Source organism: Alcanivorax sp. P2S70 (genome assembly GCF_000475295.1).
Lineage (GTDB): Bacteria > Pseudomonadota > Gammaproteobacteria > Pseudomonadales > Alcanivoracaceae > Alcanivorax > Alcanivorax profundi.
Window position 1 is genome coordinate 1 of the sequence record NZ_AXBZ01000010.1, and the last position, 111666, is coordinate 111666.

General features: G+C 57.5%; 117 protein-coding genes and 3 tRNA genes. 83 read left to right on the top strand and 37 right to left on the bottom strand.

Annotation, left to right across the window (positions count from 1 at the left end; translation table 11 throughout):
* Nucleotides 1-251: 251 nt before the first annotated feature.
* Nucleotides 252-1460: a CaiB/BaiF CoA transferase family protein gene (locus Q672_RS21035; protein ID WP_022984400.1), complete on the bottom strand. Its 1209-nt coding sequence runs from the start codon at nt 1458-1460 to the stop codon at nt 252-254.
* Between the two features lie 198 nt (nt 1461-1658).
* Between Q672_RS21035 and trmH the strand changes: the two genes are divergently transcribed.
* Nucleotides 1659-2342, top strand: a complete 684-nt coding sequence (trmH, locus tag Q672_RS21040; protein ID WP_022984401.1) for a tRNA (guanosine(18)-2'-O)-methyltransferase TrmH — start codon at nt 1659-1661, stop codon at nt 2340-2342.
* On the opposite strand, the gene Q672_RS21045 is transcribed toward trmH, so the two are convergent.
* The gene (locus Q672_RS21045; RefSeq protein WP_022984402.1) at nt 2314-4203 is read right to left on the bottom strand and encodes a hypothetical protein; all 1890 of its coding nucleotides are present in this window, start codon (nt 4201-4203) and stop codon (nt 2314-2316) included. The two genes, trmH and Q672_RS21045, sit on opposite strands and share 29 nt — an antisense overlap.
* Before the next feature lie 54 nt (nt 4204-4257).
* On the opposite strand from Q672_RS21045, the gene Q672_RS21050 reads away from it, so the two are divergent.
* A complete protein-coding gene (locus Q672_RS21050) occupies nt 4258-4932 on the top strand; it encodes a class I SAM-dependent methyltransferase (RefSeq protein ID WP_022984403.1) in 675 nt (224 codons plus the stop codon).
* Between the two features lie 137 nt (nt 4933-5069).
* Nucleotides 5070-6440, top strand: a complete 1371-nt coding sequence (locus Q672_RS21055; RefSeq protein WP_022984404.1) for a DegQ family serine endoprotease — start codon at nt 5070-5072, stop codon at nt 6438-6440.
* A 159-nt stretch (nt 6441-6599) separates the two neighbouring features.
* Here Q672_RS21055 and Q672_RS21060 read toward each other — a convergent pair whose 3' ends face one another.
* Nucleotides 6600-7385, bottom strand: a complete 786-nt coding sequence (locus tag Q672_RS21060; RefSeq protein WP_022984405.1) for a crotonase/enoyl-CoA hydratase family protein — start codon at nt 7383-7385, stop codon at nt 6600-6602.
* Nucleotides 7386-7432: 47 nt separating this feature from the next.
* Here Q672_RS21060 and Q672_RS21065 point away from each other — a divergent pair, with 47 nt between their 5' ends.
* Entirely contained in the window at nt 7433-7765 is a 333-nt protein-coding gene (locus Q672_RS21065) for a thioredoxin family protein (protein WP_022984406.1), read from the top strand.
* Between the two features lie 20 nt (nt 7766-7785).
* Here Q672_RS21065 and Q672_RS21070 read toward each other — a convergent pair whose 3' ends face one another.
* Nucleotides 7786-8799 carry a zinc-binding dehydrogenase gene (locus Q672_RS21070; RefSeq protein WP_022984407.1) on the bottom strand — a complete coding sequence of 338 codons (1014 nt, stop codon included), beginning with the start codon at nt 8797-8799 and terminating at the stop codon, nt 7786-7788.
* An 86-nt stretch (nt 8800-8885) separates the two neighbouring features.
* Here Q672_RS21070 and Q672_RS21075 point away from each other — a divergent pair, with 86 nt between their 5' ends.
* Nucleotides 8886-9269 (top strand): DoxX family protein, encoded by a 384-nt coding sequence (locus tag Q672_RS21075; protein ID WP_022984408.1) that lies wholly within the window; start codon nt 8886-8888, stop codon nt 9267-9269.
* A gap of 154 nt (nt 9270-9423) precedes the next feature.
* Here Q672_RS21075 and Q672_RS21080 read toward each other — a convergent pair whose 3' ends face one another.
* A complete protein-coding gene (locus Q672_RS21080) occupies nt 9424-9831 on the bottom strand; it encodes an NINE protein (RefSeq protein WP_022984409.1) in 408 nt (135 codons plus the stop codon).
* 15 nt (nt 9832-9846) lie between these two features.
* A complete protein-coding gene (gene purT, locus Q672_RS21085) occupies nt 9847-11028 on the bottom strand; it encodes a formate-dependent phosphoribosylglycinamide formyltransferase (protein ID WP_022984410.1) in 1182 nt (393 codons plus the stop codon).
* Between the two features lie 91 nt (nt 11029-11119).
* Here purT and tadA point away from each other — a divergent pair, with 91 nt between their 5' ends.
* Nucleotides 11120-11584, top strand: a complete 465-nt coding sequence (gene tadA / locus Q672_RS21090) for a tRNA adenosine(34) deaminase TadA (RefSeq protein ID WP_022984411.1) — start codon at nt 11120-11122, stop codon at nt 11582-11584.
* Between the two features lie 150 nt (nt 11585-11734).
* On the opposite strand, the gene Q672_RS21095 is transcribed toward tadA, so the two are convergent.
* The 4 genes from Q672_RS21095 to Q672_RS21110 form a co-directional block, all read right to left on the bottom strand.
* On the bottom strand, nt 11735-12892 hold the full coding sequence (locus Q672_RS21095; RefSeq protein ID WP_022984412.1) for an OmpA family protein: 1158 nt from the start codon (nt 12890-12892) through the stop codon (nt 11735-11737).
* A 196-nt stretch (nt 12893-13088) separates the two neighbouring features.
* Nucleotides 13089-13883, bottom strand: coding sequence for a GGDEF domain-containing protein (locus Q672_RS21100; protein WP_022984413.1), 795 nt, complete (start codon nt 13881-13883; stop codon nt 13089-13091).
* 74 nt (nt 13884-13957) lie between these two features.
* Nucleotides 13958-14485 (bottom strand): chalcone isomerase family protein, encoded by a 528-nt coding sequence (locus tag Q672_RS21105; RefSeq protein ID WP_081703599.1) that lies wholly within the window; start codon nt 14483-14485, stop codon nt 13958-13960.
* On the bottom strand, nt 14455-15030 hold the full coding sequence (locus Q672_RS21110; protein WP_022984415.1) for a nuclear transport factor 2 family protein: 576 nt from the start codon (nt 15028-15030) through the stop codon (nt 14455-14457). The genes Q672_RS21105 and Q672_RS21110 overlap by 31 nt, the downstream gene beginning before the upstream one ends.
* An 84-nt stretch (nt 15031-15114) precedes the next feature.
* On the opposite strand from Q672_RS21110, the gene Q672_RS21115 reads away from it, so the two are divergent.
* From Q672_RS21115 to Q672_RS21130, 4 genes are all read left to right on the top strand, one after another.
* Nucleotides 15115-15699: a DUF2878 domain-containing protein gene (locus tag Q672_RS21115; RefSeq protein WP_022984416.1), complete on the top strand. Its 585-nt coding sequence runs from the start codon at nt 15115-15117 to the stop codon at nt 15697-15699.
* Nucleotides 15689-16459, top strand: coding sequence for a DUF1295 domain-containing protein (locus tag Q672_RS21120; RefSeq protein ID WP_022984417.1), 771 nt, complete (start codon nt 15689-15691; stop codon nt 16457-16459). The genes Q672_RS21115 and Q672_RS21120 overlap by 11 nt, the downstream gene beginning before the upstream one ends.
* A 134-nt stretch (nt 16460-16593) precedes the next feature.
* The gene (locus tag Q672_RS21125; RefSeq protein ID WP_326929256.1) at nt 16594-17460 is read left to right on the top strand and encodes an SAM-dependent methyltransferase; all 867 of its coding nucleotides are present in this window, start codon (nt 16594-16596) and stop codon (nt 17458-17460) included.
* 30 nt (nt 17461-17490) lie between these two features.
* The gene (locus Q672_RS21130) at nt 17491-18753 is read left to right on the top strand and encodes a sensor histidine kinase (protein ID WP_022984419.1); all 1263 of its coding nucleotides are present in this window, start codon (nt 17491-17493) and stop codon (nt 18751-18753) included.
* 9 nt (nt 18754-18762) lie between these two features.
* Here the strand turns inward: Q672_RS21130 and Q672_RS21135 are convergent, their stop codons facing one another.
* From Q672_RS21135 to Q672_RS21145, 3 genes are all read right to left on the bottom strand, one after another.
* Nucleotides 18763-19596: a GAF domain-containing protein gene (locus Q672_RS21135; RefSeq protein WP_326929257.1), complete on the bottom strand. Its 834-nt coding sequence runs from the start codon at nt 19594-19596 to the stop codon at nt 18763-18765.
* Between the two features lie 70 nt (nt 19597-19666).
* Nucleotides 19667-20365, bottom strand: coding sequence for a response regulator transcription factor (locus Q672_RS21140; protein ID WP_022984421.1), 699 nt, complete (start codon nt 20363-20365; stop codon nt 19667-19669).
* 133 nt (nt 20366-20498) lie between these two features.
* Entirely contained in the window at nt 20499-21491 is a 993-nt protein-coding gene (locus Q672_RS21145) for a GlxA family transcriptional regulator (RefSeq protein ID WP_022984422.1), read from the bottom strand.
* Nucleotides 21492-21583: 92 nt separating this feature from the next.
* Here Q672_RS21145 and Q672_RS21150 point away from each other — a divergent pair, with 92 nt between their 5' ends.
* Together Q672_RS21150 and Q672_RS21155 are read left to right on the top strand one after the other, a co-directional pair.
* Nucleotides 21584-23371: an acyl-CoA dehydrogenase gene (locus Q672_RS21150; protein WP_022984423.1), complete on the top strand. Its 1788-nt coding sequence runs from the start codon at nt 21584-21586 to the stop codon at nt 23369-23371.
* 518 nt (nt 23372-23889) lie between these two features.
* The gene (locus tag Q672_RS21155) at nt 23890-24939 is read left to right on the top strand and encodes a porin (protein WP_022984424.1); all 1050 of its coding nucleotides are present in this window, start codon (nt 23890-23892) and stop codon (nt 24937-24939) included.
* A gap of 91 nt (nt 24940-25030) precedes the next feature.
* Here Q672_RS21155 and fabB read toward each other — a convergent pair whose 3' ends face one another.
* A complete protein-coding gene (gene fabB / locus Q672_RS21160) occupies nt 25031-26242 on the bottom strand; it encodes a beta-ketoacyl-ACP synthase I (protein WP_022984425.1) in 1212 nt (403 codons plus the stop codon).
* A 9-nt stretch (nt 26243-26251) separates the two neighbouring features.
* Nucleotides 26252-26779: a 3-hydroxyacyl-[acyl-carrier-protein] dehydratase FabA gene (gene fabA / locus Q672_RS21165; RefSeq protein ID WP_022984426.1), complete on the bottom strand. Its 528-nt coding sequence runs from the start codon at nt 26777-26779 to the stop codon at nt 26252-26254.
* 357 nt (nt 26780-27136) lie between these two features.
* Between fabA and Q672_RS21170 the strand changes: the two genes are divergently transcribed.
* From Q672_RS21170 to Q672_RS21225, 13 genes are all read left to right on the top strand, one after another.
* On the top strand, nt 27137-29149 hold the full coding sequence (locus Q672_RS21170; protein WP_022984427.1) for a heme lyase CcmF/NrfE family subunit: 2013 nt from the start codon (nt 27137-27139) through the stop codon (nt 29147-29149).
* A complete protein-coding gene (locus tag Q672_RS21175; RefSeq protein ID WP_022984428.1) occupies nt 29139-29687 on the top strand; it encodes a DsbE family thiol:disulfide interchange protein in 549 nt (182 codons plus the stop codon). Before Q672_RS21170 ends, Q672_RS21175 begins: the two co-directional genes overlap by 11 nt.
* Entirely contained in the window at nt 29684-30106 is a 423-nt protein-coding gene (locus Q672_RS21180; RefSeq protein WP_022984429.1) for a cytochrome c-type biogenesis protein, read from the top strand. The genes Q672_RS21175 and Q672_RS21180 overlap by 4 nt, the downstream gene beginning before the upstream one ends.
* A complete protein-coding gene (locus Q672_RS21185; protein WP_022984430.1) occupies nt 30103-31128 on the top strand; it encodes a hypothetical protein in 1026 nt (341 codons plus the stop codon). Before Q672_RS21180 ends, Q672_RS21185 begins: the two co-directional genes overlap by 4 nt.
* Nucleotides 31129-31260: 132 nt before the next feature.
* Entirely contained in the window at nt 31261-31917 is a 657-nt protein-coding gene (adk, locus tag Q672_RS21190) for an adenylate kinase (protein WP_022984431.1), read from the top strand.
* Nucleotides 31918-32790: 873 nt separating this feature from the next.
* Nucleotides 32791-33543, top strand: coding sequence for a hypothetical protein (locus Q672_RS21195; RefSeq protein WP_022984432.1), 753 nt, complete (start codon nt 32791-32793; stop codon nt 33541-33543).
* A 365-nt stretch (nt 33544-33908) separates the two neighbouring features.
* Complete coding sequence (locus Q672_RS33935) at nt 33909-34139, top strand: bacterioferritin-associated ferredoxin (protein ID WP_081703600.1); 231 nt, start codon at nt 33909-33911, stop codon at nt 34137-34139.
* Nucleotides 34140-34266: 127 nt separating this feature from the next.
* Nucleotides 34267-34746, top strand: coding sequence for a bacterioferritin (gene bfr, locus Q672_RS21200; protein ID WP_022984433.1), 480 nt, complete (start codon nt 34267-34269; stop codon nt 34744-34746).
* Nucleotides 34747-34840: 94 nt separating this feature from the next.
* Nucleotides 34841-34917, top strand: a tRNA-Arg gene (locus Q672_RS21205).
* A gap of 340 nt (nt 34918-35257) precedes the next feature.
* Nucleotides 35258-35506, top strand: a complete 249-nt coding sequence (locus tag Q672_RS21210; RefSeq protein WP_022984434.1) for an OadG family protein — start codon at nt 35258-35260, stop codon at nt 35504-35506.
* 14 nt (nt 35507-35520) lie between these two features.
* Nucleotides 35521-37308 (top strand): sodium-extruding oxaloacetate decarboxylase subunit alpha, encoded by a 1788-nt coding sequence (gene oadA, locus Q672_RS21215; protein ID WP_022984435.1) that lies wholly within the window; start codon nt 35521-35523, stop codon nt 37306-37308.
* On the top strand, nt 37301-38599 hold the full coding sequence (locus Q672_RS21220; protein WP_022984436.1) for a sodium ion-translocating decarboxylase subunit beta: 1299 nt from the start codon (nt 37301-37303) through the stop codon (nt 38597-38599). Before oadA ends, Q672_RS21220 begins: the two co-directional genes overlap by 8 nt.
* A 146-nt stretch (nt 38600-38745) precedes the next feature.
* Complete coding sequence (locus tag Q672_RS21225) at nt 38746-39744, top strand: DUF5924 family protein (protein ID WP_022984437.1); 999 nt, start codon at nt 38746-38748, stop codon at nt 39742-39744.
* A 42-nt stretch (nt 39745-39786) separates the two neighbouring features.
* Here Q672_RS21225 and Q672_RS21230 read toward each other — a convergent pair whose 3' ends face one another.
* Nucleotides 39787-40674 (bottom strand): oxygenase MpaB family protein, encoded by an 888-nt coding sequence (locus Q672_RS21230; protein ID WP_022984438.1) that lies wholly within the window; start codon nt 40672-40674, stop codon nt 39787-39789.
* 244 nt (nt 40675-40918) lie between these two features.
* Here Q672_RS21230 and Q672_RS21235 point away from each other — a divergent pair, with 244 nt between their 5' ends.
* Together Q672_RS21235 and Q672_RS21240 are read left to right on the top strand one after the other, a co-directional pair.
* On the top strand, nt 40919-41275 hold the full coding sequence (locus Q672_RS21235; RefSeq protein WP_022984439.1) for a hypothetical protein: 357 nt from the start codon (nt 40919-40921) through the stop codon (nt 41273-41275).
* Nucleotides 41276-41367: 92 nt separating this feature from the next.
* Complete coding sequence (locus Q672_RS21240) at nt 41368-41967, top strand: glutathione S-transferase family protein (protein ID WP_022984440.1); 600 nt, start codon at nt 41368-41370, stop codon at nt 41965-41967.
* A gap of 17 nt (nt 41968-41984) precedes the next feature.
* On the opposite strand, the gene Q672_RS21245 is transcribed toward Q672_RS21240, so the two are convergent.
* Nucleotides 41985-43175, bottom strand: coding sequence for a YbfB/YjiJ family MFS transporter (locus Q672_RS21245; protein WP_052017474.1), 1191 nt, complete (start codon nt 43173-43175; stop codon nt 41985-41987).
* A 500-nt stretch (nt 43176-43675) separates the two neighbouring features.
* Between Q672_RS21245 and Q672_RS21250 the strand changes: the two genes are divergently transcribed.
* The 11 genes from Q672_RS21250 to Q672_RS21290 all read left to right on the top strand — a co-directional run bounded on the left by Q672_RS21250 (nt 43676) and on the right by Q672_RS21290 (nt 54911).
* A complete protein-coding gene (locus tag Q672_RS21250) occupies nt 43676-45037 on the top strand; it encodes a CmpA/NrtA family ABC transporter substrate-binding protein (RefSeq protein ID WP_022984442.1) in 1362 nt (453 codons plus the stop codon).
* Between the two features lie 27 nt (nt 45038-45064).
* On the top strand, nt 45065-46066 hold the full coding sequence (locus Q672_RS21255; RefSeq protein WP_022984443.1) for an ABC transporter permease: 1002 nt from the start codon (nt 45065-45067) through the stop codon (nt 46064-46066).
* A gap of 22 nt (nt 46067-46088) precedes the next feature.
* A complete protein-coding gene (locus Q672_RS21260) occupies nt 46089-46928 on the top strand; it encodes an ABC transporter ATP-binding protein (protein ID WP_022984444.1) in 840 nt (279 codons plus the stop codon).
* Nucleotides 46929-47053: 125 nt separating this feature from the next.
* Nucleotides 47054-48232 carry an alginate export family protein gene (locus Q672_RS21265; RefSeq protein ID WP_031226043.1) on the top strand — a complete coding sequence of 393 codons (1179 nt, stop codon included), beginning with the start codon at nt 47054-47056 and terminating at the stop codon, nt 48230-48232.
* Between the two features lie 64 nt (nt 48233-48296).
* On the top strand, nt 48297-50273 hold the full coding sequence (locus Q672_RS33780; RefSeq protein ID WP_081703602.1) for an FAD-dependent oxidoreductase: 1977 nt from the start codon (nt 48297-48299) through the stop codon (nt 50271-50273).
* Nucleotides 50274-50284: 11 nt separating this feature from the next.
* On the top strand, nt 50285-51622 hold the full coding sequence (locus Q672_RS21270) for a cytochrome c3 family protein (protein WP_022984447.1): 1338 nt from the start codon (nt 50285-50287) through the stop codon (nt 51620-51622).
* A 42-nt stretch (nt 51623-51664) separates the two neighbouring features.
* Nucleotides 51665-52267, top strand: a complete 603-nt coding sequence (locus Q672_RS21275; protein ID WP_022984448.1) for a Tll0287-like domain-containing protein — start codon at nt 51665-51667, stop codon at nt 52265-52267.
* A 74-nt stretch (nt 52268-52341) separates the two neighbouring features.
* Nucleotides 52342-52749: a globin family protein gene (locus Q672_RS21280; protein WP_022984449.1), complete on the top strand. Its 408-nt coding sequence runs from the start codon at nt 52342-52344 to the stop codon at nt 52747-52749.
* Between the two features lie 179 nt (nt 52750-52928).
* Nucleotides 52929-53516 carry an ANTAR domain-containing response regulator gene (locus Q672_RS21285; RefSeq protein WP_022984450.1) on the top strand — a complete coding sequence of 196 codons (588 nt, stop codon included), beginning with the start codon at nt 52929-52931 and terminating at the stop codon, nt 53514-53516.
* Nucleotides 53517-53595: 79 nt separating this feature from the next.
* Nucleotides 53596-53745 (top strand): hypothetical protein, encoded by a 150-nt coding sequence (locus tag Q672_RS34205; RefSeq protein WP_158245816.1) that lies wholly within the window; start codon nt 53596-53598, stop codon nt 53743-53745.
* Nucleotides 53745-54911 (top strand): CmpA/NrtA family ABC transporter substrate-binding protein, encoded by a 1167-nt coding sequence (locus Q672_RS21290; protein WP_022984451.1) that lies wholly within the window; start codon nt 53745-53747, stop codon nt 54909-54911. The genes Q672_RS34205 and Q672_RS21290 overlap by 1 nt, the downstream gene beginning before the upstream one ends.
* A 315-nt stretch (nt 54912-55226) precedes the next feature.
* On the opposite strand, the gene Q672_RS21295 is transcribed toward Q672_RS21290, so the two are convergent.
* From Q672_RS21295 to Q672_RS21310, 4 genes are all read right to left on the bottom strand, one after another.
* Nucleotides 55227-56009 (bottom strand): sulfite exporter TauE/SafE family protein, encoded by a 783-nt coding sequence (locus tag Q672_RS21295; RefSeq protein WP_022984452.1) that lies wholly within the window; start codon nt 56007-56009, stop codon nt 55227-55229.
* Nucleotides 56010-56088: 79 nt separating this feature from the next.
* On the bottom strand, nt 56089-56598 hold the full coding sequence (locus tag Q672_RS21300; protein WP_022984453.1) for a flavin reductase family protein: 510 nt from the start codon (nt 56596-56598) through the stop codon (nt 56089-56091).
* A gap of 86 nt (nt 56599-56684) precedes the next feature.
* Nucleotides 56685-57710 (bottom strand): methionine synthase, encoded by a 1026-nt coding sequence (locus tag Q672_RS21305; protein WP_022984454.1) that lies wholly within the window; start codon nt 57708-57710, stop codon nt 56685-56687.
* A 15-nt stretch (nt 57711-57725) separates the two neighbouring features.
* On the bottom strand, nt 57726-58703 hold the full coding sequence (locus Q672_RS21310) for a DUF1852 domain-containing protein (protein ID WP_022984455.1): 978 nt from the start codon (nt 58701-58703) through the stop codon (nt 57726-57728).
* A gap of 295 nt (nt 58704-58998) precedes the next feature.
* On the opposite strand from Q672_RS21310, the gene Q672_RS21315 reads away from it, so the two are divergent.
* Nucleotides 58999-59922: a LysR family transcriptional regulator gene (locus Q672_RS21315; RefSeq protein ID WP_022984456.1), complete on the top strand. Its 924-nt coding sequence runs from the start codon at nt 58999-59001 to the stop codon at nt 59920-59922.
* 166 nt (nt 59923-60088) lie between these two features.
* Here the strand turns inward: Q672_RS21315 and Q672_RS21320 are convergent, their stop codons facing one another.
* The 5 genes from Q672_RS21320 to Q672_RS21340 form a co-directional block, all read right to left on the bottom strand.
* Nucleotides 60089-60403: a DMT family transporter gene (locus Q672_RS21320; RefSeq protein ID WP_022984457.1), complete on the bottom strand. Its 315-nt coding sequence runs from the start codon at nt 60401-60403 to the stop codon at nt 60089-60091.
* A 190-nt stretch (nt 60404-60593) separates the two neighbouring features.
* Entirely contained in the window at nt 60594-61139 is a 546-nt protein-coding gene (locus tag Q672_RS21325; RefSeq protein WP_022984458.1) for a carboxypeptidase-like regulatory domain-containing protein, read from the bottom strand.
* A 52-nt stretch (nt 61140-61191) separates the two neighbouring features.
* Complete coding sequence (locus Q672_RS21330) at nt 61192-61656, bottom strand: CYTH domain-containing protein (protein WP_022984459.1); 465 nt, start codon at nt 61654-61656, stop codon at nt 61192-61194.
* Nucleotides 61640-62050 carry a DUF4279 domain-containing protein gene (locus Q672_RS21335; RefSeq protein ID WP_031226050.1) on the bottom strand — a complete coding sequence of 137 codons (411 nt, stop codon included), beginning with the start codon at nt 62048-62050 and terminating at the stop codon, nt 61640-61642. The genes Q672_RS21330 and Q672_RS21335 overlap by 17 nt, the downstream gene beginning before the upstream one ends.
* On the bottom strand, nt 62047-62625 hold the full coding sequence (locus tag Q672_RS21340; RefSeq protein WP_022984461.1) for a lipocalin family protein: 579 nt from the start codon (nt 62623-62625) through the stop codon (nt 62047-62049). Before Q672_RS21340 ends, Q672_RS21335 begins: the two co-directional genes overlap by 4 nt.
* Before the next feature lie 109 nt (nt 62626-62734).
* Between Q672_RS21340 and ccmA the strand changes: the two genes are divergently transcribed.
* From ccmA to Q672_RS21380, 8 genes are all read left to right on the top strand, one after another.
* A complete protein-coding gene (gene ccmA, locus Q672_RS21345; protein WP_022984462.1) occupies nt 62735-63352 on the top strand; it encodes a cytochrome c biogenesis heme-transporting ATPase CcmA in 618 nt (205 codons plus the stop codon).
* Nucleotides 63349-64017 (top strand): heme exporter protein CcmB, encoded by a 669-nt coding sequence (gene ccmB / locus Q672_RS21350; RefSeq protein ID WP_022984463.1) that lies wholly within the window; start codon nt 63349-63351, stop codon nt 64015-64017. The genes ccmA and ccmB overlap by 4 nt, the downstream gene beginning before the upstream one ends.
* The gene (ccmC, locus tag Q672_RS21355; RefSeq protein ID WP_022984464.1) at nt 64018-64785 is read left to right on the top strand and encodes a heme ABC transporter permease CcmC; all 768 of its coding nucleotides are present in this window, start codon (nt 64018-64020) and stop codon (nt 64783-64785) included.
* On the top strand, nt 64782-64988 hold the full coding sequence (gene ccmD / locus Q672_RS21360; protein WP_233552379.1) for a heme exporter protein CcmD: 207 nt from the start codon (nt 64782-64784) through the stop codon (nt 64986-64988). The genes ccmC and ccmD overlap by 4 nt, the downstream gene beginning before the upstream one ends.
* Nucleotides 64972-65430: a cytochrome c maturation protein CcmE gene (ccmE, locus tag Q672_RS21365; RefSeq protein WP_035481837.1), complete on the top strand. Its 459-nt coding sequence runs from the start codon at nt 64972-64974 to the stop codon at nt 65428-65430. Before ccmD ends, ccmE begins: the two co-directional genes overlap by 17 nt.
* 300 nt (nt 65431-65730) lie before the next feature.
* Complete coding sequence (locus tag Q672_RS21370) at nt 65731-67218, top strand: RimK family protein (protein WP_022984467.1); 1488 nt, start codon at nt 65731-65733, stop codon at nt 67216-67218.
* Between the two features lie 399 nt (nt 67219-67617).
* Nucleotides 67618-68916 (top strand): DUF2157 domain-containing protein, encoded by a 1299-nt coding sequence (locus tag Q672_RS21375; RefSeq protein ID WP_022984468.1) that lies wholly within the window; start codon nt 67618-67620, stop codon nt 68914-68916.
* Nucleotides 68909-69409 carry a GDYXXLXY domain-containing protein gene (locus Q672_RS21380; protein WP_022984469.1) on the top strand — a complete coding sequence of 167 codons (501 nt, stop codon included), beginning with the start codon at nt 68909-68911 and terminating at the stop codon, nt 69407-69409. Before Q672_RS21375 ends, Q672_RS21380 begins: the two co-directional genes overlap by 8 nt.
* Before the next feature lie 130 nt (nt 69410-69539).
* Here the strand turns inward: Q672_RS21380 and Q672_RS21385 are convergent, their stop codons facing one another.
* A complete protein-coding gene (locus tag Q672_RS21385; protein ID WP_022984470.1) occupies nt 69540-70199 on the bottom strand; it encodes a glutathione S-transferase family protein in 660 nt (219 codons plus the stop codon).
* A 185-nt stretch (nt 70200-70384) separates the two neighbouring features.
* Here Q672_RS21385 and Q672_RS21390 point away from each other — a divergent pair.
* The 7 genes from Q672_RS21390 to Q672_RS21420 all read left to right on the top strand — a co-directional run bounded on the left by Q672_RS21390 (nt 70385) and on the right by Q672_RS21420 (nt 74418).
* Nucleotides 70385-70460, top strand: a tRNA-Glu gene (locus tag Q672_RS21390).
* Between the two features lie 34 nt (nt 70461-70494).
* Nucleotides 70495-70570, top strand: a tRNA-Gly gene (locus Q672_RS21395).
* Between the two features lie 130 nt (nt 70571-70700).
* The gene (locus Q672_RS21400; RefSeq protein WP_022984471.1) at nt 70701-71366 is read left to right on the top strand and encodes a histidine phosphatase family protein; all 666 of its coding nucleotides are present in this window, start codon (nt 70701-70703) and stop codon (nt 71364-71366) included.
* Between the two features lie 44 nt (nt 71367-71410).
* A complete protein-coding gene (locus Q672_RS21405) occupies nt 71411-72340 on the top strand; it encodes an ABC transporter ATP-binding protein (protein WP_022984472.1) in 930 nt (309 codons plus the stop codon).
* On the top strand, nt 72337-73110 hold the full coding sequence (locus Q672_RS21410; protein WP_022984473.1) for an ABC transporter permease: 774 nt from the start codon (nt 72337-72339) through the stop codon (nt 73108-73110). Before Q672_RS21405 ends, Q672_RS21410 begins: the two co-directional genes overlap by 4 nt.
* A 45-nt stretch (nt 73111-73155) precedes the next feature.
* Nucleotides 73156-73980 (top strand): NADPH-dependent 7-cyano-7-deazaguanine reductase QueF, encoded by an 825-nt coding sequence (queF, locus tag Q672_RS21415; RefSeq protein ID WP_022984474.1) that lies wholly within the window; start codon nt 73156-73158, stop codon nt 73978-73980.
* Nucleotides 73981-74034: 54 nt separating this feature from the next.
* Nucleotides 74035-74418, top strand: coding sequence for a DUF4870 domain-containing protein (locus Q672_RS21420; protein WP_022984475.1), 384 nt, complete (start codon nt 74035-74037; stop codon nt 74416-74418).
* A 152-nt stretch (nt 74419-74570) separates the two neighbouring features.
* On the opposite strand, the gene Q672_RS21425 is transcribed toward Q672_RS21420, so the two are convergent.
* The 3 genes from Q672_RS21425 to Q672_RS21435 all read right to left on the bottom strand — a co-directional run bounded on the left by Q672_RS21425 (nt 74571) and on the right by Q672_RS21435 (nt 78971).
* Nucleotides 74571-76046, bottom strand: coding sequence for an AbgT family transporter (locus Q672_RS21425; RefSeq protein WP_022984476.1), 1476 nt, complete (start codon nt 76044-76046; stop codon nt 74571-74573).
* Between the two features lie 265 nt (nt 76047-76311).
* Complete coding sequence (locus tag Q672_RS21430; RefSeq protein WP_022984477.1) at nt 76312-77637, bottom strand: Na+/H+ antiporter family protein; 1326 nt, start codon at nt 77635-77637, stop codon at nt 76312-76314.
* A gap of 77 nt (nt 77638-77714) precedes the next feature.
* A complete protein-coding gene (locus Q672_RS21435) occupies nt 77715-78971 on the bottom strand; it encodes an NADH:flavin oxidoreductase/NADH oxidase family protein (protein WP_022984478.1) in 1257 nt (418 codons plus the stop codon).
* Between the two features lie 107 nt (nt 78972-79078).
* On the opposite strand from Q672_RS21435, the gene Q672_RS21440 reads away from it, so the two are divergent.
* Together Q672_RS21440 and Q672_RS21445 are read left to right on the top strand one after the other, a co-directional pair.
* Entirely contained in the window at nt 79079-79399 is a 321-nt protein-coding gene (locus tag Q672_RS21440) for an ArsR/SmtB family transcription factor (protein WP_022984479.1), read from the top strand.
* Nucleotides 79392-79844, top strand: coding sequence for a hypothetical protein (locus Q672_RS21445; RefSeq protein WP_022984480.1), 453 nt, complete (start codon nt 79392-79394; stop codon nt 79842-79844). Before Q672_RS21440 ends, Q672_RS21445 begins: the two co-directional genes overlap by 8 nt.
* A 56-nt stretch (nt 79845-79900) precedes the next feature.
* Here the strand turns inward: Q672_RS21445 and Q672_RS21450 are convergent, their stop codons facing one another.
* Entirely contained in the window at nt 79901-80233 is a 333-nt protein-coding gene (locus Q672_RS21450) for a hypothetical protein (RefSeq protein ID WP_022984481.1), read from the bottom strand.
* Between the two features lie 307 nt (nt 80234-80540).
* Here Q672_RS21450 and Q672_RS34380 point away from each other — a divergent pair, with 307 nt between their 5' ends.
* The 7 genes from Q672_RS34380 (at nt 80541) to Q672_RS21485 (ending at nt 87693) form a co-directional block, all read left to right on the top strand.
* Entirely contained in the window at nt 80541-81659 is a 1119-nt protein-coding gene (locus Q672_RS34380; protein ID WP_160169801.1) for a BamA/TamA family outer membrane protein, read from the top strand.
* Nucleotides 81660-81856: 197 nt separating this feature from the next.
* Nucleotides 81857-82141 carry a DUF7352 domain-containing protein gene (locus Q672_RS21460; RefSeq protein WP_022984483.1) on the top strand — a complete coding sequence of 95 codons (285 nt, stop codon included), beginning with the start codon at nt 81857-81859 and terminating at the stop codon, nt 82139-82141.
* A gap of 125 nt (nt 82142-82266) precedes the next feature.
* Nucleotides 82267-83383 (top strand): peptide chain release factor 2 gene (prfB, locus tag Q672_RS21465; RefSeq protein ID WP_152521814.1). Its coding sequence is split into 2 segments (ribosomal slippage): nt 82267-82338 and nt 82340-83383, totalling 1116 coding nucleotides; the frame shifts between segments, so codons are not numbered across the junction.
* A 104-nt stretch (nt 83384-83487) separates the two neighbouring features.
* Complete coding sequence (lysS, locus tag Q672_RS21470) at nt 83488-84975, top strand: lysine--tRNA ligase (RefSeq protein ID WP_022984485.1); 1488 nt, start codon at nt 83488-83490, stop codon at nt 84973-84975.
* 119 nt (nt 84976-85094) lie between these two features.
* Nucleotides 85095-85763: a TetR/AcrR family transcriptional regulator gene (locus Q672_RS21475; protein ID WP_022984486.1), complete on the top strand. Its 669-nt coding sequence runs from the start codon at nt 85095-85097 to the stop codon at nt 85761-85763.
* Entirely contained in the window at nt 85756-86451 is a 696-nt protein-coding gene (ung, locus tag Q672_RS21480; protein WP_022984487.1) for a uracil-DNA glycosylase, read from the top strand. The genes Q672_RS21475 and ung overlap by 8 nt, the downstream gene beginning before the upstream one ends.
* Before the next feature lie 129 nt (nt 86452-86580).
* Complete coding sequence (locus tag Q672_RS21485) at nt 86581-87693, top strand: enoyl-CoA hydratase/isomerase family protein (RefSeq protein WP_022984488.1); 1113 nt, start codon at nt 86581-86583, stop codon at nt 87691-87693.
* 99 nt (nt 87694-87792) lie between these two features.
* On the opposite strand, the gene ygfZ is transcribed toward Q672_RS21485, so the two are convergent.
* Nucleotides 87793-88731 (bottom strand): CAF17-like 4Fe-4S cluster assembly/insertion protein YgfZ, encoded by a 939-nt coding sequence (ygfZ, locus tag Q672_RS21490; protein ID WP_022984489.1) that lies wholly within the window; start codon nt 88729-88731, stop codon nt 87793-87795.
* Between the two features lie 212 nt (nt 88732-88943).
* Here ygfZ and Q672_RS21495 point away from each other — a divergent pair, with 212 nt between their 5' ends.
* Both Q672_RS21495 and Q672_RS21500 read left to right on the top strand, forming a co-directional pair.
* The gene (locus Q672_RS21495) at nt 88944-89204 is read left to right on the top strand and encodes an FAD assembly factor SdhE (RefSeq protein ID WP_022984490.1); all 261 of its coding nucleotides are present in this window, start codon (nt 88944-88946) and stop codon (nt 89202-89204) included.
* Complete coding sequence (locus Q672_RS21500) at nt 89161-89568, top strand: hypothetical protein (RefSeq protein WP_235047182.1); 408 nt, start codon at nt 89161-89163, stop codon at nt 89566-89568. The genes Q672_RS21495 and Q672_RS21500 overlap by 44 nt, the downstream gene beginning before the upstream one ends.
* Before the next feature lie 47 nt (nt 89569-89615).
* Here the strand turns inward: Q672_RS21500 and nadB are convergent, their stop codons facing one another.
* Nucleotides 89616-91211, bottom strand: coding sequence for an L-aspartate oxidase (gene nadB / locus Q672_RS21505; RefSeq protein WP_022984492.1), 1596 nt, complete (start codon nt 91209-91211; stop codon nt 89616-89618).
* 200 nt (nt 91212-91411) lie between these two features.
* Here nadB and Q672_RS21510 point away from each other — a divergent pair, with 200 nt between their 5' ends.
* The 13 genes from Q672_RS21510 to pdxJ all read left to right on the top strand — a co-directional run bounded on the left by Q672_RS21510 (nt 91412) and on the right by pdxJ (nt 103141).
* Nucleotides 91412-92695 (top strand): hypothetical protein, encoded by a 1284-nt coding sequence (locus Q672_RS21510; RefSeq protein WP_022984493.1) that lies wholly within the window; start codon nt 91412-91414, stop codon nt 92693-92695.
* Between the two features lie 219 nt (nt 92696-92914).
* A complete protein-coding gene (gene rpoE / locus Q672_RS21515) occupies nt 92915-93499 on the top strand; it encodes an RNA polymerase sigma factor RpoE (RefSeq protein ID WP_022984494.1) in 585 nt (194 codons plus the stop codon).
* A 4-nt stretch (nt 93500-93503) separates the two neighbouring features.
* Nucleotides 93504-94076: a sigma-E factor negative regulatory protein gene (locus Q672_RS21520; RefSeq protein ID WP_022984495.1), complete on the top strand. Its 573-nt coding sequence runs from the start codon at nt 93504-93506 to the stop codon at nt 94074-94076.
* Between the two features lie 3 nt (nt 94077-94079).
* Complete coding sequence (locus tag Q672_RS21525) at nt 94080-95045, top strand: MucB/RseB C-terminal domain-containing protein (protein WP_022984496.1); 966 nt, start codon at nt 94080-94082, stop codon at nt 95043-95045.
* Nucleotides 95045-95521 carry a SoxR reducing system RseC family protein gene (locus tag Q672_RS21530; protein WP_022984497.1) on the top strand — a complete coding sequence of 159 codons (477 nt, stop codon included), beginning with the start codon at nt 95045-95047 and terminating at the stop codon, nt 95519-95521. Before Q672_RS21525 ends, Q672_RS21530 begins: the two co-directional genes overlap by 1 nt.
* A gap of 10 nt (nt 95522-95531) precedes the next feature.
* Nucleotides 95532-96959, top strand: coding sequence for a DegQ family serine endoprotease (locus Q672_RS21535; RefSeq protein ID WP_022984498.1), 1428 nt, complete (start codon nt 95532-95534; stop codon nt 96957-96959).
* Between the two features lie 179 nt (nt 96960-97138).
* On the top strand, nt 97139-98938 hold the full coding sequence (gene lepA / locus Q672_RS21540) for a translation elongation factor 4 (protein ID WP_022984499.1): 1800 nt from the start codon (nt 97139-97141) through the stop codon (nt 98936-98938).
* Nucleotides 98938-99729: a signal peptidase I gene (gene lepB / locus Q672_RS21545; protein ID WP_022984500.1), complete on the top strand. Its 792-nt coding sequence runs from the start codon at nt 98938-98940 to the stop codon at nt 99727-99729. Before lepA ends, lepB begins: the two co-directional genes overlap by 1 nt.
* A gap of 1 nt (nt 99730) precedes the next feature.
* On the top strand, nt 99731-100111 hold the full coding sequence (locus Q672_RS21550) for a DUF4845 domain-containing protein (protein ID WP_022984501.1): 381 nt from the start codon (nt 99731-99733) through the stop codon (nt 100109-100111).
* Nucleotides 100112-100131: 20 nt separating this feature from the next.
* A complete protein-coding gene (gene rnc, locus Q672_RS21555; RefSeq protein ID WP_031226063.1) occupies nt 100132-100794 on the top strand; it encodes a ribonuclease III in 663 nt (220 codons plus the stop codon).
* Nucleotides 100787-101698, top strand: coding sequence for a GTPase Era (gene era / locus Q672_RS21560; RefSeq protein WP_022984503.1), 912 nt, complete (start codon nt 100787-100789; stop codon nt 101696-101698). Before rnc ends, era begins: the two co-directional genes overlap by 8 nt.
* On the top strand, nt 101685-102350 hold the full coding sequence (gene recO, locus Q672_RS21565) for a DNA repair protein RecO (RefSeq protein WP_022984504.1): 666 nt from the start codon (nt 101685-101687) through the stop codon (nt 102348-102350). Before era ends, recO begins: the two co-directional genes overlap by 14 nt.
* Before the next feature lie 62 nt (nt 102351-102412).
* On the top strand, nt 102413-103141 hold the full coding sequence (gene pdxJ, locus Q672_RS21570; RefSeq protein ID WP_022984505.1) for a pyridoxine 5'-phosphate synthase: 729 nt from the start codon (nt 102413-102415) through the stop codon (nt 103139-103141).
* Between the two features lie 88 nt (nt 103142-103229).
* On the opposite strand, the gene Q672_RS21575 is transcribed toward pdxJ, so the two are convergent.
* The 3 genes from Q672_RS21575 to Q672_RS21585 are packed head-to-tail and all read right to left on the bottom strand — an operon-like array spanning nt 103230 to nt 105180.
* Entirely contained in the window at nt 103230-104036 is an 807-nt protein-coding gene (locus tag Q672_RS21575; RefSeq protein ID WP_022984506.1) for a DUF4198 domain-containing protein, read from the bottom strand.
* Nucleotides 104037-104074: 38 nt separating this feature from the next.
* The gene (locus Q672_RS21580) at nt 104075-104563 is read right to left on the bottom strand and encodes a DUF2271 domain-containing protein (protein WP_022984507.1); all 489 of its coding nucleotides are present in this window, start codon (nt 104561-104563) and stop codon (nt 104075-104077) included.
* 11 nt (nt 104564-104574) lie between these two features.
* The gene (locus tag Q672_RS21585; protein WP_035481845.1) at nt 104575-105180 is read right to left on the bottom strand and encodes a PepSY-associated TM helix domain-containing protein; all 606 of its coding nucleotides are present in this window, start codon (nt 105178-105180) and stop codon (nt 104575-104577) included.
* Nucleotides 105181-105280: 100 nt separating this feature from the next.
* On the opposite strand from Q672_RS21585, the gene Q672_RS21590 reads away from it, so the two are divergent.
* The 3 genes from Q672_RS21590 to Q672_RS21600 all read left to right on the top strand — a co-directional run bounded on the left by Q672_RS21590 (nt 105281) and on the right by Q672_RS21600 (nt 109475).
* Nucleotides 105281-106042: a response regulator transcription factor gene (locus tag Q672_RS21590; RefSeq protein ID WP_235047183.1), complete on the top strand. Its 762-nt coding sequence runs from the start codon at nt 105281-105283 to the stop codon at nt 106040-106042.
* Nucleotides 106039-107400, top strand: coding sequence for a sensor histidine kinase (locus Q672_RS21595; protein ID WP_022984510.1), 1362 nt, complete (start codon nt 106039-106041; stop codon nt 107398-107400). The genes Q672_RS21590 and Q672_RS21595 overlap by 4 nt, the downstream gene beginning before the upstream one ends.
* Before the next feature lie 116 nt (nt 107401-107516).
* A complete protein-coding gene (locus Q672_RS21600; RefSeq protein WP_022984511.1) occupies nt 107517-109475 on the top strand; it encodes a ligand-gated channel protein in 1959 nt (652 codons plus the stop codon).
* A gap of 54 nt (nt 109476-109529) precedes the next feature.
* Here Q672_RS21600 and Q672_RS21605 read toward each other — a convergent pair whose 3' ends face one another.
* Entirely contained in the window at nt 109530-109940 is a 411-nt protein-coding gene (locus Q672_RS21605) for a DUF4168 domain-containing protein (protein ID WP_235047184.1), read from the bottom strand.
* Between the two features lie 272 nt (nt 109941-110212).
* On the opposite strand from Q672_RS21605, the gene Q672_RS21610 reads away from it, so the two are divergent.
* Together Q672_RS21610 and Q672_RS21615 are read left to right on the top strand one after the other, a co-directional pair.
* Complete coding sequence (locus tag Q672_RS21610; RefSeq protein WP_022984513.1) at nt 110213-110725, top strand: outer membrane beta-barrel protein; 513 nt, start codon at nt 110213-110215, stop codon at nt 110723-110725.
* A 141-nt stretch (nt 110726-110866) separates the two neighbouring features.
* The gene (locus Q672_RS21615) at nt 110867-111577 is read left to right on the top strand and encodes a phosphoadenylyl-sulfate reductase (RefSeq protein ID WP_022984514.1); all 711 of its coding nucleotides are present in this window, start codon (nt 110867-110869) and stop codon (nt 111575-111577) included.
* Nucleotides 111578-111666: the final 89 nt, after the last annotated feature.

Below are 111666 nucleotides of genomic sequence, written 5' to 3' on the forward strand. Positions count from 1 at the left end.
AGCAGATGGGCGCTCCAGGCCTCGCCCTCCGGGTCTTTCAGGCTGATCCACACTCGTTGTTGCACTTTCTCGACAGGCAACCAGCATGCCTTCAAAAGTGCGCCTAGATTGTGAATCAGCCTGAAAGACTGAGCATGCAAGGAGTCATTCAGAGGCTCCCTTGTTGTAACGCCTGCCGAACTTGACGGTCAATGTTCTGACTTGCTGACCAGACAAGCGGACGCTGGCCGGCGAGGGGAGCAGGTCTCGGGTCAGCCAATAATGCCGTCCTGTTGAAGCTGGGCGAATTCCTCGGCGCTCAGCCCCAGCTCCTCCTGCAGGATCTGCTGGTTATGGCTGCCCACGTCACCGCCAGGCCAGCGGGTTTCCCCGGGGGTCTCGACGAGTCGTGGCGTGATCGCAGGAATCTTGAGGGGCTTGCCGTTGATTTCGACCTGCTGAAACAGGCCTCGGGCCTGGAAGTGCGGGTCCTGCATCATGTCGGCCACCGAATAGATGGGGCCTGAGGGGACACGGGCGTCTTCCAGAATCGAGAGGATGTCATCGCTGGGCAGGCTACGGCACCAGCTGTCCAGGGCGTCATCAATGGCGGCCTCGTTCTCGACCCGGCCTGCATTGGTGGCCATGTCCGGGTTTTCTGCCATGTCGGGGCGTCCGGCGGCGACCATCAGTCGTTTGAAAATGGAGTCACCATTGCCGCCGATGACCACAAATTTGCGGTCTGCACAGCGGTAGGTATTGGTGGGGACAATGCCGGTCACGGTGGAGCCGGAGGGCTCACGAATCACGCCGGCGCCGTCGAATTCCGGGATCACCCCTTCCAGCAGGTTGAACACGGATTCGTACAGGGCCACATCCACGACCTGCCCCTTGTCGCTGGCCTGACGTTCGAACAGGGCCAGAAGGATGCCGAGTGCGGCGTGCAAGGCGGCAATGGTATCGCCCAGCGAGAGATTGGGGCGTACCGGGCGCTCTCCGGGGAAGCCGTTCACATAGCGCATGCCGCCAATGCCTTCACAGACTGACGCATAGCCAGGTTTGCTGGCGTAAGGCCCGGTCTGCCCATAGCCGGAGATGCGGGTGTAGACCAGGCCGGGGTTGTCTTCACTGAAGCTGTCCGGGCCCAGCCCCCAGTTTTCCATGGTCCCCGGGCGGAAGTTCTCGATCACCACATCCGCCTTGGTCATCATCTTGCGCACCAGCGCCTTGCCTTGGTCGGTCTTGAGATCCAGGGTCACCGATTTCTTGTTGCGGCCCAGGCTTCGCCACCAGAAGGAGGTGCCATCGTCATCGAGTTTGCGCCAGCCACGAATGGGATCGCCCCCAGGCGGTTCGACCTTGACCACATCGGCACCGAAGTAGGCCAGTAAGGTGCCAGTGAAAGGGCCAGCCAGCAGTTGGCCCAGCTCAACAACACGGACTCCTTCCAGGGGCAGGCGGCGGGGTGCGGTGTGGGTCATGGTCTCTCCGTGGGGGCCAGGGTGTGGTTAACAGGCTGTTAAAAGGCTCTCAAGCCTAGCGGATTGGGACGTGCAGTGGCAGTGGCGAAAATGACCGGCGCCGGGTGTTTGTCGTCAGGTTGGGGGCGGGAGGAGGGCTTAAGTTTTGCCATCCGGGCCCGGGCCTATACAATCCGCGGCCTGCTACGAGGAAAAACCATGACTCCGGAACGTTATCGCCGCATCTGTGACACCCTGGATCGCCGTCAGCCTGACCTGACCGTGATCATGGATGGGGTGCACAAACCCCATAATATTGCCGCCATTGTGCGTACCTGTGATGCGGTAGGAATCATGGATGTCCACGCGATTTTGCCCAACAACCGGGCGCGCATGGCGGCGGGAACGGCTATGGGCTCCCAGCGCTGGGTGAAGGTTCACAAGCGGGACGAAAGCACCAGCGTCATTCGTGAGCTGCAGGGTGAGGGGGTTCAGGTGCTTGCCGCGCACCTTTCCGACACCGCCATTCCCTACCGCCAGGTGGATTTCACTCGCCCTACGGCCCTGTTACTGGGCACCGAGAAGTTTGGTGTCAGCGATGAAGCGGCCGCGGCCGTGGATCAGCATGTCATCATCCCGATGATGGGGATGGTGGAATCGTTCAATGTGAGTGTGGCGGCGGCGATTATCCTGTCCGAAGCCTGCGAACAGCGCCGAGCCAAGGGGTTTTATGACAGCCCCAGGGTAGATGAGGCGCGCTACAACGCGTTGTTGTTTCGCTGGGGGCACCCGAAGATCGCCCGGTTGTGCGATGCAGAAGGGGTGCCTTACCCGGAACTGGATGAAGACGGACAGGTGAAGGACAGCGCCGCGCTTACGGCGCTGTTGCGGAAGGAGCCCTGACGGCGCCCAATGGTTTGGCGCTGGGAGCATGGCTGACTTGCCAGTGAAAATCGCTGGCGCCACCTTCCCCGACCCAGGCCGGGAACCACAACGTGTTGTCCATGGTGGCGTAGCGTAGGCGGGTGATGTCGATGCCCTGCTGGTTGGCCAGTGCCACCATGCGCTGCAGGACCTTGCCATGGTGGATCTGGTCGGGAGCGATGGTGCTATCGAGAATGGATTGACGCACCAGGCCGTTGAAGGTGTCCCTGGGAATGCCAGAGAAGTTCATTCGGTCCAGGTCGGCCACGAAGCCATCGGCAACGGCAGCCACCGTGGTGAAGCGGCCTTCTTCGTTAAGCTCACGGATGCGCGCATTGACGATTTTATCGTATTTCTCAAACGCGCCCTTTTCTTCTGCCTCGGCCAGTGCCTGTATGGCTTCTCCCAGGCTGTCCATGTTCATGTAATCCAGCTTGGGGATTGCGCCAAGCAGATCAATGACGGTGCGTGGCAGCCCTTCACTCTGGAATCCCAGTCGCGGCGTTGCACCGGGATAGCGTTCGTAGTCGGTCGTGCTTTCGGTATCGTCCTCATAAAACATGTTCATCGTGACGCCGTTGAGGAAGGCATCGAACAGCCCGTTGGGGACCACTGGCATATGGTTGCTGAAGAACATTTCCCAGCCCTGATTCGAGTCCATATGCAGCCAGTCGCCGGGGAGCCGGGTGGCGTTCATGGTGGTCTCAAAGGCACTCATCTTGCCATCCACAAGCCCGTATTGGCCGTCGCCATAGACTTGGTCGAAACTCAGCCGGGCACCATCCAGATTGTGGAAATCGATGGCAAAATGGATCCGCGGTTCGCGCAGAAAGAGCAGGAAAAACTTGAGGACTTTTACGCTCCCGATGGCGAAGCGGGAAGGAATGGTCACCGATTGCTCGTAAAAATCGATCTGGAATTTCTGGCTGAAAAAGGTCGGCAGATAGGCATACCAGATGCGGGCTTTGACCAGCAGTGAGGCGCGCACCGCGCCGTCTTTAACCGCGATGGGGATGGCCTTGATGTTCTTGCGGGTATCCAGATCCACGCGCAGTTTCTGGTTAAGAATGCCAGTGCTGATGTTGACGTAGATATTGTCGAAAACATTCTTGTTGGCATGGGGACCAAGCCTGGGTGCCATGGACTCAATCTGGGTGAAATCCTCGGGGTCGTAGTTCAGTTTCATCAGAGTGCTGCTGATCTCGCCTTTCTCGAGGTCCACCTGAACATAGTCCGCCCTGGAACGTTCAGGGTTGTTGCGCACCAGATAAATATAGCGGGGCTGGTTGCGTGGTGAGTCAAGGCGGATTTCCTCGAGCAGGGTGCCTTGCTCAAGCGGATGTTGTTCCGGGTTATAGCGTTCCCAGCCGCCGTCGCGGAACATGAAGGCGAGCTCGTCGAAATCATCAAAAATGCCGGGCTTGCCCTCTGGCGGGTTGTCGTTCTCGCCCTCAATCCAGATCAGGCCGGTTTTGTCATATTCGTCAATCTGGAAAGGGATCGGGATCAGCTTGCCTTCGCGAACAGCCATCAGAGACAGTTCATCAACGGCGATACCGTTATGGGAGGAGAGCTCAAACCCCTTGATTTCCATTGGGTAAAGATAGGTGAATTGCGTGGTGTCCAGTGCCTCCAGGGTGGCGTCCAGCTGGGCAGTAGAGATTTTGGACATACTGTTGACCCAGCGCCCGAGTGCACTGGGGTCAGCCTTGTAGAAATCAAGGAAGTGCTGGAAGTAGGCATCGGGTACACCGTCTGTCCAGATCTCCCTGGCCTGTGAGGGGCTGGGGAGTGTAAAGAACAGGGCAATGAGTCCGATCCATGCCTGTCTGCCGATCATTTTGTTATTCTCTTCGACGTTTTGGATGGGCATAAGTGAATTAGGGCATAGGGTATGACAGAGAATGAAAAAAGAGTAGGCCTCGACGCCCTGCACCAGTGTCTCCACCGCGTATTGCCTGCGGTAAGCCTGCGCAGCCAGTCGTTGCCCAATACGCCCCAATTGCGTCTCTGGCTGCTGGATGAGCTGTTTCCTGAACAGGCGCTGGAGCCGGAGATCGTTAACCGGATCATGGAAGAGCCTCCGTACTGGTCGTTTTGCTGGGCGTCAGGGCAGGTACTGGCAGAGTACCTGATGGCGCATCCGCAATGGGTCAAGGGCCGTTGTGTCGTCGATGTGGGCCCGGGATCCGGGGTGGTGGCCATTGCCGCGGCCATGGCGGGGGCTCGCAAGGTGATTGCCTGCGATCTGGATGCGGATGCCCTCACCGCCACCCGGGTCAATGCGCTGGAAAATGACGTGGAGGTGATGCTCAGCCAGGATCTGGACAGTGCTTTGGCCGAGGCGGATCTGGTGACGGCAGCTGATATTCTCTACGACCGGGAAAACCTGCCGTTACTGGCGCGTTTTCAGGCCGCGGGCAGGGTGTTGCTGGCGGACTCCCGTGTGCCGGATTTGAATCCGCGGGGGTACCGGCTATTGGGACAGTGGCAGTCCTGTACCTGGCCGGATCTGGGGGAGTCCAGTGAGTACAACGGGGTAAGGTTGTTCGCTTCGGAACCGGAATAAGAAATTCTGGTCACACAGTTTGGCGGGCGCTATCAGCTTCGGGCTGCCACTACGCCCGCTGTAGGGGGTAACAGGGAACTCATCCCGAATTCCGGTTTTCCTTGAATCATCAGGAGGAACAGACATTGTCCAAGAAAATGCAAACCGTCCAGCCACTGGTCTGGCTGATGCTGGCGCTGTGTGTGGCTTTTTCACCCGTTCAGGCGGCGCTGCCGTCGGTAACAGGGGAAGGCGATGCCTTGCCGTCACTGGCGCCCATGCTGGAAAAGACGTCGCCAGCGGTCGTTAACATTGCCATCGAAACCCGGGTGCGCGCCGCCCGGAACCCGTTGATGGATGATCCTTTCTTTCGCCGCTTCTTCAACATGCCCGAGCAGCAGCGCGAACGCCGGGCGGCCAGTGCCGGCTCGGGTGTGATTGTCGATGCAGAAAATGGCTACATTCTGACTAATGCTCACGTGGTCAAGAATGCGGACACCATCGAAGTGACCCTCACTGATGGCCGTGAGTTGTCTGCCGAGCTGGTGGGTACGGATGAAGAAGTGGACCTGGCGGTTCTGAAACTGGAAGAGGCGGATGGGCTGACGCAGATCGCCATCGCCGATTCTACCGGCCTGCGGGTGGGGGATTTTGTGGTCGCTATCGGCAACCCGTTCGGGCTTGGCCAGACCGTGACCAGCGGCATCGTCTCAGCACTGGGACGTACCGGGTTGGGTATCGAAGGGTATGAGAGCTTTATCCAGACCGATGCCTCGATTAATCCGGGGAATTCCGGCGGTGCCCTGGTGAATCTGCGTGGTGAACTGGTTGGCATCAACACCGCCATCCTGGCGCCGGCGGGTGGGAACGTGGGTATTGGTTTTGCCATTCCTACCGAAATGGCGGAAAACGTCATGCACCAGCTGATTGAACACGGTGAAGTGCGTCGCGGCATGCTGGGCGTGACGATCCAGGATCTTACCCCGGAGCTGGCAGAAGCCTTTGGCGTTGATCGCCAGCGTGGCGTGGTGATTACCCAGGTCGTGGAAGACAGTGCAGCGGAGAAAGCCGGCTTGAAGAGCGGTGATGTGGTAACCGCAGTGGATGGCCGTCCAGTGAATCGGGCTGCTGATTTGCGTAACAAGGTCGGGATGGCGCCAGTTGGCGAGAAGGTGACCCTGAGCATCCTGCGCGACGGCAAGAAGAAGGATGTCACTGCCACCATCAGTGAATCCAATCGTGAAACCGCCGGTGGTGAGGCGGTTTCCCGTTTCCTGGAAGGTGCCAGCCTGCGTGACCTGCGCAAGGGTGAGCTGCAGCATGCTGAAAGCGGTGTGCTGGTGGATGCGGTGGAGCGCGCTTCTCCCGCCTGGCGTGCCGGTCTGCGTCAGGGCGATGTGATTATCAACGCCAACCGCAAGGACGTGGTCGATATGAAAGAGTTGCGTTCGGCAGTGGAAGACAAGGATGCAACCCTGTTACTGCGAGTCAATCGTAATGGCGGGATCTTCTTTGTGGTGGTTCGTTGATTACACTGGCGGGAGGCTCCTGCGGATGCGGGGGCTACCGGATTTGACCGTCTGAAGAAAACGCCCCGTTTCAGCGAAACCGGGGCGTTTTTTATGCCTTTCCTGTTGAGGGAGGGTGGAAGATCGGGTGGACTGCTGAGCAGTTCGCCGGAATCAGGCTCACTCATGCTCAAAGTGGCCGTGGCGTCCCTCACCCTGACGGAAACGCTCTGCACCTTGAAGGGCTTCCTCGAACACCACCGGGTATCCCCCTTTACCTTCCAGACGCAAGGCCTCGGCCACGGGGTGCTCCCATTGTTGCAGGGCCGAAAGCCTGTCTGCACGCAAGCAGGCCTGGGGAAAGGTCGCGATCTGTTTCGCCAGTGTCATGGCTGCAGTGAGGGCCTGACCGTCGTCGACGACGCGGTTGGCCAGGCCCATGGCCAGAGCCTCTTCGGCCCCGACCGGCCGTCCCGTCAGGATCATGTCCATGGCATGGCTTTGTCCGATCAGACGGGGAAGTCGCACTGTGCCGCCGTCGATCAGTGGCACGCCCCAACGGCGACAGAACACCCCGAAGATCGCACTCCTTTCCATGACCCGCATGTCGCACCACACTGCCAGTTCCAGCCCCCCGGCAACGGCATAACCGCTAACCGCGGCGACAACCGGTTTGCTCATGGCCAGCCGGGTAGGGCCCATGGGGCCTGGGCCGCTACCCTGTGCATCGATTTCATTGCGGCGTTGCGGGTCGCCCAGTGCCGACAGATCTGCACCTGCACAAAAATTCCCCCCAGCGCCGGTCAGGATCGCCACGTGCAGTGCCGGATTGTTGTCGAAGTCTTCAAACGCTTTTCGCATGGCGTCAGCGGTAGGGCGGTCGACAGCGTTACGCTGGGCGGGGCGGTTAAGGGTAATCACACAGACGTTGTCGATGTGTTCAATGAGTACGGGAGGCCCTGACATATTGTTATCCTGTGCGGAAGATGAATGTTCACGTTAGTGGAGCCTGTATGCACTATCAATCGACCTACGCGCCGGAAACCCTTGAGCGGGGACAGGTAGACACCCACGAGGGAATACGCTTACTGGAATTCGGGACCAATTGGTGCGGTTACTGTATTGCTGCTCAGCCGGAAATCGAGGCCTGTGTGGGGCTAATTGAGGACGGTGAACACCTCAAGGTGGAAGACGGGCCCGGCAGGCCGTTGGGGCGAAGTTTTCGGGTCCGGTTATGGCCGACGCTGATTCTGCTGGAGAATGGTGAAGAAATCGGCCGCGTTGTCCGCCCTGACCGGGCTGCGCTGCAGGCGTTGCTGGCCCCGCTGGCCGCGGGTCGGCAATAAGGGGCTCGCACAACACAGCGTTACGGCAGTGTCAGTACGACTTTGCCGCAGGTCTTGCCGGATTGCAGCAGGGCGAGAGCCTGATGTGCCTCTTCAAAGGGCAGTGAGTGACCGACATGGGGAGGGGCAATCTCCACTGCTGTCAGTTCTTGCAGTAATCCCTGCAGTCGCGTTTTTTGCTCCCATAGCCAGATGAGGTTGAAGGCCAGCACTGACCGGTTACTGCTGATCATGTCCATCACGTCATAGCGGGGGCGGCGTAGATAACGCCAGGCTGCTTTGAGATAGTTGGGACGATGGCCAGTAGGAGTGAATTCTGCGGCACCAAACACGACCAGTCTGCCCATGGGTGCCAATGCGGCAAAGCTGGCTTGCTGTACCTTTCCGCCAATGGCATCCAGCACCAGGTCCAGGGGTTCAGACAGCCCGGAAAGCTGTTTCATAAAATCTGTATCGCGAACCAGTACTTGTTCGAAGCCCTGTGAAACTAACCAGTGGGCTTTTTCTGTGTTTCCCACGGTGCCGATGGGGGTTGCTCCCAGCGCCTTGCACAACTTCATGGCCTGCAAGCCAACGCCCCCTGCGGCGCTGTGAACCAGCACTCTGTGGCCTTTGTCGATGGCGCCCAGATGAGTGAGGGCGTACCAGGCCGTGAGTGTCTGTACCGGCCAGGCTGCACCCTGGGAAAAGTCCCAGTCTGCGGGCAGGGGTATCAGATACTCTGGTTCGCTGTCGATTACACTGCTGTAGCCCCCGAAGCGGGTGAGGCCCATTACCCGGTCTCCGGGCTGGAAAGCGCCAGAGTCCTCCACGCTCTCTACAACCCCGGAAAATTCCAGACCCGGAACAAAGCTACCTTCCGGGGTGGCGGAATAGAGCCCGGTGAGCGCGAAAATATCAGCGAAATTCAGGCCCACGGCTTTAACCGTTACCCGGACTTTCCCTTTGGACCGTGGCGGGAGGGTGCTCTCCTGTAGAGCCAGTGTGGCCAGGTTGCCTGCCTTTGGGGTTTTCCAGTGTTGGACCGATGGCATGGTGCAGCCTCTTGCATGATTGGAAATGGTGAATTGCACATCGTACTGCTAACGTTGGGGTACAGGCATTCAATGAAGGAAAAAACATGAATAATCCGGATATCGGCAAGCTGGTGCTGCGCCTCACGTTGGGGCTGCTGATGCTCTTGCATGGCATTAACAAATTGCACTCCGGGGTGGGGTGGATTGCCGGTGAACTGGCCTCCCATAACCTGCCAGGCTTTCTCGCTTATGGTGTTTTCGTGGGAGAGTTGATTGCTCCGTTGATGGTACTGCTCGGCTTTCATACCCGTGTGGGCGCAGTGCTGATTGCCGGCAATATGCTGGTGGCCATTGTGCTGGTGCACATGGGGGAGTTGTTTTCGCTTACCCAGACCGGCGGCTGGGCACTGGAGCTGCAAGGGTTCTTCCTGTTTACCGCGGTTGCGATTTTCTTCCTTGGAGCAGGGAAATATGCGGTGAAGAATTGATGCTTCGGGTTACGAAAAAACGAAAAGGCCGCGCTCTGGCTGAGCGCGGCCTTTTTCATGCCGGTGCAACATGCAGAAAGCCGGGGAGGCTCACTGTGGAATGGGGAGCAAGACTTCGTTTGCAAGACCTCCCACGCCCTGTGGGGAATCCCCTTTAGCCGCGCAGGCGATTTTTCTCCGTGATCTGGCCGTTAAGGGTGAGAAAATCGTAGAGAATCCCGAGTCCGAACAAACCGACGGTCAGCAGGTAGATGATACCGGTAATCACCTTCCCCATATAGAAGCGGTGAATGCCGAAGACGCCCAGAAAGGTGAGCAGGATCCAGGTAATGTTGTAATCGATGCTGCCCGCTTCATAGCGTGTGTCGGCGGCCTCATCCATGCCGGGAATCAGGAACAGGTCGATGATCCAGCCAATGAAGAACAACCCGAGCGTGAAGAACCAGATAGTGCCAGTGATCTGCCGACCGTAGTAGAAACGGTGGGCACCCATAAAACCAAAGATCCACAACAGGTAGCCGATGACCTTGCTGTGGGTGTCTGTATTAAGCGTGTTTTGCATGCGCTGATCCTCGATTCACAATTCCACATTCAGGGCGGCGATGGCCGCGTTGGCCTTGTCACGGGCCTGTTCGATATCGTCGCCGAGTGCTACTGCCACCCCTAAACGGCGACTGCCATGGACCTCGGGTTTGCTGAACAGTCGCACTTCTGTGTCGGGTTGCGCCAGGGCTTTTTCAAGTCCGCTGTAACGCATCTGTTCAGAGTCCCCATGTACCAGTAACACAGAGGAGGCAGCGGGGCTGCGTTGGTTGATATTGGCGACGGGCAAGCCAAGAATGGCGCGGGCGTGCAGGGCAAACTCCGACAGATTCTGGGACAGCAGGGTGACCAGGCCGGTGTCATGGGGGCGGGGCGACACTTCGCTGAAGTAGACCTGATCACCCTTGATAAACAGCTCCACGCCGAAGATGCCCATGCCGCCCAGGGCTTCGGTAATGGCGCCGGCCACTTGCTGGGAGGCGGCCAAGGCCGCATCACTCATGGGCTGCGGTTGCCAGGATTCCTGGTAATCGCCATTTTCCTGACGATGCCCAATGGGGGCGCAGTAGGTGGTGCCATCACGATGGCGAACCGTCAGTAGCGTGATTTCGTAATCGAAGTCCACAAAGCCTTCAACGATCACCCGCCCTTCGCCTGCGCGGCCTCCCGACTGGGCATAGTCCCATGCGGCCTGAATATCGGACTCCCTTTTCACGGTGCTCTGGCCTTTGCCAGAGGAGCTCATTACAGGCTTGACCACACACGGAAGCCCGATATCCTCAACCGCCTTGCGGTAGTCTTCCAGGGTGTCGGCAAAATGATAGGGGGAGGTGGGCAGGCCCAGTTCCTCTGCTGCCAGACGGCGGATCCCCTCACGGTTCATGGTCAGTTGCGCTGCCTGGGCAGTGGGTACAACCGTGACGCCTTCCTGCTCCAGCTTGACCAGTTCATCGGTGGCAATGGCTTCGATCTCAGGTACGATCAGGGCCGGTTTTTCCTGCTCAACCAGTTGGCGCAGGGCTTGGCCGTCAAGCATATTGATAACATGGCTGCGGTGAGCTACCTGCATGGCAGGGGCATTGGCGTAGCGATCCACGGCGATCACTTCACAGCCATAGCGGATCAGCTCAATGGCCACTTCGCGACCCAGTTCGCCGGAGCCCAGTAGCATGATGCGGGTGGCAGTGTCGGTGTTAGGCGTGCCGATGGTGGTCATAGGATTCTCTTGTCAGGGCATACAGTGTTGGGCTGATTGTAACGAATTGAACCGCAGGTGCTACTCATGAGCGTAGGCAGGAGAGAGTCAGGTGGACGATAACCGCTGGATGGAAAGGGCGTTGGTGCTGGCAGGGCAGGCTGCCGCAGCGGGGGAAGTACCGGTCGGGGCGGTGCTAGTGCGTGAAGGCATCGTGTTGGGTGAAGGGTACAATCAACCTATCGCAGGCCATGACCCGACCGCGCATGCAGAAATCATGGCCCTGCGGGCGGCAGCGACCGCTGAACAAAACTACCGCCTGCCGGGAAGCACCCTTTATGTCACGCTGGAGCCCTGCACCATGTGCTTCGGTGCCATGGTCCACGCCCGTGTCGCACGGCTTGTCTACGCGGCCAGTGAACCACGTGCAGGCGTTTGTGAAAGCCAGCTGCATTTGCCAACAGTGGAATTCTATAACCACAGGATGGTTGTGGAGGGAGGGCTGTTGAAGGAAGAAAGCGCGGTTATGTTGAAGCAGTTTTTTGCCCAGCGGCGAGGAAAGAAAAACGCAGGCTAGCGTGCTCAATTGCAACGTCAGCCCTGCAGGAGCGGTTGCTTCCTGATAAAGGTTTGCCAAGTCAGGACGGGAATGCGTCAACGTTATTCCGGACGGGTCCAATAAAAAAGGGTCGGCATAGCCGACCCTTTTTAGTACCCGAAGGATGCCTTACTGGAACTGGGCTTCCTGGGTAGTGGCCTTCAGGATGGTCTCAACCCGACGGTTCTGGGCACGACCTTCGCTGGTGTTGTTGTCGGCGATGGGTTTCTCTTCGCCGTAGCCAACAGTGGAGATACGGGATTCATCAATGCTGTAGCTTTCTACGAGCACTTTCTTCACTGCATCCGCGCGCTGCTTGGAGAGCTTTTTGTTGTAGCTCGCCGCACCAGTGCTGTCCGTATGGCCTTCCAGAACCAGCTGGGCAGAAGGATACTGGGTCATTTCATCAGCCAGCAATTCCAGGTCGGAGTAGGAAGTCTGGCGCACTTCAGCCTTGTCCAGACCGAACTCGACATACAGTGTTTTCTTGACGTCCTTATCCAGGTACTGCTGACAACCTTTTTCGTCAACCAGAGCACCGGCTGGGGTATCAGGGCACTGGTCCATGCTGTTTACGACGCCGTCACCGTCATCGTCCAGTTCGCAACCGGTAGCATCGACCTGAGCGCCGGCAGGTGTGCTGGCACACTGATCACGATCATCGGGCACACCATCACCGTCACTGTCAGTAACAACATTTTCAACCGGTGCGGGCTCTTCTTTCTCGGCGCGGCTGGCACCGATCAGGAAGTTCAGGCCGGCATAGATTTCTGCGTCCCAACGTTCGCTGTCGAATGCATAGTAAGGGCGCGCACCGACATCAAGCAGGAAGTTGGGATGGAGCAGGGTCTGGAAGCCCGCTTCGAGGGTACCGATGGTCTCGGAATAATCGTCAGAGCTGCTGCTGGTGGGTTCGCTGCGGAACTCACCTGCACCAATACCAACGTAGGGTTCAAAAGCGGAGCTGCCGTAAAAGTGTTTACGGAAGGCACCGTGGGCGATGTTGATATCGGTATCGCCAAAGACTTCGGTGTTGGAGTTATTGCGCTCCCACCAACCCTGGAAAGACCAGTCACGATTGAAGCGGTAGCCCAGTTGAGCCCCGGGCAAGGTCACTTCGCTCTCTGAGGTGTTGGAGTCGTAGTGGTCACCGATGTCCACCCAGTTTTCACTGATGTGGCCACCGAAGTAGAAGTAACGCTCGGGCATGTCCTCAGCGATTACCACGGGGGCGGCGGCAACAGATGCGCAAGCAATACTGGCGGCCAGAAAACGTTTAGCGCTCATAAGCTCCTTCCTTGATTATGCAATTGGCAGTGCAAACACCTGATAAGTCTTTGCCAGTCAAACGCTTAAGTAAATCCTGCAAGGAAAGATTAATAAAAAAATTTACAAAGATGGCAATAAAGTAACCGGATAAAGCAGGTTAGGGATAAATTTGGTTAGAAAGTGCGATTTTAAAGTAAGTAAAAAGTATTGGGGGCTAGGTCGCTGACGGGGGGGGCGCGCCTTTGTCCCGGCCCTCATTTCGGTTCTGGTACAGCGCATAGTCGGCTTCGTTTAATAATGTGTTGAGATTACGGCCACTGTTTTCTGTGCTGGCCGTGCCGATCTTGGCGTTGAGTTTGACCATTTGAGCGGTTGCCTCGGCCGCTCCGGAGGGCACTTGCAGATTTGCGGTCAGGGCACGCAACCCTTCGCCCATGCGGGCAGCGTCTTCAAAGCTGGTATGAGGCAGCACTAGCAGGAACTGGGCTCCGTCAAAACGCCCGAAAAGGTCGCTTTCCCGGATTTTTTCACGAATGGCGTTGGCAAAACGCTGAAGGGAAAGTTCTCCGGTTCGCCGGCCATGCTCATCCAGCAGATTGGAGAAGTCACTGATCTCGATTAATAGTACCGACACCGTGTAGTTATGGCGGTGACTCAGAGCAAGCTCCCTTTCCAGCATGCCAAGCAGATGTGGGCGATTGAAAAGACCGGTCAGGTGATCTTCTCTGGCCTGTTGTTGCAGTTGCCGGTTCTGTCTGTCCAATGCGATCAAGCGGGTGCTGAAGAGGTAGAGAGGTGGGGCAAGCAGTAGCAGTGGCAGGGCTGTGGCCAGCACCATACCGGACAACCAGTCGCGTTCACCTACCAGCATGATGGCAATGCTGGTGAGCATCAGGGAGACAACAATGGAAACCAAGGTCATGGCAGCCGTGCCCTTGAGGGCAGCGAGACGATCAGTACGAGTAGACAGCCGAGATGAACCCACGACTACCTGGAACAGCTTTGCCATGATTGCGCAATCCCCTCAAATGATACGCTTTTTTGAGCCAGTATCCGGGTTGCCTGCACATGGCGCAATAGGGGTTAGGGTTCTCCCAGCAATTCCGCTTTCATCGCTTTGGAATAGGGGGCCTGTCCGAACCAGATTTTCAGGTAGTCACGGGCAAAATCCGCTCCCTGCTCTTTCGCTAGAGGGGTGTTGTTGAGTCGTAACTCAAAGTCCTGCTCCATCCAGACAAGGGTATAGGTATCCCCATCATCGACGTTTTGGTAGTGGCTATTGAAGGAGGCAAAACGGGGTTTGAGGGTATCGAACCGGTTTTGGGGCAGATTTTTCTCGAGAAAATGCAAGGCCGCTTTGGCGAATGCGTCTCCCGGGACCTCTCGAAAATAGGCAAATTCAAGCTTCAGAGGAGGGCTAAGCGGGTCTGTGTCATCGCAATTCATTCGTGACAGGGATGCCTCTCCAACGGTGAATACCTTGAGGGCTTTCACGTCGGCACGGGAACATTCTTGCCATGCAGTTTGAGCGCTAGCCTGTGACATCAACCCGAGGATGAGTGCCAGGGGGGGGGCGCCTTTCAATCGTCGGGGGAATGGTGTCTTAGCCATCGTGTCGCAGGTCCTAAAAGTGGAAGGTGTTGATCCAATCCCTGGCTGCTGTCCCAGAAGTCCTGATGGAACTGAATCAGTCCGTTCTCATCAACGCGAAGCTGACTGATGCCAATGGTGCTGGACAGTCTCGGCTTGTTAAAAAGGGTGAATTGAGCATCCATTTGCCACAGAACAAACACATCGCTGCTGTTTTCGCTGCAGATGAGCTGCAGTACTTCAAGAGACATCTGGTCGAGCCTTTCGGCTGTCTTGATCAAATGCTCGCGGAGTGCATCGCGGCCTTTCAGTGTTACCAGGGTGTCGTTGAAATACAGAGGGTCCGCGTAAACTGAATCAATGTTTTGATCGATGTATTTCGCATCGAGAGGGGAAAACAGCAGCAAAAACCGGTCAACAGAGTCGTTGTGGCAGCCCGCAACGCCCGGTACGGACTTTTCAACTGTCCGGTAGCTCTCTGTGTAGCCGTAGGGCCCTTTGGGGCTGCCATGGCAGCCAGCCAGTGCCGCACTTGCGGCGATAAGAGTGACAATTAATGCTTTCATACCCCTAGGATCGCCTCAGACCAGTGAGATAGCCGTGAAGAGTGGTTCACAGTGTCTTGACGAGGTCAGTGGGATGCTTAGCTGATGTCAATTGCCGCGCGTGCCAACATCGCCAACTTCATTGGTTTCCAATTACTTTGGGCTGCTGTGGTCTGGGGTGGAGCCAAAGGGGTGTGGTACCTCGGCTGGCCCTTTCTTGCGCTGATGCTGTTATTGCAATGGGCAGCTGGCCGTCCCGACAGGCAGGTGCTTACCCGGGATTTGGCCATGATGCTTGTGGGCTGGCTTGTTTGCCTGATGCTTGAGCCCATGTTGCTGTTGAGTCATGTTTTGGACTACCGGCACTGGCCGCACAGTGCGGCCGCCCCGGGTGGGATATGGGCCTTGTGGGCGGGATTTGCTGTGACCCTGTATTACTCATTGAGATGGTTGCGGGGCAAGTTGTGGTTGGCGGCCTTGGTCGGCGGCGCTGGTGGTGCTTTTTCGATGATGGCCGGAATTAATATCGGTGCTGCCCAGGCGCCTCGAGGGCTGAGCACCCTGTTGATTGTGTACGGGATTGTTTGGGCGGCGCTTGTCCCTGTTATGGTGGTTTTGTCAGACCGGGTGTTGAGCGCTCAGGCAATCCGCGTACGTCAACAATCCAAAGGAGGTATTCATGGGCGTTGAAGCTGTGATGCTGGTGGTTTTGCTTGCCGTTGCGGTCTTGTTGTGGGCGCAGCAGTTAAGGTCCGGGAATGCCGGCTGGGTTGATGTTTTTTGGTCCTGGGGTACCGGGCTCACTGGCATGCTTTACTTGCTCGTCGGTGATGGCTCTCCACTGCCCCGAGCCGTGGCAGGTGTGCTATTGCTGACATGGGCTTTGCGCCTTGGCAGCCATATTTTTCAACGTGTTCGCAATGACCCTGAAGAGGATGGCCGTTACGCGGCAATGCGCCAGGCTCTCGGGAGTCGCACCCAGCCGGTATTTTTTTTGTTTTACCTTGGCCAAGGGCTACTTGCCTGGGTGTTTTCGCTCCCGTTCAGCGTTATCGGTGACCAGCAGAACGCCGAGCCGTTGCTGGTGATAACAGGGCTGTTGATAGGAATGGGAGCGATATTCGGGGAGTCTGTGGCCGATGCGCAATTGAAGCGTTTCAAGGCTCGTTCGGATAGCCGGGGGAAAACCTGCCGTGAAGGGCTGTGGCGTTATTCTCGCCACCCCAACTATTTCTTCGAATGGCTGCATTGGTGTAGTTATCCGTTGGTCGCAACGGGAGCAGCCCTTTTCGGCTTTCTCTGGCTATTGCCGATCGCCATGCTGGCGTTCCTGTGGTTTGTCACAGGGATTCCGTACACCGAAAAGCAGGCCCTCAAGTCTCGTGGCGATGACTACCGCAAATATCAACGCACCACCAGTGCCTTTTTTCCCTGGAGACCAAGATCATGATGATACAAATGGCAGAGTCCGGCTGGCTTCCGGACGGGTTGGTCCGTTATGGCATTCGCCGGTTGCTCGCTCGGCGTTTGCAGCAGGAGCAGCGTCAGCAGGAGGGCAACACACGTGTCCTCAGAGCGGCGCCAGTGGCGGTGGAACAAGATGCTGCAAATGAGCAGCATTATGAAGTGGATGCCCGGTTTTATCAGCAAGTACTGGGCCCACATCTAAAATATTCCAGTGGCTTCTGGCCAGAGGATTGTACCGACCTTGCCGATGCGGAAGCAGCGATGCTCGCTCTTACCTGCGAGCGAGCACAGCTTGGGTCGGGCCAGCAGATTCTGGAACTGGGCTGCGGCTGGGGCTCTCTGACATTGTGGATGGCAGAGCATTACCCTGAAAGCAATATCACTGCGGTTTCCAACTCTGCTTCGCAACGGGCCTTTATCCTGGCGCGAGCTGAGGAAAGGGGGCTGGCAAACCTCAACGTAATCACTGCGGATGTGGCTACGTTTTCACCGGAAAGAGAGTTCGATCGTGTGGTTTCGGTCGAGATGTTCGAGCATATGCGCAACCATGCGACCTTGTTTTCTCGAATTCAGGGCTGGCTACGCCCTGGCGGCAAACTCTTTGTGCATGTTTTTTGTCACCGGGAACTCACGTATCTGTTTGAAGACCGGGGTGAGCAAGACTGGATGAGCAGGTATTTTTTCACCGGGGGAATGATGCCGGGCTGGGATTGGCTGCCTGAATGCGCAGGCGATCTGGCGCTGGAAGACCGGTGGCGTGTTAATGGCCAGCATTACGCCAAGACCCTCGAAGGATGGTTAACCCAGGCCGATCAGCGACAAGATAACCTTGTTGCCCTGCTGGACGAATGCTACGGCCCGGGGGAAGGTAAAGTATGGTTGCAGCGCTGGAGAATGTTTTTCATGGCATGCGCAGAACTCTTTAACTATCGTAGTGGCGAAGAATGGTTTGTGGCCCACTACCGGTTTTCGAGGCCGCAATAACAGTTATCCGGATTTGGCAGTGAAATCTGCATGAAGCGTTCAGGTGTACAGCATCGCCTTACCCGTGTGTATCTGGTTCAGCTGCTGCTGATCAGTTTGGCGACGGTGATGGGTGTTTGGGCCACCGCCAATATTATTGAGCATGTGCTGGTCAAGCAGGCACTGATCAAGGAGGCGGATCATTACTGGGGGTTATTGGAACAAAACCCCGAGCAGCCACGGCCCAATACCCGTCATTTGTTAGGTTTGCTGACCAGTCGCTCGGTTAACGATTCTGTCCCGGATATTCTCTCAGTCTTGCCAGACGGCTATCAGCGTGTGGACCTGGCAGGGGAAAAGCCTATCGTTTATATCGAAAGCCGAGGGGAGGCACGGCTCTACCTGGTTTTTGACGAGCAGCGGGTATCGGTGCTTGCGTTTTTGTTCGGTATCCTGCCGCTAACCGGTGTGTTACTGGTGATTTATATCACCTCTTTCCTCGGTTGGAAGAAGTCCCGGGACCTGCTGTCACCCCTGGTGCAGTTGGCAGAACGTCTTCGCCATACTCCTGTCGATACCCCGAGTGGAGCAAGACTGGATCTTGCCGATATCCAGGCAGACAATGACAGCGAGGTTGCGGTGCTGGTTTCTGCGCTGGAGGCTTATGCCGACCGTCTGGTGACCTTTGTCGAACGTGAGCGGCAATTTACACGCGATGCCAGCCACGAGCTTCGCACCCCTCTTGCCGTATTCCGCGCTAACCTTGAATTGCTTCAGAGCCAGGTGGGGGAGCGTCCGGTGATCAGCCGCATGTCGGACACCGTTGAAGACATGGAGGCTACGCTCGAAACCCTTTTGATGCTGGCGCGTACAGAGCACGTTGATCAGACCGCTGAGCCGGTCATTGTCAACGATATGGCGGTCAATTTGATGGAGCGCTTGTCTCCTCTGGCGGAACGGAAGCAGATACGGCTGCAAGTGAGACAAAAGTCCCTGACATCAGTCGATTGCCCAGAGCCAGCCTTGGCGATTGTGTTAACCAATCTGGTGCGTAATGCCATTAATTACAGTGGCTCTGGTGCGGTAGACATTATTGTTCTTGAGGGCGCAGTGCAGGTAGTGGACTCCGGTGTGGGCATGGATCAACAGGATCTTGAGCGTATGCTTAAACCGTTTGAGCGTGGAAACAGTGCCGAAGGCGGTCACGGTCTGGGTTTGGCAATTGTTCAGCGTCTTTGTGAGCGTTATGACTGGAAAATCATGGTCGCGAGTGCACCGGGCAAGGGCACACAGGTGCGTGTGGCGTTCAATTGAATTCGCCCCTCAGCTGAAGAGGGAGGTGTACTGCAGGCGTACCAGTAATTGTTTTGCATTTAATGCATCACGAATACGATCTGCAGCTCGCTGGGCGTTCGCTTGATCAGTATCAGCCAACAGAACCGCAAAACGATTGTTGCCTAAATGGGCGACACTGTCGTGCTCGCGAAGCAGTGCCGCCAGTGAATCGGCGATAATCTCGCTGTCAGCCTCTTCCGGCCCGTGCAGGTGGAGGACAGAAGACTCCATACCAAGATCTCTGGCGTTACCGATCTCCTGTTTAAGGATGTCCTCCCAGCCTTTTGGGCCCGGCAATCCGGTAATGTCGCAGCGATCTGGGTGTTCGATAAAGGTCGTCAGTCGTTGTTGCCTGGCATCGCGTACGGCTGTGTTGAGCAAGTGGCTGATCAATGCGGCTTCATGCTCAAGTGCGGGCAATGCATCGAGAAGTGACTCGGGTTGGGCGTGGGGGTCCAGCGCACACAGGGTGCCGAACAAATTACCCTGGGTATCCCGTAGTGGGAAACCAATATAGGCGCCAATGTCCAGCGTGGCGTTGATTGGAGCCGTGTGATACGCCTGATTAATGGCGGTATCGGCAACAATTCTTGCATTTCCCAGTTCTACCATCTGTACACAGTAGCTGGTTTGCCATTCCAGCCTATGTCCCTGGCACATCCCATAGGCCTTGTCCTGCACACGCAAGATGAGCAAATCGTCACCCCGAAGGCGGGTGATCATCCACATGGACATGCCGAAGCGTTGCTGGAGTTGCGCCAAATGGGCGTCCAGCAGCTTCTCAAATGAATTGTAGTGAGGTAAGAGTGTTGAGTCGTTCACAAGATTAAGGCGGAAAGTTTTTCCGCCTATTGTGAGTGTCCACAGGGCGCTGAATCAAGGGCAAGATCGATCAGTGGTGTTGCTCGGCAGCTCCGTGGATGCTGAAACCCACCCCCGGTAAGGTGTTGAGCAGAGGCTGGGAGAAAGGTTTGTCCATCGCTTTTCGCAGATTATACAAATGGCTTCTCAGCGCGTCAGAATCCGGAACCAGGTCGCCCCACAGCTCTCGCTCAAGTTGCTCCCGGCTGACAACCCGTGGGGATTCGCGCATCAGGATGCGCAGTATCCGGAACGCGGTGGGAGATAATTTCAGCAGTTTGCCATCCCGGCGGGCTTCCTGTCTTGCCGGGTCTAACTGTAGATCTTCCACCTGCAGGGTGTTCGCGGTGACTTCCTTACGCTGGCGGCGGATCTGAGCTGTGACCCTGGCTGCCAATTCAGGAAGTGCAAAAGGTTTTACAATGTAGTCGTCGCCGCCTTTGTTGAAACCTTCGAGTTTATCGTCAAGGTGGTCTCTGGCAGTCATAAAAATAACGGGGAGGTCTTGCGACAGCTCTTTACGAAGAGCCTCGCAAAACTGGAAGCCACTTTCGCCTGGGAGCATGACATCAAGCAACATGAGATCATAATGGTGTTGCTGTACCAGCTCCCGGGCAAGACGAGTGTCGCCTGCATAGTCGACCGTTGCACCCTGCTGCTCCAGGAACTCAAGTACGGTCTGCGCAAGTTGGCGATGGTCTTCCACCAGCAAGATAGACAAGTTTTCCATTATGCTCTCCTTTATCACCTTCCAATGGTGCGGCGTCAGACGTCAATGCCACGTCAATGATCCAATAGGATGAGTGTCCATCTATCTTCCACCAAGCTCAATAACTGACAGACGAATGACTTTCAGAATTTCCCTAATCTGTCAGGCTGCCAGTGCGGGCAAAACGTTGTCGATAGTGGCTGGGTGACAACCCTGTGTGACGTTTGAACAATCTGGAAAAACTGCTGACGTCTTGATAGCCCACCAACTCAGCCAGCTGGGTTAGATTATTGGTGCCGCGCTCGAGCATTTTTCTTGCGGCTTCAATGCGTACTCGCTGCAAGTATTGTAATGGGGGCTCCCCCAGGGTGTTGGTGAAGCGGCGCTGCAATTGTCTGGGGCTCAGGTGCACCTTCTCTGCCAATTCACCGAGTGAGGTGGGATCCCGGAAGTGTTCATGAATCCAGGCCTGCACGGTCTGCACTTGCTCGTCCTGATGATAGGAATGAGCGGGAAGCCCGGCATACACACTCTGCAGGTCGTTACGCACATCAATCACGAAGGCTCTGGACAGTTCCCTGGCCAGATCCGGCCCACAATAGCGTTCTACCAGCAGAATGGTCAGATCTCGCCAGGCGGTCCCCCCACCAGCACAGAAAATATTTCCCTCGCGGGTGATCAGTTCGCGCTCATTGAGTTTGACTTGCGGATAGCGTTGCCGGAATTGCTGACTGAACCCCCAATGGGTGGTGGCTGTGCAGTTATCCAGCAGGCCCGCTTCGGCCAGAAGAAAAGCACCTGTGCAATTGCTGGCCAGGTCTGCCCCCGCTGAATGAATACGCCTGAGCCATGGCAGAACGTCCCGCTGTTGCTCCAGCACCTGTTCAATTGGGGCACCAATGGTCGGAATTACCACCAGATCCACTTTGTCGATTTGATCAATAGAGGCGTCAACGGCCATGCGGATGGAGGGCGTACAGCGCACGGGATTACCATCCTTGGAGACGATTCGCACCTGGAATTGCTGGTCCAGAGGCTGTCCATGGATACGGTTCCAGGTCACCCCGGTAAGGGTAAAGAGATCCACCACTCCGGTGAGTGCAGAGGCAAAAACGCCATCGAAGGCCAAAACGGCGACTTGATACATTCTGTCGTGTTCCACCATGAATTAGTCATAGGCGACAATGCCAGAGAGCAGGGCAGGATGGCAAGCTGTGTCGAAAAAACGGGAGAGATGTTGTGAGTGATGTGATTCTGGACCGTCGCGATCTGCGCTTTCAGTTGTTCGAGGTGCTGGATACCGACACCCTTTTCGAACGGGAGCGTTTTGCCGAACATAGCCGTGACACTATCGAGGCGGCACTGGATACGGCAGAAAAACTCGCGCGGGAAAAGTTTGCCGATCACAACAGCCTTGCCGACAAGGAAGAGCCGCAGTTTGTGGATGGCAAGGTGGTCATGCGCCCGGAAGTGAAAGCGGCGTTTGATGCCTACATCGATGCGGGCTTTCTCTCTTCCCGTGCCAGCTTTGAAGAAGGCGGCATGCAATTGCCTGATATTGCGGCTGCGGCCTGCAAGGGCATGTTTACCTGCGTTAACCCCAGCTCGACGGCCTATGCGTTTCTGACCGCGGCGGCGGCCAATGTGATTCGTAACTTTGCCAGTGATGAGCTCAAGGCGCGCTACCTCGAACCCATGATGCAGGGCCGTTTCACCGGCACCATGGCGCTGACAGAACCGCACGCCGGTTCGTCGCTGGCCGATATTCGTACCCGCGCGGTACCGCAGGACGACGGCAGCTATCGTTTGAAGGGCAACAAGATTTTTATCTCCGGCGGTGAAAACGAGCTGGCAGACAATATCGTGCACCTGGTGCTGGCCAAAATTCCCGGTGGCCCGGAAGGGGTCAAGGGTATTTCTCTGTTCGTGGTGCCGAAGTATCGGCTGGATGAGCAGGGCAACCCGGGGCCGCGCAATGATGTCATTCTTGCCGGACTGATCCACAAACTGGGTTACCGTGGCACCACCAGCACCGCACTGACCTTTGGTGATAACGACGACTGTCATGGCTATCTGGTAGGCGAGGCCCATCAAGGCCTGCGTTACATGTTCCAGATGATGAATGAAGCGCGGGTTGGGGTCGGTTTTGGTGCCGCATTGCTGGGCTACCGGGGTTACCGCTATGCCCTGGATTATGCGCGTGACCGCTTACAAGGCCGGCACCCGGATGCAGCCGATTTCAGCAAGCCCATGGTGCCGATCATTGAACACGCGGATGTGCGCCGGTTGCTGTTGACGCAGAAGGCTTATGCCGAGGCGGCGCTGGCCATGAGCTTCTACGGTTATCGGCTGGTGGATGAAATTGAAAGCGGCGAAGCGCAGAGCTCCCGCGATGCGGAATTGCTGCTGGATTTGCTGACGCCCGTGCTGAAAACCTGGCCGTCTGAATATGGACTGAAAGCCAACGATATGGCGATTCAGGTGTTTGGTGGTGCCGGTTATACCCGTGAATATCCGGTCGAACAGGTATGGCGAGATAACCGTCTCAACCCTATTCATGAGGGGACCACCGGCGTTCATGGCCTCGATTTGCTTGGTCGCAAGGTATGGCAGGCCAATGGCAAAGGCATGCAGCTGCTCGCAGGTAAAATCATGGCCGATGTCGAGGCCACTTCAGATGTTCGCTGCAAGCCATTTGCGACAGCCTTGCAAGCGATGTTGCCGAAGATTCAGGCGGCGACGGAAGCCAGCGGCAAACTGATGGCCGACAAAGGGCCGCGGGTCGCCCTGTCGAACGGTAACGCCTATCTACAGCTGGTGGGACACACCGTCGCGGCCTGGATGTGGCTACGTCAGGCCAACGCTGCGGTGAAACTGGATCGCCCGGAAGATGAAGACTTTGCCAACGGAAAGCTGATGGCAGCCACTTATTTCTTCCGGTGGGAGTTACCCCGTGTGGAGTTGGACGCTCAACGACTGGTTGATGCCGATAGCACCTTCATGGACATGGACAGCCGCTGGTTCTGATTGTGATAGCAATCGACCTTGTGTGCCTATCGTCATCAGGCTCGGGAGAGCTCATCACGCGGTGAGCAAAACAGCTATGACGGTATTTTCCGCCCCCGGCCTCCGGGGGCTTTTTTTTGGTTCTTCGCGGATTTGAGGGAAAAGCCCGACTGACACCTCCCGGTTTGCCGTAGGAGCGTCGCTCGCGGCGCGATAGCCCACGTCGTTAAAGACTGATTTAACACAGGGTCCACAGAGAAAAACCGTCTTTCCTGAGTGCCTCCTGTGCCCTCTGTGGTGAAAAGGCTTTTGATCCTGGTCTGGAATCGCGCCGCGAGCGACGCTCCTACGGCAAGTTGGGAGTCAATCTTTCCTCACATCCGAGATGGCGATTTTTGTTGGTGGCGTCGTCAGTTGGAAGTAAAACGGATAACGTCCGCGCTCTGGCCAGAATACTCCCTTTTTCCCGTTGTTGGTTGTCACTAAAGCGTCATATATTGAGGCGCGTGTTGCACAATTTCCAAACAGGGAGAAGGGAAATGAAAAAAACATTGATGGCCGCAGCCATTGCAGCAGCCTTGCCGGTGTCGGCCCTTGCGGCCCCTGCCTTTTACGGCAAATTGAACCTGAGCCTGGACAAAACCCGTGATTACCCACAGGGGTTGGTGTTTTCAGAAGAGGATCTGTCTGACGCCTGGTTTGTCTCCAGCAACAATTCCCGCCTGGGCATCAAGGGAGAAGAGCCGCTGATTAATGATCGCCTGAGCGTGATCTATCAAATGGAAGTCAGCTATGACGCCGACGGTGACAGCAGCGATACCTTTGGCACCCGTAACAGCTTTCTTGGCCTGAACAGCGCAGCCGGTAAGGTCTTCGCCGGCCGTTACGACAGCGTCGTTAAACTGGCCGAAGGCAGCATTGACCAATTCAACGACACCGTCGCGGATATGGATGTGGTGTTCCTCGGCCAGCGCCGCAACAGCAACACGGTAAACTGGCAAAGCCCGGATTTCGGCGGTGTCACCGTCCGCGCGCAGGTCGCCCCCGGTGAAGAGGAGGTGGTGGGTACCGGTGCCAATGCACGAACCCAGGATGGCCTGACGGATACCTGGGGGCTTTCCGCAACGCTTGAAGCGGAGGCGATCTATGCTGCACTGGCCTATGAGAGCAGTTATACCAGTATTGATTTTGCTCCGTTTGGCCCGCTCATCGGTGGGGATCTTGATACCCTGCGCGGCTCGTTCGGGCTCAGTCTGGGTGACAGCGCGCAGTTCGGTGCGATTGTTGAGCGCAGTGAATTTGACCCCTACGGTGGCGATGAAGGGGATCTGATGTCCTATCTGCTCAGCGGCCGTTTTGGGCTCAGCGAGCGTATTGTCCTGAAGGGGCAAATTGGCATGCTGGACAGCAGTGATCTGGATCTGGATATCAAGATGCTGACGGTGGGCGCGGACTACACGCTCGGCGATCAGACCACCACCTATGCGCTGGTTTCCGCCTCGGATACCGACTTCGACCCGGTGGGCTCCACCACTGATGTGGACGAATCCGGCATGGCCTTTTCTGTCGGGCTGATTCACAAGTTCTAGCAACACGCACTACGTTCAAAACAGAAAAACCGGCTTTCGCCGGTTTTTCTGTTTCGCGGTTAACTGTTCACTATTAGCTGTTAACTGCTCTTCAGTCCCACTTCTTCATCAGCAGGCTGGCATTGGTGCCACCGAAGCCGAAGCTGTTGCTCATCACAACACTGGGGCCGGTGTCCTTGCCGGTGGTCAGAATTGGCAAGCCTTCTGCCTTTTCGTCCAGGGTTTCAATGTTGGCGCTCAGGGCGGTGAAGTTGTTCTGCATCATCAGCAGGCAGTAAATAGCTTCGTGGACGCCGGCTGCCCCAAGGCTGTGGCCAGACAGGCTCTTGGTGGAGCCGATGGCCGGTGCATTGTCACCAAACACTTCGCGGATGGCTTTCAGCTCCGCCACGTCACCCACCGGGGTGCTGGTACCGTGGGCGTTGATGTAGTCCACCTGACCCTCAAACTGGGCCATGGCCTGGCGCATGCAGCGCGCGGCCCCTTCGCCATTGGGGGCAACCATGTCATGGCCATCACTGGTGGCACCGTAGCCCACCACTTCTGCGTAGATTTTGGCGCCGCGGGCCTGGGCGACCTCCAGGGCTTCCAGCACCAGCATCCCGCCGCCACCGGCGATGACGAAGCCGTCACGGGTCGCGTCGTAGGCACGGGAGGCTGTTTCCGGCGTGTCGTTGTACTTGCTGGACAGGGCGCCCATGGCATCGAACAGACAGCTCAGTGCCCAGTGCTCTTCTTCACCCCCACCGGCAAACACGCGATCCTGTTTGCCCAGCTGGATTTGCTCTACCGCGTTACCAATACAGTGGGCGCTGGTGGCGCAAGCAGAGGTGATGGAGTAATTGACGCCCTGAATCTTGAACGGTGTGGCCAGACAGGCGGACACGGTGGAGGCCATGACGCGCGGCACCATATAAGGGCCCACTCGTTTGACGCCACGGGAGCGAGCGATATCGGCGGCTTCCACCTGGTTCAGGGAAGAGTGGCCGCCAGAGCCGGCGATCAGGCCGGTGCGCTCGTTGCTGACTTCAGCCTCGGACAGCCCGGCATCGGCAATGGCTTGTTGCATGGCAACATAGGCGTAGCCCGCAGAATCCCCCATGAAGCGACGCGGTTTGCGGTCGATGAAATCATCCAGATTGATGTCCGGCACGCCAGCAATCTGGCTGCGCATACCCATTTCCTTATAGGTATCGTTGAAGCGAATGCCGGAACGGCCTTCCTTCAGGGATTGGGTAACGGTGTCGGCATCATTGCCCAGACAGGACACGATGCCCATGCCAGTAATTACGACGCGGCGCATGGGGAACTCCTAGAATCCGTCGGTGGAAGTGAACAGGCCGACCCGCAGGTCTTCGGCGCTGTAGATGTCGCGGCCATCCACCGACACCGTGGCGTCAGCGATGCCGAGAATCAGTTTGCGGGTGATCACCCGCTTCACATCCAGTCGATAGGTGACTTTCTTGGCGGTGGGCAGGATCTGCCCGGAAAATTTCACGTTGCCAACACCGAGTGCCCGGCCGCGGCCAGGGTTGCCTTTCCAGCCGAGGAAAAAGCCCAGCAGTTGCCAGGTAGCATCCAGACCCAAACAGCCCGGCATGACCGGGTCGCTCTCGAAGTGGCAGTCGAAAAACCAGAGATCAGGGGTGATATCCAGTTCGGCAATGATTTGGCCTTTGCCATAGCTGCCGCCTTCGTCGCTGATGTGAGCAATGCGATCGATCATCAGCATGTTCGGCAAGGGCAGCCGTGCGTTGCCGGGGCCAAACAGCTCCCCGTGGGCGCAGGCGAGCAGTTCCTCGCGAGCGTAAGAAGACTTCTGTTCTGGTGTTGTGCTCAAAATCTTACTCCATGAAGGCCAAGGCGGCGCATTCCGAGTATATGGATGATTTATGTCGTTTTTTCGTCAGCCGGGTGACACGCAGTCAGGGCGAGACTGATACTAGCAAAGCATGGTGAAAGCATACGAATAGCAAGCGTCTCAAAATATGTCGGAGTGATGTTGTTACCGAAAATGACCGATGAACGGACAAAAAAGACGGTTGTCGGACCTTCGAGGGATAATAAAAGAGGGTATCAAGCTCTCCGCGACGGACTTGCAATTGCCTTACCATGCACAGATGCTATGCGCGCGCAGCACGGCAGGGACAGGTATTCGCTGGGCGATTAACCCCTTTTTGCAGATTCAGGAGCTTTCGTGGCGGCAGAAATCGGTCATCTTTCCCTTTGGTTGGCATTGGCAGCGGCCCTGTGTCTGTCTGTGTTCCCCTTGATCGGCGTGCAACGCGATATCGTCGCATGGCAGTGGTACGCCCGCCCGTTAGCCTGGTTACAGTGGCTGGCCATGACGATTGCCATGGTCATGCTGGGCTACTGCTTCTATAACAATGACTTCTCGGTTTCCTATGTTGCCAACCACAGCAATTCGGCCTTGCCGTTAGCTTATCGGCTGTCCGCCATCTGGGGGGGGCACGAAGGCTCGTTGCTGTTGTGGGGCTGGATGCTGGCGGGTTGGGGCGCCATGGTCGGGTTGCTCAGTCGCAGTGTGCCCCTGGTGATGGTGGCTCGGGTGTTGTCCGTGATGGGCATGATTGCGGTGGGTTTCCTGCTGTTCATGCTGCTCACATCCAACCCGTTCGATCGCACCTTGCCCTGGTTTCCCCTTGATGGCGCCGACCTGAATCCGCTGCTGCAAGACCCCGGGCTGATTGTGCACCCGCCCATGCTTTATATGGGGTATGTGGGGTTTTCCGTCGCCTTTGCCTTTGCCATTGCCGGTTTGCTGGCCGGCAACCTGGATCCGGCCTGGGCCCGATGGGCGCGTCCCTGGACAACCGTGGCCTGGTGTTTCCTGACCGTAGGCATCGCGCTGGGTTCCTGGTGGGCCTATTACGAACTGGGTTGGGGTGGCTGGTGGTTCTGGGATCCGGTAGAAAATGCCTCCCTGTTACCCTGGCTGGCCGGGACAGCCCTGATTCATTCGCTGGCGGTCAGTGAAAAGCGCAACATGTTCCGCGCCTGGACGGTGTTGTTGGCGATTATCACTTTTTCCATGAGTTTGCTGGGCACGTTCCTGGTGCGTTCTGGCGTGTTGACCTCGGTGCATGCCTTCGCCAATGACCCGGAACGTGGTGCCTTTATCCTGGGTTTCCTTGTGGTGGTTGCGGGTGGGGGGCTGACGCTGTTCGCCGCACGTGCATCCGCCTTGCGTAGCAATGCCGGTTTCAAACCGTTGTCCCGCGAGGCATTCCTGTTGGGCAATAACCTGCTGCTGCTGACCGCCATGTCCGTCGTGTTGGTGGGGACCATCGCACCGTTGTTTTTTGAATGGATGGATCTGAAGATTTCCATTCGCAGCCCTTACTTCAACGGCTTCTTCGTGCCACTGACGTTCCTGCTGATCCTGCTGCTGATTCCCGGGGTTTTCAGCAACTGGAAGCGCCAGGACAGCGGCATACTGGTCAAGCGTTTGTTGCCGCTGGTGCCGGCTGCCATTGTGGCGGGCTGGTTCGGCGCCCGTATCCCGGAGCCGTCCCCCTGGCAGGGTGTGGTGGCCATCATGCTGGCGTGTTATCTGATCTTTGCCCATGTGGATGATGTGTTGCGTCGGGCGTTGGCCTATCAACAGGGGCTCTTCACCGGGCTGCGAAAGCTTGGCCGCAGTTACTGGGGCATGGTGATTGCTCACTGCGGTTTGGCCGTCATGGTAGCGGGGATCGCCCTGGTGAGTTTTCACGAAGTGGAGCGGGATATCCGCATGGCACCCGGTGACGAGGCAACACTTGGGGACTACCGCTTCGTGTTCGACAGCCTTGACGAATACCGCGGCCCGAACTTCGATGCTACGCGTGGCCACTTCCAGGTCTACTGGCAGGATCAACCCATCGTATTGTTGCACCCGGAGAAGCGTACCTACCATGCTGGCCGGCAGATCATGACTGAAGCGGCAATTGATGCCGGTTTCTGGCGCGACCTGTATGTGGCCATGGGCGAACCGCTTAAAGGGGGAGAGGCGTGGGCCGTGCGTATCTACTTCAAACCCGGTATCCGCTGGATCTGGTTGGGCGCCCTGATCATGGCTCTGGGTGGTGGGCTGGCGCTGTCCGACAAGCGTTATCGCCGTCAGCGGTTTGCCGATGACAGTGTCCAGCGCGTTTCAGAGCGTGAGCAGCCCGAGCGCGAACAAAAAGGAGCGACCAATGAAGCCTAATTCCCCCTGGGTGTTCCTGCCGCTGCTGGGTTTCATCCTGCTTGCGGTGTTGCTGGCCAGTGGCCTTGGTCGTGATCCGCAAGAGCTGCCTTCGGCACTGGTGGGCAAACCGGTTCCGGCATTCTCTTTGTCGTCATTGTTGACCGAAGAAACCGTTACCGAAGCGTCCCTGACCGGGCGTTGGCAGCTGTTGAATGTGTGGGCGACCTGGTGCCCGACCTGTCATGTCGAGCATCCCTTCCTGTTGGCCCTGGCGGCGCAGGGAGTGCCTATCGCCGGCTTGAACTATAAGGATGAAACACCGGCGGCCCGTCAGTACCTGGCCAATCTCGGCAACCCCTTCACCCATGTGATTGTCGATGCGGATGGCCAGCTGGGTCTGGATCTGGGGGTCTATGGCGCTCCGGAGACATTCCTGATCAATCCGCAGGGCGAGATTGTGCTGCGTCATGCCGGTGATCTGAATGAACGGGTATGGAAGGAGAAGTTCTTGCCTTTGATGCCCGCTGAGCAAAGTGGTCAGGGAGGTGCACAATGAAGCGTTTTTTCCTGTCTGCTCTGCTGGCAAGCTTGCTGCCGGTTGCGGCCCTGGCAGCCATTGATGTTTACCAGTTCGACAATGAACAGCAGGAGCAACGCTTTCGGGTGCTGACCGAAGAGCTGCGTTGCCCCAAGTGCCAGAACCAGAGCATTTCCGATTCTGACGCGGGCATTGCCCAGGATATGCGTACCCGGGTGCACAGCATGATTCTGGAAGGGCGAAGTGACGATGAAATCGTCGACTATTTTGTCTCCCGCTACGGCGACTTTGTCAGCTATCGTCCGCCGGTCAATGCACAGACTTCGGTGCTATGGCTGGTACCGCTGATTCTGCTGGGTGGGGGCGGCCTACTGATCGTTATGTTGCTTCGCCGCGCCAGTGCCAAAGCCAATGATGATGAAGGAGACGCCTCATGATGTGGATAGTCGTGGCGTTGATCATGCTGCTGGTACTGGCGGTCATGCTGTGGTGGCTGTGGCGACAGGAAGCCCGCAAGGCCGGGCGGTCGGTGAGTGGGGCGTTGGGTATTCCCCTGATCGTCGTTGTATTGGCCGCGGCAGGCTATGGTCTGATTGGCTATAACGAACACACCGGCCCCTGGCTGCAGCATCAACAGGATTACCGAGCGGTGGCTCAAGACATCATTGCCGGCAAGCCCCCCACCAAGGCGGCAGCAGATGTGCCGGCCGGGGCGCTGGTGCGGGTGCTGCAGTCCGAGCTCACCCACAATCCTTCCGCCATCGGATGGTACGCGCTGGGCTCACTGTACGACCAACTCGGTGCCCCGGTGCAAAGCGAGGAAGCGGCGCTGAAAGCGGTGGCACTGGCACCGGATGACCCCTCCATGCATTTGCTGTTGGCTCGTTCCCGTATCGAACAGGCCGGCGGCAAGCTGACTGACCCGGCACTGGAAGACATTCGCTGGGTGCTTGACCGTGAACCGGCCCATGATGGTGCCTGGATGTTACTGGCCATGTCTGCCGACCGGGCTGGGCGCTATGACCTTTCCATGCAGGGCTGGGAATCATTATTGAGCCGCCATGGCGAGGGGGAAACCGGCGATTTGCTCCGCAGGGGGCTGGACAATGCCCGTGCACAGAAAGCGCGCCAGGGAGTGTTTGCCTCCATTCGATCCGTGGTTCAGGGGGGAGACCTGCCTGTTGGGGGCACCCTGTTTGTCTATATTCGTGAGGCGGGTTCGCAAGGCCAGCCTTTGGCGGCCCACCGCCAGGTCGTGCCAAGTTTCCCCGCTTCGGTGGTGCTGACGGAGGGGGACTGGCTGCAGGCGTATCCGGACAGCGACGCGGAGCTGGTGATCGGAGCCCGTTATACGCCGGCACCGGGTGCCTCGGTGGATCAGGCTGCCATCAGTGCGGCCCCGGTCCGATTGACGATGCCCCAGACCTCTCCGGCGGCCCTGCAATTGGGGTCGCCGTAATCCGGCTGACTGACCGCTTGCGACCTAGGTCGCAACGGCTGTCCCTTGTGATGAACGGGGCCTCAGGGTAAAGTTGCACCCCTTCGGAGGCCCCCTGATGCCTCTTTTGATCACAGAAAGTTGGAGAATCCTATGCGTGTCATCCTGCTTGGTGCCCCCGGTGCGGGCAAGGGCACCCAGGCGCAGTTCATCAAGGAACAGTTCAATATTCCTCAGATTTCCACCGGTGACATGCTGCGCGCTGCGGTAAAAGCGGGGACTCCGCTGGGCCTGGAAGCCAAGAAAGTGATGGACGCTGGCGGCCTGGTTTCCGACGACATCATTCTGGGTCTGGTCAAGGAGCGTATCGCAGAAGATGACTGCGCCAACGGTTTCCTGTTCGACGGCTTCCCGCGCACCATTCCCCAGGCCCAGGCGCTGGTTGAGCAGGGTGTCGATATCGATTTCGTTGTTGAAATCGACGTGGATGATGAAGAAATCATCGAGCGGCTCAGTGGTCGCCGCGTGCACCCCGCCTCGGGTCGTGTCTACCACGTGAAGTACAATCCGCCGAAAGTCGAAGGCAAGGATGACGAAACCGGTGAAGAGCTGGTGCAGCGTGATGACGATCAGGAAGAGACGGTTCGCAAGCGCCTGGAAGTCTACCAGTCCCAGACCCGTCCTCTGGTGGATTTCTATCAGGACCTGGCCGCCAAGGGCGAGGCCAATGCTCCTGCTTATGTGCGTGTGGCCGGCGTGGGGTCTGTGGATGATATCCGGGATCGAGTGCTCAGTGGTCTGAAAGCCTAAGCTTGCATACTCCGTATTAAAGAAAGGGAAGCTTCGGCTTCCCTTTTTTGTTGCGGTGGGCTGCCTTTTCCCGTTTTCCCGATTGCGTAATGAGACCCAACATTGCTCATACAGACTGGGCTTTGATATTTGCCGGGGGCGGCAATTCACTGTTTTGACTTTGGTTCAGCGTGTCAGTTTGTCGCCCTCTTGTCAGTGTGATGCTCTGACAGCGCGGTTCCATGAGGCGACGGTCACGTTTGCCGGACAGATAAGACTGCCCCATTTGCACTGTTCATGCGCAAATAATATGTCACCTTTCTACCCAAAATAGTTCAACGTTAATTGAATTCAGTTAGTGGCGATTATCCGTCTTTCTTTTCTCTGTTGCCGACAGCCATAAAAGAAAAGGCAAGCGGAAGGTTCATCTCTGCGCAGAATCTTGTAAAAGATGCGCAGTGAGTTGTAGGTCTTGTGCTCAACGGCGCCCCGCATTTTGCTTCCTGCCATTGTTATTAATTAATCCATTGTCGGGATGAGATTCCTGTAACTGACGTTTTTGTCCCCGTCAGGATTTCCCCTTCTTTTTATATGCCTGCATCAATACAAAGACGCTCTTTCTGCACAAGGAAAGGGAATCTTAGGTGTCGGCTATTTCCATTAAGCAATGTTTGGTCGGATAGTGGTGATTTCCTAAACGGAAAGAAAACCCAAAAAAACATGGATTGGACAATCAGCGTCATCAGCGATTTTTTTTTGCAAAAAGGGGGAATGCGGACACAAATGAAAAAAGAAATTTTGAATTGGTCAAATAATGTACCAACCGTTTTTTTTTTATGCTATTTTTCCCTTGTCGCAGTAATGATGACAACGCTATAGCTTAGGAGATCGAAAATGGCTCGAGCAAAAAAGGCTGCCGCAAAAAAAACTGCGGCCCGTAAACCAGCAGCAAAAAAGGCGGCAGCACCGAAAGCTCCGGCACTGCCGAAATCTGTTACCAACGCTGAAGGCAAGGTAAAACTGCAGCAGAAGGCTGTGGACCAGGCCCAGAAGAAAGCAGCTCAGGTTGAAGGCAAGCTGGGTAAGCACCGTACCAAGCTTGATACCGAGAACGGTAAGCTCACCAAGCTGCGTGCGGATACAGCAGCCAAGCGTGATAAAGCAAAAGCGAAGCCAACCGCTGCGGCGAAGCGTGCAGTCGATACTGCCCGTGGCAAGATGAACACCCTTCGTCTCAAGCTTCAGGATCTGCGCGGTGAAACCAAGGTTATCCGTGCCGAAATTCAGGCAGCCAAGAAAGTGGTCGCCCGTGAAGTGAAAAAACTGCGTACTGCTGAGCGCAACCTGAAAGCGAAGTTGCGTGATCACGAACGCAAACTGGCGAAAAAAGCCAAAGCTGACCAGAAAAAAGCGGAGCAGAAAGCCAAGGCCGCTGCCAAGCGTGCTGCCGCAAAGGCCAAGCGTGCTGCCAAGAAATCAGCTGCGCCCAAGCGTAAGGCGGCTGCCAAAAAAGCGGCAACCCGAAAAGCGCCAGCCAAGAAAAAAGCCGTAGCCAAGAAAGCGGCTCCGAAAAAAGCAGCAACACGCAAGGCGCCAGCCAAGAAGGCTGCAACCAAGCGTGCACCTGCCAAGAAAAAGCCCTCCTGATCTCTCAGGGGCGTAAGGCAGTCAAAAAACCCGCTTCGGCGGGTTTTTTTATGGTTATCCGGTCCTTTTTTTCTGGAATCACTTTCTGTGGTGCGCAGTGGGGAAGGATATGCGAGTCGTCATCACTGCGCGTCATTGTCCGGGGCACCAAAGGGAGGACGTTAGTTGAGAGGGGGGGGGTCCCTGGCTGACCTATTTGTCAGCTTGTCATGATCCCTCGATGCAGCAGAGCGGAAGGGACAGCAGCATTGGGCGGGGAGACATATGACCGGGTCATTGCGGCAAAGAGAAACATCAACAAAAGTAGTTGATAATGATTCGCGTTAGAGTTAGCATCGTTCCCAGAGATTGAGGAATGGCGTTATATGTACGTTTGTATCTGTAAGGGCATCACTGACAACCAAATACGGGAAGCGGTCGAAAACGGCTGCGACAGCCTGCGTGATCTTCGTCGGGAACTTGGGGTTGGAAGTCAGTGCGGAAAATGTGCCCGGCACGCCCGTCAGGAACTGCGTGAGGCCCGTAGCGCAAGCCAGACGTCCTCTTTCTCGCACTCTTCCAATGAAGCTGTGGTCTATTGGCCGCAGCCGGCATAAAAATCGTTCTCATTTCCATAAGTGCTTGTATTGCAAGCGCTTTTCTCTTGTTTGACTTGTCTCTGTCACCTTATTGCTGAACAATGCGGGTTATCCCAAACCCATGTTCACAGGACGGAGATTCCCCATGAAAGGCGACGCCAAGGCCATTGAGTACCTGAACCGGGCACTCGGCAATGAACTGGTAGCGATCAACCAGTACTTTTTGCACGCCAAGATGTACCAGGACTGGGGCCTGCAGGCCCTGTATGAAAAGGAATACCACGAGTCCATCGACGAGATGAAACACGCCGATTGGCTGGTGGAACGCATCCTGTTTCTGGAAGGTATCCCCAACCTGCAGGATCTCGGCAAGCTGATGATTGGCGAGAACACCAAAGAAATGCTCCAGTGCGACCTGAAACTGGAAAGAATGGCCATTCCTGATCTGCGTGAAGGGATTGCCTACATGGAATCCATCCAGGATTACATCAGCCGTGATCTGCTCAAGCGCATCCTGGAATCCGAGGAAGAGCACGTGGATTGGCTGGAAACCCAACTCAATCTGATCGATCTGGTGGGCATCGAAAACTACCTGCAAAAGCAGATGGAAACAGAAGAAGACTGATTGCTGAACTTTTGAGCGATCTGCGCTTGACTCATCGAGGGGCTTTCGGAATAATGCGCAGCCTCTCGGGGCGATACAGCAACGAGATGGAAAAGCGCTGGTAGCTCAGCTGGATAGAGCATCTGGCTACGAACCAGAAGGTCGGGGGTTCGACTCCTCCCCAGCGCGCCATACAAAGAAAGAAGGCACCCAATCGGGTGCCTTTTTTCGTTTTAGCTTGCCGGCATTTTTCTCTCCAAGACTTTTGTTTTATCGCGAATGCTTTTGCCCTGTCACAGAGTCGCTGGCTTGTGCAGGTGAACCCGTTAAACATTTTTTTTTTGCCTGATTGATCAAAACCACCACCCACCCCCTCCAGTCGTCTCATTGCAGATTGTCGACAATGCGCCTACATTGCGCGGAAACCGGCGCTGGCTAAGGGACACTCAAAAGGTGGCCCCGGCCAGATCCACGTTGTGGGTCTGGTCGCTTCGCCGGTTAATCGCCAACGGAACCGTCGAAGGAGTGTTCCATGGACTCATTGATGAACCAGGGCCTGGAGCTCATGCTGGTTGGCATGGGAGTCGTGTTTGTCTTCCTGATCATCCTGGTGGGCGTTACCACCTTGATGTCGGCGCTGGTGCAGCGTTTTGGACAAGCGCCTGTCGCTCCTGAATCGGCCGCGCCGTCTGGGGCAGTTGCCCGCACTGATGTACCGCCGGCAGCCGTCATCAAAGCCATTGAAAGCGCCGTGCGTCAGCATCGGCAGTCCCAGTCATAATCCGGAAATCCCCCATGAGTGATCGAAAGCCACTTGGCATCACCGATGTGGTGCTGCGCGACGCCCACCAGTCCCTGTTTGCCACTCGCATGCGCCTGGACGACATGCTGCCCATTGCTGCAGCGCTGGACGAAATCGGTTTCTGGTCCCTGGAGTCCTGGGGCGGGGCCACCTTTGACGCCTGTATTCGTTATCTGGGGGAAGATCCCTGGGAGCGTATTCGTGAACTGAAAAACGCCATGCCCAAGACCCCGCAGCAAATGCTGTTGCGCGGTCAGAACCTGCTTGGCTACCGTCACTATGCCGATGATGTGGTCGACGCTTTTGTTGAACGCGCTGCCGAAAACGGGGTGGATGTATTCCGTGTGTTCGACGCCATGAATGACATGCGCAATATCGAGCGTGCCATCGCTGCGGTCGTGAAGCAGGGCAAGCACGCCCAGGGCACCATCGCCTACACCGTGAGCCCGGTGCACACCATGGATATGTGGGTCGAGCAGGGCAAGGTGATCGAGCAAATGGGAGCGCACTCCGTTGCGATCAAGGATATGGCTGGCCTGCTGCGTCCTGCGGATGCCTTCGAGCTGGTCACGCGTCTCAAGGCGACCCTGAGCATTCCTGTCCACATGCAGTGCCATGCCACTACGGGGCTGTCCACCGCTACCGCGTTGAAAGCCGCGGAAGCGGGGATCGACAATGTGGATACCGCCATTTCTTCCATGTCGATGACCTACGGCCACAGCCCCACCGAGTCGGTCGTGGCCATGCTGGAAGGTACAGACCGTGACACCGGCCTGGACCTGAAGAAACTGAACAACATTGCCAGCTACTTCCGGGACGTTCGCAAGAAGTACGCAAAATTCGAAGGCAGCCTGCGCGGTGTCGATGCGCGCATCCTGGTCGCACAGGTGCCTGGCGGCATGCTCACCAACATGGAAAGTCAGTTGAAAGAGCAGGGCGCGGCAGACCGTTTTGATGACGTACTGGAAGAAATTCCTGCCGTCCGCAAGGATCTGGGCTATATCCCGCTGGTGACCCCGACGTCCCAGATCGTAGGAACCCAAGCGGTATTGAATGTGCTGTCCGGCGAGCGCTACAAAGTGCTCAGCAAGGAAACCCGCGGCGTGTTGCGCGGGGAATACGGTGCCGCCCCTGCGCCGTTCAACAGTGAGCTGCAGGCCCGCGCCCTGGAAGGCGATGAGCCCGTTACCTGCCGTCCCGGTGACCTGATCGACAACGAGATGGACAGCCTGCGTGACGAAGTCGCCTCGCTGGCGAGCGACAAGGGGCTGCGTCTGGCGGACGGTGAGCGCCGTGATGACGATGTACTGACCTATGCCTTGTTCCCGCAAATCGGTCTGCGATTCCTGGAAAAACGTGGCGATGCCTCCGCCTTTGAGCCGGTTCCCAATGGTCAGGCGCCAGCGGCAGCCAACAGCGAAGGCGTCTATACCGTCGACGTGGATGGCAAGCAGTACACCGTCAAAGTCAGCGACGGTGGCGATGTCACCGGCATCAAGTCGCTGGGTGGCAGCAGCGCGGAAGCGCCTGTGGCGGCGTCCGGCGATCCGGCCAACAGCGTACCGGTACCGGCTCCGCTGGCCGGCAACATCTTCAAGGTGCTGGTGAAGCCCGGTGACCGGGTGACCGAAGGCCAGAAGATCATGGTGCTGGAAGCCATGAAGATGGAAACCGACGTGTCCACCCCGGAGGCGGGCATCATCACCGAGGTCATGGTGAAGGAAGGCGATGCCGTTACCGTTGGGCAACCCCTGCTGAGTGTGGAGCCGGCCAATGGATAAACTGGAAACCCTCTGGACCAGTACCGGCCTGTACCACATGAGCGGCGGCCAGCTGATCATGATGCTGGTGTGCCTGGGGCTGTTGTGGCTGGCGGTACACAAGAAGTTCGAGCCGTTATTGCTGCTGCCGATTGGGTTTGGCGGCATCCTGGCCAACATTCCGGCGGCGGGCCTGGCGGAGTCTGCCATCAGTCAGGCGCTGCACTTTGGTGACCAGGGCCTGATTGCCAATATGGCACAGGTGATGGGGCTGGACCCGGAAGTGGGCCGTCAGGCGCTCTATAAAGCCTCACAAGCGGTGGGCCCGCTGGTTCACGACCAGTTGCACCACCTTGCGGTGCAGGCCAACTACGGTGACGGGATTCTCTACCTGATCTACACCGTAGGGCTGACCACCGGCATCTTCCCGCTGCTGATCTTCATGGGCGTGGGCGCCATGACCGACTTCGGTCCGTTGCTGGCCAACCCGCGTACCCTGTTGCTGGGTGCGGCGGCACAGTTCGGTATTTTTGCTGCCCTGCTGGGGGCGCTGGCACTGAACTGGGTCGGTCTCGACTTCAGCCTTCAGGACGCCGCCGCCATCGGCATCATTGGCGGTGCAGATGGCCCTACCTCCATCTACGTAACCACCAAACTGGCACCTGAGCTGCTTGGGGCCATTGCGGTGGCCGCGTATTCCTACATGGCCCTGGTGCCGATCATTCAGCCGCCGATCATTCGCGCTTTCACCAATGAGAACGAGCGCAAGATCAAGATGGAACAGTTGCGCCCGGTCAGCCAGGTGGAGAAGATCCTGTTCCCGGTCCTGTTGCTGATCCTGGTGGCACTGGTACTGCCTGATGCTGCACCGCTGCTAGGCATGTTCTGCTTCGGCAACCTGATGAAGGAATCCGGTGTAGTCAGCCGTCTGGTGGACACCACCAGCGGGCCGCTGATCAATGTGGTGACTATCATGCTGGGGCTGGCCGTGGGTTCGAAGCTCAGCGCTGAGCAATTCCTGGTCATGGAGACACTGGGGATTCTGGCGTTGGGTCTGGCGGCATTCATGATCGGCACCGCCACCGGTGTCATCATGGGCAAATTGCTTAATCGCTTCAGCCACCACCCGGTGAATCCCATCATCGGGGCGGCGGGGGTGTCCGCTGTGCCCATGGCGGCCCGGGTGGCCAACAAGGTCGGCCTGGAATCCAATCCCCACAACTTCCTGCTCATGCATGCCATGGGCCCGAATGTGGCCGGGGTGATTGGTTCTGCCGTCGCCGCAGGTGTACTGCTTAATTTTGCCGGCTGATTTCAGGGCCGCGTGAGCACCGCGCGCAGCGAGAGTTGTTTCTCGCTGCGCAGGGTTCTCCCTATTCCTTCTGTGCTTCCTGCTGTCTTCGGGAACCCACATCGCTATAGTACGTCGAACAGCCAAACCGTCGACGGAGCGTCGTTTTGCCCCTTTCCCTTCAAGCCCTCACCAACAAGCTATATCAGGTGCGCCACCTGTGGGCGGTCATCAGTTTTGCGTTGGGGTTATCGAGCTATTTCCTGGTGGAGCGCCAGCCCTGGCTCGCCGCCGTGCTCACCGGCTTTCTGGTATTCAGCTGGTTGTTGCTGCTCACCGAGGGGTTGTGGCAACAGCGCTTTGCCGGTACCGCCATGGAAGGGGTGTCCCAGGGGTTTCTCAAACTCATGCTGCAGGCGGTGCATCAGGAAGCCTTTTTCTTCAGCCTGCCGTTTGTGTTGCTGCAGTGGTCAGGTGGGGCGGAATATATCTTCTTCACCACGCTGGTGATCAGTGCGGCGCTGGTGAGCATTATTGATCCGGTCTATTTCTGGTTGGCCCGGCATCGTGCGTTGTATTTTGGCTTCCACGCCTGGGCGTTGTTTGTGGCACTGCTGGTGTTGTTGCCGCTGATTTTCCACTGGAGCACAGACTCCGCTCTTACCTGGGCCGGCTGGCTGACCGCGTTGTTTGCGTTACCCAGCTTCTGGCGTTTCGGTGGACCGCGAAAATGGTTTCGCTGGGCAGGATTGATCGCGGTGTCCTGTGTTATTGCGCTGGCGCCTCGCTGGCTGGCACCGTTGGTCCCGCCATTGACCCTGTCACTGGAAGAGCGGGCCATGGCGCTGTCGTTCAGCCGATCAGAGCGGAAACCGCTGGTGAAAGGTGAGGTCTTCACCAGCGAAGAAGTGGCCCAGGGCCTATACGCTTATACGGCCATCAAGGCACCGCTGGGGCTCGGCCAGGATGTCTATCACTACTGGTTTCATGATGGCGAGCAGGTCGACCGTATTCCCCTCAAGGTGTACGGCGGTCGTGAATCCGGTTTCCGCACCTGGTCTCACAAACGCCACATCCCGGTCCCTTCGCAGGGGCGTTGGCGGGTTGAGGTTCGTACGGAAGACAATCAGATCATTGGCGTCATGCGGTTTTATATTACGCCCTGACATTGCAGGGGCTCTGCAAGCATGCCCCTGCGCGGGATCCTGTCAGGCGGCTTCTTTCAGTACCGGACGTAGCCGCTCCAGCTGACCGGTAACCGACAGATAGGCAGGGGGAAGGTAGCGTACCTTGGCCGGAACCAGTGGCACCAGCCGTTGAATCAGCCGACGTTTGCGTTCAAAGCGGCGTGCCAGTCGCCCAGTCCAATGCACATGCAGCTTGCGGCGCAAGGCATGGGGCAGGGTGGCATAGGTACTAAGCGTTGCGTTTTTGCCAATCTGGCGGTAAAAGCGGGCCCACAGCCAGTCCGGCATCATGCTCAGTTGTGGCGGCTTCTTCACCTGCTTCAAGCTCACATCCAGCAGGTAGCGTGCGGTATCGGTATTTTCCAGGCGGGTTTCCACCATAGTGTGGAAGTATTCCCAGAAGGCCGGCACCGTCTGGGGCATGTCCTGATCACGAATCCCCAGCACGCGCCCTTGTTGGACCCACTCATGATACAGCTGGGCTTCCTCGCTGGCGGTGAATGGCTTGTCGCCAAACATCCGTTGGGTGGTGACCATGGTGTAGTAGGTGGTCATGTGTACCCAGGCATAGGCTTCCGGGTCCAGCGCAAAGTACTTGCGGCCTTTCTCGTCTGCGCCCTTGATGTTGCGATGCATTTCCCGCAGGTCACGGCCCGCCTGTGGGGAGCCCTGCTGTCCGCCATACAGAAGTCGAAGTCCCCATTCGGTGGTGCGCTGCAGGCGCCCCCAGGGGTCTTCCTTGAACACGGAATGATCGCCCACACCTGCGCCCACCACGGGGTGTGAAACCTGTAGCAGCAGGGTGGTCCCTGCCATCAGTAATTGCAGATTATCCCCCGCGTGTTTCCAGGCCAGGGAATCGGGCCCCAATGCGATCGGGTCGGCTTTGTTGTTGGTCGTTGTCGCCATGCTGTGCTCCTTCTGCCATTGTCGCAGCGAGACTAAATAGAACGTATGTCTCATATTGTCCGCTCCCCACAGGGCTGAACAAGTGACAGAACACCGATTGTTGTTCACCGTTATCGGCAGGTGAGGGCAGGAGCAGTACCACAACGCCAGGCTGAGCTTTTTGGGGTAAAGTGCGGTTGATTGTGAAAAGACAGGGTGCCTCAACGGCCATTCCCGGCAATTACCCCCAAACGAGGAATACACCTTGAACATCAAAAAACGGTGGCTCTATATCGGGCTCGTTGCTGTGATGTCTCCTGCCAGTGCACTGAATGTGGGTGGCTACACGCAGGCAAGAGAAACGGACATTGAGCGGCTTAAGGTGTATGTCAGTGGCGTCGGCTCCGGTGTCACGGCGGCCAACTCCCTTGCTGAACCAGCGTTGTATTGCCAGCCCAATGAACTATCGCTGAAAACGGATAATTATCTGTCCATCATCGATAATCAGATTCGCGACTCGAAAGCGCTTTATCCCTCCCCCGAGGAACAAGAGGACTTCCAGAACGTGCCGGTGTCTCTGGTGCTGACCTGGGGACTTATGCGGGAGTTTCCCTGCCGTTAATATTGTGTGGCTGCGTTCCTCCTGGCATGCCGCCGAACAGGAAGTGCAGCCATGCTGGTGCATAACGTTTACGACACGAAAAAGGAGCTTTCGTGAAAATCTATGGAGATAGGCAATCCGGGAATTGCTACAAGGTACAGCTGGTATGTCAGCTGCTGGACAGGACTCACGACTGGATCGATGTGGATATCCTGGCGGGGGAGACACGGCATGCGGATTTTTTGGCGATGAACCCCAATGGCAAAATTCCGGTGCTGGATCTGGGTGATGGCATAAGCCTTGGGGAGTCCAATGCCATCATCAATTATCTCGCCTGGGACTCACCACTGTATCCATCTGAACGCCTTGCCCAGGCACGCATCCAGCAGTGGCAGTTCTTTGAACAGTACAGTCACGAACCTTATATCGCTGTCGCGCGCTTCATTAACAAGTACCTTGGGTTACCACCGGAAAAGGCGGACGAATTTGCGGCCAAGCAAGCGGGTGGGCACAAGGCGCTGGCGGTGATGGAGGGCCAGTTGCAGCACACCGCTTTCCTGACAGGCGACCGCCTGACGACAGCAGACATCTCGCTGTATGCCTATACCCATGTTGCCCATGAAGGAGGCTTCGATCTGTCGGGTTATCCGGCGATTGAGACCTGGCTGCGGCGAGTGGCAGAAACGCCGAACTTTATCCCCATGGGTGGCTGATCCACTGCGTGTGGCAGTCAGAAGCGTGCCGATCCCAGCGGTAGCAACAACGCCGCGGCCCCGATTAACGCGGCGGCCGCGCTCAATAACCCCGGCGCAAAACTACCACTGCTTTCCAGCATTCTGGCGGTAACCACTGGGCCCAAAATCTGCCCCACGCCATAACAGGCAGTGAGTGCGCCCAGCGCCATGCTGGCTGCGTGGGGGGCCAGTTGGCGACCGCAGTACATGCTGAGCGCGACCACGGCAGTAAAGGTTCCCCCGACCAGCAGCCCGCTGGTCACCAGCCCGGCGAGGCCGGGTAACCAGGCCGGCGCACTGACCCCCAGGGCCTGTACGACGAGCGCCATCATCAGTGCGTTGCGTTCGCCTGCACGGCCTGCCAGCTTGCCCCACAGCAGGTTTGCCGGCACGGCAGCCAGGCCCACAGCCAGCCAGGTATAGAAGGCGGCGTTGTTAAGGTCAGGGAGCTGGGTGCGAGCGATCACCGGCAGATAGGTGGTGCTGGTGATGTAGCCGAACCCCGCGAGCGTGTAGCTTGCGATCAAAAACCCCAACGCCTTGCGGTTGACCGGACTGGCGTGATGAGCGGTATCGCGGGCATGGGGCAGGGGAGGGATGCGTTTTAGCAGTGGTAACAGCAGCAAGGCGAAGACGCCGCACCCGCCCCACATCCAGGGGTAGCTGCCTTGCAAGGACTCGATCAGCGCCACGGTGAGGGCGGCGATGCTGATGCCCAGGCCGATACCGGCGTAGTGGATATTCCCCAGCCGTGCGCGCAGGTGGTTGGGCAGGGCGCCGAGCACCAGCGCGGAGCCATTGACCATGATGATGGCGCTGGCGATGCCGGCCAGGAAACGGTTGATGGCCCAGGGCATAAAGTTATCGCTCACGCCCATTAGCACACTGCTGATCACACTGACCCACAGCGCCACCCACAGTGCGTTTCGGGCCTGATGGGCAGGCACCCCCATGGCGAGCATTGCGCCAAGTAGATAGCCACCGTAATTCACAGCAGCCAGATAGCCGCCACTGACGGCAGTAAGCGAGCTGTCAGCAATCATGTCTGGCAAGGCCGGGGTAAAAAGGAAACGGCCAATACCCAATGCAATGACGAGACTGAAGGCTCCGGCAATAGCAATCAGCAGGGCGTTACGGTCTGTGTTGGTGCTGGCATTCACAATGTCGGTATCCCTAACGAGTCTCATATAGCGTTGCTAACGCGGCAAGCAAGAAGCCTAACAGGCCTGTGCTTATTCCTGTGTACTCTGCGAATGATGTTCAACATAAGCCTCAGTGATAAATAGGGCCTTGGTCACAGGCGGAGCACCGTTTTCTCCCCATGGCAGTGCAAAAACAGCGCAATGCGGCGGTAACCGGCCCCTGCACCAAAACGGTGGTGCATTTTGGGGAGGGAGGGGCGGTGCATAACAGTGCCGCTTGTGCAATTTATGGGCGTGCGGGGTGGGCAGCGGTGAATCGTCAATGGCTAACCATATGAAAAACAAGGTTTTTAAAAATTGGCACAGCATTTGCCTTATACGATTCATCACAGCAACAGCGTTGTGACGACATAACCATCTTCGTGACCAACGGCGGTCACGAGAAGATTCGAGCAAAGGCGCTCAAGGTACCCGGTCAACGATGACGGGGGACCCTGAGCGCTTTTTTTATGCCTGCCGGAGAGCGGGCTAGTGAGGGAAGACTGATGAAAAAAATGATTCGTACGGCACTGACAGCGTTGACCATGGGGCTCTCTGCCAACGCCATGGCGGCAGATTCGGTGGGCTGGCCGGAGAAGGCCGACCTGAAATTTGGTTTTATCAAACTCACGGATATGGCGCCGCTCGCCGTAGCGTATGAGAAAGGGTACTTCGAAGAAGAGGGGCTGTTCGTCACTCTGGAAGCCCAGGCCAACTGGAAAGTACTGCTGGACCGGGTGATTGACGGTCAGCTCGATGGCGCACATATGCTGGCAGGTCAGCCGCTGGGTGCCACGATTGGTTATGGCACCGAGGCGCACATCATTACGGCCTTCAGTATGGACCTGAATGGTAACGGCATTACCGTTTCCAACGCGGTCTGGGAAGAAATGAAGAAAAATATTCCCAGCGAGAACGGTAAACCGGTGCACCCCATCAAGGCTGATGCCCTCAAGCCGGTAGTGGAAAAGTACAAGGCGGAAGGCAAGCCTTTCAACATGGGCATGGTGTTTCCGGTGTCCACTCATAACTACGAGTTGCGTTACTGGCTGGCCGCCGGGGGGCTGAACCCGGGCTACTACGCTCCGCACAAGGGCGATACCAGCGGTCAATTGCAGGCGGATGTGCTGCTGTCGGTGACACCACCGCCGCAAATGCCTGCCACGCTGGAAGCCGGCACGATCTATGGTTACTGCGTGGGGGAGCCGTGGAACCAGCAAGCCGTGTTCAAGGGGATTGGGGTTCCGGTCATCACCGATTACGAAATCTGGAAAAACAATCCGGAAAAAGTGTTTGGCGTGAGCAAGGGCTGGGCTGACAAGTATCCCAACACCCATATTCGTGTCGTGAAGGCGATGATTCGTGCGGCCAAGTGGCTGGATGAAAACGATAACGCCAATCGTCCGGAAGCCGTGAAAATCCTGTCTCAGCCGAACTATGTTGGCGCTGACTATGACGTGATCGCCAATTCCATGACAGGCACCTTCGAATACGAAAAAGGCGACAAACGCCCGGTGCCGGATTTCAACGTGTTCTTCCGCTACAACGCGACCTATCCCTATTACTCCGATGCTATCTGGTATCTGACCCAGATGCGCCGTTGGGGTCAGATCAGCGAGAGCAAACCCGATAGCTGGTACATGGACGTAGCGAAGAAAGTGTATCGCCCGGACATCTATGCCCAGGCGGCCAAGTCACTGATCGCGGAAGGCAAGATTGCCGCCGATGAGTTTCCCGATTTTGCCACCGAAGAAGGCTTCAAACCGCCGCAGAAAGGTTTTATCGACAACATCACCTACGACGGCCGCAAGCCCAACGAGTACCTGGCGAAATTCCCGATTGGTCTGAAAGAGGGTGACGCGCTTTAAGCGCTCGCCCGCCGAGGAGAAGCAATCATGGTGACCCTGACATTCCCAACCTGGATGGAACCCTACCGCGCCCTGGCCACAGGCAAGATGTCCGGTGAGCAATGGCAAGCCCTGCTGCGTCAGCTGATTTGGCCGGTACTGGGTATCGCGGCGTTCCTGTTGCTGTGGCAACTGGCGGCTCAGCGTATCGATACCTCGCTGGGACAGTTCCCTGGTCCTTCACAGGTCTGGGAGCAGGCTGGCAGCTTGCTGGATGAGCATCAGGCGTCACGGGCCAAAGAGGCTGCGTTTCATGAGCGGCAGGAGAAGTACATTGCCAGCCGTCTGGCGCAGCAACCGGAATGGGAACCGGTCTATCGCAGCTACACGGGAGCGCCGACGTTCTTTGACCAGATTGGCACCAGTCTGATCACTGTGATGAGTGGTTTTCTGCTGGCCTCCATGATTGCCATTCCGCTGGGGATTTTTATCGGCCTGAGCAGCACTGCCCATGCCGCCATGAACCCGCTGATCCAGTTGTTCAAACCGGTATCGCCGCTGGCCTGGTTGCCTCTGGTGACCATGGTCGTAAGCGCTGTGTACGTAACGGATGATCCGTTGGTCGCCAAATCGTTTCTCACCTCCATGTTCACGGTGTCGCTGTGCTGTCTGTGGCCGACGCTGATGAACACAGCAGTAGGAGTGACGTCGGTAAGCCAGGATCTCACCAATGTGTCACGGGTACTGCGTCTTAACGCCATGAGCCATGTCCGCAAGATCGTACTGCCATCGGCATTGCCGATGATGTTCACCGGTCTGCGTCTTAGCCTTGGGATAGCCTGGATGGTGTTGATCGCCGCCGAGATGCTGGCCCAAAACCCCGGGCTCGGGAAATTCGTCTGGGATGAATTCCAGAACGGTAGCTCCCAATCCCTTGGCCGCATCATGGTGGCGGTCATCGTGATTGGTCTGATCGGTTTTCTGCTGGACCGCCTGATGCTGATGCTGCAGCGGGCTCTGGTCTGGGACAAGTCATCCGTGCAGCGATAAACGACCGAATAGGAGAATCTTCATGAAAGCACTACTGGAACTGTCCAACGTGGGGATGAAGTTCGACACGCCGAAAGGTCAATTCGAAGCCCTCAAGGATGTAAACCTGAAAATCGAGTCTGGTGAATTTGTCTCGTTGATCGGTCACTCCGGTTGCGGTAAATCCACTGTTCTCAACATCGTCGCCGGTCTTCTGCAGGCCACCGATGGCGGCGTGATTCTGGACAAGCAGGAAGTCACGGAACCCGGTCCCGAGCGGGCGGTGGTATTCCAGAATCATTCACTGCTCCCCTGGTTAAGCGCCTTCGAAAATGTGGAGTTGGCGGTCAAGCAAGTCTTCAAGAAGACCAAGAGCAAAGCCGAGATTCGAGACTGGGTGGAACACAACCTGGAACTGGTGCATATGGCCCATGCCATGCACAAGAAGCCGGATGAAATTTCCGGTGGCATGAAACAGCGGGTGGGGATTGCCCGTGCACTGGCCATGCAACCACAAGTCCTGTTGATGGACGAACCGTTTGGTGCTCTTGACGCACTGACGCGGGCGCACCTTCAGGATTCCCTCATGGAAATCCATGCCCAGTTGGGTACCACTGTGATCATGATTACCCACGATGTGGATGAGGCGGTGTTGTTGTCCGATCGTATTGTGATGATGACCAATGGCCCTTCCGCCACCATCGGAGAAATCCTGGACGTCAAGCTGCCGCGGCCCCGAGACCGTCTTGCGTTGGCGGATGATCCCACTTTCGTGCGTTGTCGCCAGCAAGTGCTGCAGTTCCTGTATGAAAAGCAGCGCAAGGTGGAGCCGATGCCGAAACGCAATAGCGCCAACACAGAAAGGGTGCGTAAACGCGCCTGAGTTTCCGCTTAACGAATACGACTGCCATTGCACTGAACGGTGGCGGTAACAGGAAAGGTATGTCCGCACGTTGCGGAAAATCTGAAAAGTTTTACTGGGAAGTTAACTTGCTGAGGAAGAAAAACATGAAACACTCTGCCATTGCTGCCGGCGTTTTGCTGTCCACCATGGGGTTTTCAGGTACTGCACATGCTGAAGATGATGCACTGATTACCGCACTGAAAGACGGCACACCTATGGTGAATATGCGTCTGCGTTATGAAGAGGTTGATATTGAGGGGGTGGAAGACAAGGGTCAGGCGTTAACCCTTCGTACCCGACTCGGTTATCAGAGTGCCAAACTTCACGGTTTCGATGTGATGGGGGAATTTGAGGATACCCGCATCGTTGGCCAAGTTGATAATTATACACCGGAACAGGCGGGTTACCCGGTGATTGCGGATCCAGAAGTGACTGAACTGAATCGGGCAGCCATTCGCTATACCGGTAGTGATGCACTGGAAGGGCTCGTCGCGACTTATGGTCGTCAACGGATCATTTACGATAATGCCCGTTTTGTGGGCAACGTGGGCTGGCGCCAGGATGAGCAGACCTTTGACGGTACCAAACTGGATTACGGTGTTGGTGATTTCAAGTTATCTGCCGCCTACCTTACACAAGTGAACGGGATCACTCCGGGCTTTGACGCCAATGTCACCAATAACCTCTTCAATGCCAGCTGGACGGGGGCGCCCGGTGGTTCCCTGACGGCCTACGGCTATCTGCTGGAAACCGACAACGTCCCCGATTCTGACAACGATACCTGGGGCCTGCGTTACGCCGGTGCCTTCGATCTCGATGCCTTCAAGTTGCTGTTGACCCTGGAAGGTGCCCAGCAAGAGGTAGAAGCGGGCGATACCGAGTACTACTTCGCAGAACTGGGTGCCGAAATGGCAGGCGTGACCGTGAAGTTGGCACAGGAAGTGCTGGGTTCTGATGACGGGGTCGTAGCTTTCCAGACACCACTGGCAACCAAGCACGCGTTTAACGGCTGGGCGGACCTGTTTCTGGCAACCCCGGCAGACGGTCTCGAAGATACCTTTGTGACCGTGGGTGGCAAGCTGGCAGGTTTCAAGCTGGCGGCCATTTACCACGATTTCAAGTCTAACGAAGGCAGCACCGATTACGGCACAGAAATGGATCTGCTGGTCGCACGTCCGATCGGCAAGCACTACACAGTAGGTCTGAAGTATGCCGATTACAGTGCCGATGATTTTGGTGCGGATACCAGCAAGTACTGGGCCTGGGGTGAGTTGAAGTTTTAAGACGTCGTTCACGACATCTTAACCCCGACCCTCCCGATTTGACCCTCAGGAAAGGAGGAGAAAGGTGGAGGCTAGACGATATCAACCGCAACCCCAGGTGCCAGAATCAGAGGTGCAAGCGCCGCTGATTATCGTCGGGAACGGCCCGGCAGGTATTCAATGTCTGGTAGAGCTGCGTCGCCGAGGACAGACCACCCCGGTGAAGTTGTTCGGAGCCGAGCCCTGGGCACCTTATGATCGCGTCAAGCTGTCCACCTTCCTTTCCGGGTCAACCGGGTTTGATGACCTGACCAATTTACCGGCAGAACTGGATGACTCCGTGGAGCATCTGGTTGGCCGGTCTGTTACCGGAATCAATCCTTCCCGTCGCTGGGTAGAAGATGCCCTTGGACAGCGCCATCCCTACAGCAAACTTGTGCTGGCGCTGGGTAGCGACGCTCATATTCCTTCCATCCCGGGTACCGACTTGTCCGGGGTACTACGTTTTCGCGATATGGCCGATGCCCAGGCATTGATGGCCCGTCGCCTGCGCAGCACGCATACCGTGGTCATTGGTGGCGGGTTGCTTGGCATTGAAGCCGCTCACGGGCTGTGCCGGTTTGGCACCCGGGTCACCCTGATTCAGCACGCCGACCGGTTGATGAATCGCCAGCTCGACAGCGAAGCGGCCAGCCTGGTGGCTGGCAGTCTGAGTGAGTCCGGGGTGGATGTACGTCTGCAAACCAGCGTGCGTCGTATCGAAGGCAGCCAGCGGGTTGAATCTGTTGTCCTTGCTGATGGCACCGTGCTGCTTTGCGACACGGTGGTGTTTGCCACCGGCATTGCCCCGCGAACGGCGCTGGCGCGAAAGGCGGGTTTGACCGTGGCCAGTGGGATCCGGGTCAACGCCAGTATGCAGACATCCAACCCGGATATTTATGCCGTTGGAGAGTGTGCACAGTTTCAGGAACAAGTGTGTGGTCTGGTGATGCCGGCGTTGCAACAGGCTCGGGTGGCCGCAGCCAACCTGGCTGGCAGCCAGGACAGTTATACCCCGGTGGCTGACAGCACCTGGCTGAAAGTGATGGCGTTGGAAGTTTTCAGCGCCGGTCGCTTTATCGATGAAGAACGCGGTCTGGTGCACCAGACACTGGTTTACCGTCAGGTGGAAAAAGGGCTGTATCGGGCGCTGATGTTGCGTACCCATCGGCTGGTTGGCGTGGTGTCGGTGGGCCCCTGGCCCGAGCGCCAGCAGATTCTCAACCGGATTGCCGATGGGCGTCGCCTGCTTCCCTGGGAGATATGGCGTTTTCGCTTGTCTGGCACGCTTGCCGGTGGTCCTGCTCCGGTTGGGCAATGGCCTGCATCCACGGTGGTATGCCAGTGCCGCGGGCTGAACAGGGGACAACTGCAAACCTTCATGGGGGAAGGTTGCGACACCTTCACCTTGAAACAGCGAAGTGGGGCGGGAACCGTCTGTGGTGGCTGCGAACCGCTGCTGGACAGCCTCTGCCAAGGCGGTATGGCACGAGCGCGCAGTGTCCCCGGTGGCACAGCGCTTGCGATCCTGTCAGCAATGGCTGCGCTGCTGTTGGCGCTGGCATTCTGGTTGCCATCCCCTGGGCTATCGTCGTCGGTGCAATCACAAAGCCTGTTCGAACAGTTTTCCCGCAACGGGGAATGGCGTCAGTGGAGTGGTTATGGAGTGCTTGGCGCTTCGCTCTTGCTGTTGCTGATGTCATTAAAAAAACGGTTTCCCAAGGTGCCCATGGGCGGTTTTAGTGGCTGGCGAATTGCGCATGCCGCCATCGGGTCCCTGGCACTGGCTCTGCTCTATTGGCACACCGGTTTCTCGCTCGGGGAAAACCTCAATCGCTGGTTAATGCTGAGTTTTATCGGTGTCGCTATTGCCGGTATTGGCGCGGCTTTGTTAACCCGGTTTCAGGCGGCCCTCCCCGGGCTGGATGGATTACGCCAGGGCAGCACCTGGCTGCACATTCTGGTGTGCTGGCCATTACCGGTGCTGCTGATCTTTCACATTGTCTCGGCGTATTACTTCTAGGAGGGGCAACCGTGGGGATTCGCAAGCGCACAGTGGGGGTATGGGGAATCTGGTTGCTGGCGTCATTGGCCCTGGCAGGGTGGCTGGGGCTGCCCTTGCTAAAAAAGGACACGCCAAAGACCGCCTTTATTCCCGGTGCCATGACCCACGGCCACCACCAGATTGAATTGCAGTGTGGGGCTTGTCATGGCGATGGGTTCAATAGCCAGGAGGTACTGCAAGACGCCTGCGTTAATTGCCACGGCGACGAGCTGAAGGCCGCCCAGGATGCTCACCCGAAATCGAAATTTACCGACCCGCGTAACGCTGACCGGTTGGCGAATGTGGATGCCCGATTCTGTGTCTCCTGTCATGTAGAGCATCGCCCGGAACTGGATGTGGGAATGGGCGTCACCCTGCCCATGGACATGTGCGTGCACTGTCATGAAGACATCGCCAGTGAGCGGCCAAGTCATGAAGGCATGGGGTTTGATACCTGTGCCAGTGCTGGCTGCCACAACTTTCATGACAACCGCGCGCTGTATGAAGATTTCCTGCTTGCCCACGCGGGGGAGCCCTGGCTCAAACCCGAGCCGGTCCAGCCACCGCGACATGGTTGGCGTCATGACATGGACGACGCTGAACTGGTGGCGTTATTGCGTGGTGACGGGCCGCCGCCGGCCAGCGTGAAAGAACCGGAACATTGGGATGGTAATGCCCATGCCGAGGCCGGCGTGGCCTGTACCGCTTGCCATGGCAGTGCGGAGCAATGGGTTGATACGCCCGAACCATTGCAATGTGCCCGGTGCCACGAGCCTGAAGTGGAAGGGTTCACCCGCGGGCGTCATGGCATGCGGTTGGGAATGGCGCTGTCGCCCATGACGCCCGCACAGTCGGTGCTCAACATGCATGTGGAAGCGAGTCACCGTGAGCTGACCTGTGTGAGCTGCCATGGTGCCCATGACTTTGATACGCAAAAGGCAGCGGTGGATGCCTGCGTCGGTTGCCATAACGATGAGCATAGCAATGAGTACCTTCGCTCTCCGCATCACGACCTGTGGAAACGGGAAAAACGCGGCGAGCTGCCGCCGGGGAGCGGAGTCACCTGCGCCACCTGTCACATGCCCCGCGAGGCGCACAACGGGGATGTTCGGGTTCAGCATAACCAGAGCCTGAACCTGCGTCCGGTAGAAAAAATGATTCGTCCGGTGTGCCTGACCTGCCATGGGCTGGAATTCTCCATTGATGCCCTGGCGGACCCGCACCTGCTGGAAAACAACTTCCGTGGCAAGCCCGATATCCATGTGCCGTCAGTGGACATGGCCAGGGAGCGCGATGAGTCCCGGGACGGAAAGAAGGGGCTTTATTGAGCCATTACGGAAACAGATTTCAAACCTGAGGAGGTACTACCCATGCAAGCCATGCAAGACGTTGTAAAGCACAAAGTCTCCATCCTGATGGCCACAGCCCTGTCGGCCCTGTTACTCAGCGGTTGCGGCGAAGAAGAAGCCAAACCCGCGGGAGGAATTGATCCCAAGGTCTATACCGATTCGTTGTTTGCGGTCATGAATGCCGATCGTACCAACTACACCAAACTGATCATCGCCCGTCTGGGTCCCCAGGGGGCCGACAGCATCAAACCCCATGAATACTGGGAAGATCTGGATAACGGTGCTCCCTTGCCTGCGCAAATGTTCCGTTACGGCGCAGAAGCGGTTAGCGAAACAAGCAGCGATTTTTCCTATTCCCTGCAGTCTTTGTGGCCGATTAATAGCCAGAACGCGCCGAAAACCGAGCTGGAAAAAGAGGGGCTGCAATTCATCGTCGATAACCCGGGGGAAAACTTCTACGGCACAGAAACTCTGGGGGAAGTGAGTTATTACACCGCGGTGTACCCGGATGTGGCGGTAGCCGCCCCCTGTGTCGCTTGCCACAACAATCACAAGGATTCTCCCAAAACGGATTTCGAGATGGGAGACGTCATGGGTGGGGTGGTCATTCGAGTGCCCATGTAATGGGCGGGATGCGCACTTTCGGTTCGTAACGATTCATCGAATAACCGCTGCCACCGGCAGCAAGGGAGAAACGCATGACCCCAGAACAGATTGCACGGGTGCAAGACAGCTGGACCCAGGTGGAGGCCATTTCTGATCAGGCCGCCGCGCTGTTTTACGACCGTTTGTTTACCCAGGACCCGGCCCTCAAGCCCCTGTTCAAGGGCAATATGGAGGAGCAGGGGAAAAAGCTGATGACCATGATCGGGGTTGCGGTGAAGGGGCTGGACCGACTCGACACCATTGTCCCTGCCGTCCAGAAACTGGGCGAGCGGCACAAGGATTACGGGGTGAAACCGGCAGATTACACCACGGTGGCACAGGCCTTGCTTTGGACTCTGGGACAGGGATTGGGCGACGCCTTTGACGAGGATACCGAGGCCGCCTGGACGGCAGCCTACACGTTGCTGGCAACCACCATGATTGAGGCAGCGGAGTATTGATCCGCGGGGCCGCAAGTGCCGTTTTGGCACTGCAAAGCGCACCATTTCGGTGCGTTTTGTCGGTCCTTTATTGGTGAGAATTTAATCCTTAAGTAAAACAACAGGTTAGTGGATCAATGACTGGCACAACCGTTGCAAAACACTCCGGTACAACTTTGCGTCCGGACACCGTAGAGGCTATGGCTTTGAAAATCATGCTGGTGGATGACCAGCCACCCCGCGCCGCCATTCTTGAGCGGGCCCTCATTGATGAGGGTCACGAGATTCTGTGTCGGCTTACCAGCGCGGCCGGGTTGGCGGAAAAGGTAAGCAGCAGCAATCCGGATGTGGTCATCGTCGACATGGATGCCCCCGACCGTGACACTCTGGAAAGTATGGCGTTGGTGCAGCGGGATATGCCTCGCCCCATGGTGATGTTCTGCAACCAGGATGATGAAGATCTGGTCGTGGCGGCGCTGCGTGCCGGCGTCAGTGCCTATGTGGCAGGAGAAACGGATCTTACCCGGGTACGGGGCGTCATGCGTGTCGCCACCGCTCGCTTCCGCGAGTATCAGGCCCTGCGTGAAGAGCTGGAACAGACCCGCGAAGCGCTGGCAGAACGCAAGATTATTGAACGGGCCAAAGGGTTGCTGATGCAGCGCCGCCGGCTCAATGAACAGGATGCCTATAGCACCTTGCGGCGTCAGGCCATGAATACCGGGCAACCTCTGGTTCAGGTCGCGCGCTCGGTGCTGGATTACGCTGAATTGTTGAAGGCCCAAGGTTAGGTTGGGACGGTTTTCTCGTGATCTTTGGTGACGTTCCATTCGCGGTCTAAGCGCCGCTTCCATAATGACAGGAGACAGCATGCGACGAGTGAATCCGCTGATGAAATCGCGAAGTCTGGTGTCGGCACCGGCAAGACCCCTGGAGTCTTCCCGGCCTAGAAGCCAGGCGGCGGTGCAGCGTCGTCAGTCGGGAGATGCCCGTCGTGCCATCCTTACGGAGATCGCTTGATGAAAATCCGCATTGGCTACATGCCGTTGACCGATAGCCTGCCGCTGGCAGTGGCCCAGGAAGCGGGTTACTTCAGTGCGGAAGGGCTGGATGTGGAGCTTCAGCCAGAATGGAGCTGGGCAAGTCTGCGGGACCGGCTATTGGTGGGCCAACTGGATGCCGCACCGATGCTCGCGCCCATGTTGATGGCCACCACGCTCGGTCTGGGCAGTATCAAGAAACCGTTGGCCACAGCATTTTCCATGGGCCTGAACGGCAACGGTATTACCGTTTCCCCCATGCTGTTCCAGGGGTTGTGTGCCTTGTCTGAAGGGCCGACGCCTAACGACATGGCCAATGCCATGAACAAGCTTGTGGCCGCTCGGGCGTCCAGCGGAGAATCGCCGCTGACTCTGGCGGTCGTGTTCCCGTTCTCCTGCCATGCCTATCAGCTTCGCCACTGGCTTAGCGTGGCCGGGTTGGACCCGGACCATGATGTCAAACTGGTGGTGCTGCCACCGTCGCAGATGGTGGACCATCTGCGTATGGGGCACATTGACGGTTTCTGCGTGGGGGAACCCTGGAACAGCCTGGCGGCCCTGACTGGGGCAGGGCATTGCCTGTTGTCCGGCTACCAGATCTGGGAAAACGCTCCGGAAAAAGTGCTGGCGGTATCTCGTGACTGGGTAGCACGCCATCCGGATGAACACAGGGCGCTGCTGCGAGCCCTGTACAAGGCGGCCTGCCATGCGGATGAAAACCTGGTCGATAGCTTGTCACTGCTGGCTCATCCTGCCTGGCTGGATGTGCCGGAAGAAATCATTCGGGCCCCGTTCAGTCAACGCCTGCCAGGCGGTCTGACCGGTCAGCCGTTCCCGGCGCACCATTTTCATGTGTTCGCCGGGTTCCACGCCAATTTCCCCTGGCGTTCCGATGCCCGTTTCCTGCTTCAAGAAATGCAGCGCTGGCGTCAGTGTTCGTTGGAAGAAAAACAGACTTTTGCTGCCCAGTGCTACCGCACGGACCTGTTCCGTGATGCACTGGCGGATCTCACCAGCCTGCCGCTGATGGACAGCAAACCCGATGAACGCCACGCCGGCCACTGGCAACTGCCTGGAGAGCCCAAGCCTGTGCAGCTGGGCCCGGATCGTCTGTTGCGAACCATCGAAGAGCAGCCGGAGGGCTGACGGCTGCGAATACCTTGGCGTAGGAGCGACCCTGCGGGCGTTCCTTCGCTTCGCTCGGTGGCGGCGCGATAAGCGCTTGCGATATAACGCATTTGCATCACAGCGTTCACAGAGGTTAAAACCGTCTTTCCCTCAGTGGCCTCTGTGATATCTGTGGTCAATATCGCTTTTAAAGGGCTGGGTTATCGCGCCGCCAGCGACGCTCCTACGGCACGGGTTGGTGTCATTCGAAACTCGTTTCTAGTCTGTCTTTGTCAGAGTGCAGGTCCCACTATCACCTGCAAGCGTCATCGTGATCTCAACAAGGCATGCTCCTCAAACGAGAAAACTCACCCCCACGCCCAGCAACAACAGGGCGAACAAACGTTTCAACAGCCGTGGCGATAACCGGTGTGCGAGACGCGCGCCAAACCGGGCGAAGAACATGCTGGTCAACGCGACCCCCACCATGGCAGGAAGGTACACGTACCCCAGGCTCCACTCGGGCAGTTGTGGCTGACGCCAGCCAATCAGCATGAAACTCAAGGCACTGGCGGCGGCGATGGGTAACCCGCACGCTGACGAGGTGGCCACTGCCTGCTGCATGGGCAGGCTTCGCCAGGTAAGGAAAGGGACATTCAGGGTGCCACCGCCGATGCCAAAGATTGCGGAGGCCCAGCCGATTACCCCGCCAGCGGTCGTCAGGCCCAGCTTGCCTGGCACCGCACGGCTGGCACTGGGTTTCAGATCCAGCGCCATTTGAATAGCGATGACGATGGCGAACACACCAATAATCTTTTGTAGCATCGGCCCCTGAATTGACGCGGCGGTTAGCGAACCCAGCCCGGCACCCAGCAGGATGCCCACGGTCATCCAGGCAACAATAGACCATTGCACCGCGCCCTTGCGGTGGTGCTCCATCACCGAGTTGATGGATGTGAAAACGATGGTCGCCAACGATGTGCCCACCGCCAGATGGGTCAAGACTTGCGGGTCGATGCCCTGAGCGGTAAAGCTCAAGACCAGTACCGGCACGATGATGATGCCGCCGCCGACCCCAAACAGACCGGCCAATACCCCGGCCGCAGCCCCCAAAACCAGATAAAGCAAAAATTCCATACTCAACCCTTGGAAGAAATCTGTGTAAAGCCACATCGGTGGCAATGTAATAACGGAAAAAAGAAGCGGGGGAGGGCTCTCAGGTGCGAATAGCCGCGTCCAGATTGCAATATTGCCCTTTGAAATACAGCAGCGGCTGTGTGTCGCGCGTTTGCTGCAGGCTCAGTGCCCGCACTTCACCAATCACGATCAAGTGATCGCCGGCTTCGTGCTCGGCGTGAATGACGCAGTCCAGCCAGTGCAGGCTGCCACCAATCACAGGGTTGCCCAGGGGGGAACGAGTCCAGTCGATGGCTTGCCACTTGTCCGCGCCCTGTTGGGCAAAGCGGTTGGAGACCGCCACTTGCTCATCGGAAAGAATGTTCACCGCAAAGCGGCCCGCCCGACGGATCTTGGGGTAGCTGAAAGAGTCACGCTTCACACTGAAGGACACCAGCGGCGGGGTGGTCGATACGCTGTAGAACGACTGGCAGGTAAAGCCGATGGGCTCATCATCAATGTGTGACGTAATGACGGTGAGCCCGGAGGCGAAATGGCCGAGCGCCTGGCGAAAATGCAGTGGGTCGATGGCCGGTGTGGTGAGTGACATAGTCATTCCAGAATAGAAGTAACGCAGATGAGTGAATCAGGCGGGCTGTCCTGACAATGCAGAACCCCCGCTCTTGCCGACGGTATTCAGGCCAGCTCGTTGCGGACGATCTCTGCCCCTGCACTCAGTGCTCGCAGTTTTCCCCGGGCCACGTGGCGGGGCAGGGGGGCCATGCCGCAGTTGGTGCATGGGTACAGTTTGTCGGCATCCACGAATTGCAGTGCTCGGCGCAAGGTGCTGGCCACTTCTTCCGGGCTTTCTATGGTGTGGCTCGCCACATCAATCGCGCCTACCATCACTTTCTTGCCGCGAATCAGCTCAATCAGGTCCATGGGTACATGGGAGTTGTGGCACTCCAGGGACACCATATCGATGGTTGAGGCTTTTAGCTTGGGGAAGGCTTCTTCATATTGCCGCCACTCGGAACCCAGCGTTTTTTTCCAGTCGTTATTGGCTTTGATGCCGTAGCCATAACAAATATGCACGGCGGTTTCACACTTGAGCCCTTCAATGGCTCTTTCCAGTGTGGCCACGCCCCAGTCATTGACCTCATCAAAAAACACATTAAAGGCCGGTTCGTCGAACTGGATGATATCGACGCCAGCTGCCTCCAGCTCTCTGGCTTCCTGATTAAGGATCCTGGCGAACTCCCATGCCAGTTTCTCCCGGCTTTTGTAATGGGCATCGTAAAGTGTATCGATCATGGTCATGGGGCCGGGCAGCGCCCACTTGATCGGCTGCCGGGTTTGTTCACGCAGAAAGCGGGCATCCTCAACAAATACCGGTTTCTGACGACTCACCGCCCCGACCACCGTTGGGACACTGGCATCGTAACGGTCACGAATCTTCACCGTCTCGCGCTTTTCGAAATCGACTCCGTCCAAATGTTCGATAAAGGTGGTAACGAAGTGTTGGCGGGTTTGTTCACCATCGCTGACGATGTCGATGCCGGCCAGCTGCTGCTCATGCAAGCTCAGGCGCAGGGCGTCCTGTTTGCCTTCAGCGAGCGTCTCGCCCTGCAACTTCCAGGGGGACCAGAGCGTTTCGGGCTCGGCCAGCCAGCTGGGCTTGGGCAGACTGCCCGCGGTGGATGTGGGTAACAATCGTTTCATTATCTGTGCTGCCTTTTAAGCGCCGAAATTCGCAGACCATTGATTCAGCACCGCCCGGTAAGGCTCAATCAGATGCTGCTCAGCGAACTTGCCTTGTTTGATGGCCAATTGGCTGCGTTCTTCCCGGTCGTAATGGATGCGGGTCAGTGAGTAATCCGAGTGCTTGAGGCTGGGCTGGTAGCGGTTGCCGGCCTCGGAATTGGCGTTGTAAATCTCGGGTCGATAGATTCTCTGGAACGTCTCCATGGTGCTGATGGTGCTGATCAGCTCCAGGTTGGTGTAATCGTTCACCAGGTCGCCAAAGAAGAAAAAGGCCAGCGGCGCTACGCTGTGAGGGGGCATGAAATAGCGCACGCTCAATCCCATTTTCTTGAAGTAACTCTCGGTCAATGATGATTCATTGGGCAGGTATTCGAACCCCAGCACGGGATGGTGATTCTCGGTGCGGGTGTACACCTTGTTATCCGATACGCTGATACAGATCACGGGCAGTTTGCTGAAGTTTTCCCGGTACGCGCTTGAGTGAACAAAGTGCTGGAACAGCTTGCCGTGTAGATCACCAAAGTTCTCAGGGATGCTGAAACGGGGCTGGTTCTTGTTATGGTTTTGCAGGGCGATGCTGAAGTCATAATCCCGCACGTAGGAGGAGAAGTTGTTCCCGACAATTCCCTCAATGTGCTTGTTGGTATGCCGGTCAACGATGGTGGTTTTCAGGATTTCGATGGTCGGGAAAGTGTCGCCATTGCCTTCAATATCGATATCTACCGACACAATGTCATGCTGCACGGCGTAGCGATCGCCATTGGGGTTGTCCCAGTGTGCCAGCGCATTAAACCGGTTGTTGATCATCGTCAGGGTGTCGCGCAGGTTCTCCTTGCGCCGCTCACCCCGCGCCAGGTTGGCAAAGTTGGTGGTGATGCGCGTGCTGTCGGATGGGCGGTAATCCTCATCGAAACAAATGCGCTTGATGCTGAAAGTCAGTTCGTTGCTCATGGTGACAGGGTGTCCGCGTCAGTATTGGGCATGGCTTGCACCGCAGGGTGGGTACCGCAATGCAACCTTATTGGCGGCCATTATGCGCAAGTCTGAACTTGAGGTTAATTGGTATTATTTCAACACTTCATGAGATATTCTCATTTTTGTGTTGTCCCCCTGCCACGGGTGGCCCGGCTGTCAGGGTGCGTACTCTGGGTGGGTGCGAGGCTTGGGGTGCTGTTACGAGAGAGTGTGTAGCAGGGCTCACGATGGTGTAGGCCCCGTCCCACAATGGACATTATTGGAGGATCTGATGCTGGAACTACGACATCTTGCCACCCTGCGAGCGATTGATGAGGCCGGCTCGATGGTGGACGCGGCCGATCGACTGCATGTCACCCAGTCTGCCTTATCGCATCAGCTGAAAGATCTGGAACATCGGTTGGGCATGGAACTGGTCGTGCGGCGCTCCCGCCCGGTGCGGTTTACCACCGCGGGGCTGCGATTGCTGACGCTGGCGCAGGACGTGCTTCCCAGGGTGCAGCAGGCCGAACGGGAGTTGAAGCGGCTAGCCGAGGGGCAGTCGGGCCGGCTGCATATCGCGATTGATTGCCACTCCTGTTTTCAGTGGCTTATGCCGGCACTGGATGCCTTTCGTGAACACTGGCCGGACGTGGAACTGGACCTGTCGGCGGCCTTCAGTTTTGCGCCATTACCGGCGCTGTTGCGCGGCGATCTGGATATGGCGATCACCTCGGATCCGGTGGAGGATGCCGCGGTACAGTTCCTGCCGCTGTTTCGCTACGAGCTGGTGCTGGCGGTATCGGGGCGCTCGCCGTTGGCGAGCCGCAAATGGATCGAACCGACCGATATCAGTGACCAGACCCTGATCACCTATCCCGTCGAGCGCGAGCGGCTGGATGTGTTCACTGTGTTTCTTGACCCCGCCGGTGCCGAGCCCGCGGCGGTACGCACTGCTGAACTGACGCCCATGACCGCGCAGTTGGTGGCAGCAGGCCGCGGCGTGGCGGCGCTTCCTAATTGGGCGCTGACCGAATACACCACCCATGATTTGCTGAAAACCGTGCGCCTGGGAGAGAACGGCGTGTGGCGGACCCTGTATGCGGCGGTGCGTCTCGAGGATGCCCAGCGTCCCTACATTCAGGAGTTTCAGGAGACGGCGCGGGAGGTGTGTTTCAAGACGTTGAGTGGGGTGAAGGCGGTTAAGGGCAGTTAACAGTTAACAGTGAATAGTTAACAGCGAAAAACCAGGGCTGCTGTGGTGCTTGTCTGCAAGCGATGATGAGATTTGGCGTTGAGACTAACGCGTTTCGAAAGGCACAACTTTGCCGTAGGAGCGACGCTCCTACGGCAAGGTGGTGCGATGGCTGGCTGCTGGGAGGTTATGAAAAAATCTTAACCCCGACGATGCCGGCCACAATCATCAGCAGGCAGGCGAGCTTGCCGGCGGATACCGAATCCTGAAAGAAAACGATGCCCAGCAGCACCGTGCCGAAGGCACCGATGCCGCTCCAGACGGCATAGGCGGTGCCGGCGGGGAGGGTGCGCATGGCCTGAGCCAGCAGCCAGAAGCTCAGGGCGGCGGCGATCAGGGTGAGAACAGTGGGTAGCGGACGGGTAAAACCGTGGCTGGCCTTGAGTCCCAGCGCCCAGCCAATTTCCAGTAATCCCGCGAAGAAAATGTAAGCCCATGCCATGAGGTAACTCCTGCATGGGGCCGTCCCCGGGTGGTGCCGTGTGATCGAGGTCGTCCTCGGGCGTGAATGTTGTTCAGGAATATAGTGTGAGTGGCGAAAATTTCAAGGTGTGGGGGCCCGCAAATGCGTTGGGCGGACGGACGGTATGCCTTACTCACTGGAGAGGGTGCGGTTTTATTCCGGGCACCATTTATTCCGGGTACCAGGTATCGATAAGGGATTGCATTGCTTCCTCGTTGTGGCAGCGATCTGTCTCTATCCACGGTTCGTCGATGCCGTTGTCGTCCTGCCATTGGGCCAGTGCCATCAAATACCCATAGGCCGGGCAGTCCGGTAGAGAGGAAGGCTGTTCCGTGAACAGTGGCAGCTGCAGGTGGCTGGGTTGCCGCGACAGCGGAGGGATCAGCGTGCGGGTACCGATTTCTGCATATGCATAATCGGGATGCCGGATCTGCCATGTCTGGGTACGCATGGCACTGGCGGCCATGATCAGGTGCAGCCCGACATGGCTTTGCTCTTCGATCACAAAATAGCCGTCTTTATCCGTGGTGGCTGACAGATCAGGGTTATCTGCGTTGGTGATAACGGCACCGGCAACCGGGGTGCCGGTGACCCCATCGACAAGGGTGCCGTCCACCGGTTGGACATCCCACTGACGTTTGATGGTGGGCAGGCAGCCGCTGGTCATTAGGCTGCTGAAGAGCAGGGCCAGTGCCAGCCAGTGGTATTTTCTCATGTTCGGTCCGTTATGTTGTGTGTGCCTTGCCGAAAACAGGGAGATAACGCTCTCACCATTTTTTATAGGGCAGCGTACTCAGGGCGCTGTTGTAGTAGCGTGTTTCGCCAGTGACATCGTCCCCGAGCCACTCGGGTTTGTCGAAAGGGGTGTCTTCGCTGGGCAGTTCGATTTCTGCCACGACCAGGCCTGTGTTGTCGCCGTGAAAAACGTCTATTTCCCAGCACAAGTCGCCCTGGGGCAGGCGGTAGCGGGTCTTGTCGATGACGCCGGCGCCGCACAGCTCATCCAGCATCTGGCGGGCGTCGTCGACGGGAATGGGGTACTCGAATTCGCTGCGGGTAGCGCCAGTGGTCTTGCCCTTGATGGTCAACCAGGCGCTTGCCCCGGCGATGCGCACGCGCACCGTGGCGTGTTTGTCGTGACTGAGATACCCCTGGGTCAGACGTTCCCCTTCAAGCGTTTGGGTAACGGCGGTGTTGCTGACGAGAAACTTGCGTTCAATTTCCTGGCCCATTATCGATTCCCAGCTGGTCGAAGGTCACATCCAACCCCAGTGCGTTGAAGCCTTCAATAATGTCATCGGGCAGATAGAAGGCGGGGTCGTCCATAAAGAAGTAGTGTGACACACCGATGCCGTAGCGGTAATCGCCAGGCAGGTTTTTCAGCTGGGGGGCCAGGCGTTGCAGTTTGAGCAGCAGCTTTTCGAAGTGGTCCCGATGGCTTGCTCGCTCGTCCAGCTGGCTGGAGAGGATCCAGCGGTTTTCCCGCCGCTGAGCGTCCGGGAAGGCGTCGCTGTAGGTGTCGCCTTCGCGCCAGTAGTCATCGGCGCCTTGTCCCAGCAGCACGTCGAGCCGGGCTGGGTCGTGGTCGAAACCGACAATGGCAAAATAGACGTGGTGTTCCATCATTCGCTGCCGTCCGGCGCCGCTGTTTCAGGGCGTAGCTGGCGGTTACGCTGAAGTTCTTCGACCGGGAACCCTTTCTCTTGGGCGACCTGTACCAGCGCCTGATACTGGTCTTCGGGTAGTTCTGACTGGCGCGCCAGAATCCACAGGTATTCCCGGCTGGGTTCGCCGATCACCACGGTCTGGTAATCCTTGTCCAGGGCAATAATCCAGTAGTTGCCTTCGGTGATGGTGGGGATCAGTCGGGATACCCAGTTATCGAATCGCACCTTCAATTTGGCATTGTCAGAGCCAGGTACCACCCGGGCAGTGCCTTCCGCTTCACTGGTTTGTTCGCCCTCCCGCTGACAGCGGTTGATAACCTTCACGGTGCCGTCGTCGTTGAGACTGTAGGTGGCGGTGGAATCGTAGCAGCCACGCTGGAACCATTGGGGCAGGCGGGCAATCTCGTACCAGGTTCCGGCATAGCGCTGCAAATCCACCTTGTTGACGGTGGCCAGAGGTTTCTCGTGGCCGCCGCAGGCGCTGAGCAGCAAGGTGGCAATAAGCGGGAGCAGGGCTGCGACAGGGTGTTTCATTCCAGTCTCCAGAAATCAGGTGTTCTCAGAATGCGGGGTGTGGCCGTTGGTATCAAGCCCACACAAAGTGGCCGTGATATACTCCGGCGCTGATTCAGGGAGCCCGATTTTGTCCGACGCCGATACTCGACTGACACTGGAACAATTGCACTGCGAACGTGATGATCGCGTGCTGTTTCGTGGTCTCAGCCTGACCGCCCGGGCCGGTGAAATCTGGCAGATTACCGGTGCCAATGGCGCAGGGAAAACCACCCTGTTGCGGATTCTGGTTGGCCTGCATGGCTTTTACGACGGTGGGCGTCACTGGTGGCAGCCGGACTGGCAGCGTGAGTTGTTATATCTGGGCCACCAACCGGGGGTTCGTGAAGAGCTGTCCCCCCTGGAGAACCTCGATTACGCCTGTGCCCTGAATGCCCAGGGCGGCGATGCCATGGCGGGCCTGAAAGCCGTTGGTTTGCAGGGGTTTGAAGACGTTCCTGCAGCGCACTTGTCTGCCGGGCAAAAGCGGCGCATTGCGCTGGCCCGGTTGTGGTTGGCGCCCAAGGCTGTGTGGGTGCTGGATGAGCCCTACACTGCCATTGACCAGGACGGTGTTGCGCAACTGGATGCCCGGATCCAGCAGGCGTCAGAGGCGGGCACCCTGGTGATCTACACATCACACCATCAGGTCGGTGAGGGCGTCCGTCGTCTGCATCTGGGCAAAGGCCGCGCCGAGGTGCTCTCATGAGTGCCTTCGGAGCGGCCCTGAAGCGGGAATTACTGGTGCTGTGGCGCAGTCCGGCGGAGATGATCAACCCGTTGTTCTTCTTTGTCATGGTGATCAGCCTGTTTCCACTGGCTATCTCACCCAAGCCCGAGGTGCTGGCGGTGATTGCCCCCGGTGTACTTTGGGTGGCGGCGTTGCTGGCGGTGATGTTGTCGCTGGATGGTCTGTTCCGTCGCGACCAAGAAAGCGGTGTGCTGGAACTGTTGCTCACCGCGCCGGTGATGGCCGTGGTGCCGGTGACAGCCAAGCTGCTCGCGCACTGGTTGCTGACCGGCCTGCCGCTGGTGCTGGTATCGCCGGTGCTGGCACACATGCTGCAACTACCCAATGCGGTGCTGGGCACGGTGATGCTCAGCCTGCTGCTGGGTACGCCGGCACTGACCATTATTGGCGCCATCGGGGCAGCCCTGACAGTGGGGTTGAATCGAGGCGGGATACTGCTGGCGGTACTGGTGCTGCCGCTGTACATTCCGGTGCTGATTTTCGGTGCCGGGGTCATCCGTGCGGCCGCGGAAGGTGGCGCGGTCAATGGCATTCTGGCCACTCTGGGTGCCTTGCTGGCGCTGACGGCCAGCCTGGGTCCTCTGGCCGTGTCGGCCGGTCTCAAAATCAGTTCGGGTAACTAAATGGTTTGGCAAACAATCAAGCGCTGGTACCACATGCTGGGATCCCCGCGCTATTTCTATACTTTCAGCTCCTCGGTGTTGCCGTGGCTCACGCCGATCGCACTGGTGACCTTGCTTGCTGGTCTGGTGTGGGGGTTGGGCTTTGCCCCCAGTGACTACCAGCAGGGCAATAGCTATCGCATTATTTTCATCCATGTGCCGGCATCCAGTGGTGCGTTGATGGGCTACATGGCGCTGGGCGTGGCCGGTCTGGTGGCGGTAGTCTGGCGCATGAAGATGGCGGAAGTGATGCTCAAGGCCATTGCCCCGTTTGGTGCGGCGCTGGCCGCTATTTCACTGGTCACCGGCGCGCTGTGGGGCAAACCCACCTGGGGCACCTATTGGCAGTGGGATGCGCGCATGACCTCCATGCTGATCCTGCTGTTCATGTATGTCGGCGTGATTGCCCTGCAGAATGTGATCCGCGACCCGCGGCAGGCCGCCCGGGCGGCGGGCTTGCTGGCCATGGTGGGGGTGATCAACGTGATCATCGTAAAGTATTCCGTGGAGTGGGTGCAGACCCTGCATCAGGGATCAACGCTCAAGCTGTTTGGCGAATCCACCATTAACCCGGCCATGAAGTACCCGCTGCTGATCAGCATGCTGGGCCTGTGGCTGTTGTATGCCGTGAATGTGTTGATGCGTGCCCGCACCGAGGTGATGTGGCGCGAGCGACGAAGCAAATGGGTGGCCAAACTGGTGACCCGGCCGGAGAAAGGAGAGCAATGATGGCATTTGAATCCTTTGCCGATTTCCTGGCCATGGGTAAACACGGTTTTTATGTCTGGAGCGCTTACGGAATCAGTGCGTTCCTGATTATTGCCAGCATGGTGCTGGCACTTCGCGGACAGGGACAGGTGCGCCAAACCCTGGCACGGCAGCAGCGCCGCGCCGAACTGGATGCCGAGGTAAATGATGAATCCCGTACGTAAACAACGCCTGCTTCTGGTCCTGGCCGTGCTGGTTGGACTGGCCATTGCGGTGGGCCTGATGTTTTACGCCCTGCGTCAGAACATCAACCTGTTCTACACGCCCCAGCAGGTCGCCTCTGGCGAAGCGCCCCTGAATACCCAGATGCGAGTGGGCGGGCTGGTGGAAGCCGGGTCTGTCGTGCGCAATGAAGAGACCCTGGACGTGAGTTTTGACATCACCGATGGCAAGGGCAGCTTCACGGTGCACTACCAGGGCATCCTCCCCGACCTGTTCCGTGAGGGTCAGGGCATCGTCGCCAACGGCACCTTGATCAGCCGTGAACGCTTTGAGGCCGAAGAAGTCCTGGCCAAACATGACGAAACCTACATGCCCCCGGAAGTGCAGGATGCGTTGGAGAAGGCGGGGCATCCGGGGGCGCAGAAAGCAGTGAATAGTGAATAGTTAACAGTGAACAGTTCGCGGTCGGGGTTGTTCTGGCTGCGATGTGGGAGGCCGCGCCGGGGAATAGGTGCGGCCTTTTGCGTTCAGGGAGCTGAATCGGCCACGGGTTTGATCTCCGCCTAATGCTGCGCTCTGTGCCCTTAAAACCATGGCCAGAGTATGGTCGCGGCGTCATGCTTTCAGGCTGGCTCTTGGCTATTCCGCAACGCTGTTAACTTTCCCTTGCAAGCCCCCTCCCAAAAGTCCTAAATTCGCGGCTATCGGCGCCCTGTCGCGGCGCCCCTTTTGTCAGGGCTTTTCATGAGTCAGGTCATCATTCTGGTCGACGATCCCGCGGACTGGGCAGCGTATTATCCGGCTCGTCATCTGTTGTCTGCCAAGGAGTATCTGCAGGCGCAGCAGCCGGTGTGTACCGACAAGAAAGTGCAGGTCATCAACCTGTGCCGCAGCTACAAGTATTTGAGCCCAGGTTACTACTGCTCGTTGCTGGCAGAAGCCCGTGGTCAGCGGGTGATGCCGTCGGTGCGCACCGTGAATGACCTGAGCCGCAAGGCGCTGTACGGGCTGCATTTTGAACAGTTCGAGACGGCGCTCGACAAGGCCATGAAGCGCAAGGGCGGTGGTTCGGACCATTTCAGCCTGCTGCTGTTCTTTGGCCAGACCGATCAGGAAGGCCTGGGGGAACTGGGCCGGCAGATTTTTGACCAGCTTCCTTGCCCGCTATTGAAAGTGGAATTCCGGCGCCGCGAAAACTGGGCCATCGAAGCACTGAAACCGCTGACACTGAAACAGCTTAAAGGCGAGCAGGAAGACCGTTTTGCCCAGGCGCTGGAGCAGTTTAACGAGCGGGTCTGGCGCAGCCCCCGTCGCCGTCGCAGCGACCGTTATGAACTGGCCCTGCTGGTCAACGACCAGGAAGCCCTGCCGCCCAGCAACAAGACGGCCCTGAAACGCTTCGTGAAAGCCGGCCGGCAGTTGGGCATCCGCGTGGATCTGATCGGCCGTGACGCCTACACCCGGCTGGGCGAATACGATGGATTGTTTATCCGTGAGACCACGGCGCTGGATCACCACACCTACCAGTTTGCCCGCAAGGCCGAACAGGAAGGCATGGTGGTGATTGATGACCCCGGCTCGATTCTCCGCTGTACCAACAAGATTTATCTGGCCGAGCTGATGCAGGCAAACAATGTGCCGGTGCCGCCGACGGCGTTTATTTTCAGCGATGATGATGAGCAGGTAGATCGGCTGATCGATGAGTTGAATCTGCCCATGGTGCTGAAAATTCCCGATGGCAGCTTCTCCCGTGGCATCTCCAAGGTGGCGACCCGCGAAGAGCTGGTAAAGGCGCTGGCACAGTACCTGAAACAGTCATCGGTGGTGCTGGCGCAGGCCTTTATGTATACCGACTATGATTGGCGCATTGGTGTGCTCAACAATCGCCCGTTGTTCGCCTGTCAGTATTTCATGAGCAAGGGGCACTGGCAGATTTATCACCACCAGAGCAGTGGAAAGACGACCTCGGGTAACAGCCGAACCCTGCCCGTACAGGAAGTCCCGGCCAAGGTGCTGAAAACCGCCCTGAAAGCCGCTCGCCTGATGGGTAATGGCCTGTATGGCGTGGACCTGAAACAGTCCGGTGACGAGGTGGTGGTCATTGAAGTCAACGATAACCCCAACATCGATGCCGGGGTGGAAGATGCTTGGCTGGGCGAAGACCTTTATCGCCAGGTCATGCTTGAATTCCTGCGTCGCCTGGAAGCCAAACGCCTCGGCCTGTCGGTGTAACTCGCTCCCAGCAGTGAGCGGTGCTTGTTTGGAAAGCAAAACCCAACATGGTTCCAGGGTTTTTAGAAGAACGGAAACCCTTTCCAGATCGTTGGGTTGGCGCCAATAAATAACCTGTGCAAGACACGGCCGGCATGGCGATCCTCGCGTCAGCAAGGCAAGGATCCTCAAACACTGTTCGAATGAGACAAGAGAGAGGGCCTGCAAGGCTGGTGCTCCGGCGGAGATCTGTCTTCTTCTTGCACTCCTGTTCGGCCTTGGTGTCGAGGCTTTCTAGCGCAAAGCGGATTGCGGGAAGCGTCTCTCTATTGAACACCCAACCAAACACCCCGTAACACCCCTCCATTGCGTTTCCCTTTGTGCTGCGGTCTTATCGAAAAAAAGACACAGGACTGATTCATGCAACTGCTTGGATTATTGCGCCGGGAGCTTCGCAGTGAATGTCGCCAATGGGTGGATGACGGGGACATCAGTGCGGAGCAGGGCGAGCGGATATTGGCGCGCTACGGCACCAGTCTGGAGGATGTCAGCGATGGCTCGCTGGCCTACAAGGTACTGGTGGGCGTGGCGCTGTTGTTTGCCGGTATGGCCATGATGCTGCTGGTGTCGGCCAACTGGGAGGAAATTCCCCGCGCGGTGCGCATGCTGGGCCTGGTGGCGACAACCCTGGTGCTGAACGGTATCGGGGTGCGGCACTTCCTGCGTGATGGCAGCGGCATTGGCTGGCTGTTTGTCGGGAGTATCAGTTACGGGGCGTCGATCATGCTGATCGCGCAGATTTACCATTTGGGAGAGCACTTCCCGGATGGTCTGTTGGTGTGGGCGCTGGGTGTGGCGCCCATGGCGCTCTTGACCCGCAGCCGTGTGATTGCCCTGTTGATGCTGGCACTGGCCTTGTTCTGGTTGATGGCCGAGGGCCAGTTCAGCCCACCTTGGGCCATGGTGCTGTTCCTGGGGTGCAGTGTTGCGGTGGCTCGGATGGCATGTTCTGCGGGGCTGATGATCGTTACCGTGGCGGCGGCGGTGACCTGGCTGAATGTCTTGTTGGGCTGGGCCTACGGTTACCCCTGGCGACCGGATATCGAGGCCGGCCATCTGACCCTGAACATGGGACTGTTGGCGCTGATCTTCATGGCCGGGCACCGGCTCTCGGCCACGACCTCGGTGTACCTGCGCCGTACCGCCACGCTGTTGTCATTGTGGGCGCTGCGGGGTTATCTACTCTTGTTGCTGCCGTTTACCTTCACCGAGTTCTGTGACGGGTACCTGAAAGAGTTGGAGACCATAATGGATCCGGGGTTGTGGATGGGCTTGCTGGCAGCCATCCCGGCGGCCTGGCTGGCCCTGCGTAACCGTTCGGCTCACCCGTTATCCCGTGGGTTGGTGATGGGGCTGCCACTGGTCATGGTGCTGTTGCATGGAGGAATCAGCGAGTCCATGGCTGTCCCGGTGACGGTGCTGGTCAATCTGCTGGTGCTGGGCTCGGCCATCGTGCTGGTGCAGCAGGGGTTGCTCAAGGGGCTCAGCCAGTATTTCTACAGCGGGGTGGCGCTGCTGTTGGTGCTGGGGATGATGCGCTACGTGGATCTGGTGGGTGATTACGTGGGGGGCTCGGTGTTGTTCCTGCTGGCGGCCGGCATTCTGTTCCTGGCCGCCCACTACTGGCGAGATCGACAGGGAGGGGCGGGCCATGAATAACCGGCAGCGCAAATTCGCCTTTGTGGCGGCTATCCTGTTCCAGCTGGTGGTCATGGCCGGTGTCTGGGTGAACGGCTTTTATCCCCTGTGGCTGGGTGAGGAGGTGCGACTGAAAACGCGCCCGGTGGATCCCCGCGATCTGTTCCGCGGTAATTACGCCCGCTTGCATTACGACTTCGACACCATAGAGCCAGGAGCCTCCGCTGACTTTCGCCCCGGTGATGTGGTGTATGTCCCGCTGGTTCGCCACGGTGACCTCTGGGACCCGCAACCGGCTCAGGCGAGTCGGCCGGAAAGCGGGGTGTTTCTGCGCGGGCGGGTCACCAGCCGTCCCTGGCGCAGCGGCAGCCGTGTCACCTTCGGCATCGAAGCCCTGTTCGCTCCGAAGGAAAAAGCCCTGGCTTTGGAAAAGCAACTCCGCCATGCTGCTGTTGCGGTGGTAAGGGTAGCGCCAAATGGGCGCGCCGCCCTGGTTTCCGTGAACAGTGAATAGTTAGTAGTGTCGCGGATGGGGCTTTCTGCTCCAAAACGCATGAGGCCGCGCCCAGAGAATGGGCGCGGCCTCATGCGTTCAGGAACCTGCCGCGCTGAACGCGCGCTGTTCACTCTTCACTGTTAACTGTTCACTGACTTCCCAGCACCTTGTGAATAAACCCAGACTCTTTCTCAATGGTTTGGGCGAAAGGTGCCAGCGCGTGCATGCGCTCGGTGTGGGCGGCCAGGTTGGGGTAGGTGTTGGCATCAATCTGTTCGCCACCGTGCTTGAAGTTGACCATCTGGCTGGCCAGGGCGATATCGGCGACGGTCAGGCTGTTGCCCACCAGGTAGTCACGTCCCTCCAGTTCCTTGTCCAGATAGGCGAACAGCGGGGGGATAGTGGTGCTCAGGGCGTGCTGGACCTTGTCCTCGTCGCACTCTTTGCCCATCAGCCGCATCACCACCCGGTTTCGGAACACCGCGAAGGTGCAGCGCATGGCCAGGTCGTAATCCACAAAGCGTTCAAACCAGATCACCCGTCCACGTTCCATGGCATCGCTGGGGTAGAGTGCGGGTTCTGGTTGGGTGGTTTCCAGCCAGGTACAGATGGCGGCGGAATCGGCCAGGTACTGGCCATCAATCTCCAGCGCCGGAATACGTTTCATGGGGCTAATCTTTTCGTAGCCTTCCGGGATGTTGGCAGGGTCCACATGGACGGCTTCGTACTCGATGCCTTTCAGTGCCAGGGCAACGCGGGTTTTACGGACAAAGGGCGACAGAGCGGCCCCGTACAACTTGATGGACATGCATTTCTCCCGATAAATGAGCGTTTTTTCAGCAAGTTGACGAAAGATTCGTCGTTATAGCGCGCCATTATCAGAGCAGCGTGACTTTTTCGGGTCAATGGTGAGGAAGGACAAAATTTTTCCTTGACGAAGGGGCACCAGATACCTATTCTACGCGCCGCTTTGACGCACCACGTCAAGCCCGGGTCCCCTTCGTCTAGTGGCCCAGGACACCGCCCTTTCACGGCGGTAACAGGGGTTCGACTCCCCTAGGGGACGCCACTAATTCGCTAGTGATTAGCTGGCAGCAAGTTAAGCGGGAATAGCTCAGTTGGTAGAGCACGACCTTGCCAAGGTCGGGGTCGCGAGTTCGAATCTCGTTTCCCGCTCCAAATAGAAAGGGACCCAATCGGGTCCCTTTTTTTGTGCCGCTACGCGTCCGTCTCTTGTCTGGCCGTTCTCCACCATTGGCATTCTGTCCATAGCTGCCTACACTGATGGCTGACCAGAAGTGATGTGACTATGGCCCGCCTACACCCGCGATTGCTGGAAGCTCTCAACCTGTTGCCCGGGGACAAACCTGTCCACCTGCTCACCCGCCATTCCGTGCGGGAACTGGCCAAGAATGGCTTCGCCGATTACCGCTTGCCGCTGACCCCGGAGGGGGTGGATATGGCGCGTGACTGGGGGAGCAAGCTGAATCGTCCGGTGGATGCCTTCTACTCCAGCCCGGTGGGCCGTTGTGTCAACACGGCCAAGGCCATGGCAGAAGGGGCGAAGAAGGCGGGTTTGCTCAAGGCGCTCCCGGAGATCACCACCGATACCACGCTGGTCGAACCGGGGTGCTACGTGGTTGATATCAACGAAATCGGCCCCACTTTCCTGAAGATGGGGGCGTTCCGCTTTCTTAACCAGCACTTGCAGGAGCCTTTCGACGGCATGCTGTCACCGGCAGAAGGGCGCGCCAAGCTGGCGGCGTACCTGCGCGAGCGGGAGCCACAGGCGGGGCATCTCAACGTGCATGTTACCCACGACACCATTCTGGCCGTGCTGGTGGCCGAGCTACACGGTCGTCGCAAGATTACCGAGGATGACTGGCCCTGGATGATGGAAGGGCTGTGGGTCTGGTTCACGGACAGCCGGATGCACTGGATCTGGCGTGGCGATCACGGCCACAGCGCACTGTAATTTCGTTTCGCTCCCTGTTTCCCTAATTCGCATTGAGGTGAATCTTGTCTGCATTGACGATTCGGAATCTCACCAAGACCTATGCCAATGGTGTTCAAGCACTCAAAGGCATTGATCTTGAGGTTCAGAAGGGCGATTTCTTTGCCCTGTTGGGGCCTAACGGCGCCGGCAAATCCACCACCATTGGGGTGGTCAGTTCTCTGGTGAACAAGAGTGGAGGAGATGTCAGTATCTTCGGGCATTCGCTGGATACCCAGCGTTCCCAGGCCAAGATGAAGATTGGCGTGGTGCCGCAGGAATTCAACTTCAACCAGTTTGAAAAAGTGTTTGATATCGTTGTGACCCAGGCCGGGTTTTACGGTATCCCTGCGCCGTTGGCCCGAGAGCGGGCGGAAAAATATCTGCGCCAGCTGGGGTTGTGGGAAAAGCGGGACAAGCAGTCGCGAACACTTTCTGGCGGCATGAAACGCCGGTTGATGATTGCCCGTGCCCTGGTACATGAGCCCGAGTTATTGATCCTCGATGAACCTACCGCCGGTGTGGACATCGAGCTACGCCGTTCCATGTGGGATTTTCTCACCCGCATCAACCAGGAAGGCAAGACGATTATTCTGACGACCCATTATCTGGAAGAAGCAGAATCCCTTTGCCGTAACATTGCCATCATCGACCACGGCACCATCGTCGAAAATACCTCCATGCGTGCGCTGCTGGAAAAACTGCAGGTGGAAACGTTCGTGCTGGATCTGGCTCGGCCGGTGGAGACTGCGCCAGTGCTGGAAGGATTCGATGTGGTGTTGCGTGATGCCCAGACCCTGGAAGTGGCGGTACCCAAAACGCAAAGCCTGAACACCCTGTTTGTCGCCCTGGCGGAACAGCAGTTCGAGGTCATGAGCATGCGCAACAAGGCCAACCGGCTGGAAGAACTGTTTGTGCGACTGGTTGAGCAGAACCTGCCCGGAGAAAAAGCATGAAGGCCCGTGATCAGTGGGTGGCGTTCATGACCATCGTCACCAAGGAAATTCGCCGTTTCACCCGGATCTGGCCACAAACACTGTTGCCGCCGGCAATAACCATGACATTGTATTTTGTCATCTTCGGCAACCTGATTGGCAGCCGCATTGGCGACATGGGCGGGTTCGATTACATGCAGTACATCGTGCCCGGCCTGATCATGATGAGCGTGATCCAGAACAGCTATGGCAATGTGGTGAGTTCGTTCTTTTCCACCAAATTTCAGCATTCCATCGAAGAAATGCTGGTTTCTCCCATGCCGCCACATGTGATTCTCACCGGTTTCGTAGTGGGGGGGATGGTGCGCGGGATGCTGGTCGGGTTGATTGTCAGTCTGCTGAGCCTGTTTTTCACGCACCTGAGCATGCAACACCTGCTGATTACGGTCACGGTAGTGATACTGACAGCGGCCCTGTTTGCACTGGGGGGCTTTATCAATGCGGTCTTTGCCAACAAGTTTGATGATATCTCCATTGTGCCCACCTTTATCCTGACCCCCCTGACGTATCTGGGTGGAGTGTTTTATTCCATTGATCTGCTGCCGGAATTCTGGCGCACCGTGAGCCTGGCCAATCCGATTGTGTATATGGTGAATGCCTTCCGCTACGGGGTGTTGGGTGTCAGTGATGTGAATGTTTACGCCTCTCTGGCGGCCATTTGTGGCTTTGTGGTGGCCTTTTACCTGTTCGCGCTGTGGTTATTGCGACGTGGTACCGGCATCCGACATTAATTATTATGGATATTGAGCCAACGGACGGCTGAGCCAGGAGACACCATGAGTTACTTGAAGGAAACCCCGCTGGGTCGCTCCAGTGAGTATGTGGACGAGTACACGCCCTCGTTGCTTTGTCCGGTACCCCGCTGGGATGCCCGGGAAAGCCTTGAGCTGGAAGATACCAGCTTGCCTTTCCATGGCACGGATATCTGGAATGCCTATGAATTGTCCTGGCTGAATGAGAAGGGCAAGCCCATTGTGGCTATGTGCGAGCTGCGCATTCCCTGCACTACACCGAATATTGTCGAATCCAAATCCCTGAAGTTGTATCTCAATTCCTTCGCCAACTCGCGCTTTGATGATCGTGACAAGGTCCGTGCTGCCATCGAAAAAGACGTGGCGCAGACCGTCGGTGGCAATATTGAGGTGCTGCTGTATTCACTGGAGGAATCCGCGGGTTTTCCCACCTGGGAAGATCGTGGTGAATGCGTCGATAACATCGACCTGAATTTCGAGCACTACGAATACAACCCGGAACTGTTGCTCTGTGATCAGGGAGCAGAGCAGACCGGCCAGCTCTATTCGCATTTGCTGCGAAGCCATTGCCCGGTCACCAACCAGCCGGATTGGGCCACAGTGGTGATCCGTTACACCGGTCGGGCTATCAGTCCGGCCAGCTTCCTGCGTTATGTGGTGTCCTTGCGCAATCATCAGGGCTTCCATGAGCAGATTATCGAGCAGATGTTTGTTGACCTGATGTCGCAGTGCTCGCCGCGTCACTTGACCGTTTATGGCCGTTTTACCCGCCGTGGCGGTATCGACATCAACCCGTTCCGTTCCAACAGCGAGCAGCCGCTGCCAAATAGGAGAACAATTCGGCAGTAACGGTATCTACATCAGGCTAGACTGTTTCTTTTGTCATCAACAAGGAAAGGTTTCATGACTGAGAATGAACAATCCCAAAGTGGGGCTGAACCGCAAGGCCCGAGTAAGGAAGAATGCAGCCAGGCGATGGGCTGCCATTTGTTGTCGTTGATCGGGTTGGTGATTCCCTTCGGAAGCTTGATTGGCCCGCTGGTGATGTGGTTGGTCAAGAAGGATGAAAGTTCTTTTGTCGATGATCAGGGCAAGGAAGCCGTGAACTTCAATATCACCATGCTGATCGCCTTTTTCGTCGCATTTCTGCTGATGTTTGTGGCGATTGGAGCCGTGTTGATGCCGGTGCTGTTCATCTTCTGGGTGGTGATGGTGATCATTGCCGGATTGAAAGCCAATGACGGTGTGGCCTATCGGTATCCTTTCACGTTGCGGTTGATCAAGTAAAAGCCGTGACGAGCGGCTAGCTACGAGAAAAACCGCGCCAGGCAGGCGCGGTTTTTTTATTGCCAGGGGCTGGTTAATGCGTCTGCGCCCTGAATTACCAACGGTTTTATCTTTTTCTCGCAGCTAGTCGCTCATGGCCCGCAGCTGTGTCTTCACGGTCCCAGCGGCCAGCCAAACCCGATCCAGATTCCCAGTAACACCGACCACCCCACCAGTAGCGTCAGGCTGTAGGGCAGCATGAGTGCCATCAAGGTGCCGATGCCGGTGTCGGGTTGATAGCGCCGGGCGAAGCCCAGTACCAGCACGAAGTAGGGCATGAGCGGGGTAATGATATTGGTGCTGGAATCGCCCACCCGGTAGGCCGCCTGGGTGGCTTCGGGTTCGATGCCCAGCAACATCAGCATGGGCACAAAGATGGGAGCCAGAATCGACCATTTGGCCGAAGCGCTGCCAATCATCAGGTTGATCAGGGCAGCCAGCAACACGAACAACAACAGCAGGGCAACTTTGGGAATCGACAGGCTGCCAAGCCACGCTGCGCCCTCAACAGCCAGCAGGACGCCCAGCTGGCTGTAATTGAACCAGGCGACAAACTGGGCGGCAAAAAACATCAGCACCAGATAACCCGCCATGGAGGCCATGGTGGTTTCCATGGCGGTAATGATATCGCCGCCATGGCGAAACCGACCGCTGAGCCGGCCGTAGACGGCACCGCATATCCCTGCCAGCAACGCCACAATTACCACCAGGCCGTGAATGAACGGCGAGCCCAGTACACTGCCGGTGTCCGGGTGTCGCAGGGGGGCGTTGTCGGGGATCACCAGCAGGGCGGTCAGGGTCAGCAGTACCGCAAGAGTGGCCAGCGTCCAGCGCATGGCCGTGGGGTGGCTGACGGGCGTTTCAACCTCTACGGCGGTTTCGGTTGTCGTTGTTCGAAGGCGCGGTTCGGCGAGGCGCAGGGTGACCAGGCTGACCAGAGCTGTCACCACGAAGGTGGACACGATGATGAACCAGTAATTACCGGTGGCATCAACGGTTCGGCTCGGGTCCACCAGCGCGACCGCTTCGCTGGTCAGGCCGGCGAGAGTGGCATCGACCGGCCCTACCAGCAGATTGGCGCTGAAGCCGCCGGACACTCCCGCAAAGGCAGTGGCAATACCGGCCAACGGGGAGCGTCCGGCCAGTTGGAACACCAGCCCGGCGAGCGGGATCAGCACGACATAGCCGGCATCCACCGTCATGCTCGACAGCACTCCGGCGAACGCTACGGTGACCACCAGCAGTTTCCCGGAGGCACGCTTTACCAGCGCGGCCAGACTCACGGACAGCAACCCGGATTGTTCTGCGATCCCGAGCCCCAGCATGGCAACCAGTACGACCCCCAGCGGGGCGAAACCGGTGAAGTTACTGACCAATGACGTGAACAGATACCGCACACCGTCACCGTCAATCAGCGAGCGCACCGCGACGGTGTCGTCAGTGATGGGATGTGTGGTGGTCAGCCCCAATGCGCTTAGCAGTGTGGTGAGAGGCAGCAGTAACAGGCAAAGCCACACGAATAATAGTGTGGGATGGGGCAGTCGATTGCCGAGTGTTTCCAGCCGGGTCAGCAGAGTGTGCCGTGGCATGAGAGATCCTTGTAGGTGAAAGCGTCAAGCTGCACGCAACACGCTACAACGCGGGGGCCGGTTTGTCTTGTGCTGTGGGGCTGGGCCATTTCGTTGGAGCACGCTGGGTGGCTTTCCCTGTTTTGCAGGAGCGGTTGTTCGACCGCGGTTTTCGGGTTTGGGTCATTTCGCGTTCGAGCGACCGCTCCAACATTATTGTTGCCCAGAGGCATCCCGCGCCCCATGTTTTAGCGTACCGCCTGTTGCGGGAAGCGAGCAGCGTCTCTCAAAGCCACATGGCGGCCAGCCAGCCCGCCGCCATCAACGGCAGGTTGTAGTGCATGAAGGTCGGAATAACCGTGTCGCGAATGTGGTCGTGTTGGCCATCGGCGTTAAGGCCCGCCGTTGGGCCGAGGGTGGAATCCGAGGCTGGCGAGCCGGCATCGCCCAGGGCGGCGGCACTGCCAACCAGCGCTGCCGTGGCCAGCGGTGAGAAGCCCAATGCCACACACAATGGGACGTAGAGAGTGGTAATGATGGGGATCGTGGAGAACGAGGAGCCGATACCCAGCGTGACGAACAGCCCCAGGAGCAACAGCAGGGCCGCCGCAAGGGGCGGGCTTTGCAGTCCGCTCGTCACCGTTGCTACCAAAGCGGGAACCTGATCTCCGGCCTGCACGACCGCGGCATAGCCATTAGCGGCAATCATGATGAACCCGATCAGTGACATCATCTTTACCCCTTGGGTAAAGGCATCCTGAGACTCGCGCCACGGCACCACGCCGCCTGCGGTGAAGACCAGGAAACCGACCAGTGCGCCAAGAATGATGGAGTCGCTGTACAGCTGCAGAGCCAATGCCGCCGCCAATGCGATGGCCGCCACCATGACATTACGGCTGGAAAGCGGAGCGTGTTGTTCTTCACCGGGAAGCTGAACGGGGTGGTAATCGCGAGGTTGTCGGTAGCGGATGCACGCCAGAATCAGGCCCACAACCATGCCGGCGGCGGGCAGCAGCATGGCCAGAGGCAAATCCCCTTTGGGCAGCTCCAGGCCAGCATTGGCGAGACTGGGGCCCAGCTGGGTATGTAGAAAAATACTGCCAAAGCCCACTGGCAGCACCATGTAAGGCGTGATCAAACCAAATGTGAGAATGCAGGCAGCCAGCCGGCGGTCCAGCCGCAGCTGATGCATTACTTCCAGCAAGGGGGGCACCAGGATGGGAATAAAGGCGATATGGATGGGGACCAGGTTCTGACTCATCACTGCCGCTGCCAGCAGTACGGTGAGTAGCAGAGTGCGGATTCGCCGCAATTGTTGCGGTGCCGGCGTGCCGCCCAGCCGGGCAATAATGCGCCCGGCGAGCCATTCGGTGATCCCGGAGCGGGCAATAGCAACCGCGAAGGCGCCTAGCAGGGCATAGCTCAGGGCAATATTGGCACCACCACCCAGGCCGCTACTGAAGGCGGACAGGGTTGCAGTCAGATCCAGCCCACTGCCCAGGCCGGCAACCAGTGCCGCACACAGGAGCGCCAGCACCACGTTCATTCGGGCCAGGCTAAGGCCCATCAGTATGAGTACCGACCAGATAACCGGATTGGCAAGCAATGACATGGAACGCTCCGCATTGGAATGCGGAAAAGTCTAGCAGGGTGCGCCAGCGCTTCCTAACGGTGGCTGGCGCCTCACACTCAACCCTGGTTGCTGCGCAGTCGCCGCGTGCGGAAGCTGCCCAGGCCCATGTCGGCGATCACTTTGAACAGCGCGAGCAGCACGCTTTCATCGGGTTTGGGGTCTTTGCCCTTGCCCATTCGATGTAACTGACGGGAGAACCAGGAGACTTCCATCATGGCCATCTCGTCGATCATCTTGATGCCGGTTTTGCGTGGCGTGACCCGGCTGATGAGCCCGTCCTGGCCGGCAAGAATACGGTTGGGCAGATCGGGCTCTACTGCCAGCGGGCGAGCGATGCCGACGATGTCGGTGGCGCCGCTTTCTACGGCTTCGGCCATGGCTTTGGCGGAGCGGAAGCCACCGGTGACCATCAATGGAATGGAGATCCGTTTACGGATTTCGTTGGCGTAATCAAGGAAGTAGGCTTCGCGGGCTACGGTGCTTTCACGGACCCCTTTGGCGCCGGCCATGGCCGGGTTTTCATAGTTGCCGCCTGAAATCTCCAGCAGATCCAGGCCTTCTTCTGCAAGGGTTTGCGCCACCGTCATGGATTCGTCTTCGGTGAAGCCGCCGCGTTGGAAATCGGCGGAGTTCAGTTTGATGCTGACAGGGTAGTTGTCGCCGACGGCCTTGCGAATGGCCCGGTAAATTTCCAGCGGGAAGCGCATCCGGTTTTCCAGTGGGCCGCCCCACTGGTCAGTACGCTGGTTATGGTGGCCGGAGAGAAACTGGCTGACCAGATAGCCGTGTGCTCCGTGAATCTGGACCCCGGTAAAGCCAGCTTTTTTGGCGATGGCGGCGCTGGTGGCGAAGCGTTTAATGATGTCGCGGATCTCTGCTTCGGTGAGCGCACGGGGGGTTTTGAAGGCGCTTTTCAGTTCTTTTCCGAACGGTACGGCGGAGGGCGCGAGGGTATCGCCACTGGCGAGCATGCGGGGGATCTGTTTGCCCGGGTGGTTCAACTGTACCCAGATTTCATTGCCGTTGCGTTTGCCGGCCTCAGCCCAGCGTTTAAGCAGGGGCAGATCCTGCTCGCTTTCCAGCACGACATTGTTGGGCTCGCCGGTGTGATTGCGGTCGATCATGATGTTGCCGGTGATCAACAGCCCGGTGCCGCCGTCTGACCAGCGACCATACAGTGTCTCAAGCGCCGGGGTGACATGATTATCGATGGTGCCGAGGGCTTCGCTCATGGCGGATTTGCCGAACCGGTTGGGAATGGCCGTGCCGCAGGGCAGGGCGAGCGATGTTTTCAGGGTATCCGCGTGGCTCACAGTGGTCCTCCTGTGCCCGGTCTGGGCGATTACTGTATAGTTCGATGTTGCTCAAACTATATTTTGGTTCGATAATCGTCAAACTGTTTTGTTGGGGAGGATGGGTTTTGGCACAGACTGACACGGTCTCCGAGGCGCAGCTGGCCGCTGCCTTTCGGGCTCTGGCCAATCCAAACCGTCTGCGAATCTATCAGCAGGTGCTTGCCCATTGCAGGGAAAAGGGGCAGGCGGATTTGCAGGAGGTTTCTGCGGGTTGCGCGTTCGGCGATTTCATGAAACGGCTGAATATCGGCAAGCCTACGGTGTCGCATCATGTCAAAGAGCTGGTGGAAGCCGGCTTGATCCGGGTCGAGCAGGTAGGGCGTCGCCGTTTCTGTTTGCCGGACATTGCCATGCAGTCGCGGCTGGGGGATTTTTTCCATGTCTGAGTGGTTGTGGATGCCCGCCAGCGACTGGGCTCTTTATGGATGTGGCCTGTTTTTCCTTACCGGTTTGCTGACCGGGGTATGGAAGTATTGGCAGGTAAGCCAGAGTGAAAAGGCGCGTGCCCACTATTATGTGGATGTGGCTCACCGGGCCAGCCTGATGTATGCCTTTGCTTGTCTGGTGCTGGAGCGGTTTGCCCAGCTGAGTGTGTGGAGTGACCGCACCAATACCCTGGCGGTATTGGCCAGCATGCTGTTCTTTGCCTTGGCGGTTGGAAGTTACATCCTGCACGGGATGCTTCGGGATACGCGCAACCAGCTGCAGCGTCCCCACCAATTCGGCAAGGGCACGTTGGCCCCCGTGATGATGACAACCTTCATGGTGGCATTGATAGTTGCCGAGGTTGGCGGCTTTCTGGTGTTGTTCACGGGCGTGCTGATGCGCTGATGAGCCATTCCCGGTTTCATCAGGATGAAAACCGGGACGTTGAGCAGGGCTGCGTGTCAGGTACAGTAGCGGCCGTATTGACTGAGGGCCTTGCTGCTGTGCGGGTCCACAACATCGACCCAAACCTGCATGGAATCCTGATTGCGATTGTTCTGCAGGTTGCTGAAGTCACCGGCAATAAAGCTGCCGCTGAGGGTGTCGCCTTCCCTGGGCGTTGTGCCGTCCAGTTGTTTCACCAGTACCATGCCGCGACTGGAGTTGAGCAGCATGTATTCACAGCTCTGGCTGAGAATTACGGTGGCCTGTTGCTGGTCTGCCATCACCGGTGTGCTAAACGCCATGCCAAACACGATGGCGGCGCCGGCGAGAGGCATCTTGAATGCTGACATAGTGTTCCCTTCCTTGTTGTTGTTACCACTACGATACTGACTGTACTGCGAACAGGCGGTCCGTCCTGTTGTGTCATGGCAGTAAAGCTGTAACCCGTATGTAGTGATTTTTTAATGCTCCATCGGTCCGGATGGTGGCACAGGTGATGGCAAGTCAACATCATCGTTAGGTCTGTTTCTTTTCTAGGGATTAAGTGTGAACGCTTGTCATGGTCATAGGAGTAAAATCCATGTGCCGGCGGTGATGCCGGTGGCCCTTTCAAGGAGGGGCTGGGTGGCGAATGAGGTGTCGGCGGGGGGGGAGAGAATGCGGTGGTATATGATGCCGGCGGTGCTGGTGGCGATGGTTTTGGTATCAATCGCCAATGCCGCGGCACCACAGGCTGATGAATTTATTGGCAATATTGAACAAGGTCGGACGGGGTCGACTTTGGAGAAAGGGAATGTGGTAGTGGTGCCCATTCCCATGTCCAACCCCACATTGGGCTCGGGTCTGCAGTTGGCTGGCCTCTATCTGCATCCGTCGCGGGGGGACGGAAAAGGGCCGAATCCCACGACCGGGATTGGCGGCATGTACACGGATTCCGACAGCTGGGTTGCCGGGATTTTTCACCAGGATTATCTCTTTGAGGACCGTTTGAGGGTGTCCGCGGTGGCCGGTGCCGGCTCCTTGAAGCTGGAATACTATGGCTTTGGCGGGGAAGGGGCGTTTGCGGATCGTCCCTTGGATTACACGCTGGATATGTCAATTGGCTATTTCAGGGCATTGTGGCGCTTGCCCGGGACCGAGCACTGGTTTGCTGGTCCAGCCTTGCTCTATTCACAAGGCCGTGTGGAAATGAACTTTCCACAGTTTGAACCCGTTTTGCCTGCGGTAGGCAAAGACATTGCCATGGGAGCCGGCGGTTTGGTTCTCAGCTACGACTCCAGGGACAACAACTACTATCCCCGTCGAGGCGCTAATTTCTCCGCATCGTGGTTCGACTTTTCAGATACCTTTGGCAGTGATTTTGACTACGGCAAGACACGGTTGTCCTACAGTCAGTACTGGTCTGTCAGTGAAAAACTGGTGCTGGCTGTCAATGGTGAGTCGGAACGCGGCAGTGGTGCGGTGCCATTTTTCAGTCAGTCCGCCGTCACGGTGCGAGGGTATAACCGCGGCCGTTATATGGATGATGTGGCCATGACCGTCCACCTGGAGGGGCGCTACAAGTTTCATCCGCGCTGGATGTGGCTGGGATTCTATGATCATGGCTGGATCAGTGAGGCCGCGGACGAGTTGCTTTCGGGGGAGAGCGCCCACAGTACTGGGACCGGACTTCACTGGCAGACTACCCGGGACAAGCCTCTGCATCTGGGGCTGGATGTGGCGTTCACTGCGGATAATGACACGGTGTTCTTCATTCAGCTGGGTGAGCGCTTCTGACCTGCGTGGAGGGTATGTAAAATTGTCGACAATGGCTGTCTGTGGCCGGCCTTTTTGCTAGCATTGCGCTTTGCGTCTTTCGCCTCCCCGTCGGGAGCGGAGGGTGTTTGCTGATCTGTGGCCCACAAGGCCGATATCGTTTTGCGCTGCGCCCTGGCTATCGTCACGGCTGCGGTGTGTCCTTAACGGAGGGGACCATGAAGACTATTCATAAACACCGCCTGAAGGTGTCCAATGATGTGCAGGAGATCCGCCTGCCCGAAGAAGGCAAAGTGCTGCGGGTAGATTATATCCTGCAGGATGCAGCAATCTGTATGTGGGTGGAAGTGGATGCTGATACGGTTATTGATACTCCCAAAGAAGTCCGTAGCTTCAAGGTATTCAATACCGGTTCCGGGATTCCAGACAACGCCAGCTATCTGGGTACCACCATTGACCACATGAAAGCCCAGGCTTATCACGTCTACGAATTGAAGGCCTGATCGCGGTCGGGCTGTACCTACAGCCCTCGTCATCGGCGGCGCAAAACGCTAAACTGCGCCGTTTTCACGCGGGTTCAACCGTCAGCTGGTTGCCCCCGCGTTTCGCTGACCAGAAGAGAGCCGTAATGGAAGTCAATCCGCTGCGTACCCACCTTTCTGACCTGTCTGAGCGTGTCGACGCGCTTAGGGGGTATCTTTAACTACGCTCACAAGAGCGAACGTCTGATCGAAGTCGAGCGCGAGCTCGAAAATCCGGATGTCTGGAATGACCCCGCCTATGCCCAGGGGCTGGGCAAGGAACGGGCCCAGCTGGAAGGCGTGGTCAAGACCATCGATGAAGCAACCCAGGGTATTGAAGATGCCGCAGGGTTACTTGATCTGGTGGTTGAAGAGGGCGATGAAGACAGCTTGCCGGAAGTGGAAAGCGAGCTGGAGCGGCTTGAGAAGATGGTGGGCGATCTGGAATTCCGCCGCATGTTCTCCGGAGAAATGGACGGTTGTTTCGCCTATCTGGATATTCAGGCCGGTTCCGGAGGCACCGAGGCGCAGGACTGGGCCGAAATGATGCTGCGGATGTACCTGCGCTGGGGCGAGGCTCACGGTTTCAAAACCGAGCTGGTAGAAGCATCGGCCGGCGATGTGGCGGGGATAAAATCCGCTACCATCCGCTTTGAAGGCGAGTATGCCTATGGCTGGTTGCGCACTGAAACCGGTGTGCACCGGCTGGTGCGCAAGAGTCCGTTTGACTCCGGTGGTCGCCGCCATACGTCTTTCAGTTCGGTATTTGTTTCCCCGGAAGTGGACGACGATATCGACATTGAGATTGATACCGGTAACCTCCGGGTAGATACCTACCGCGCCTCCGGTGCCGGTGGTCAGCACGTTAACCGTACCGATTCCGCAGTGCGATTGACCTATCTGTTCAAGGACGACGGTGGCACCGAGCATACCGTGGTGACCCAGTGCCAGAGCGAACGAAGCCAGCACCAGAATAAGGACAAGGCCATGAAAATGTTGCAGGCCAAGGTCTACGAGCTGGAGATGCAGCGACGTAACGCGGAGAAGCAGGCATTGGAAAACAGCAAGGCGGATATTGGCTGGGGCAGCCAGATTCGCTCCTACGTGCTGGATGATGCGCGTATCAAGGATTTGCGCACCGGTGTCGAGAACCGCAATACCCAGGCGGTTTTGGACGGCGCGCTGGACCCCTTTATTGAAGCCTCCCTGAAAGCGGGATTGTAGTCGGGCGGTCTGGCGTCGGAGCGCTGACGCCGGGCATTTAAGACAGGTTTTGGATTTGCGAACGACGTCAGATGTCTGGCGTCCGAGCCTTGTAAGGTATGCACATGGCAGACGAACAGAACACTCCTAACGAAGCGGCAGAAGAGAATCGCCTGATTGCCGAGCGGCGCGCCAAGCTGAGTGAATTGCGTGAGGCAGGCAATGCCTTCCCGAACCATTTTCGCCGTGATGCTCTCGCGGCTGAGCTGCAGGCGGAATATGGCGAGCTGAGCAAGGAAGAGCTGGAAGAGAAGGGGATTCAGGTGGCTATTGCGGGCCGCCTGATGCTGGATCGCAAGGCATTCAAGGTGTTGCAGGACATGTCCGGCCGGATCCAGATTTATGCCAGCAAGGATGTCCAGAAAGACACCAAACACTGGGATCTTGGCGATATTGTCGGCGTCAGAGGAACCCTGTGCAAATCAGGCAAGGGTGACCTGTATGTGATGATGGATGAGTATCTGCTGCTCACCAAATCGCTGCGCCCGCTACCGGAAAAACATAAAGGCCTGACCGATACGGAGGCCCGTTACCGCCAGCGTTATGTAGACCTGATCGTTAACGAAGACAGCCGCCGTACGTTCCAGATCCGCTCAAAAATTGTCGCGGGTATTCGCAATTTCCTGGTCAACAAGGATTTCGTAGAAGCCGAAACACCGATGCTTCAGGTGATCCCGGGTGGAGCGACGGCACGCCCGTTTATCACTCACCACAACAGTCTGGACCTGGACATGTACCTGCGTATCGCGCCGGAACTGTACCTCAAGCGACTGGTGGTGGGCGGTTTTGAAAAGGTCTTCGAGGTGAACCGCAACTTCCGTAACGAAGGGCTGTCTACCCGGCATAACCCGGAGTTCACCATGCTGGAGTTTTATCAGGCCTATGGTGATTACCACGACCTGATGAACCTGACGGAAGAAATGCTCCGCACCCTGGCCCAGGATGTACTGGGCACCACCGACATTCCCTACCAGGGGGATGTGTATGACTTTGGTAAACCTTTTGCCCGGATTACGGTATTCGATTCCATTTTGCACTTTAATCCTGAGATTGATGCGGCAAAACTGGCTGACCTGGAGGGCGCCCGTGAAATCGCCACCGGTCTGGGAATTCCGTTGAAGGATGGCTACGGACTCGGCAAGGTACAGATCGAGATTTTTGAAAAGACGGTAGAGCACCGCCTGAAGGATCCAACCTTTATTACCGAGTACCCTACCGAGGTGTCGCCGCTGGCTCGCCGGATGGACGATAACCCCTTCGTGACCGAGCGTTTTGAGTTCTTCGTGGGCGGCCGTGAGATCGCCAATGGTTTCTCTGAGTTGAATGATGCCGAAGATCAGGCAGAGCGTTTCCGTCAGCAGGTAGCAGAGAAAGATGCTGGTGATGACGAAGCCATGTTCTATGATGAGGACTATGTGGTAGCCCTGGAGCATGGCCTGCCGCCAACCGCCGGTGAAGGGATTGGTATTGACCGGCTGGTAATGTTGTTTACGGACTCGCCTTCCATCCGGGATGTGATTCTGTTCCCGCACATGCGGCCTCAGGCGCGTTAAGCACCTGGCTGTTGGGGCACGGATTGTGCCCCCTATTCGCGTTGTGCGGACGTTGGGAGAGCGACACATGACATCACTGTCGTGATGTTTGGGGCTAATAACAAAGGCTGACTGTGTCCATGAGTAGTGTAATCCAATATCAGGGTAGAAAAGCCCGTCGTGCCGGCAGCGAACAGCGCCGCCAGGCCATTCTTGAAGCGGCACTGACCATTATTGTTCAGGACGGCATCCGCGCAGTGCGTCATCGTGCCGTGGCCCGTGAAGCTGAGGTGCCGCTCTCGGCGACCACCTATTACTTCAAGGATATTTCCGACCTTATTGCTGATACTTTCACGCTGTTTGCCGAACGGGCACTCAAGGAAGTGATCGAGCCCTTCAAGGAGCAGGCCTTTGCGCTGCTGTCACAATTTTCCAGGGAAAGTCTTTCCAATCCGGAAGATCGTTCGCGACTGGTGACGTTAACGTCACAGATGATGGCGGCGTTTATTGTGGATGAGCTCACGAACCGTCGTGATCATCTTGTCGCAGAGCAGGCGTTCTTGCAGGAAGCGGTGCTGGACAGCCGACTGCGTGATTTGGCTGATTTATACCTCCGCCAGCAATTGGAAGGCCTGATCATTGCCGCTGAGCGATTTGGCAGCGATCAGCCCAAGCTGGATGCGGAGCTGATCCTTTCCACCATGGTGACGCTGGAGCAGCGATTACTGGTACACCCTGAGCGCACCTCGCAAGAGTTTGTCGAGTCGCGGATTCACAACCTTTTGAATAAATTGGTTCCTCATGGTTGATGCTGCCTCTGTTCCGTTGGAGCCAGGCTGGGCACAGCATTTGGGACAAGAATTTCAGCGTCCCTATATGGGCGAGTTACGCCAGTTTCTGGCAGCGGAAAAACAGGCGGGTAAAACAATTTATCCACCGGGGCAGGATATCTTTAATGCCTTTAACCTGACTCCGTTTGAACGGGTGAAGGTGGTGATACTTGGCCAAGACCCTTACCACGGCCCGCATCAGGCACATGGCCTGAGCTTCTCTGTACAGAACGGCGTCAAAACGCCTCCTTCGCTGGTGAATATCTACAAGGAAATTCAACGGGATCTGGGCCATGTGCCGCCGGCCCATGGCAATCTGACTCATTGGGCCGAGCAGGGTGTGCTGCTGCTGAATGCGGTGTTGACGGTTGAGGCCGGTCAGGCGGCATCCCACCAGAAGCGTGGCTGGGAAACCTTCACCGACCAGGCCGTGGAGCATCTGAATCTTCATCGTGAAGGCCTGGTGTTTCTGTTGTGGGGTAGCCATGCCCAGAAGAAGGGGCGATTGATTGACCGCGACAAGCACTGCGTGCTCACTGCGCCACACCCTTCTCCGTTGTCTGCGCACCGGGGCTTTCTGGGGTGTGGGCATTTCTCCCGTGCCAACCAGTACCTGCTTCAGCAGGGGCTGACGCCAATTGATTGGGCGGTGAGTGAGGAAGGTTAAGCCTTGCGAACCTTACCGGAAATGATCGCCCCGAGAGCGTGATGACTGTGCGGACTTGGCGGGAGATGTGGATGTCTCCTGACTCGCGCAGTGAATCATTATTCATCTAATTGTCCCTTTGGAGTTGTTGTGTCTGATTGCGTGCTGTTTTCCGAACTGCCTACGGCCAGTGGTCATGTGATTGCGCGGGCCACACTGAATTCCCCGAAATCACTGAACGCGCTGAGCCTGGACATGATTCGCCTGCTGGATCAGCAGTTGGATGAATGGGAGCAGCGTGAGGATATTGTGGCGCTCTGGCTGGACGGGGCAGGGGGCAAGGCATTCTGTGCCGGGGGCGACATCGTGCAGATGCATCAGTCGATGGTGAAGCATGCCGGCGAGAGCCGTAACCCTGTGATCGAGGAGTATTTCGCAGCGGAATACGCGCTCGATTATCGCTTGCATACCAGCCGGATCCCGGTGGTGGTGTTTGGCGGTGGCATCGTCATGGGCGGCGGCATGGGGTTGATGCAGGGCGCCGATTTCCGTCTCGTTACCCCGGCTTCTCGCATGGCCATGCCGGAGATCACCATCGGGCTGTTCCCGGATGTGGGCGGCAGCTGGTTCCTCAATCGTTTGCCGGGCAAGGCGGGGTTGTTCCTTGGGTTGACCGGGGTGCACATCAATGGGCGTGAGGCGGTGGAAGTGGGCATGGCCGACCGTATGGTCGACGATGATGCCGATGCCCTGCTGAAGGCTCTGGGCCAACAGACGTTTGCGGGTGATGCCCGCGATAATCATGCGGTGCTGTACCGTTTCTTCCGCGAGCAGCAGGTCGACATGTCCGGGATGCCTCATCCCCTGATGGATCATATGGCGCAGATCAATCGGTTGTGCGACGGTGAAAGTCTGACGGTGGTGGTTGAGCAACTGCTGGGCGAGAAGGATCGGGATGCCTGGTTGGACAAGGCGCTGCGCAATCTCGAAAAAGGCTGTCCGCAGACCGCGCATCTGGTGTGGGAGCAGCTGGCTCGCTCTACGTATTTCTCACTGGCGGAGGTATTCCGCATGGAGTGGTGTCTGGCGGTACAGTGTGCGCTGCACGGTGATTTCCGCGAGGGCGTGCGTGCCTTGCTGATCGACAAAGATGGCAAGCCGGCTTTCCGTCATCGTCAGGTCGCTGACGTGCCGAGAGCCTATATTGATGGCTTCTTCGAATGCCCGGCGCCAAAGCACCCGTTGGCAAGTCTGGGTAATTAATTCATCAGACCTGAACCAAACAGGCCGCTCCCGAACCGGGTGTGGCCTGTTTGCGTTGGGGTGCCTGAAAAGGTGTTCTGGATGCCTGGCGCTGTGCGGTCAGTCCTTCCAGGGCAGGGAGTAGGGCAATGCTGCCAGTCGGCTGTCCAGTGGCTGTTCGTCTTTGAACAGGGTGCCGTCGGTATCGCGGCGCAGCACGACCAGGGCACTGTAACCGTGAGGGGCGCTGGCGCTACTGACCACTTCGCCTGCGGCTTTGCCGTCGGCATCGCGTAGTACGTCGCCGGCCTCAAGAGGCCGGTTTGCACTGTAGTCGATCCGTTGCATGCGCTGTTTGAGTTTGCCCTTGAAATGCATCCGGGCGACGACTTCCTGGCCGGTGTAGCAGCCTTTTTTGAAGTTGACCCCGCCGGTGACATCGTAATTCAGCACCTGTGGCAGGAACAGGTCTTCCGCGCCGGGGTAGATTTGCCCTTCGCCGGCTTCGATATCGGCCAGCTTCCAGCCGTTGGCCGTGGTGATGGCGCGCTCGGCCGACAGGGCTGCCCATGCGCTGTCCGCTTGTGCGGACGGGGTGATGACCAGGGCATGCTCGCTGTGTGGATAGCGTAGCCATAGCCCGTGCTCGGTGGGCTGGCATTGCCCGGGAGCGGGACTCGTGCCCGGTAGTGCGCCGGCAAGGCCAAATACCACGCAATCCTGGTCAACAGAGAATTCGACTTTGGCGCGCAGGCGGTACTTCATCAGCGCCTTGATGACCGCGTCCTGCTGCCCGGTGGGGCAGAGCATCAGGTAGTCCTCGCCGTCGCGCACAATGCGAACACTGACCAGCCCGCGACCTTTCAGGCTCAGGTGCATGCCGGTCAGGTGTGCGCCCTGATCCACCTCGCGCAGGTCGCAGGACAGCTGCCCCTGGAGATAGTGGCCGGCTTCCTCGCCGGAGGCGCGAATCACGGCCAGATGATCACAGAGACTCAGATACGGGGATTCGGCATGGTCTGCCAAGGATCTTGCGGCAATAACGTCGGACCAGCTCATGGGACTCCTCTGAAACGGGCTGACATTCAGCGTGACATTCACCGCCCATGATACCTGAATCCTGGTCGTTAGCGTGGGTCGTCGGCATAACAATTTGGTGGGTTGATGGTGTGCTTTGGGAGCTGTCTGGGCGCGGTGGCGCTGGAGTCCCGGTTTCATGTGCTGGATAATGCGCCCACGGTTTGGACCACTCTGTTATCAGGAAGCCCTTAATGAGCAACGAGGATCTTAAACGCAAGTACCGTTGGCAGTGCCGTCGTGGCGCGTCAGAGGTCGAGGTGGTGCTGTATGCCTACCTGGATGACCACTTCGACAGCGAGTCGGCTGAGCATCAGGCCTGGTTCCCGCGACTGCTGGACTGCCAGGATGCAGACATGTTCGAGTGGTTTACCTATCGCAGTGAACCGGCCGATCAGGAACTGCGGGACTATGTCCGCCATGTCCTTGCCCTTGTCTCCTTACGCAAGGATTGAGCTGTCGGCTTCCCGCTATCCGGCGAGACTCAAGTGGGTGGCGATGGCGGTGACTTCGATTCCGATTCTGTTGAGCTCATTGCCTTGGTGGGTATCCGGGGCATTGTTAGCAAGCTTGCCGCTGCTGTTGCAGCGCTGGTGCCTCATGGAAGTGCGTGCACTGGCGATGCAGGATGGCGCGCTGTGGGTGAGCAACCACCGGAAAGTGCAGCAACAATTGGAGCGACCGGGCAGGGTGTTGAGGCTGGGCCCCTGGCTGGCGTTGCAAACTCCCAGGGGCTGGTGGCACCTGTTCGAGGATCAGGCGCCTCTTGAGCAGCTTCAGCCCTACTATCAATGGCTCTGGCTGAATCGCCAGCGCTGAGGTTGCAGTGTTTTCTTGCCGCCGGCGTGAGCGACTTTCAGCGCCTGCTAAAACGTGCCCGGGGTGAGGACGGTGTCTTTCGGGTTGTCCACGCTGTCGGGGAAATCGCGCATGAAGTGCAGGCCGCGGCTTTCCTTTCGGGACATGGCAGAGCGGATGATCAGCTCTGCGATAACCACCAGATTGCGCAGTTCCAGCAGGTCGTTGCTGATGTGGTAGTTGCTGTAGTACTCCCCGATTTCTTTCTTCAGCAATTCCGCACGGTGCAATGCCCGCTCCAGGCGCTTTTCGGTACGCACAATCCCCACGTAATCCCACATGAACCGGCGCAGCTCGTCCCAGTTATGGCTGATGACTACGTCTTCGTCGGAATCGGTTACCTGTGATTCATCCCATTCGGCGTCGTCGCGGGGTTCGGGTAGCTCGGCGAGATGCCGGGCGATGTTGTCGGCTGCTGCCTTGCCGTAGACAAAGCATTCCAGTAGCGAGTTACTGGCCATGCGGTTGGCGCCGTGCAGGCCGGTAAAGCTGGTTTCGCCGATGGCATAGAGCCCTGGCACGTCGGTTTCGCCATGTTCGTTGATGACCACGCCGCCGCAGGTGTAATGGGCGGCGGGGACCACCGGGATAGGGTCACGGGTGATGTCCAGGCCCAGTTGCAGGCACTTGGCGTAGACCGTGGGAAAATGTTCGATAATGAAGTCGGCGGGTTTGTGGCTGATGTCCAGGTACAGGCAGTCAGCCCCCAGGCGTTTCATTTCATGGTCAATGGCCCGGGCGACCACATCTCGGGGGGCCAGTTCACCGCGTTCATCGAAGCGGTGCATAAAGCGTTCGCCATTGGGCAGCAGTAAATGGCCACCTTCCCCGCGGATCGCTTCGGTGATCAGGAAGCTTTTGGCTTTGGGGTGATAAAGACAGGTGGGATGAAACTGCATGAACTCCATGTTGGCCACACGGCAGCCCGCACGCCAGGCCATGGCAATACCATCCCCTGTCGCCACATCCGGATTGGAGGTGTACAGGTACACCTTGGAGGCGCCGCCGGTAGCCAGCACAACAGAGCGCGCCAGCACCACATCGGTTTCACCGGTGCGGATATTGTGGATGTAGGCCCCGCAGCAGCGTTGCTGGCCGTGATGTTCCTGAAGGATCAAGTCCACCGCCACGCGATGTTCAAACAGGGTGACGTTCTGTTTCTGCTTTACCTGGCCGATCAGGGTGCTGGAAATGGCCTTGCCGGTGGCGTCAGCTGCATGAATGATGCGGCGGTGACTGTGGCCCCCTTCACGGGTCAGGTGGTAAGGCAGCGTGCCATCGTCTCCCCCTTCAAAGCGGGTGAAATCCACGCCCAGATCAATCAGCCAGCGAATCGCGTCTGGCCCGTTTTCCACGGTGAAGCGCACGGCTTCATCCCGGCACAGGCCCGCTCCGGCCACATGGGTGTCGGCCACATGGCTTTCCAGTGAGTCCTGCTGATCCAGCACGGCTGCGACCCCGCCCTGGGCGTAGTAGGTGCTGGCGCTGGTGAGCTCTCCCTTGGAGAGCAGGGCAACCTGACACTCATCGGGCAAACGCAGTGCCGTGGTCAGCCCGGCGGCGCCGGAGCCAATGATGAGTACATCGTGTCGGTAGGTGGCCATGAACCGATCCTGTCTGTGGCGTGAACGGCGCCAGTATAGCGGTGATTTCCGCTCCGGCTAAATGATCAAAAGTGGTCTATCCCCCAAATGGGGTATGCGGCGTTGTGACAGTGTTGTTAATTTCCCGTGAAAGCGTTGTCGCGGCATCACCGGGGGGTAGGTGGCGGACTCAACACTATCAGTATTCTTTGGGGACATTCATGAAACGGCACGGTAAAGGTCTGCTTGTCGGAGCGTTAGTCAGTGCGTTGCTCGGTGGTTGTGCGTCAGCCAATTACTACACGGAGCAGGGCACCCCAATCACCCAGGACACGGTTGCGTTGTTCAATACCAACCCCAAAAACCCGATCATTCCATACAGTAAGGGAAAAGCCACATTTAACGCCTTCTCATGGGCGAGCGAGGACATGCAGCAGCGTATCGAGGCCAAGCCCGAGTCGAGTGGCACGGATGAGCTGAATATCGCGGCAACGCATTGGCTGCATGAAGGCGAGATGCCGCCGCTGGATATCACGATCACTCGCCACCGGCCGGGTTTCGGTGGCGAAGGTCTTGTAAAAGCAGGAACGTTGCTGGTAACCACCTTTGCCAGCGTATTCTCCCTGGGGATTTTGCCGGGCGTCATTCCCGATAAATGGGACACGACTATCGAAATGCGCTCGGGGGACGAGCTTGTCTACAGTGCAAATGCGCATTATCGAGGCACGGTTTTCATGAGCTGGATCCCCTACGGCAAGATTCGTGGCAATCAGGCAGTGGTTGATGCGGCCTGGTATGCCTCGTTCTTTTCGCATGAGGAAAAGCTGGCGGCCCGTGTTTATGATGAGCAGCCGTTGTATGACCGGCTGAAAAAGTCGACGGATGTGGACACCCTGGTTGCGGCGTTGGATGACCCGAAGCTTAAATTCTATCGCCCGTTGGTGTCTCAGCATTTGGCCGCCGTACTGGCAGGCCAGAAGCGACAGGATCGCCTGGTGGCTTATGGTGAGATCGTTGATCAGCATCCGGAGTTTGTAGCGGATATCCAGGGTAATGATCGGTTGCTGTTCATTGGCCCCTCCGGGCAACGAGTGATGGATGTGCTCAAGCAGACGTATCGCAAGCGCTCCGCCCCAGAGGTGGTGGCGAGCATCCAGGCCGCAGGTAAGCCCTACGCGCGGTTCTCTGCAGAGCAGGCGAGCTGGCTAACCGTTGAAGGTTTGCCGGCAGATGTGGTGGCGGCCATGATCGAAGTGAGTGAGCCCAGGGTGGTGGGGCTGGAATCAGACGTGCAACCGGGAATGTCGCTGGCGTCGGTAACCCCTGATCCCGAGCCGGTGCAAGCTACCGGACTCGAGGCGACGGCGACCGAATGCAGCAAGGCCTATGCCGCCAAGAAAGTATGTGAAAACATGCCAGGGGATCCTTTCGGTTTGCTGATGCGTGGGTGTATGGCCCAGGTCAAGAAGAAGTTCGGGGGCATGGGGTGCTCCATCCCGTTCTAAACCTCTCCTGGGCGGGAACTCTCTCGCCCCTTGCCTGTCCTAACCTTTCGCAGGCGCGGGTCAATTTTGCAAGCAATGTGAAAAGCGTGCTAAATCAACACCCTCCGCGCACTGGGGTGTGGCTGCCGCCCGAACTCCTGCTACAATAACGCGTTTACCGGGCTGGATGATTCCAGCCACTATCCGAGTTACGCATTTCGCAATGGATCCGGGGGATCGGTGTCAGACGAACAGTTGGTGAAAAAAGCCAAAACGGGTGATCAGAGGGCGTTTGAGGTGTTGGTGCGCAAGTATCAGCAGCGGATTTTTGCCCTGATCAATCGTTACGTCCGCGACCCGGATGAAGTACAGGATGTGGCGCAGGAAGCTTTTATCAAGGCCTGGCGGGCATTGCCACGCTTCCGTGGTGACAGTGCCTTCTATACGTGGCTATACCGTATTGCCGTCAATACCGCCAAAAACCATCTGGTGGCCGCTGGTCGGCGCCCGCCTGGCTCGGATCTGGATGCTGCAGAGGCCGAGCAATATGCCGGGGCAGAAATGCTGCATGAAATTGGAACCCCGGAGTCTCATGTGTTGTCAGAAGAACTGGAGGCAGTGATCCACGCTGCGATTGAGGATCTGCCCCAGGAACTGAAGACTGCCGTCACCCTCCGTGAGTTTGAAGGACTCAGCTACGAGGACATTGCGGCGGTGATGGAGTGTCCGGTGGGTACGGTGAGATCCCGTATTTTCCGGGCTCGGGAAGCGATTGACGAAGCTGTAAGGCCCTTGCTGGGCTCACAGCGAGGCGATAAAGGGTGAGTCTATGAACAGGGATTTGGAAACGCTGTCTGCCTTCCTTGACGGGGAGACCAGTGAGCTGGAAACCCGTCGGGTGATGCGAGACATCGATGATTCCGAACTGGATACGCTGGCACGCTGGCAGCTTGCACGTGATGTGATGCACGGGCAGGCCAGTGCAGCCGTTCCTGCGGATTTTAATACGGCATTGTCGGCGGCGTTGACCGCCGAGGGTGCACCAGCTCGCCGTCCTGCCTGGATGAGTGGTATGGCGCGCTTTGCGGTGGCTGCCTCTGTGGCTGCGGCAACGGTGGTGGGCTGGCAAGCCTGGGAGACTGGGCAGGCGGGTAACACTGCTGCGGTGCCGGCATTGGCCGCTGCCCAGGATTCACGTCTGAACCGGCCGATGGGTGAGGCGGCACTGGTGTCGCAGAGCTTGCGTCCAGTGGCTACCCCCGCAACGGCGGTGCCTGCGGCCCAGCCCCGCGTTAACGACATGTTGCTGCGCCACAGTGACTTTGCTGCCCGTCATAGCGGCCAGGGGATGATGCCCTTTGCCCGTCTGGTCAGCATGGATGCACGTCACGGGGCCAAATAACGAATGAAGCTTCGTGTTCTTGCGCTGTCCCTGACCCTCGTATCCCCCTTGCATGCGTTGGCCGAAGACGGGCCAGCGCATGATCAGCTTCAGGCCATGTCCCAGGCTAACCGTTCCCTGAACTACACCGGTCGTTTCCTTTACCAGTTTGGTGCTGAAGTCAGCACCATGGAAATTCGTCATGCGGTGCTGGATGGCAAGGAACATCAGCGACTCACCCACCTTGATGGTCGACTGGTCGAAGTGATCCGCCGGGGCGACGAAGTGGTCTGCCTGCATCCGGATCGTACTCTTACGCGGATCAGCCGCACCGAAACCGGCCCTTTGGCCCTGGCCCAGCGGTTGGCCGAAGATGTCCCTGCGCAATACAACATTCTGGTAGACGGTGACGGTCGTGTCGCGGGCCGGAATGCGACCCGCATGCGGGTGGCCCCCCTGGATACCCACCGTTATGGCTATCGCCTGTGGCTGGACCGCGACAGCCGCTTGTTGCTCAAGTCTGAAGTGGTCGATGGTAGTGGCGTGGCGCTGGAGCGGGTGGAATTTGTCAGTATCGAGCTGGCACCCGGCCTGACACATGCGGATTTTGCCCTGCCGGAAGTGATCAGCCAGAGCGATCTGAGCAGCCTGCCGCCGTCCCACGAAATGCAGAAACTGGCGCTGAGTGCAGAGTGGCTGCCGGCGGGATTTGAAACGACAGGACAAGATTGGCGCCATGCGGAAGATGACCGTGCGCCAGTCGCCGCACAGGGCTATTCCGATGGCCTGGCAGCGTTCACGGTGTTTGTGGAAGAAGTCAAAGACGGTTCGGTGGAAGAGGGCGTTAGCCGGGTTGGACCGACGGTGGCAGTCAGTCGTCGTCTTACCGCACCGAGCGGTGCGTATCTGGTGACGCTGGTGGGGGAAATCCCGCAAGCGACCGCCGAGCGGGTCATTCAGAGCGTCAGGGTGCAGGACGCAAGCCACTGATGCTTCACGAACAGGGCGTTGTCGTGGCAGTGGAGCCCGGAGCGATCTGGGTGGAGACGGTGCGCGCGTCAACCTGCGGGGCCTGCAAAGCCAAGGCAGGCTGTGGCCACCATCTGATTAATCAACAGCAGTCCGGTCAACGTGCCCGGCTGCGTGTCCCGGTCGATTCTGACCATTTCCAAAACGGTGATACCGTAACCCTGGCGTTGCCTGAAGGGGCGTTAATGCGCGGTGCCCTGTGGGTCTACGGGCTTCCACTGTTGCTGCTGTTTGCAGGGGCGCTGGTGGGCTCGGCTTTGCCGGTGACCGCCGTGGATGCTTCCGCTCTTTTAGGCGTCACCGGTCTGTTGGCCGGTTTCGCCATCAATCGTGTCATCAGCCGTCGAAATGGCCATAATCAGGCTTACCAACCCCGCGTGACAGGGTCAGGGGACGACCACTGTCAGGCGGTGGAGATTCATCCTGCGAAAAAATAAGGAGAACGTCATGAGCCGATTTTTCCAGCTTGCCGGGCTGGTACTGGTAGTGTTTGCCACCTTGCTGACGGCGTGTTCCGAATCTGAGAAACCTTCTGCTGAGCCACTGGTTACCGGACTGCCGGATTTTACCCTGTTGGTGGAAAAGGAAGGTCCGGCGGTGGTGAATATCAGTACAGTGACCCATCGCGATGCCAATTCCATGCGAGAGCAAATGGAGCAGATCCCCGAGCTGTTTCGTCGCTTCTTCGATCAGTTTGGCGGGGGCGAGATGCCCTCTATTCCCGAAGAACAGGAGGCCCGCTCCCTGGGGTCAGGCTTCATTATTTCTGCCGATGGCTACGTGCTGACCAATAACCATGTGGTAGCGGATGCCGATGAAATCATGGTGCGCTTGCAGGATCGCCGCGAATTGCCGGCCGAACTGATTGGCGCGGATGAGCAGAGTGACATCGCCTTGCTCAAGGTCGACGGGGCAGATCTGCCAGTGGCAGATATCGGTTCTTCTGCCGAGTTGAAGGTAGGGGAGTGGGTGCTGGCCATCGGAGCCCCCTTTGGTTTTGACAGCAGTGTGACTGCCGGGATTGTCAGCGCCAAGGGGCGCAGCCTGCCCAGCGACAGTTATGTCCCGTTTATCCAGACCGATGTTGCCATCAACCCGGGCAACAGCGGCGGTCCCCTGTTTAACCTGAAGGGCCAGGTAGTAGGGGTCAATTCCCAGATATTCAGCCGCTCTGGCGGTTACATGGGGGTGAGCTTTGCCATTCCCATTGATATGGCCATGGATGTCGTTGCCCAGCTGAAGGATCACGGCAAGGTCAGCCGTGGCTGGTTGGGAGTACTGATTCAGGAAGTCGACCGGGATCTGGCTGAATCGTTCGGTCTCAAGCAGCCCCGTGGCGCACTGGTGTCCCAGGTGCTCAAGGATTCCCCGGCCGAAGCGGCAGGCATTCAGGCCGGCGATATCATCACCGAATTTAACGGCGAAGCTATTTACCGTTCCTCTGAGTTGCCCCGTTGGGTTGGGCTGGTGAAACCGGAAACAGATGCTGATGTCACCGTGATCCGCGATGGCGAGGAGAAGGCGTTGACGGTCACCATAGGTTTGTTGCCGGATGACCCGGAAATGGCCCTGCAGGGCGGCGTGGGTAAATCCGATGAGGGCAGTGCCCTGGGTTTGAAAGTCCGTGCGGCAAGCCCGGCCGAGCTGAGCCGACTGGAACTGAAGGCAGGGGTCATCGTCACTGCTGTGGAGGAGGGGCCAGCCCGCAAGGCGGGGATCGCCGTGGGCGATATTCTCGTGACCCTCAACAATGTGCCCATGGACAGCCCGGAAGCCTTTGCACAGGCCGTGGCTGAGCTGCCGGAAACCGGCACGGTGGCGGCGCTGGTGAACCGGGAGGGCAACCCTCGGTTCCTGCCCCTGAAGTTACAATAGGGTCCACTGGCCGGCTTTTTGCGGCACACCCTGCGGTGTGCCGTGCAACTGGCCCCGGTTATCCGCTAGAATCGCGGCCCATTGTTTGCCGTTTTTGTTTTGGTGTCACCGGGCTCCGGTGACGATACGGTCCCGGACCCGCGGGCCGGCGCGGCAACGACTGATTGCTTACAGGCCCTATGACTGACATCAAGAATATTCGCAACTTCTCCATCATCGCCCACATCGATCATGGTAAATCCACGCTGGCGGACCGCTTTATTCAGGTCTGTGGCGGCCTCAGTGAGCGTGAGCTCAAAGAACAGGTGCTGGATTCCATGGAGCTGGAGCGTGAGCGTGGCATCACCATCAAGGCGCAGAGCGTGACGCTGCACTACACGGCCCGTGATGGCGAGACCTACCAGCTGAATTTCATTGATACCCCCGGACACGTGGACTTCTCTTACGAGGTGTCCCGCTCCCTGTCGGCCTGTGAAGGGGCGCTGCTGGTGGTGGACGCAGCCCAGGGCGTGGAAGCCCAGTCCGTCGCCAACTGCTATACCGCCATCGAGCAGGACCTGGAAGTGCTGCCGGTTCTGAACAAGATCGACCTGCCGCAGGCCGAGCCGGAGGCGGTAATCAACGAGATCGAGGAAATCATCGGGCTGGACGCCATGGATGCCTGCCGGGTGTCCGCCAAGACCGGGGTGGGCATTGATGACCTGCTGGAGCAGCTGGTCGAACGAATCCCCGCCCCTGAAGGTGAGCGTGACGGCGATTTGCAAGCGCTGATCATTGATTCCTGGTTCGATAACTATCTGGGTGTGATTTCGCTGGTGCGTGTGAAGCATGGCGTGCTCAAGAAAGGCGACAAGATTCTGGTGAAATCCACCGGTCAGACCCATGTGGTGGATCAGCTCGGCATCTTCACCCCCAAGCGTACCGAGACCAAACAGCTGGAAGCCGGTGAGGTGGGCTGGGTGAGCGGCAGCATCAAGGACATCCACGGTGCGCCGGTGGGCGATACCCTGACGCTGTCCAAGACGCCTGATGTTAAGGCCCTTCCCGGGTTCAAGAAGGTCAAGCCGCAGGTCTATGCGGGCATGTTCCCGGTGAGTGCGGATGACTATGAAGATTTCCGTGATGCCCTGGCCAAACTGACCCTGAATGATGCGTCGCTGTTCTATGAACCGGAAACCTCCGATGCCCTTGGGTTTGGTTTCCGGGTCGGTTTCCTGGGCATGTTGCACATGGAAATCATCCAGGAGCGGCTGGAGCGGGAATACGATCTGGACCTGATTACCACAGCGCCGACGGTGGTCTATGAGCTGCTGCTGTCCAGTGATGAAGTTATCTATGTGGACAACCCCTCCAAGCTGCCGGAAGGCAACAAGATCGAAGAGTTCCGTGAGCCCATTGCCCGGGTGAACATCCTGGTGCCCCAGGAGTTTGTGGGGAACGTGATTTCCCTGTGTGTGGAACGTCGCGGTAGCCAGATCAACATGCAGTATCTGGGCAAGCAGGTGGCACTGACCTATGACATTCCCATGGCAGAAGTGGTGCTGGACTTCTTCGACCGCATCAAGTCGGTGAGCCGTGGCTTTGCTTCCATGGACTATGCCTTTGAGCGGTTCGAAGCGACCAAACTGGTGCGGGTGGACGTGCTCATCAATGGTGACAAGGTGGATGCCCTGGCCATGATTTGCCATCTGGACCAGTCCGCTTACCGTGGCCGGGCCCTGTGCGAGAAGATGAAGGAGCTGGTGCCGCGGCAGATGTTCGATGTGGCCATTCAGGCGGCTATCGGCAGCAAGATCATTGCGCGCCAGACGGTAAAGGCCCTGCGCAAGAACGTGACTGCGAAATGTTATGGCGGTGACGTCTCCCGTAAGAAGAAGCTGCTGCAGAAGCAGAAAGAAGGCAAAAAGCGAATGAAGCAGGTGGGGAACGTGGAGATTCCCCAGGAAGCCTTCCTTGCCGTACTCAAGGTGGATGATTGATGGATATCGATATTGGTTTCTGGCTGACCCTGGCCCTGGCCGTGACGCTGGTGGTGTGGGGTATCGACAGGCTGTTGAAACTGAAGGAGAAGGGCGGCCCGATCGGCAGTGCAGTTGAAACCTCCAACTCGTTGATCTCGGTTTTCTTCGTGGTGCTGGTGATTCGCTCTTTCATCGTGGAGCCGTTTACTATTCCCTCGGAATCCATGATGCCGACACTTCAGGTCAACGACTTTATTCTGGTGAACAAGTTTGCCTATGGTCTGAGATTGCCGGTCACCAACACCAAGATCATCGAGACTGGCAAGCCGAAGCGCGGCGATGTGATGGTTTTCAAATACCCTGAGAACCGCAATCAGAATTTCATCAAGCGGGTGGTGGGTCTGCCCGGGGATGTGGTGAAAATTCGCGATAACCGGGTCTTTATCAACGGGGAACTGGTGTCACAGACGCTGGTTCGGGAAGACGACAACGGTCGTTACTGGCAGGCGGAATACATCGAAAAGCTGGGTGAAGTGGACCACATGATGTGGCACATGGGGCAGATCGCGCCGTTTACCGGCCGCAAGCAGCCGAACATCGATATCGAGGGCGAGTGGAATATTCCCGAGAAAGCCTATTTTGTGATGGGCGACAATCGTGACAACAGTAAAGACAGCCGGGTTTGGGGTATAGTCCCTGAAGAGCTGGTGGTGGGGGAGGCCTTCCTGATCTGGATGCACTGGAAACCGATCTTCTCCCTGCCCAGCTTTTCTCGTAATGGTGCGATAGACAAGGTGGAGGCAAACTAAAATGATGACAAAGCCCTCACGGCAGCATGGGATCTCCCTGATCAGCTGGGCCGTAATTCTTCTGGTGGCTGTGATTCTGGGTACGGCGGCATTTCGAATGGTGCCCGCCTACATGGAAAATAACACCATTGGTACGACCGTTCGCTCCTTGATGCAGGACAGCAAGACGGCTCTTATGTCGCCAAGGGAAGTCCGTGATGCGTTGAGCAAGCGCTTCACCATCAATCAGGTGAGCGTGATTAATGTTGATGATCTGGCTATTTCAAAAGAAAGTGGAATTCTGACGGTGTCTACGGACTATGAGGTGCGTGAGCCGCTGTTCTACAACGTCAGTATTGTCATGACTTTTCAGGAAGACTTTACCAAAGACGTTCGCCAGTGATTCAGGACCTCAATAGGCTGATGGCCCGGCTGGGCTATCAGTTTCAGGATCTTTCCTTGCTGGAGCTGGCGCTGACCCATCGCAGCGTCAGCCGGCATCGCAACTACGAACGCCTGGAGTTTCTGGGCGATGCTCAGCTCGGCCAGATTATCTCGGTAGCCCTGTTTTCCCGTTTTCCGGAGGCCGCGGAAGGTCAGTTGACCCGCATGCGCGCCACTCTGGTGCGGGGTCAGACGCTGGCGCTGGTTGCACGTGAGCTGGGCCTCGGTGACCATTTAACGCTGGGCGGAGGGGAGCTGAAAAGCGGTGGTTACCGTCGAGATTCCATTCTTGCCGATGCGTTGGAGGCCATTATCGGCGCTATGCTGATTGATGGTGGAGAAGAAACTTGCCGGCAGGTGGTACTGGGCTGGTATGAAAGCCGTCTTGAAAAAATTACTCCGCAAAATGCCCAGAAAGATGCCAAAACCCGCTTGCAGGAATGGCTCCAGGCGCGCAAGTTCGAACTGCCAGTATATCAAGTGATCAAGGTCGAGGGTCTGGCCCCTAAACAGACCTTTGATGTGACCTGCGAACTTGAGCAGGTGGAGAAAACGTTTGCGGCCCAGGGGGCCAGCCGCCGCAAAGCTGAGCAGCAGGCGGCGGCGGATGCCCTGGTCTGGCTGGAGCAGCAGTATGACTGAAAATGCCGATGTGACTCGTTGTGGCATGGTGTCCATTGTCGGGCGTCCCAATGTGGGCAAGTCCACCCTGATGAATCATCTTATCGGGCAGAAAGTCAGCATCACCTCCCGTAAGCCGCAGACCACCCGGCATCGTATCCACGGTATTCATACCCGTGATAATTACCAGATCGTGTTTGCCGATACCCCCGGGATTCATACCGGGCAGGACCGCGCCTTGAACCGTGCGATGAATGATGCGGCGGTATCCACCCTCAGTGGCGTGGATGTGGTGTGTATGATGGTCGATGGACTGAAATGGACGGCGGCGGACGAGCACGTCCTGTCGTTGTTACCGGCTAACCCGGACGTGCCGGTTCTGTTGATTATCAACAAGGTGGATAGCCTTGAGGACAAGGCTGAGTTGTTGCCGCACATTCAATCGTTGAGTGAGCGTTATCCCTTCGAGGCGGTGATCCCGGTGTCTGCCTTGAAAGAACAGAATCTGCTGGAGCTGGAAAAAGCCCTGGTGGAGCGTCTCCCGGAAGGGGACTTCTGGTATGACGAGGACCAACTGACGGACCGTAGCCTGCGGTTCATGGCCGCTGAAATTATCCGCGAAAAAGTGGTGCGCCAGCTGGGCCAGGAAGTCCCCCATCAGGTCAGTGTAGAAGTGGAGCTGTGGGAAGACGGCCCCCGTGTTACTGACATCTCGGCGGCGATTCTGGTTGAGCGCCGGGGTCAGAAGAAGATTCTGATTGGCGATAAGGGTGAGCGTATCAAACAGATCGGCACCCAGGCCCGTGAGGATATCGAACGGCTGATTGAGCGACGAGTGATGCTCAATCTGTGGGTGAAGATCAAGGCGGGTTGGTCTGACGACGCCCGCGCGTTGCGCTCACTTGGCTACGATGAGCCACGCTGAGGACGCTCTCCAACCCGCCTGGCTGCTTCACCGGCGCCCGTTTCGCAATACCAGCCTGATTGTCGAGTTATTCGTGCCCCGTCTGGGTCGTATCGGAGCGGTGGTCAGGGGAGGGCGCAAGGACCCTTCGCTGGCGCCGTTTCGTCCCTTGCTGGTCGAGCTGAAGTCGTCTGGGGAGTTATATTCCCTGCGGAGCTGCGAGCCTGCAGGCTCCGCCGTCAAGCTGGAAGGGAAAGCCCTGTATTGTGGTTTTTACCTCAATGAATTGCTGACGCGTCTGCTCCACCGCGATGACCCTCACCCCGATCTTTGGCCGCTTTACGAGCAGGCCCTTGGCTGGCTGGCCGACGGGGAGCCCCAGGATGTGGTATTGCGTCAGTTTGAATTGGGGCTGCTGGACGAAATGGGCTACGGCATAGACCTGAGTCAGGATATACAGGGGGAGCCCGTACAGGCTGGCCGCTATTACCAACTGGACCCGGAGCAAGGACTGTTGGCGGCTAGTCAGGGGTATTCGGGAAATGATCTACTGGCGGTGATCAATGGTGACTGGCAACCCGCAACTCGCAAGGCTGCCCTGCACTTGTGCCGGGCCTTGTTGGCTCCGCATCTTGGCGACAGGCCCCTCAAGAGCCGGGAGCTTTTTCGCTGACCCGACCGGGCTTCAAGCTGGGCGGCGATGCTAAGTACAGAATTCGATACAAGGAAAAAACCATGTCCAAAGTATTGCTTGGTGTGAACATTGATCATGTGGCGACCCTGCGGCAGGCCCGTGGTACCCGATACCCGGAACCGGTGCAGGCGGCGTTGGTGGCAGAGCAGGCGGGGGCCGATGGCATTACTGTGCATTTGCGTGAAGACCGTCGTCATATCAATGACCGTGATGTGGAGCTGCTGGCGCAGACCCTGCAGACACGCATGAATCTGGAAATGGCCGCCACGGAAGAAATGGTTGCTATCGCGACCCGTGTCCAGCCGGCACATTGTTGTCTGGTGCCAGAAAAGCGCGAGGAGTTGACCACCGAAGGCGGGCTGGACGTGGTCGGCAATCAGGCGTGGATTGCGCGGTGCTGCAATACCCTGGCGGACGCCGGTATCGATGTGTCGCTATTTATCGATGCGGATCCGGCACAGATTCGCGCGGCCAGTGAATGTGGTGCGCCCACCATAGAAATTCATACCGGTCACTATGCCGATGCCACCAGCTCCGACGTGCAGGCCGCAGAGCTCAAGCGTATTCGTGAGGCAACAGCGCTGGCGCTGGAGTTGGGGCTGGTGGTTAACGCCGGCCACGGTTTGCACTATCACAACACGTTGCCTATCGCGGCAATTCCCGGAATGAACGAGCTGAACATCGGCCATGGCATCATTGCCCGTGCGGTGATCAGTGGCCTTCACCAGGCCGTAAAAGACATGCGCGAGTTGATCGATCAGGCTTCTTGAGTAACGGGAAGCCAGAAAAAAACCTCCGCCCCTTATCGGGAGCGGAGGTTTTTTGTCTCAGCCTCCGGGTGCCGGGCGCCCGGTGTCATTACATTGGCAGTACTTCGAAGGTCCCAAGGTATTGCAGGCGGCGTTGCTCTGCTTTCTTGTGGACCGTTTTGTTGTCACTGGTGCCAATTTCCAGGAAGTAACGGCCTGCGGAGGGCCAGGTGATTTCGACAACCCCTTTCTTGTCACTGGTCACACTCCAGTCTTCCTGGCTGTCACGATAGCGGGTGCCACCGGGTACCAGTTCTACTTTCAGTTCCGGGGCGGGTTTGCCGTCCACCAGCAGGCGCCATCGGCTTGTTTCACCAGCATAGAGGTCATTGGGGTGGGTCAGCATTTCCAGCTCCAGCCCCTTGCCGGTGGGCTCAAGCGCGGTCTTGTTCGGGGCCCCCAGGGTGACAAAGGTCTCCAGACGGTTGTGGACTTCCATCAGCTTCACATTGCTGGCGTTCTTGGGCAGTTCGGCCAGCATCTTGTCGACGTCGTTGCCACGGCCCCGCTTGCGCTCGCCGTCCACTTCATACATCAGGAAGTAACCGGGCTTGGCCACGGCGATGCGATAGCTGCCTTCCTGCTCCAGTTCTACGTCGAATACGGAGCGGGTGTGCATCAGGGTCACATGGTCCACCGCAGCAGGCTTGCCATCTGGACCGGTGACTTCCACGCCGTCTACCGGGTAGGCGCGCTCAAAACCAAAAATCTCGTTGGAGATGCTGGCATCCACGGTGATCCACTGGGGCTCGGATACCGCGGTGTGGCTGGGGAGCAGCCACAGTTTGTGGGCTTGCGCGGGCATGGCTGTGGCCAGCAGGGTGGCCAGGCCAAGGTGTTTGATCAGGGAACGCATAATTCTCTCCTTCATCCTGTTCTGGGTGTGGTTCCGGGTCAGGGCGTGATGGTCAGGGTGACCGTGCCCAATTCGTTGCTGCCGTTAACGGTTTGGTTCTGGGTCTGGTCTGCGGGCCAGCTGAAGGGTAGCCGCAGCACCTCCCGTCCGCCCACTTCCCGGGCGGCTTCTACCACCAGTTCGTAGTCGCCTGCGGGCAGTGCTTTCAGCGCGTCGAGTTCAGCGAAATCCACGCTGTGGCTGCCGGGTGGCCGGGTCGCGCCTGTCAGGCCGTCATAGGGCCTGGACTGGCCACGGCCAGTGCGTCGCCACCACTGACGAATGTCCTTGAGCCACTTTTCCTGGTCGTCGTACCACAGGCCCAGCGGCACAATCGTGCTGCGGTCCGGGTTTTCTACCCAGAAGGCCACATACGGGGCGTGGTATTCGGCTACCCGCAAGCGGGGCACTTCCACTTCCACATTGAAACTGGCGGCCAGGGAATGGCCAGCCAGCAGGGTGAGACACAGGGTTGTCAGTACACGCATGGCGTTGTCCTTTAATGCATGAAGAAAATGATCAATAACCACGGGATCACAAGGCCGGCCAGTGTGACCGGCCAGGTGGCAGGCCGCCGTTTGGCATGAAGAAACATCAGGCCAAGGCCTGTAAGGGCGAACAGCAGGCTGGCGACGGCAAAGACGTCGATAAACCAGAACCACACCGTGCCGGTGTGCCGTCCCTTATGCAGATCGTTGAAAAAGGCAATCCAGCCCCGGTCGGTGACTTCCCCCATGAGCTCGCCACTATCGAGAGTAATGGCCAGCCAGGCGTCCCCGCCGGGGCGGGGCAGGGCGACATAGACTTCATCGGGGGCCCATTCGGCCTCTTTGCCGGTGCTGTCGAGGGCGAACTCCTGGTCCAGCCATTGTTGAACCGGAGCCGGTAGCGGCCCGGATTGCCGTTGGTTCAGCACGATCAGAAGGGAGTCGGGCAGCTGGCCTTCCAGGGGCTGGGTGACCGGGTCTGCCGGGATATCGTTGGCATGGTTCAGGGTGATGCCGGTAATACTGAACAACAGCAGGCTGATCAGGCAGAGTGCGGAACTGACCCAGTGCCACTGGTGGAGTTGTTTCAGCCAGAAGGCCTTGCGCTTCTTGTTCACGTTGAGACCCATGTCCAGAGTGAGCAGGGATGTTAATGAGAATGGTTATAGCTATACAGGTGATGAGGCGTAAAGAATGTAAGCAGGAGGGCAATGAATTTTGTTCAATAAAAAACTGGATTATGCGAATAGTAATTCTTATCATTTGCGGATGAATGCCTTTGCCCAGCTTCCCGCCCGACTTCTTATCATTGAGGACGATGCCGTCCTTGGTGGGCACTTGCGGGATTTTCTCTCCGACAGGAAGTACCAGGTTTCCCTTTGCGCCGATGGGGCTGTGGGCCTCGGTGAGGCGGCCAGTGGGCAATATGATCTGGTGCTTCTTGATATCCTGTTGCCCGGGCTGAATGGCCTCGAACTGTTGGCTGAGCTACGAAAGCAATGCCCGGTGCCGGTTATTGTGGTTTCGGCGTTGGGGGATGAAGAGGCCCGGATTCGCGGTTTGATCAGTGGGGCTGACGACTATCTGCCGAAACCCTTCAGCATGACAGAGCTTGGCGTCAGAATAGATGTGGTTCTGCGCAGGGTCGCGATGGAACGCAATCTGCGTGCCCGGGTTGAGGAGAGTGGTGGACTTCACCTCAATGACGCTGAGCAGATTGCCCTCTACAACGGGGATGATCTTGGACTAACGACCACTGAATTCCGGTTGCTTCAGGTCCTGCTTGAGCATCGCGAGCAGGTGCTCAGCAAGCCATTTCTCTATCAGGCAGTGCTCCATCGTGGTTGCGGCAGGCATGATCGCAGTCTGGATCTGCATGTTAGTCATTTGCGCAGGAAGTTGCGTCAAGGTGGGCTCCCGGACTCTCCGGTACGGACTGTTTGGGGGCAGGGGTACACCCTGATTACTGAACACTTGTGAGTTTCATCTCGCCTCTCTACCGTCACCGTCTGCTGTGGCGCCTTGTTGTCGTTCTGATTCCCACGGCGGTGATCACAATGATGGCTGGCTCGTGGTTGTTAGGCGAGCTGCGAAGTGATGCCCAACGATTAAGCGAACCGGCGAAGGCAGAACTGACAGCCTATGCCAGGGATGCCCAGCGTGCCTGGCGCGAGGGTGGTGAAACCGGCGTGGCGGCATGGCTTGCTTACATGCGCGAGCGGGAAGTCGGTGATATTGCCGTCGTTGATTCCCGCGACCAGTCCCTGAGCGGTATCCCCCTGACCGCAAGTGAGCGGGGCGGATTACGGTTTCAGCGTAGTTTGCGCAGTGGCATGAGCTTCCGTTACGGGAAGCGGATGCCATATGTTGGTATTCCCTTTCCGGACAACGCAGAAGACGGCCGCTTGCTGATTCAGTTGCCGCCGCGCCTGCGGCCTGGTGGTTATTGGCCTTATCTGGAAACGGTACTGCTGATTCTGATTCCTGGTTTGTCTTCTTTTGCCCTTGGTTTGTTGTTGTTCTGGCGAGTCAGGGTGCCCCTGAGAGCGCTTCAGAAACAGGTGTTGGCGTTCAAGGACGATACCCGTGCGAGAGTCGACCCGCCACTGAGCGATCGGCGGGATGAGTTCGGTGATTTAGCCCGAAGTTTCAACCGCATGGCGGATCAGGTTTCAGCCATGCTGGCCACTCAACGACAGCTGCTGAACGACATGTCCCACGAGCTCCGTACCCCTCTCAGTCGTTTGTCGGTCGCCCTTGAGTCCCGTATGGATGAAACCGCGTTACGGGATAGAGTCTCGGCTGAACTGGTCCGTATGCAGGCTCTGGTGGACGATACTCTCGCGCTTGGCTGGCAGGATACCGCCGTGGAGAAGGATCAGCTTCAGCCCCTTTCTGTCGTCGCCTTGTGGGATCTGGTTATCGACAATGCGTGCTTTGAAAGCGGCTGGGAGAAGTGGCGTTTTCCGTGTCTTCTTGCCAATGAAGCGACGATAAAAGGGCACCTTAATATATTGGCTCAGGTGTTTGAGAATCTTGTCCGAAACGCGATAAGGCATTCTCCTGCTGACGGGCAGATTGTTCTGGATGGTGTTTGTGAGGGAGGGAATTGGCATCTGACCCTGACGGATCAAGGGCCGGGTGTTCCTGTCTCAAGCCTTGAGAGCATTTTTGATCCTTTTGTCAGGCTGGATGCGGCGCGAAAAGAAAGCGGGTTCGGCCTTGGCCTCAGTATCGCGTTGCGAGCAGTGAGGCGCCTGGAGGGTGATATGTGGGCAGAGAACGCAACTCCGGGTTTGAAAATACACATTCGGCTTCCTGCTTCCCCTCCTGTATAGAATGTAAATCCCCTTTATTTGCAAATAAGAATTAATATCATGCGTGCCTGAATAGGGTTCAGTTCCCGCTGGACCTTCCTGTTTCTGTTTGGGGTAAATGCAAGGAGATGAGGAGTATGGCGATGCGCATGGGGGTTTTGGCTCTGGCGGTAGCGACTGCAAGCGCTACGGTATGGGCTGATGATCAGCAAGAAGCCTACGAGCTGGGGCAGGTTTCTGTCACGGCTGGCGGCTACGTACAGCAGGTCGAAGATGCGCCGGCGTCTATTAGTGTGATCAGTCGTGAGCAGATCGAGGAGCGTTATTATCAGGACGTGACGGATGTTCTTCGTGATGTGCCTGGCGTGGTTGTCACGGGGGGGGGAGCAGGCGATAACGGTACAGATATCGTCATTCGAGGCATGCCCGCCTCTTATACTCTGATTCTGGTCGATGGCAAGCCGGTCTCTACCCGTGAGACTCGCCCCAATGGTAGTGCTGGCTTCGAGCAGAGCTGGCTGCCGCCCGTGCAGAGCATCGAGCGGGTAGAGGTGATTCGCGGGCCCATGTCGACCCTGTATGGTTCCGACGCTATGGGGGGGGTAATTAACATCATCACCCGCAAGGTCGCCGACAAGTGGGGAGGCACCGCCCAGCTGGACACAATTATCCAGGATGATTCCCGCTCCGGGGATATTACCCAGGGTAACTTCAGTATGAGTGGCCCGCTCAAGGAAGGGCTTGCGGGGCTGCAGGTCTACGGTGGGTTTTATAACCGTGAGGAAGACCTTTTTGTGGACGGCTATGAACAGAAAGACCTGAAGAACCTGAATGCCCGGTTAAGCCTTACTCCGACAGAAAATCATGACTTCTCCATCGAGGCAAGCACCAGCGTTGATGAAAGACAATCGCTGATGGGGCGCAGTGCTGCCAGCACCGGATGTCGCGGCGGTTGTACAGATTCTTTCAATGAGCATACCCGTGAGGCCTTTTCCGTTCAGCATACCGGGCGCTGGGGCATTGGGACGTCAGAAACGTATCTGCAGCGTGAGCGGGCTGAGAATACAACCCGTGAGATGATTATCACCAATGATAATGCCAAAACCTCTTTGCTGATGCCGCTTGGCAATCACATGCTGACGGTCGGCGCTGATTTCACAAAGGAAAAACTGCGAGACGACACCTCCAACCGTATTTCTGAGCGAAATAAGGTGGAGAACTCCAAATGGGCCTTCTTCGTTGAAGATGAATGGATGCTCACAGACGCATTTTCGGTGACCGCTGGTGCCCGGGTCGATGACGATGAGAATTACGGTAGTCATGTGAGCCCGAGAGTCTATGGCGTTTGGGGATTCAGTCCGCGCTGGACATTGAAAGGCGGGGTGTCTACGGGTTTCCGTTCTCCGTCTTTGCGAGAAGTGATTCCAGACTGGGGGCAGGTGAGTCGAGGTGGCAATATTTATGGTAATCCTGACCTGCAACCGGAAACCTCGATTAACCAGGAGTTAGGTCTGTACTTTAATGCGGGACGGGCGCTAATGGCTAACGTGACGGTATTTCATACGGATTTTGAAGACAAAATTACCCGTATTGCCTGCCCGATTGAAATCTGTACCGATGGTCCAAACGATTTTGGCTCTGACCCGACCTATCGGGTCAATGTCGACGAGGCTGAAACCCAAGGGGTGGAGTTTGCCCTGTCGTCCACCCTTGCCAAGGTGTTGTCGGTGAACCTGAGCTACACCTACACCGATTCCGAGCAAAAGTCGGGAGAGTACGAGGGGGAGCCGCTTAACCAGCTGCCCAAGCATCTGGCCAGTCTGCAGCTTGACTGGCAAGCGACAGCAATGCTCTCTCCCTGGGCGACGGTGCGTTACCGTGGCGAAGAAAGCCAGCCGACTACCGGTCCGTCAAACAGTGCCATCATTGCGCCATCCAACACCCTTGTCGATGCTGGGGTGGGTTTCCAGTTAAGCCCGACGGCAAAATTGAATACCGGGATTTATAATCTGGCGGACAAGGAAATCTTCCAGGATGAATACGGTTACGTCGAGGATGGTCGACGTTACTGGCTGGGGGTGCAGGTCGATTTCTGATTGTCTTAATGCAGGTTAACAACGCCGGCGATAGCCGGCGTTGTTGGTTCTGACTCACATCATTTCCTGGATGCGGGCGCGGAACTCCGCGTCATATTGAGCCAGCTGCGCAATCTGGTTGTAAGTCTTCAACTCCAGACCGCTTTCTTTTACGGCTTGGACCATTTCCTGCTGGGCGTTGCGTTGTACTTTGATGGCTTCCTCAGGCTTGTCTCTGTTGGCCATGAGCTTGTCAGAGTATTTCTGCTGTATTTCACCCATTTGCTGCTGCGCATCGGCAAAGGCTTCCAGATCCTTTTCTGAAAACTCGGATGCTTTGGGTAACTCAGGCGATTGCATTGGTGTTTGCTGTGGGCTCGGGGTGCCCTGCGAGTTCGGGGTGGCGGGTTGCTGTGCATCGGCCTGGACTGCAAAGGTGGCTGATAGCAGTAAGGCAGAGAGCGTAGTCATGGTTTTGTTCATCATACATCTCCAGTCAGGGCTCCCGGTAGGGAGCATTTATCCGGCGGTATGAAATTGCCACCGGATCCTAAACGCTACGACCATAACGAGAGCACAAGTTCCTGTGGAAATGTAAACGAATCGTGAGGGGTGAACCGCTTCTCGCTCAGGCAAATAGAATTGCACACAGGTAACACTTTCCGGCTTTTCATTACAGGGAGTCACAGGTTCAATGGAGTTTGCAGCAGGAGAGGCTGCCAGAGCCCTGATAACAACCACAATGACAGGAGTGCAGGATGCAGATTTCATTGAAGATGAAGAGCGTCGCAGGAGTGATATCGGCGCTGATTTTGCCCGGCGCAGTTCAGGCGGAAACCTATCTGGGGGCCCAGGCCAACATGATGCGCATAGATCGGGGCGCGGTAAGTGACGCAGAGCTGACCGGTCTGACGCTGCGGGCAGGCATGGTGTTTCATGAGCTTGTCAGCGGGGAAGTGCGGTTGGGCAAGGCTCCGGACGAAGATACCTATCGCGGGATTACGGTGGAAAATGATGTCTACTATGGTGTCTACGCAAGGCTGACCCCCCCCGTCCCGTGGGCGGTGGCCCCTTATCTGGTTGGAGGCTACAGCTATGTCGAGAACGAATTTGATGATGAAATGGTGCGTGATGACGGCGCTGGCTTCGGCGGGGGCGTTGATATGGGCGTTAGCGATTCCATGACAGTCAATTTGGAATACCTTCGTCTTATTGATAATGATTTTGGAAAACAAGAGCTTATGGGACTAGGGGTCAGCTATTTCTTCTAGTCTGCGGGTGCGGGGTCTACTTCTTTCGGCTTCGCACCATATTCTTCTTCAGCATAAAACTATCACTATTTATTCCTTTATAATCTTCGCGCACCCCCTATCATGACCACTCGCCAACAGGATTATGAGGTTTAGCGAATCATGGGAAGTGCACAGCTGATCACACGTTTCGGGGACAATACTGCCGGACTGTCCAAAGACGCCCTGGCAGAGCTGAACCGTGTATACCGTCCGCTGAGCTTTGCCGAGCGCATACGTCGTGTCTATGAAGATTTTGCCCCTGAGCGAATCATGGTGACGTCTTCTTTTGCGGCGACCTCAGCGTACTTCCTGCACATCATCTCCACTATTCGCCCGCAGCAGCCGATCCATTTCATTGATACCGGTTACCATTTCGGGGAAACAATGGAGTACAAGGATTATTTGGTTGATCGGTTTGGGTTGAGTGTCATTGATGTCAAACCGGACCCGGACCACCACCAGGTTTCATTGGAAAACCGCATGTGGGAGACCGATCCTGATCTGTGCTGTCAGGTGAACAAGGTTAATCCGCTGGAAGAAGCCAAGGAAAACTATGACTTGTGGATTTCCAGCCTGATGGGCTGGACCACCGAGCATCGCTCCGGCCTGGAAATTTTTGAAGAGCGTCGAGGGATGATCAAGTTCAACCCGATGATCGACGTGACCAAGGAGCAACGCGACGATTACATCCGCGAGCATGACCTGCCGTTTCATCCTCTGGTGGAAGAAGGCTATGAGTCCATCGGTTGCAGCCACTGTACCTTCAAGGGCGAAGGCCGCGACGGTCGCTGGAAGGGCAACAACAAGACCGAATGTGGTATCCACCTTTAAGGTTGCATGCTGTTGCAGACAACGGGCGCCAAAGGCGCCCGTTTCTTTGAGCGGTGGCATTTGTCCTGTCGAGCGCTCGCACAATCTTG

Bases quoted from the DNA above. Each gene is read 5' to 3' on its own strand.
- Q672_RS33935 (WP_081703600.1), top strand. From the start codon at position 33,909: ATGTACGTTTGTATCTGTAAGGGCATCACTGACAACCAAATACGGGAA.
- Q672_RS21280 (WP_022984449.1), top strand. From the start codon at position 52,342: ATGACCCCAGAACAGATTGCACGGGTGCAAGACAGCTGGACCCAGGTG.
- Q672_RS21335 (WP_031226050.1), bottom strand. From the start codon at position 62,050: ATGATGGAACACCACGTCTATTTTGCCATTGTCGGTTTCGACCACGAC.
- Q672_RS21610 (WP_022984513.1), top strand. From the start codon at position 110,213: ATGCAGATTTCATTGAAGATGAAGAGCGTCGCAGGAGTGATATCGGCG.
- Q672_RS21175 (WP_022984428.1), top strand. From the start codon at position 29,139: ATGAAGCCTAATTCCCCCTGGGTGTTCCTGCCGCTGCTGGGTTTCATC.
- Q672_RS21220 (WP_022984436.1), top strand. From the start codon at position 37,301: ATGGATAAACTGGAAACCCTCTGGACCAGTACCGGCCTGTACCACATG.
- oadA (WP_022984435.1), top strand. From the start codon at position 35,521: ATGAGTGATCGAAAGCCACTTGGCATCACCGATGTGGTGCTGCGCGAC.
- ccmB (WP_022984463.1), top strand. From the start codon at position 63,349: ATGAGTGCCTTCGGAGCGGCCCTGAAGCGGGAATTACTGGTGCTGTGG.
- era (WP_022984503.1), top strand. From the start codon at position 100,787: ATGACTGAAAATGCCGATGTGACTCGTTGTGGCATGGTGTCCATTGTC.
- ygfZ (WP_022984489.1), bottom strand. From the start codon at position 88,731: ATGAGCTGGTCCGACGTTATTGCCGCAAGATCCTTGGCAGACCATGCC.
- Q672_RS21075 (WP_022984408.1), top strand. From the start codon at position 8,886: ATGAATAATCCGGATATCGGCAAGCTGGTGCTGCGCCTCACGTTGGGG.
- Q672_RS21115 (WP_022984416.1), top strand. From the start codon at position 15,115: ATGTCAATTGCCGCGCGTGCCAACATCGCCAACTTCATTGGTTTCCAA.
- lysS (WP_022984485.1), top strand. From the start codon at position 83,488: ATGGCAGACGAACAGAACACTCCTAACGAAGCGGCAGAAGAGAATCGC.
- Q672_RS21320 (WP_022984457.1), bottom strand. From the start codon at position 60,403: ATGGCATGGGCTTACATTTTCTTCGCGGGATTACTGGAAATTGGCTGG.
- bfr (WP_022984433.1), top strand. From the start codon at position 34,267: ATGAAAGGCGACGCCAAGGCCATTGAGTACCTGAACCGGGCACTCGGC.
- Q672_RS21275 (WP_022984448.1), top strand. From the start codon at position 51,665: ATGCAAGCCATGCAAGACGTTGTAAAGCACAAAGTCTCCATCCTGATG.
- Q672_RS21600 (WP_022984511.1), top strand. From the start codon at position 107,517: ATGGCGATGCGCATGGGGGTTTTGGCTCTGGCGGTAGCGACTGCAAGC.
- ung (WP_022984487.1), top strand. From the start codon at position 85,756: ATGGTTGATGCTGCCTCTGTTCCGTTGGAGCCAGGCTGGGCACAGCAT.
- Q672_RS21210 (WP_022984434.1), top strand. From the start codon at position 35,258: ATGGACTCATTGATGAACCAGGGCCTGGAGCTCATGCTGGTTGGCATG.
- ccmC (WP_022984464.1), top strand. From the start codon at position 64,018: ATGGTTTGGCAAACAATCAAGCGCTGGTACCACATGCTGGGATCCCCG.
- purT (WP_022984410.1), bottom strand. From the start codon at position 11,028: ATGACCACCATCGGCACGCCTAACACCGACACTGCCACCCGCATCATG.
- Q672_RS21035 (WP_022984400.1), bottom strand. From the start codon at position 1,460: ATGACCCACACCGCACCCCGCCGCCTGCCCCTGGAAGGAGTCCGTGTT.
- Q672_RS21550 (WP_022984501.1), top strand. From the start codon at position 99,731: ATGATGACAAAGCCCTCACGGCAGCATGGGATCTCCCTGATCAGCTGG.
- lepB (WP_022984500.1), top strand. From the start codon at position 98,938: ATGGATATCGATATTGGTTTCTGGCTGACCCTGGCCCTGGCCGTGACG.
- Q672_RS21195 (WP_022984432.1), top strand. From the start codon at position 32,791: ATGGCTCGAGCAAAAAAGGCTGCCGCAAAAAAAACTGCGGCCCGTAAA.
- Q672_RS21315 (WP_022984456.1), top strand. From the start codon at position 58,999: ATGCTGGAACTACGACATCTTGCCACCCTGCGAGCGATTGATGAGGCC.
- adk (WP_022984431.1), top strand. From the start codon at position 31,261: ATGCGTGTCATCCTGCTTGGTGCCCCCGGTGCGGGCAAGGGCACCCAG.
- Q672_RS21145 (WP_022984422.1), bottom strand. From the start codon at position 21,491: ATGTATCAAGTCGCCGTTTTGGCCTTCGATGGCGTTTTTGCCTCTGCA.
- Q672_RS21260 (WP_022984444.1), top strand. From the start codon at position 46,089: ATGAAAGCACTACTGGAACTGTCCAACGTGGGGATGAAGTTCGACACG.
- Q672_RS21580 (WP_022984507.1), bottom strand. From the start codon at position 104,563: ATGCGTGTACTGACAACCCTGTGTCTCACCCTGCTGGCTGGCCATTCC.
- Q672_RS21300 (WP_022984453.1), bottom strand. From the start codon at position 56,598: ATGTCACTCACCACACCGGCCATCGACCCACTGCATTTTCGCCAGGCG.
- Q672_RS21130 (WP_022984419.1), top strand. From the start codon at position 17,491: ATGAAGCGTTCAGGTGTACAGCATCGCCTTACCCGTGTGTATCTGGTT.
- Q672_RS21265 (WP_031226043.1), top strand. From the start codon at position 47,054: ATGAAACACTCTGCCATTGCTGCCGGCGTTTTGCTGTCCACCATGGGG.
- Q672_RS34205 (WP_158245816.1), top strand. From the start codon at position 53,596: ATGCGACGAGTGAATCCGCTGATGAAATCGCGAAGTCTGGTGTCGGCA.
- Q672_RS21305 (WP_022984454.1), bottom strand. From the start codon at position 57,710: ATGAAACGATTGTTACCCACATCCACCGCGGGCAGTCTGCCCAAGCCC.
- ccmE (WP_035481837.1), top strand. From the start codon at position 64,972: ATGAATCCCGTACGTAAACAACGCCTGCTTCTGGTCCTGGCCGTGCTG.
- Q672_RS21500 (WP_235047182.1), top strand. From the start codon at position 89,161: ATGTCCGCCATGTCCTTGCCCTTGTCTCCTTACGCAAGGATTGAGCTG.
- Q672_RS21155 (WP_022984424.1), top strand. From the start codon at position 23,890: ATGAAAAAAACATTGATGGCCGCAGCCATTGCAGCAGCCTTGCCGGTG.
- Q672_RS21080 (WP_022984409.1), bottom strand. From the start codon at position 9,831: ATGCAAAACACGCTTAATACAGACACCCACAGCAAGGTCATCGGCTAC.
- Q672_RS21420 (WP_022984475.1), top strand. From the start codon at position 74,035: ATGACTGAGAATGAACAATCCCAAAGTGGGGCTGAACCGCAAGGCCCG.
- Q672_RS21605 (WP_235047184.1), bottom strand. From the start codon at position 109,940: ATGATGAACAAAACCATGACTACGCTCTCTGCCTTACTGCTATCAGCC.
- Q672_RS21295 (WP_022984452.1), bottom strand. From the start codon at position 56,009: ATGGAATTTTTGCTTTATCTGGTTTTGGGGGCTGCGGCCGGGGTATTG.
- Q672_RS21445 (WP_022984480.1), top strand. From the start codon at position 79,392: ATGTCTGAGTGGTTGTGGATGCCCGCCAGCGACTGGGCTCTTTATGGA.
- pdxJ (WP_022984505.1), top strand. From the start codon at position 102,413: ATGTCCAAAGTATTGCTTGGTGTGAACATTGATCATGTGGCGACCCTG.
- Q672_RS21340 (WP_022984461.1), bottom strand. From the start codon at position 62,625: ATGAAACACCCTGTCGCAGCCCTGCTCCCGCTTATTGCCACCTTGCTG.
- Q672_RS21230 (WP_022984438.1), bottom strand. From the start codon at position 40,674: ATGGCGACAACGACCAACAACAAAGCCGACCCGATCGCATTGGGGCCC.
- Q672_RS21510 (WP_022984493.1), top strand. From the start codon at position 91,412: ATGAAACGGCACGGTAAAGGTCTGCTTGTCGGAGCGTTAGTCAGTGCG.
- Q672_RS21400 (WP_022984471.1), top strand. From the start codon at position 70,701: ATGGCCCGCCTACACCCGCGATTGCTGGAAGCTCTCAACCTGTTGCCC.
- Q672_RS21370 (WP_022984467.1), top strand. From the start codon at position 65,731: ATGAGTCAGGTCATCATTCTGGTCGACGATCCCGCGGACTGGGCAGCG.
- ccmD (WP_233552379.1), top strand. From the start codon at position 64,782: ATGATGGCATTTGAATCCTTTGCCGATTTCCTGGCCATGGGTAAACAC.
- Q672_RS21460 (WP_022984483.1), top strand. From the start codon at position 81,857: ATGAAGACTATTCATAAACACCGCCTGAAGGTGTCCAATGATGTGCAG.
- Q672_RS21250 (WP_022984442.1), top strand. From the start codon at position 43,676: ATGAAAAAAATGATTCGTACGGCACTGACAGCGTTGACCATGGGGCTC.
- Q672_RS21140 (WP_022984421.1), bottom strand. From the start codon at position 20,365: ATGGAAAACTTGTCTATCTTGCTGGTGGAAGACCATCGCCAACTTGCG.
- Q672_RS21110 (WP_022984415.1), bottom strand. From the start codon at position 15,030: ATGAAAGCATTAATTGTCACTCTTATCGCCGCAAGTGCGGCACTGGCT.
- Q672_RS21290 (WP_022984451.1), top strand. From the start codon at position 53,745: ATGAAAATCCGCATTGGCTACATGCCGTTGACCGATAGCCTGCCGCTG.
- Q672_RS21045 (WP_022984402.1), bottom strand. From the start codon at position 4,203: ATGATCGGCAGACAGGCATGGATCGGACTCATTGCCCTGTTCTTTACA.
- Q672_RS21100 (WP_022984413.1), bottom strand. From the start codon at position 13,883: ATGGCAAAGCTGTTCCAGGTAGTCGTGGGTTCATCTCGGCTGTCTACT.
- Q672_RS21330 (WP_022984459.1), bottom strand. From the start codon at position 61,656: ATGGGCCAGGAAATTGAACGCAAGTTTCTCGTCAGCAACACCGCCGTT.
- fabB (WP_022984425.1), bottom strand. From the start codon at position 26,242: ATGCGCCGCGTCGTAATTACTGGCATGGGCATCGTGTCCTGTCTGGGC.
- Q672_RS21050 (WP_022984403.1), top strand. From the start codon at position 4,258: ATGACAGAGAATGAAAAAAGAGTAGGCCTCGACGCCCTGCACCAGTGT.
- Q672_RS21475 (WP_022984486.1), top strand. From the start codon at position 85,095: ATGAGTAGTGTAATCCAATATCAGGGTAGAAAAGCCCGTCGTGCCGGC.
- Q672_RS21120 (WP_022984417.1), top strand. From the start codon at position 15,689: ATGGGCGTTGAAGCTGTGATGCTGGTGGTTTTGCTTGCCGTTGCGGTC.
- Q672_RS21615 (WP_022984514.1), top strand. From the start codon at position 110,867: ATGGGAAGTGCACAGCTGATCACACGTTTCGGGGACAATACTGCCGGA.
- Q672_RS21325 (WP_022984458.1), bottom strand. From the start codon at position 61,139: ATGAGAAAATACCACTGGCTGGCACTGGCCCTGCTCTTCAGCAGCCTA.
- lepA (WP_022984499.1), top strand. From the start codon at position 97,139: ATGACTGACATCAAGAATATTCGCAACTTCTCCATCATCGCCCACATC.
- Q672_RS21055 (WP_022984404.1), top strand. From the start codon at position 5,070: ATGCAAACCGTCCAGCCACTGGTCTGGCTGATGCTGGCGCTGTGTGTG.
- Q672_RS21410 (WP_022984473.1), top strand. From the start codon at position 72,337: ATGAAGGCCCGTGATCAGTGGGTGGCGTTCATGACCATCGTCACCAAG.
- Q672_RS21425 (WP_022984476.1), bottom strand. From the start codon at position 76,046: ATGCCACGGCACACTCTGCTGACCCGGCTGGAAACACTCGGCAATCGA.
- Q672_RS21245 (WP_052017474.1), bottom strand. From the start codon at position 43,175: ATGAGACTCGTTAGGGATACCGACATTGTGAATGCCAGCACCAACACA.
- Q672_RS21530 (WP_022984497.1), top strand. From the start codon at position 95,045: ATGCTTCACGAACAGGGCGTTGTCGTGGCAGTGGAGCCCGGAGCGATC.
- Q672_RS21450 (WP_022984481.1), bottom strand. From the start codon at position 80,233: ATGTCAGCATTCAAGATGCCTCTCGCCGGCGCCGCCATCGTGTTTGGC.
- Q672_RS21310 (WP_022984455.1), bottom strand. From the start codon at position 58,703: ATGAGCAACGAACTGACTTTCAGCATCAAGCGCATTTGTTTCGATGAG.
- Q672_RS21070 (WP_022984407.1), bottom strand. From the start codon at position 8,799: ATGCCATCGGTCCAACACTGGAAAACCCCAAAGGCAGGCAACCTGGCC.
- Q672_RS21535 (WP_022984498.1), top strand. From the start codon at position 95,532: ATGAGCCGATTTTTCCAGCTTGCCGGGCTGGTACTGGTAGTGTTTGCC.
- queF (WP_022984474.1), top strand. From the start codon at position 73,156: ATGAGTTACTTGAAGGAAACCCCGCTGGGTCGCTCCAGTGAGTATGTG.
- Q672_RS21430 (WP_022984477.1), bottom strand. From the start codon at position 77,637: ATGTCATTGCTTGCCAATCCGGTTATCTGGTCGGTACTCATACTGATG.
- Q672_RS21185 (WP_022984430.1), top strand. From the start codon at position 30,103: ATGATGTGGATAGTCGTGGCGTTGATCATGCTGCTGGTACTGGCGGTC.
- Q672_RS21105 (WP_081703599.1), bottom strand. From the start codon at position 14,485: ATGGCTAAGACACCATTCCCCCGACGATTGAAAGGCGCCCCCCCCCTG.
- rnc (WP_031226063.1), top strand. From the start codon at position 100,132: ATGGCCCGGCTGGGCTATCAGTTTCAGGATCTTTCCTTGCTGGAGCTG.
- trmH (WP_022984401.1), top strand. From the start codon at position 1,659: ATGACTCCGGAACGTTATCGCCGCATCTGTGACACCCTGGATCGCCGT.
- recO (WP_022984504.1), top strand. From the start codon at position 101,685: ATGAGCCACGCTGAGGACGCTCTCCAACCCGCCTGGCTGCTTCACCGG.
- Q672_RS34380 (WP_160169801.1), top strand. From the start codon at position 80,541: ATGCGGTGGTATATGATGCCGGCGGTGCTGGTGGCGATGGTTTTGGTA.
- Q672_RS21380 (WP_022984469.1), top strand. From the start codon at position 68,909: ATGAATAACCGGCAGCGCAAATTCGCCTTTGTGGCGGCTATCCTGTTC.
- Q672_RS21095 (WP_022984412.1), bottom strand. From the start codon at position 12,892: ATGAGCGCTAAACGTTTTCTGGCCGCCAGTATTGCTTGCGCATCTGTT.
- Q672_RS21285 (WP_022984450.1), top strand. From the start codon at position 52,929: ATGGCTTTGAAAATCATGCTGGTGGATGACCAGCCACCCCGCGCCGCC.
- Q672_RS21375 (WP_022984468.1), top strand. From the start codon at position 67,618: ATGCAACTGCTTGGATTATTGCGCCGGGAGCTTCGCAGTGAATGTCGC.
- Q672_RS21575 (WP_022984506.1), bottom strand. From the start codon at position 104,036: ATGCGTTCCCTGATCAAACACCTTGGCCTGGCCACCCTGCTGGCCACA.
- Q672_RS21525 (WP_022984496.1), top strand. From the start codon at position 94,080: ATGAAGCTTCGTGTTCTTGCGCTGTCCCTGACCCTCGTATCCCCCTTG.
- Q672_RS21065 (WP_022984406.1), top strand. From the start codon at position 7,433: ATGCACTATCAATCGACCTACGCGCCGGAAACCCTTGAGCGGGGACAG.
- Q672_RS21255 (WP_022984443.1), top strand. From the start codon at position 45,065: ATGGTGACCCTGACATTCCCAACCTGGATGGAACCCTACCGCGCCCTG.
- Q672_RS21060 (WP_022984405.1), bottom strand. From the start codon at position 7,385: ATGTCAGGGCCTCCCGTACTCATTGAACACATCGACAACGTCTGTGTG.
- Q672_RS21520 (WP_022984495.1), top strand. From the start codon at position 93,504: ATGAACAGGGATTTGGAAACGCTGTCTGCCTTCCTTGACGGGGAGACC.
- Q672_RS21180 (WP_022984429.1), top strand. From the start codon at position 29,684: ATGAAGCGTTTTTTCCTGTCTGCTCTGCTGGCAAGCTTGCTGCCGGTT.
- nadB (WP_022984492.1), bottom strand. From the start codon at position 91,211: ATGGCCACCTACCGACACGATGTACTCATCATTGGCTCCGGCGCCGCC.
- Q672_RS21495 (WP_022984490.1), top strand. From the start codon at position 88,944: ATGAGCAACGAGGATCTTAAACGCAAGTACCGTTGGCAGTGCCGTCGT.
- Q672_RS21385 (WP_022984470.1), bottom strand. From the start codon at position 70,199: ATGTCCATCAAGTTGTACGGGGCCGCTCTGTCGCCCTTTGTCCGTAAA.